Source organism: Stenotrophomonas sp. Ste96 (genome assembly GCF_024519495.1).
GTDB lineage: Bacteria > Pseudomonadota > Gammaproteobacteria > Xanthomonadales > Xanthomonadaceae > Stenotrophomonas > Stenotrophomonas bentonitica_A.
Genome location: NZ_JALJRX010000002.1, coordinates 168561 through 283903, shown reverse-complemented (window position 1 = coordinate 283903; position 115343 = coordinate 168561). Strand labels below are relative to the sequence as shown.

106 protein-coding genes and 1 other RNA gene (2 of these 107 cut by a window edge) are annotated in these 115343 nt (G+C 66.5%); 44 read left to right on the top strand and 63 right to left on the bottom strand.

The window, feature by feature from the left end:
• Both OC373_RS08105 and OC373_RS08100 read right to left on the bottom strand, forming a co-directional pair.
• Positions 1-1491: the 5' portion of an ATP-binding cassette domain-containing protein gene (locus tag OC373_RS08105; protein WP_070473161.1), read on the bottom strand. It extends 393 nt beyond the left edge of the window; the window shows 1491 of its 1884 coding nt (coding positions 1-1491); its start codon is at positions 1489-1491; the stop codon falls past the left edge of the window.
• A 36-nt stretch (positions 1492-1527) separates the two neighbouring features.
• Positions 1528-2424 (bottom strand): LysR family transcriptional regulator, encoded by an 897-nt coding sequence (locus OC373_RS08100; protein WP_070427586.1) that lies wholly within the window; start codon positions 2422-2424, stop codon positions 1528-1530.
• Between the two features lie 104 nt (positions 2425-2528).
• Between OC373_RS08100 and OC373_RS08095 the strand changes: the two genes are divergently transcribed.
• Entirely contained in the window at positions 2529-3605 is a 1077-nt protein-coding gene (locus tag OC373_RS08095) for a YeiH family protein (protein WP_261997435.1), read from the top strand.
• Between the two features lie 33 nt (positions 3606-3638).
• A complete protein-coding gene (gene dbpA / locus OC373_RS08090) occupies positions 3639-5021 on the top strand; it encodes an ATP-dependent RNA helicase DbpA (RefSeq protein WP_019183114.1) in 1383 nt (460 codons plus the stop codon).
• Between the two features lie 104 nt (positions 5022-5125).
• Here the strand turns inward: dbpA and OC373_RS08085 are convergent, their stop codons facing one another.
• Positions 5126-5662, bottom strand: a complete 537-nt coding sequence (locus OC373_RS08085; RefSeq protein ID WP_261997434.1) for an adenine phosphoribosyltransferase — start codon at positions 5660-5662, stop codon at positions 5126-5128.
• Between the two features lie 264 nt (positions 5663-5926).
• On the opposite strand from OC373_RS08085, the gene OC373_RS08080 reads away from it, so the two are divergent.
• The gene (locus tag OC373_RS08080; protein ID WP_261997433.1) at positions 5927-8374 is read left to right on the top strand and encodes a membrane-bound PQQ-dependent dehydrogenase, glucose/quinate/shikimate family; all 2448 of its coding nucleotides are present in this window, start codon (positions 5927-5929) and stop codon (positions 8372-8374) included.
• Positions 8375-8470: 96 nt separating this feature from the next.
• On the top strand, positions 8471-9325 hold the full coding sequence (locus tag OC373_RS08075; RefSeq protein WP_261997432.1) for an IclR family transcriptional regulator C-terminal domain-containing protein: 855 nt from the start codon (positions 8471-8473) through the stop codon (positions 9323-9325).
• A 132-nt stretch (positions 9326-9457) separates the two neighbouring features.
• Here OC373_RS08075 and pcaC read toward each other — a convergent pair whose 3' ends face one another.
• The 15 genes from pcaC to OC373_RS08000 all read right to left on the bottom strand — a co-directional run bounded on the left by pcaC (position 9458) and on the right by OC373_RS08000 (position 24226).
• A complete protein-coding gene (gene pcaC, locus OC373_RS08070) occupies positions 9458-9850 on the bottom strand; it encodes a 4-carboxymuconolactone decarboxylase (RefSeq protein WP_019183118.1) in 393 nt (130 codons plus the stop codon).
• 49 nt (positions 9851-9899) lie between these two features.
• Positions 9900-10676, bottom strand: a complete 777-nt coding sequence (gene pcaD, locus OC373_RS08065) for a 3-oxoadipate enol-lactonase (protein WP_261997431.1) — start codon at positions 10674-10676, stop codon at positions 9900-9902.
• Positions 10677-10700: 24 nt separating this feature from the next.
• Positions 10701-12044: a 3-carboxy-cis,cis-muconate cycloisomerase gene (locus OC373_RS08060; RefSeq protein WP_261997430.1), complete on the bottom strand. Its 1344-nt coding sequence runs from the start codon at positions 12042-12044 to the stop codon at positions 10701-10703.
• Positions 12045-12112: 68 nt separating this feature from the next.
• Positions 12113-12676: a protocatechuate 3,4-dioxygenase subunit alpha gene (gene pcaG / locus OC373_RS08055; RefSeq protein ID WP_070473175.1), complete on the bottom strand. Its 564-nt coding sequence runs from the start codon at positions 12674-12676 to the stop codon at positions 12113-12115.
• A gap of 4 nt (positions 12677-12680) precedes the next feature.
• Positions 12681-13391, bottom strand: a complete 711-nt coding sequence (gene pcaH / locus OC373_RS08050) for a protocatechuate 3,4-dioxygenase subunit beta (RefSeq protein WP_019183122.1) — start codon at positions 13389-13391, stop codon at positions 12681-12683.
• Between the two features lie 106 nt (positions 13392-13497).
• Positions 13498-14706 carry a 3-oxoadipyl-CoA thiolase gene (gene pcaF, locus OC373_RS08045; RefSeq protein WP_261997559.1) on the bottom strand — a complete coding sequence of 403 codons (1209 nt, stop codon included), beginning with the start codon at positions 14704-14706 and terminating at the stop codon, positions 13498-13500.
• A gap of 7 nt (positions 14707-14713) precedes the next feature.
• Positions 14714-15361: a 3-oxoacid CoA-transferase subunit B gene (locus tag OC373_RS08040; protein WP_046274345.1), complete on the bottom strand. Its 648-nt coding sequence runs from the start codon at positions 15359-15361 to the stop codon at positions 14714-14716.
• Positions 15358-16047 carry a 3-oxoacid CoA-transferase subunit A gene (locus tag OC373_RS08035; RefSeq protein ID WP_261997429.1) on the bottom strand — a complete coding sequence of 230 codons (690 nt, stop codon included), beginning with the start codon at positions 16045-16047 and terminating at the stop codon, positions 15358-15360. Before OC373_RS08035 ends, OC373_RS08040 begins: the two co-directional genes overlap by 4 nt.
• Positions 16048-16196: 149 nt before the next feature.
• Positions 16197-17516: an MFS transporter gene (locus OC373_RS08030; protein WP_019183127.1), complete on the bottom strand. Its 1320-nt coding sequence runs from the start codon at positions 17514-17516 to the stop codon at positions 16197-16199.
• 49 nt (positions 17517-17565) lie between these two features.
• A complete protein-coding gene (gene aroD, locus OC373_RS08025) occupies positions 17566-18417 on the bottom strand; it encodes a type I 3-dehydroquinate dehydratase (RefSeq protein WP_261997428.1) in 852 nt (283 codons plus the stop codon).
• Positions 18417-19712, bottom strand: coding sequence for a carbohydrate porin (locus tag OC373_RS08020; RefSeq protein ID WP_261997427.1), 1296 nt, complete (start codon positions 19710-19712; stop codon positions 18417-18419). The genes aroD and OC373_RS08020 overlap by 1 nt, the downstream gene beginning before the upstream one ends.
• A gap of 21 nt (positions 19713-19733) precedes the next feature.
• Positions 19734-21245, bottom strand: a complete 1512-nt coding sequence (locus OC373_RS08015) for a NosD domain-containing protein (protein WP_261997426.1) — start codon at positions 21243-21245, stop codon at positions 19734-19736.
• Between the two features lie 314 nt (positions 21246-21559).
• Positions 21560-23125: a YdiU family protein gene (locus tag OC373_RS08010; protein ID WP_261997425.1), complete on the bottom strand. Its 1566-nt coding sequence runs from the start codon at positions 23123-23125 to the stop codon at positions 21560-21562.
• 37 nt (positions 23126-23162) lie between these two features.
• On the bottom strand, positions 23163-23855 hold the full coding sequence (locus OC373_RS08005) for a glutathione S-transferase (protein ID WP_070427182.1): 693 nt from the start codon (positions 23853-23855) through the stop codon (positions 23163-23165).
• A 161-nt stretch (positions 23856-24016) separates the two neighbouring features.
• A complete protein-coding gene (locus OC373_RS08000) occupies positions 24017-24226 on the bottom strand; it encodes a cold-shock protein (protein WP_017356920.1) in 210 nt (69 codons plus the stop codon).
• 301 nt (positions 24227-24527) lie between these two features.
• Here OC373_RS08000 and OC373_RS07995 point away from each other — a divergent pair, with 301 nt between their 5' ends.
• Entirely contained in the window at positions 24528-25001 is a 474-nt protein-coding gene (locus OC373_RS07995) for a YaiI/YqxD family protein (protein WP_070427181.1), read from the top strand.
• Between the two features lie 136 nt (positions 25002-25137).
• On the opposite strand, the gene OC373_RS07990 is transcribed toward OC373_RS07995, so the two are convergent.
• Positions 25138-26022 carry a pseudouridine synthase gene (locus tag OC373_RS07990; protein ID WP_261997424.1) on the bottom strand — a complete coding sequence of 295 codons (885 nt, stop codon included), beginning with the start codon at positions 26020-26022 and terminating at the stop codon, positions 25138-25140.
• Positions 26023-26063: 41 nt separating this feature from the next.
• Between OC373_RS07990 and OC373_RS07985 the strand changes: the two genes are divergently transcribed.
• The 3 genes from OC373_RS07985 (at position 26064) to OC373_RS07975 (ending at position 29972) form a co-directional block, all read left to right on the top strand.
• Positions 26064-26615, top strand: coding sequence for a YaeQ family protein (locus OC373_RS07985; protein ID WP_019183135.1), 552 nt, complete (start codon positions 26064-26066; stop codon positions 26613-26615).
• A 10-nt stretch (positions 26616-26625) separates the two neighbouring features.
• Positions 26626-27810 (top strand): NAD(P)/FAD-dependent oxidoreductase, encoded by a 1185-nt coding sequence (locus tag OC373_RS07980; protein WP_070427179.1) that lies wholly within the window; start codon positions 26626-26628, stop codon positions 27808-27810.
• 92 nt (positions 27811-27902) lie between these two features.
• A complete protein-coding gene (locus OC373_RS07975; RefSeq protein WP_261997423.1) occupies positions 27903-29972 on the top strand; it encodes an EAL domain-containing protein in 2070 nt (689 codons plus the stop codon).
• Between the two features lie 167 nt (positions 29973-30139).
• Here OC373_RS07975 and fabV read toward each other — a convergent pair whose 3' ends face one another.
• From fabV to queA, 6 genes are all read right to left on the bottom strand, one after another.
• Entirely contained in the window at positions 30140-31399 is a 1260-nt protein-coding gene (fabV, locus tag OC373_RS07970) for an enoyl-ACP reductase FabV (protein WP_261997422.1), read from the bottom strand.
• Positions 31400-31631: 232 nt separating this feature from the next.
• Positions 31632-32606, bottom strand: a complete 975-nt coding sequence (secF, locus tag OC373_RS07965; protein WP_019183139.1) for a protein translocase subunit SecF — start codon at positions 32604-32606, stop codon at positions 31632-31634.
• Between the two features lie 19 nt (positions 32607-32625).
• On the bottom strand, positions 32626-34479 hold the full coding sequence (secD, locus tag OC373_RS07960; protein WP_070427176.1) for a protein translocase subunit SecD: 1854 nt from the start codon (positions 34477-34479) through the stop codon (positions 32626-32628).
• Between the two features lie 58 nt (positions 34480-34537).
• A complete protein-coding gene (gene yajC, locus OC373_RS07955; RefSeq protein WP_019183141.1) occupies positions 34538-34882 on the bottom strand; it encodes a preprotein translocase subunit YajC in 345 nt (114 codons plus the stop codon).
• A 155-nt stretch (positions 34883-35037) separates the two neighbouring features.
• Complete coding sequence (gene tgt / locus OC373_RS07950) at positions 35038-36168, bottom strand: tRNA guanosine(34) transglycosylase Tgt (RefSeq protein ID WP_261997421.1); 1131 nt, start codon at positions 36166-36168, stop codon at positions 35038-35040.
• A 66-nt stretch (positions 36169-36234) separates the two neighbouring features.
• The gene (queA, locus tag OC373_RS07945; RefSeq protein WP_261997558.1) at positions 36235-37266 is read right to left on the bottom strand and encodes a tRNA preQ1(34) S-adenosylmethionine ribosyltransferase-isomerase QueA; all 1032 of its coding nucleotides are present in this window, start codon (positions 37264-37266) and stop codon (positions 36235-36237) included.
• Between the two features lie 247 nt (positions 37267-37513).
• Between queA and OC373_RS07940 the strand changes: the two genes are divergently transcribed.
• A complete protein-coding gene (locus OC373_RS07940) occupies positions 37514-39010 on the top strand; it encodes an aminotransferase class III-fold pyridoxal phosphate-dependent enzyme (RefSeq protein WP_070471776.1) in 1497 nt (498 codons plus the stop codon).
• Between the two features lie 299 nt (positions 39011-39309).
• Positions 39310-39903, top strand: coding sequence for a TIGR00730 family Rossman fold protein (locus tag OC373_RS07935; protein ID WP_019183145.1), 594 nt, complete (start codon positions 39310-39312; stop codon positions 39901-39903).
• A gap of 21 nt (positions 39904-39924) precedes the next feature.
• On the opposite strand, the gene OC373_RS07930 is transcribed toward OC373_RS07935, so the two are convergent.
• A complete protein-coding gene (locus OC373_RS07930; protein ID WP_261997420.1) occupies positions 39925-42807 on the bottom strand; it encodes an EAL domain-containing protein in 2883 nt (960 codons plus the stop codon).
• Between the two features lie 203 nt (positions 42808-43010).
• Between OC373_RS07930 and OC373_RS07925 the strand changes: the two genes are divergently transcribed.
• From OC373_RS07925 to OC373_RS07905, 5 genes are all read left to right on the top strand, one after another.
• Positions 43011-43565 carry an RNA polymerase sigma factor gene (locus tag OC373_RS07925; protein WP_026069777.1) on the top strand — a complete coding sequence of 185 codons (555 nt, stop codon included), beginning with the start codon at positions 43011-43013 and terminating at the stop codon, positions 43563-43565.
• Positions 43562-44542 (top strand): hypothetical protein, encoded by a 981-nt coding sequence (locus tag OC373_RS07920; protein WP_261997419.1) that lies wholly within the window; start codon positions 43562-43564, stop codon positions 44540-44542. The genes OC373_RS07925 and OC373_RS07920 overlap by 4 nt, the downstream gene beginning before the upstream one ends.
• Before the next feature lie 44 nt (positions 44543-44586).
• Positions 44587-45195, top strand: a complete 609-nt coding sequence (locus tag OC373_RS07915) for a YigZ family protein (protein ID WP_261997418.1) — start codon at positions 44587-44589, stop codon at positions 45193-45195.
• On the top strand, positions 45188-46954 hold the full coding sequence (locus tag OC373_RS07910) for an ABC transporter transmembrane domain-containing protein (protein ID WP_261997417.1): 1767 nt from the start codon (positions 45188-45190) through the stop codon (positions 46952-46954). The genes OC373_RS07915 and OC373_RS07910 overlap by 8 nt, the downstream gene beginning before the upstream one ends.
• A gap of 67 nt (positions 46955-47021) precedes the next feature.
• A complete protein-coding gene (locus OC373_RS07905; protein ID WP_019183151.1) occupies positions 47022-47216 on the top strand; it encodes a hypothetical protein in 195 nt (64 codons plus the stop codon).
• 147 nt (positions 47217-47363) lie between these two features.
• Here OC373_RS07905 and OC373_RS07900 read toward each other — a convergent pair whose 3' ends face one another.
• The 7 genes from OC373_RS07900 to hrcA all read right to left on the bottom strand — a co-directional run bounded on the left by OC373_RS07900 (position 47364) and on the right by hrcA (position 55643).
• Positions 47364-48476 carry a prephenate dehydrogenase gene (locus OC373_RS07900; protein ID WP_070427169.1) on the bottom strand — a complete coding sequence of 371 codons (1113 nt, stop codon included), beginning with the start codon at positions 48474-48476 and terminating at the stop codon, positions 47364-47366.
• Entirely contained in the window at positions 48473-49381 is a 909-nt protein-coding gene (gene pdxY / locus OC373_RS07895; RefSeq protein ID WP_070427168.1) for a pyridoxal kinase, read from the bottom strand. Before pdxY ends, OC373_RS07900 begins: the two co-directional genes overlap by 4 nt.
• Positions 49382-49444: 63 nt before the next feature.
• Positions 49445-50365 (bottom strand): hypothetical protein, encoded by a 921-nt coding sequence (locus OC373_RS07890; RefSeq protein WP_087947499.1) that lies wholly within the window; start codon positions 50363-50365, stop codon positions 49445-49447.
• Positions 50366-50575: 210 nt separating this feature from the next.
• The gene (gene dnaJ, locus OC373_RS07885) at positions 50576-51709 is read right to left on the bottom strand and encodes a molecular chaperone DnaJ (RefSeq protein WP_019183155.1); all 1134 of its coding nucleotides are present in this window, start codon (positions 51707-51709) and stop codon (positions 50576-50578) included.
• Positions 51710-51873: 164 nt separating this feature from the next.
• Positions 51874-53802 (bottom strand): molecular chaperone DnaK, encoded by a 1929-nt coding sequence (gene dnaK / locus OC373_RS07880; RefSeq protein ID WP_176989745.1) that lies wholly within the window; start codon positions 53800-53802, stop codon positions 51874-51876.
• 175 nt (positions 53803-53977) lie between these two features.
• A complete protein-coding gene (gene grpE, locus OC373_RS07875) occupies positions 53978-54493 on the bottom strand; it encodes a nucleotide exchange factor GrpE (RefSeq protein ID WP_019183157.1) in 516 nt (171 codons plus the stop codon).
• 82 nt (positions 54494-54575) lie between these two features.
• On the bottom strand, positions 54576-55643 hold the full coding sequence (hrcA, locus tag OC373_RS07870; protein ID WP_019183158.1) for a heat-inducible transcriptional repressor HrcA: 1068 nt from the start codon (positions 55641-55643) through the stop codon (positions 54576-54578).
• Between the two features lie 125 nt (positions 55644-55768).
• On the opposite strand from hrcA, the gene recN reads away from it, so the two are divergent.
• Positions 55769-57430 carry a DNA repair protein RecN gene (gene recN, locus OC373_RS07865; RefSeq protein WP_046272949.1) on the top strand — a complete coding sequence of 554 codons (1662 nt, stop codon included), beginning with the start codon at positions 55769-55771 and terminating at the stop codon, positions 57428-57430.
• A gap of 109 nt (positions 57431-57539) precedes the next feature.
• Here recN and OC373_RS07860 read toward each other — a convergent pair whose 3' ends face one another.
• Positions 57540-58457, bottom strand: coding sequence for a LysR family transcriptional regulator (locus OC373_RS07860; RefSeq protein WP_261997416.1), 918 nt, complete (start codon positions 58455-58457; stop codon positions 57540-57542).
• 96 nt (positions 58458-58553) lie between these two features.
• Between OC373_RS07860 and OC373_RS07855 the strand changes: the two genes are divergently transcribed.
• Positions 58554-59795: an SGNH/GDSL hydrolase family protein gene (locus tag OC373_RS07855; protein WP_261997415.1), complete on the top strand. Its 1242-nt coding sequence runs from the start codon at positions 58554-58556 to the stop codon at positions 59793-59795.
• An 86-nt stretch (positions 59796-59881) separates the two neighbouring features.
• Here the strand turns inward: OC373_RS07855 and fur are convergent, their stop codons facing one another.
• Positions 59882-60289 (bottom strand): ferric iron uptake transcriptional regulator, encoded by a 408-nt coding sequence (gene fur / locus OC373_RS07850; protein ID WP_019183162.1) that lies wholly within the window; start codon positions 60287-60289, stop codon positions 59882-59884.
• 104 nt (positions 60290-60393) lie between these two features.
• Between fur and bamE the strand changes: the two genes are divergently transcribed.
• The gene (gene bamE / locus OC373_RS07845) at positions 60394-60786 is read left to right on the top strand and encodes an outer membrane protein assembly factor BamE (RefSeq protein WP_019183163.1); all 393 of its coding nucleotides are present in this window, start codon (positions 60394-60396) and stop codon (positions 60784-60786) included.
• A 16-nt stretch (positions 60787-60802) separates the two neighbouring features.
• Here bamE and OC373_RS07840 read toward each other — a convergent pair whose 3' ends face one another.
• A complete protein-coding gene (locus tag OC373_RS07840; RefSeq protein WP_261997414.1) occupies positions 60803-61063 on the bottom strand; it encodes an RnfH family protein in 261 nt (86 codons plus the stop codon).
• A 3-nt stretch (positions 61064-61066) separates the two neighbouring features.
• Positions 61067-61495, bottom strand: coding sequence for a type II toxin-antitoxin system RatA family toxin (locus OC373_RS07835; RefSeq protein ID WP_026069778.1), 429 nt, complete (start codon positions 61493-61495; stop codon positions 61067-61069).
• A gap of 57 nt (positions 61496-61552) precedes the next feature.
• Between OC373_RS07835 and smpB the strand changes: the two genes are divergently transcribed.
• From smpB to OC373_RS07795, 8 genes are all read left to right on the top strand, one after another.
• Positions 61553-62056 (top strand): SsrA-binding protein SmpB, encoded by a 504-nt coding sequence (gene smpB / locus OC373_RS07830; RefSeq protein WP_019183166.1) that lies wholly within the window; start codon positions 61553-61555, stop codon positions 62054-62056.
• Positions 62056-62484, top strand: coding sequence for a GNAT family N-acetyltransferase (locus tag OC373_RS07825; RefSeq protein ID WP_070427162.1), 429 nt, complete (start codon positions 62056-62058; stop codon positions 62482-62484). The genes smpB and OC373_RS07825 overlap by 1 nt, the downstream gene beginning before the upstream one ends.
• A 137-nt stretch (positions 62485-62621) precedes the next feature.
• Positions 62622-62975 carry a hypothetical protein gene (locus tag OC373_RS07820; RefSeq protein WP_019183168.1) on the top strand — a complete coding sequence of 118 codons (354 nt, stop codon included), beginning with the start codon at positions 62622-62624 and terminating at the stop codon, positions 62973-62975.
• Positions 62976-63082: 107 nt separating this feature from the next.
• Positions 63083-63485, top strand: a transfer-messenger RNA (tmRNA) gene (gene ssrA, locus OC373_RS07815).
• Positions 63486-63665: 180 nt separating this feature from the next.
• Entirely contained in the window at positions 63666-64934 is a 1269-nt protein-coding gene (locus tag OC373_RS07810) for an integrase arm-type DNA-binding domain-containing protein (RefSeq protein ID WP_261997413.1), read from the top strand.
• A 91-nt stretch (positions 64935-65025) separates the two neighbouring features.
• The gene (locus OC373_RS07805) at positions 65026-65775 is read left to right on the top strand and encodes a hypothetical protein (RefSeq protein WP_261997412.1); all 750 of its coding nucleotides are present in this window, start codon (positions 65026-65028) and stop codon (positions 65773-65775) included.
• Positions 65776-65909: 134 nt separating this feature from the next.
• The gene (locus OC373_RS07800; RefSeq protein ID WP_261997411.1) at positions 65910-66107 is read left to right on the top strand and encodes a helix-turn-helix domain-containing protein; all 198 of its coding nucleotides are present in this window, start codon (positions 65910-65912) and stop codon (positions 66105-66107) included.
• Complete coding sequence (locus OC373_RS07795) at positions 66107-66448, top strand: helix-turn-helix domain-containing protein (protein WP_261997410.1); 342 nt, start codon at positions 66107-66109, stop codon at positions 66446-66448. The genes OC373_RS07800 and OC373_RS07795 overlap by 1 nt, the downstream gene beginning before the upstream one ends.
• 731 nt (positions 66449-67179) lie before the next feature.
• On the opposite strand, the gene OC373_RS07790 is transcribed toward OC373_RS07795, so the two are convergent.
• Positions 67180-68004, bottom strand: coding sequence for a hypothetical protein (locus OC373_RS07790; RefSeq protein WP_261997409.1), 825 nt, complete (start codon positions 68002-68004; stop codon positions 67180-67182).
• A gap of 78 nt (positions 68005-68082) precedes the next feature.
• Here OC373_RS07790 and OC373_RS07785 point away from each other — a divergent pair, with 78 nt between their 5' ends.
• The 6 genes from OC373_RS07785 to OC373_RS07760 all read left to right on the top strand — a co-directional run bounded on the left by OC373_RS07785 (position 68083) and on the right by OC373_RS07760 (position 78079).
• A complete protein-coding gene (locus OC373_RS07785; RefSeq protein ID WP_261997408.1) occupies positions 68083-68355 on the top strand; it encodes a helix-turn-helix transcriptional regulator in 273 nt (90 codons plus the stop codon).
• A 329-nt stretch (positions 68356-68684) separates the two neighbouring features.
• Positions 68685-71102, top strand: coding sequence for a type I restriction-modification system subunit M (locus OC373_RS07780; protein ID WP_261997407.1), 2418 nt, complete (start codon positions 68685-68687; stop codon positions 71100-71102).
• Complete coding sequence (locus OC373_RS07775; protein ID WP_261997406.1) at positions 71093-72307, top strand: restriction endonuclease subunit S; 1215 nt, start codon at positions 71093-71095, stop codon at positions 72305-72307. Before OC373_RS07780 ends, OC373_RS07775 begins: the two co-directional genes overlap by 10 nt.
• A 27-nt stretch (positions 72308-72334) precedes the next feature.
• On the top strand, positions 72335-74287 hold the full coding sequence (locus OC373_RS07770; protein ID WP_261997405.1) for a DUF262 domain-containing protein: 1953 nt from the start codon (positions 72335-72337) through the stop codon (positions 74285-74287).
• Complete coding sequence (locus OC373_RS07765; RefSeq protein ID WP_261997404.1) at positions 74280-77381, top strand: type I restriction endonuclease subunit R; 3102 nt, start codon at positions 74280-74282, stop codon at positions 77379-77381. The genes OC373_RS07770 and OC373_RS07765 overlap by 8 nt, the downstream gene beginning before the upstream one ends.
• On the top strand, positions 77381-78079 hold the full coding sequence (locus OC373_RS07760; protein ID WP_261997403.1) for a SprT family zinc-dependent metalloprotease: 699 nt from the start codon (positions 77381-77383) through the stop codon (positions 78077-78079). The genes OC373_RS07765 and OC373_RS07760 overlap by 1 nt, the downstream gene beginning before the upstream one ends.
• 490 nt (positions 78080-78569) lie before the next feature.
• Here the strand turns inward: OC373_RS07760 and OC373_RS07755 are convergent, their stop codons facing one another.
• From OC373_RS07755 to OC373_RS07740, 4 genes are all read right to left on the bottom strand, one after another.
• Complete coding sequence (locus OC373_RS07755) at positions 78570-78872, bottom strand: hypothetical protein (protein WP_070470235.1); 303 nt, start codon at positions 78870-78872, stop codon at positions 78570-78572.
• 261 nt (positions 78873-79133) lie between these two features.
• Positions 79134-79445: a hypothetical protein gene (locus OC373_RS07750; protein ID WP_261997402.1), complete on the bottom strand. Its 312-nt coding sequence runs from the start codon at positions 79443-79445 to the stop codon at positions 79134-79136.
• A 55-nt stretch (positions 79446-79500) separates the two neighbouring features.
• Positions 79501-80052, bottom strand: a complete 552-nt coding sequence (locus OC373_RS07745) for a TetR/AcrR family transcriptional regulator (protein WP_261997401.1) — start codon at positions 80050-80052, stop codon at positions 79501-79503.
• A gap of 4 nt (positions 80053-80056) precedes the next feature.
• Positions 80057-81562, bottom strand: a complete 1506-nt coding sequence (locus tag OC373_RS07740; protein WP_070427152.1) for an MFS transporter — start codon at positions 81560-81562, stop codon at positions 80057-80059.
• A 209-nt stretch (positions 81563-81771) separates the two neighbouring features.
• On the opposite strand from OC373_RS07740, the gene OC373_RS07735 reads away from it, so the two are divergent.
• Positions 81772-82041: a hypothetical protein gene (locus OC373_RS07735; RefSeq protein WP_156785773.1), complete on the top strand. Its 270-nt coding sequence runs from the start codon at positions 81772-81774 to the stop codon at positions 82039-82041.
• Positions 82042-82058: 17 nt separating this feature from the next.
• Here OC373_RS07735 and OC373_RS07730 read toward each other — a convergent pair whose 3' ends face one another.
• Together OC373_RS07730 and OC373_RS07725 are read right to left on the bottom strand one after the other, a co-directional pair.
• The gene (locus tag OC373_RS07730) at positions 82059-82394 is read right to left on the bottom strand and encodes a hypothetical protein (RefSeq protein ID WP_037553151.1); all 336 of its coding nucleotides are present in this window, start codon (positions 82392-82394) and stop codon (positions 82059-82061) included.
• Positions 82395-82523: 129 nt separating this feature from the next.
• Entirely contained in the window at positions 82524-82694 is a 171-nt protein-coding gene (locus OC373_RS07725) for a hypothetical protein (protein WP_019183216.1), read from the bottom strand.
• A 272-nt stretch (positions 82695-82966) separates the two neighbouring features.
• Between OC373_RS07725 and OC373_RS07720 the strand changes: the two genes are divergently transcribed.
• From OC373_RS07720 to OC373_RS07710, 3 genes are all read left to right on the top strand, one after another.
• Positions 82967-83377, top strand: coding sequence for a hypothetical protein (locus OC373_RS07720; RefSeq protein WP_019183217.1), 411 nt, complete (start codon positions 82967-82969; stop codon positions 83375-83377).
• A gap of 55 nt (positions 83378-83432) precedes the next feature.
• Complete coding sequence (locus tag OC373_RS07715) at positions 83433-84101, top strand: hypothetical protein (RefSeq protein ID WP_261997400.1); 669 nt, start codon at positions 83433-83435, stop codon at positions 84099-84101.
• 98 nt (positions 84102-84199) lie between these two features.
• Entirely contained in the window at positions 84200-85072 is an 873-nt protein-coding gene (locus OC373_RS07710; RefSeq protein WP_261997399.1) for an endonuclease/exonuclease/phosphatase family protein, read from the top strand.
• Positions 85073-85154: 82 nt separating this feature from the next.
• Here OC373_RS07710 and OC373_RS07705 read toward each other — a convergent pair whose 3' ends face one another.
• The 6 genes from OC373_RS07705 to OC373_RS07680 form a co-directional block, all read right to left on the bottom strand.
• Positions 85155-85376: a membrane protein gene (locus tag OC373_RS07705; RefSeq protein ID WP_019183220.1), complete on the bottom strand. Its 222-nt coding sequence runs from the start codon at positions 85374-85376 to the stop codon at positions 85155-85157.
• Positions 85377-85584: 208 nt separating this feature from the next.
• Positions 85585-87015 carry an efflux transporter outer membrane subunit gene (locus OC373_RS07700; RefSeq protein ID WP_261997398.1) on the bottom strand — a complete coding sequence of 477 codons (1431 nt, stop codon included), beginning with the start codon at positions 87013-87015 and terminating at the stop codon, positions 85585-85587.
• Positions 87009-87746, bottom strand: a complete 738-nt coding sequence (locus OC373_RS07695) for an SDR family oxidoreductase (protein ID WP_019183222.1) — start codon at positions 87744-87746, stop codon at positions 87009-87011. Before OC373_RS07695 ends, OC373_RS07700 begins: the two co-directional genes overlap by 7 nt.
• Positions 87747-87770: 24 nt before the next feature.
• A complete protein-coding gene (locus OC373_RS07690) occupies positions 87771-90941 on the bottom strand; it encodes a multidrug efflux RND transporter permease subunit (protein ID WP_046272935.1) in 3171 nt (1056 codons plus the stop codon).
• Positions 90942-91101: 160 nt separating this feature from the next.
• On the bottom strand, positions 91102-92313 hold the full coding sequence (locus OC373_RS07685) for an efflux RND transporter periplasmic adaptor subunit (RefSeq protein WP_070427146.1): 1212 nt from the start codon (positions 92311-92313) through the stop codon (positions 91102-91104).
• Positions 92314-92403: 90 nt separating this feature from the next.
• Positions 92404-93177: an SDR family oxidoreductase gene (locus tag OC373_RS07680; RefSeq protein WP_019183225.1), complete on the bottom strand. Its 774-nt coding sequence runs from the start codon at positions 93175-93177 to the stop codon at positions 92404-92406.
• A 367-nt stretch (positions 93178-93544) separates the two neighbouring features.
• On the opposite strand from OC373_RS07680, the gene OC373_RS07675 reads away from it, so the two are divergent.
• Positions 93545-94567, top strand: a complete 1023-nt coding sequence (locus tag OC373_RS07675; RefSeq protein WP_019183226.1) for a LysR family transcriptional regulator — start codon at positions 93545-93547, stop codon at positions 94565-94567.
• Positions 94568-94782: 215 nt separating this feature from the next.
• Here OC373_RS07675 and OC373_RS07670 read toward each other — a convergent pair whose 3' ends face one another.
• Both OC373_RS07670 and OC373_RS07665 read right to left on the bottom strand, forming a co-directional pair.
• Complete coding sequence (locus tag OC373_RS07670) at positions 94783-95478, bottom strand: OmpA family protein (protein WP_019183227.1); 696 nt, start codon at positions 95476-95478, stop codon at positions 94783-94785.
• A gap of 151 nt (positions 95479-95629) precedes the next feature.
• Positions 95630-97045: a deoxyribodipyrimidine photo-lyase gene (locus tag OC373_RS07665; protein WP_070427144.1), complete on the bottom strand. Its 1416-nt coding sequence runs from the start codon at positions 97043-97045 to the stop codon at positions 95630-95632.
• A gap of 219 nt (positions 97046-97264) precedes the next feature.
• Here OC373_RS07665 and OC373_RS07660 point away from each other — a divergent pair, with 219 nt between their 5' ends.
• Together OC373_RS07660 and OC373_RS07655 are read left to right on the top strand one after the other, a co-directional pair.
• Positions 97265-97894: a superoxide dismutase gene (locus OC373_RS07660; protein WP_070427143.1), complete on the top strand. Its 630-nt coding sequence runs from the start codon at positions 97265-97267 to the stop codon at positions 97892-97894.
• 112 nt (positions 97895-98006) lie between these two features.
• Positions 98007-98333 (top strand): tetratricopeptide repeat protein, encoded by a 327-nt coding sequence (locus OC373_RS07655; RefSeq protein WP_070427142.1) that lies wholly within the window; start codon positions 98007-98009, stop codon positions 98331-98333.
• Positions 98334-98544: 211 nt separating this feature from the next.
• On the opposite strand, the gene OC373_RS07650 is transcribed toward OC373_RS07655, so the two are convergent.
• Genes OC373_RS07650 through OC373_RS07635 form a run of 4 tightly spaced genes read right to left on the bottom strand, consistent with a single transcriptional unit; the run spans position 98545 to position 104315 of the window.
• Positions 98545-99180, bottom strand: a complete 636-nt coding sequence (locus tag OC373_RS07650; protein WP_261997397.1) for an inorganic diphosphatase — start codon at positions 99178-99180, stop codon at positions 98545-98547.
• Positions 99181-99229: 49 nt separating this feature from the next.
• Positions 99230-100579: a metallophosphoesterase family protein gene (locus OC373_RS07645; RefSeq protein WP_261997557.1), complete on the bottom strand. Its 1350-nt coding sequence runs from the start codon at positions 100577-100579 to the stop codon at positions 99230-99232.
• A gap of 32 nt (positions 100580-100611) precedes the next feature.
• Positions 100612-101745: a phytase gene (locus OC373_RS07640; protein WP_261997396.1), complete on the bottom strand. Its 1134-nt coding sequence runs from the start codon at positions 101743-101745 to the stop codon at positions 100612-100614.
• Entirely contained in the window at positions 101745-104315 is a 2571-nt protein-coding gene (locus tag OC373_RS07635) for a TonB-dependent receptor (RefSeq protein ID WP_261997395.1), read from the bottom strand. The genes OC373_RS07640 and OC373_RS07635 overlap by 1 nt, the downstream gene beginning before the upstream one ends.
• A gap of 274 nt (positions 104316-104589) precedes the next feature.
• Here OC373_RS07635 and upp point away from each other — a divergent pair, with 274 nt between their 5' ends.
• Entirely contained in the window at positions 104590-105225 is a 636-nt protein-coding gene (gene upp / locus OC373_RS07630; RefSeq protein ID WP_019183235.1) for a uracil phosphoribosyltransferase, read from the top strand.
• A 108-nt stretch (positions 105226-105333) separates the two neighbouring features.
• Complete coding sequence (locus OC373_RS07625) at positions 105334-105618, top strand: PsiF family protein (RefSeq protein WP_070427138.1); 285 nt, start codon at positions 105334-105336, stop codon at positions 105616-105618.
• A gap of 139 nt (positions 105619-105757) precedes the next feature.
• On the opposite strand, the gene OC373_RS07620 is transcribed toward OC373_RS07625, so the two are convergent.
• The 6 genes from OC373_RS07620 to rsmD all read right to left on the bottom strand — a co-directional run bounded on the left by OC373_RS07620 (position 105758) and on the right by rsmD (position 110543).
• Positions 105758-106645: an MBL fold metallo-hydrolase gene (locus OC373_RS07620; protein WP_261997394.1), complete on the bottom strand. Its 888-nt coding sequence runs from the start codon at positions 106643-106645 to the stop codon at positions 105758-105760.
• Between the two features lie 96 nt (positions 106646-106741).
• Positions 106742-108478, bottom strand: coding sequence for a gamma-glutamyltransferase (gene ggt / locus OC373_RS07615; protein ID WP_261997393.1), 1737 nt, complete (start codon positions 108476-108478; stop codon positions 106742-106744).
• Positions 108475-108759, bottom strand: a complete 285-nt coding sequence (locus OC373_RS07610; RefSeq protein ID WP_070427136.1) for a YfhL family 4Fe-4S dicluster ferredoxin — start codon at positions 108757-108759, stop codon at positions 108475-108477. Before OC373_RS07610 ends, ggt begins: the two co-directional genes overlap by 4 nt.
• Before the next feature lie 125 nt (positions 108760-108884).
• A complete protein-coding gene (locus tag OC373_RS07605; protein ID WP_070427135.1) occupies positions 108885-109376 on the bottom strand; it encodes a hypothetical protein in 492 nt (163 codons plus the stop codon).
• Positions 109377-109423: 47 nt separating this feature from the next.
• Positions 109424-109933: a pantetheine-phosphate adenylyltransferase gene (gene coaD / locus OC373_RS07600; RefSeq protein ID WP_019183241.1), complete on the bottom strand. Its 510-nt coding sequence runs from the start codon at positions 109931-109933 to the stop codon at positions 109424-109426.
• A 7-nt stretch (positions 109934-109940) separates the two neighbouring features.
• Positions 109941-110543, bottom strand: a complete 603-nt coding sequence (gene rsmD, locus OC373_RS07595) for a 16S rRNA (guanine(966)-N(2))-methyltransferase RsmD (protein ID WP_261997392.1) — start codon at positions 110541-110543, stop codon at positions 109941-109943.
• Between the two features lie 328 nt (positions 110544-110871).
• On the opposite strand from rsmD, the gene htpG reads away from it, so the two are divergent.
• Positions 110872-112770: a molecular chaperone HtpG gene (gene htpG, locus OC373_RS07590; RefSeq protein ID WP_019183243.1), complete on the top strand. Its 1899-nt coding sequence runs from the start codon at positions 110872-110874 to the stop codon at positions 112768-112770.
• A 91-nt stretch (positions 112771-112861) separates the two neighbouring features.
• Here htpG and OC373_RS07585 read toward each other — a convergent pair whose 3' ends face one another.
• Positions 112862-113158, bottom strand: coding sequence for a hypothetical protein (locus OC373_RS07585; RefSeq protein ID WP_070427132.1), 297 nt, complete (start codon positions 113156-113158; stop codon positions 112862-112864).
• Positions 113159-113325: 167 nt separating this feature from the next.
• Between OC373_RS07585 and ftsY the strand changes: the two genes are divergently transcribed.
• Together ftsY and mutY are read left to right on the top strand one after the other, a co-directional pair.
• Positions 113326-114861 (top strand): signal recognition particle-docking protein FtsY, encoded by a 1536-nt coding sequence (gene ftsY, locus OC373_RS07580; protein WP_261997391.1) that lies wholly within the window; start codon positions 113326-113328, stop codon positions 114859-114861.
• A gap of 132 nt (positions 114862-114993) precedes the next feature.
• Positions 114994-115343, top strand: partial view of an A/G-specific adenine glycosylase gene (gene mutY / locus OC373_RS07575; protein WP_261997390.1) — the start only. Its footprint extends 790 nt past the window's final position; 350 of the gene's 1140 nt are visible here — the first part of the coding sequence; its start codon is at positions 114994-114996; its stop codon lies off the right edge, out of view.

Here is a 115343-nt window from a genome sequence, read left to right as displayed (position 1 = left end):
GTTGTCCAGGAAGTCACGGTCATGGCTGACCAGCAGCAATGTGCCGGTGTAATCGCTCAGCAGCTCTTCCAGCAGCTCAAGCGTTTCCACGTCCAGGTCGTTGGTCGGTTCATCCATCACCAGCAGGTTGGACGGCTGCGCGAACAGCTTGGCCAGCAGCAGGCGATTGCGCTCGCCACCGGACAGGCGGGTGATCGGTGCGCGGGCGCGCTCGGGCGAGAACAGGAAGTCCTGCAGGTAGGCGTGCACATGCTTGCGCTTGCCGTTGAACTCGATGAAATCGCGGCCTTCGGCCACGTTCTCGATCGCGGTCCAGTCTTCGCGCAGCACGGCACGGTACTGGTCGAAATACGCGATCTGCAGGTTGGTGCCGGCGCGCACTTCGCCGCTCTGCGGCTGCAGGTCGCCCAGCAGCAGCTTGAGCAGCGTGGTCTTGCCGCTGCCGTTCGGTCCGATCAGGCCGATGCGGTCGCCGCGCAGGATCACGGTGCTGAAGTCCTTGACCATCACACGCTCGCCGAAGGCGAACGAGATGTCCTTGACGTCGATGACCTTCTTGCCGGAGTTCTCCGCCTGCGCCGCTTCCATGCGCACGTTGCCGCCGAGTTCGCGGCGCTGCGAGCGATCGTTGCGCATCGCCTTGAGGCGGCGCACACGGCCTTCGTCGCGGGTGCGGCGCGCCTTGATGCCCTGGCGGATCCAGATTTCTTCCTGGGCCAGCAGCTTGTCGAAGCGCGCGTTTTCCTGCGCCTGCGCGTTCATGCGCTCTTCGCGGCGGCGCTCGTAGTTGGCCCAGTCGCCCGGCCAGCTGGTGACCTGGCCGCGGTCGATCTCGACGATGCGGGTGGCCAGTGCACGCAGGAAGCGACGGTCATGGGTGACGAACACCACGCTGCCGTTCCAGTTCTTGAGGAACATTTCGAGCCAGTCGATGGCTTCGATGTCCAGGTGGTTGGTCGGTTCGTCGAGCAGCAGCAGGTCCGGCGAGGACACCAGCGCGCGGCCCAGCAGCACGCGGCGCTTCATGCCGCCGGACAGGCGCGCGAATTCGGCATCGCCGTCCAGGTCGAGCTTGGTCAGGGTTTCGCTGACGCGCTGGTCCAGGCCCCAGCCGTTGGCGGCATCGATCTTGGCCTGCACGGCCGAGAGCGCATCGCCGTCGAAATCCTCGGCCATGCTCAGGTGATGGAACTCGGCCAGCCACTGGCCCAGCTCGCCCAGGCCGTCGGCAACCACATCGAACACGCTGCCGGCGGCACCGTGCGGGACCTCCTGTTCCAGGCGGGTGATGCGCACCCCCTGCTGCACGCGGACTTCGCCGTCATCGGGCTTGTGATCGCCGGACAGCAGTTTGAGCAGGGTCGATTTGCCGGCGCCGTTGCGGCCGATCAGGGCGATACGCTCGCCCGGCTCGATCGACAGTTCGGCTTTTTCCAGCAACAGGGGGCCGCCGACGCTGAAGTCGACGTTTTGCAGAGTAATCAGAGGCATCCGACCATTGTACGGGCTGGCGGTGCGTGGCGTCGCTTACTCCTGACCGAACACGCCCGCAGGCAGCCCCAGCAGCGCCCACAGCGCCGGCGGAACCCGCTTGCCCGGATGGCGGACCACCCACAGCTGGCGCGACATCGGCGGCAGCGGGGTATCGACGATGACCAGCGTACCCAGCGCGATCAGATCGGCTACGGCGTGCCGCGACAGGCATGCCAGGCCGAGCCCGGCGGCCGCCGCCTGTTTGATTGCTTCGGTGCTGCCCAGCTGCATGGCGCGGGCAAAGTGGTGCAGGTGTGGCAGCAGCGCCTGCTCGACCGCCTCGCGGGTGCCCGAGCCCGGCTCGCGCAGGAGCCAGCGGGCCTGCGCCAACGCTGCAATTTCCATGTGCGCCGGCGTGGTCCCGCGCGCCGCCACGATGACCAGGTCGTCGCGTTGCCACGGCAGCACCTGCAGGCCACTTTCGTGGCAGGGCCCTTCGATCAGGCCCAGATCCACCTCCAGGCGCTGGACCGCCGCGACGACGTCGGCGCTGTTGCCGATCCGCAGGTCCACCTGGGCTTGGGGGTTGTCGGCCAGCAGCGTGGCGACGCGGGACGGCAGCAGGTAGTTGCCGATCGTGGTGCTGGCCGCGAGCCGCAGCAGCAGGAGCTGCGCGCCGGACGCGATCTGCCCGACCCCGGCCAGCCGCTCCAGATCGGCCGCGGCAACCAGCAGCGCGCGGGCGGGATCCAGCAGCGCCCGACCCTGCGGGTTGAGGATCAGCCGGCGCCCGATGCGGTCGAACAGCGGGCTGGCCAGCTGGCTTTCCAGTTCATTGAGCGCTGCGCTCGTGGCCGATTGCGACAAGGCCAGCTGCGCCCCTGCCGCGGCCGTGGTGCCGGCGTCGGCGATCGCCACGAAAACCTGCCATTGGCGGAGGGTGAGGTGCATGACACCCATTAACTCACCAAACAGGTCGATATGACAATAACAATGCGTTTTACAGGTTTATGCGCGGGGCGCAGGCTATCGCTGTGAACTGACTGGAGCTACCCGTGAACACCCCTGCTGCCGCCCTGCCCTCACCCACGACCGCCCAGCGCTGGCGTGGCCGCCTCCCCGGGCTGCTGCTGACCGGCGCCGTGGCTGCAGCGGCCATGGGACTGGCGCCGCTGCCGTGGCTGCAGAGGCACGGCATCAGCGCGCTGACCCTGGCCATCGTGCTCGGCATCGCGTTGGGCAACACGCTTTACCCACGGCTGGCGGCTTCGGCCGGTGCCGGCGTTGGCTTTTCCAAGCACTGGCTGCTGCGTGCGGGCATCGTGCTGTACGGCCTGCGCCTGACCTTCCAGGATATCGGCCAGGTCGGTGTCGGCGGGGTGCTGACCGATGCGCTGGTGCTGACCAGTACCTTCGCGCTGGCGTGGTGGGCCGGCACGCGCTGGTTCGGGCTCGACAGGGAGAGCGCCCTGCTGATCGGTGCCGGCAGCTCGATCTGCGGTGCGGCCGCGGTGATGGCGGCCGAGCCGGTGGTGCGCGGGCGCGCAGACCAGGTGACCGTGGCGGTCTCCACCGTGGTGGTGTTCGGCACGCTGGCGATGTTCCTGTATCCGGCGCTGTACCAGCTCAATCTTGCCCACGGGTGGATCCCGATGGACACCCAGGCCTACGGCGTGTTCACGGGCTCGACCGTGCACGAAGTCGCCCAGGTGGTCGCCGCCGGCCGCGCGGTCAGCGAGGGGGCTGCCGACACCGCCGTGATCGCCAAGATGGTGCGGGTGATGATGCTGGCCCCGTTCCTGATCGGGCTGTCGATGCTGCTCGCACGCGGTGGCGTGCCGGGTGCGTGCGGCCAGCGCACGAAGATCGTGGTGCCGTGGTTCGCGTTCGGCTTCGTCGCGGTGGCCGGGCTCAACTCGCTGCAGGTGCTGCCGGCCGCCATCGTCAGCGCAGCGATCGATCTGGACACCGTGCTGCTGGCCATGGCCATGGCCGCGCTTGGCCTGACCACGCATGTGTCGGCCCTGCGCAAGGCCGGTATGAAGCCGCTGCTGCTGGCGCTGCTGCTGTTCGGTTGGCTGCTGGCGGGCGGGCTGGGGATCAACCTGGGCATGCGCGCACTGCTGGGCTGAGGCACGCGGGGCGGACTTCTGCGACACTATCGCATGTCTGAATTCTCCTCCCTGCCGCTGAAACCAGCGCTGCTGCCCGGCATCGATGCCATGGGCTATACCTCGCTCACCCCCGTGCAGGCCCAGAGCCTGCCGGCCATCCTCGAGCGCCGCGATGTCATCGCACAGGCCCCGACCGGCAGCGGCAAGACCGCGGCTTTCGGGCTGGGCCTGCTGCAGGCGCTGGACCCGTCGGTGACCCGCGCCCAGGCGCTGGTGCTGTGCCCGACCCGCGAACTGGCCGATCAGGTCGGCAAGCAGATCCGCAAGCTGGCGACCGGCATTCCGAACCTCAAGCTGCTGGTGCTGACCGGCGGCATGCCGCTGGGCCCGCAGCTGGCCTCGCTGGAAGCGCACGATCCGCAGGTCGTGGTCGGCACCCCCGGGCGCATCCAGGAACTGGGCCGCAAGCGCGTGCTGCACCTGGGCGGCGTCACCACCCTGGTGCTGGATGAAGCCGACCGCATGCTCGACATGGGCTTTGAGGAGCCGATCCGCGAGATCGCCGGGCGCACCAGCAAGGACCGCCAGACGCTGTTGTTCTCGGCAACGTTCCCGGATGAGATCCGCGAGATCGCCCGCGTGCTGCTGCGCGACCCGGTGGAAGTAACCGTGGAAGGCGCCGACCATGCGCCGGCCATCCGCCACCTGTTCTGCGAGACCGAACTGGCACTGAAGCAGAAGGCGCTGGCCGGCCTGCTGCTCAAGTACACGCCCGAATCGGCCGTGGTGTTCTGCAACACCCGCCGCGATGTCGACGATGTCGCCATTTCGCTGCAGCAGTTCGGCTTCTCCGCGCTGCCGCTGCACGGCGAGATGGAACAGCGCGACCGCGACGAAGTGCTGGTGCGCTTCGCCAACCGCAGCTGCAACGTGCTGGTCGCCAGCGACGTGGCCGCGCGCGGGCTGGATGTGCAGGACTTGGCGGCGGTGATCAATTACGAGCTGCCGACCGACATCGAAACGTATGAGCATCGCGTGGGCCGTACCGGCCGCGCCGGTGCGACCGGCCTGGCGATCAGCCTGGTGACGCATCGCGAGCGCAACCGCGCCGATGCGCTCGAAGCCGCACAGGGCAAGCCGCTGGACTGGCAGAAGACGCCGCTGGCCACCGCACGCCCGCCGGTGCTGCCGCAGGCGGCAATGACCACGCTGCGCATCGATGGCGGCAAGACCGACAAGCTGCGTCCTGGCGACATCCTGGGGGCGCTGACCGGCGATGCCGGGCTGGCCGCCAAGTACATCGGCAAGATCGATATCTACGCCACGCGCTCGTATGTCGCCATTGCGCGCGAGCAGGCCGGCCGGGCGATCGCCCAGCTGGAGGCCGGCAAGATCAAGGGCCGCCGGTTCCGCGTACGCAAGATGGATGTCTGAGCGGTAGAGCCGACCGTTGGTCGGCTGCACTTGCGTCGGGGCGTTTGAGGTGCCGGCCAGCGGCCGGCACTACCCGTGCCGGCGCGCCCGCGCGGATTTCCGGCTCAATAGACCAGGTTGGCCAGCAGCGGGACGTCACTCGTCCAGCGCTCGCGGCCGCCAAGCCCGGCCAGTTCCACCAGCACAGCCGCACCGACCACCTCGACCTGCAGCTGGCGGGCCAGCGACAACGCCGCCAGCAGCGTGCCGCCCGTGGCCAGCACATCATCGACCACCAGCACGCGGGCGCCGGCCGACAAGGCATCGGCGTGTACTTCAATGCTGTCGGTCCGGTATTCCAGGGTGTAATCCTGGCGCAGCACCTTGCCCGGCAGCTTGCCCGGCTTGCGCACCGGCACGAAACCCACGCCCAGCACCCGCGCCATGGCCGCGCCGAGGATGAAGCCGCGCGACTCGATCCCCATCACCGCCTGCAGGTTGGCATCGCGCCAGGGCGCGACCATCGCATCGATGGCGGCCGCGAAATCCGGGCCGTCGGCGAGCAGCGGCATGATGTCCTTGAACAGGATGCCCGGCTTGGGGAAATCGGCGATGTCGCGCAGGCGGCCGGCCCAGGCGGGCGTGGCGGAAGACTCGGTCATGGGGTTGGAAACGAACAGGGTGGCATAGGGTAAACGCTTCGGCGCAGGGCTGCCGGTCCCCGGCGCCTGGGCATTGCTGCGTTCCAGCAATGACATCGTCCGCTCACCTCGAATTCGCACACACGTGCGATAATCGCCCTGACTGGTTGTTCACCTCGCTTCCGCGATAAGCAGCGAAGCGACCCATGGTCCCCGCCACGCAAGGCGCGCGCGGGCCTGACCGGTGCCGGTCGGCACCGGATTTCCTGTAGAGGTTCATGCAACGTGGACGAGAACACGAAACCGTCGGCCCTGGGCCGCACTCTGGTGGTCATTCTTGGCATCGTGGTGATGCTGTTCGGGCTCGCCCTGCTGGTGGGCGGCATCCGCCTGGTCCAGCTCGGCGGCAGCTGGTACTTCCTGCTGATGGGCGGCGGTTCGCTGCTGGCCGGCCTGCTGCTGGTCCTGCGACGTCCGCTCGGCGCGGCACTGTATGCGGTGGCCTTCATCGCCACCGTGGTGTGGGCCCTGGCCGATGCCGGGCTGGCGTTCTGGCCGCTGGTCTCGCGGCTGGTGATGCCTGCCGTACTGGCGATGCTGGTGGCGCTGGCCTGGCCGGCGCTCAAGCGCAGCCGCGGGCAGCCCGCCGGGCGCGGGGCCTATGCTGTCGCTGCCCTGCTGCTGGTCGGCCTGCTGGGCACCGCGGTCTCCGCCTTCCAGCCGCGTCCGGTCGTTACCGCGCAGGGCGCGCGCCCGGCCGTGGTGCCGGTCGCCAAGGGCAGCGAACAGCGCGACTGGATGCACTGGGGCAACACCACGGCCGGCACCCGCTTCGCCGCGCTGGACCAGATCACACCGGCCAACGTGGCCCAGCTGCAGGTCGCCTGGACCGCACACACCGGCGATGTGCCGCAGAGCGATGGCTTCGGCGCCGAAGACCAGCTCACGCCGCTGCAGATCGGGCAGACCCTGTACCTGTGCACGCCGCACAACCGGGTGATCGCGATGGATGTGGACAGCGGCCAGCAACGCTGGGCGTTCGATCCCAAGGCCACCGCACCGAACTGGCAGCGCTGCCGCGGACTGGGCTACTTCGATGCCAGCCTGCCCTTGAGTGGCGTACCCACCGTGGCGGCGGCTGCCCCGGCGGTGCCTGCGCCCGAAGCCCCGCGATCACCGGCGGCCGCCGTCGCCGGTAGCGCGCCGGCGATCTGCGAAAAGCGGATCCTGATGACCTCCATCGATGCGCGCCTGTTCGCGCTGGATGCGGCCACCGGCGCGCCGTGCACCGATTTCGGCGACAACGGCGTGGTCGACCTCAAGCAGGGCATGGGCGAGATCAAGCCCGGCTTCTACACCCTCACCGCCGCACCGCTGGTGGCCGGTGAGCTGGTGATCGTGGGCGGCCGCGTGGCCGACAACATCGAGGTCGGCGAGCCGTCCGGCGTGGTGCGCGCCTACAACGTGCGTACCGGTGCGCTGGCATGGGTCTGGGACCTTTCCAGGGAAACCCCGGAAGTGCCGCTGGATCCCTCGATCCATTACACCCGCGCTACTCCGAACGTGTGGACCTCGATGGCCTATGACCCGCAGCTGGGCCTGGTCTATCTGCCCACCGGCAACACCACGCCGGACCAGTGGGCCGGCGAGCGCACCCCGCAGGATGACAAGTACAGCTCGGCGGTGGTGGCGCTGGATGTAGCCACCGGTAAAGAGCGCTGGGTGTACCAGACCGTGCATCACGATCTGTGGGATTACGATCTGCCCGCACAGCCGACCCTGACCGACGTGCCCGATGGCAAGGGCGGCACCCTGCCCGCCCTGCTGCAGGTCACCAAGGCCGGGCAGGTGTTCATGCTCAACCGCGCCACCGGCCAGCCGATCACCGAGGTGCGCGACATCAAGGCGCCGCAGGGCAAGGCCGATGGTGAGCGTTATTCCCCGACCCAGCGGCTGTCGGTAGGCCTGCCGCAGATCGGTGCGCAGACCCTGACCGAATCGGACATGTGGGGCGCCACGCCGATCGATCAGATGCTGTGCCGCATCCAGTTCAAGGGCTTCCGTTACGAGGGTATGTTCACCCCGCCGGGCGAAGACCTCGCGCTGCAGTGGCCGGGTTCGCTGGGCGGCATGAACTGGGGCAGCGCATCGGTGGATCCGACCACTGGCTACCTGTTCGTCAACGATATGCGCCTGGGCCTGTGGACCAAGCTCATTCCGCGCGCGCAGATGACCGAAGGCGCCGGCGGCGTGGAAATGGGCGCCGCCTCGCAGACCGGCACGCCGTATGGCTCGCTGCGTGATCGCTTCCTGTCCAAGCTGGGCATCCCGTGCCAGCAACCGCCGTTCGGCACGATGTCGGCGATCAACCTGGCCACCCACGAGCTGGTCTGGCAGGTGCCGGTCGGCACGGTCAAGGACACCGGGCCGATGGGCATCAAGATGCGCCTGCCGATTCCGATCGGCATGCCGACCCTGGGCGGCTCGCTGGCCACGCAATCGGGTCTGCTGTTCTTCGCGGGCACCCAGGATTACTACCTGCGCGCCTACGACAGCCGCACCGGCGAAGAAGTGTGGAAAGCCCGGCTGCCGGTAGGCAGCCAAGGCACGCCGATCACGTATGTGTCGCCGAAGACCGGCCGCCAGTACGTGGTGATTTCCGCCGGTGGCGCACGCCAGTCGCCGGATCGTGGCGACTACGTGATCGCCTACGCGTTGCCGGCCACGCGCTGATTCGCGCGCGCCACGGTCCACCGACCGTGGCGCGGCGGCTTCGCTTCGCCGCGTGCAGCCCTTACCATGCACGATCACCGAGCACGAACCACCGCCATGTCTGCCGCACCTCCCAGCCGTCGTCCCAAGCGCGCCCCTGCCCCACCACAGGATCGCGGGCTCAGCCACGAGCTGATGCAGCAGATCCAGGACAACCAGGGCGATCCGGATTTCATGACGTCCCTTGGCCGTGGCCTGGTCGTGCTGAGTGTGTTTTCGCAGCACCCGCGCGAAGTGACGATGTCGCAGATCAGCACCGAAACCGGTATATCGCGCGCGGCCGTGCGGCGCGTGCTGTACACGCTGGAGAAGCTGGGCTACGTGGGTGAGCAGGGCCGTGGCTTCGTGCTGCTGCCGCGCGTACTCGGCATTGGCGGCGCCTACGTGGCCTCTTCGTCGATGACCGCTGCTGCCCAGCCCGTGCTGGATGCGCTTCGCGACGACCTGCATGAGTCGTGCTCGCTGGGCGTGCTCGACGGTGATGATGTGCTTTACGTGGCCCGCGCTGAAACAGTGCGGATCATGTCGATCGGCCTGCGCGCCGGCAGCCGCCTGCCGGCGTACTGCACCTCGATGGGCCGCGTGCTGCTCGCGGCATTGCCGCGCGACACACTGGAAAGCTACCTGGAGCGCAATCCGTTGCGGCCCCGCACCGAGCGCACCGTCACGCGCATGGAGGACTTCCTGGAGATGCTCGATCGCGTGCGCCGCGATGGTATTTCCCTGGTGGACCAGGAACTGGAGATCGGCCTTCGCTCGATCGCCGTACCGGTGCATGCGCGCAATGGCACCGTGGTGGGCGCGCTCAACATCGGCACCCAGGCCGGGCGTATCAGCCTGGGCGTCATGCAATCGCAGCTGCTGCCGCGGCTGCGCCAAGCGGCGCAGCGGCTGGGCAACCTGCTGCACTGAAGCGGGGTTGTCTGGCGTTGTGGGGTTGCCGGCCAGCGGCCGGCACTACCCGTGCGTTGGTGGGCGGCGATGGCGTTGGTGGGCGGCGGTGGCGTTGGTCGCCGGAGATGGCGCCCGTGGCCGGCGATGCCGTCACCCGGTCTGTTCGCCCGCCTGCTCTTCGAGGATCGGCCTGGCCAGCGCGAAGGCGTGATTGGCGGCAGGTACGCCACAGTAGATCGCAGCCTGCAGCAAGGCTTCCTTGATCTCGTCCGGGGTGACGCCGTTGTTGCGGGCGGCGCGGATGTGCAGCTTGAACTCTTCGTCGTGGCCCAGCGCCACCATCATCACGATGGTCAACAGCGAGCGCGTATGCCGCGGCAGGCCCTCGCGCGTCCAGACCGTGCCCCACGCCGTGCGCGTGATGAAGGCCTGGAACTCCTCGGTGAAATCGGTGCGTGCCTGCAGCGAGCGCTCTACGTGCGCGTCACCGAGCACGGCGCGGCGTACGGCGAGGCCGGCTTCGTATCGTTCCTGTTCGTCCATTGTGGGCTGCTCGTTGTGAGGTGGGGGCGTGCCGACCATCGGTGGCCGGTCAGCGAAGATGGGCGGCGAGCGCTGCGGTGAACGCCTCGGCGGATTCGATGTTGCAGATGTGGCGCCCGGGCACCGCGATGGCGCGACCATCGGCCACACCCTGCGCGATGGCGTCCAGATCCGCCGGCAGGCACACCGGATCATCGTCGCCGGCGATCGCCAGTGTCGGCACCGGGATGCGCCCCAGCTGATCGCGGAAGTCGGCCGTGGCCACGGCATGGCAGCAGCCGATGTAACCGCCCACGTCCGTGGCAACGAAGCGCTGCAGGATGTCCTCCACCACGGCCGGCGCCGCGTGCGCGAAGGCCGGGGTGAACCAGCGCTCGGCCGTTCCCTCGCGCAGCGGCAGCAGGCCATCGCGTCGTACCTGCTCAATGCGTGTGTTCCAGCTTTCCAGCGTGCCGATCTTCGCGGCCGTGGCGGCCACGGTCAGCGTGTGCAGACGCTCACCGGCATGCACGCCCAGCCATTGCCCGGTCAGCCCGCCGATGGAAAGCCCGCAGAAATGGCTGCGCTCCACCCCCAGGTGGTCCCACAGTGCCACCACGTCCGCGCCCAGCCCGGCGACGCTATACAGGCCCGGGGCGGCGCTGGACTGGCCATGCCCGCGGCGGTCATAGCGCAGGATACGGAACCGTGCCGACAACGCATCGACCTGCCGGTCCCACATGTGCAGGTCGGTGCCCAGCGAGTTGCAGAACGTCAGCCACGGCGCATCGACCGCCCCATCGATGCGGTAATGCAGGCGGTGCGATTCCAGCTCAAGAAACGGCATGCAACACTCCAGAAAATGGTCGGATCAACGCTGCGCAAGCACGCGGTCGATCCAGGTATCGGCCATGCCGCGCCAGCTGTCGGGTGCGAACAACGCGTCCAGCTGCGTGGGCGACAACTGCGCGGTGACCTCGGGGATCTGCGCGAGCACGTCACGCAGGTGCTGGTGCTGCGCAAGCGCTTGGCGCGCGGCGTGTTCCACCAGCGCGTGTGCGGCGGACTTTCCCATTACTTCGGCCAGCGTCACCGCCACCGCCTCGGCATAGAGCAGGCCGCCGTGGCTGTCCAGGTGCTGCTGCATGCGTGCGCGGTCAAGCTGCAGGCCCTGCACCACTCCCGTTACCTGGGCCAGGCTGCCAGCGCACAGGCGCACGATCTCGGGCACGGTTTCCCACTCGGCATGCCACTGCCCAGCGGCGCGCTCGTGCGGCTGCGGCATCGCCACGAACAGCGTGGACAGCAGACCCGGCACCCGGCTGGCCGCCGCGATCGCCGCCACGCAGCCGACCGGGTTGCGCTTGTGTGGCATCGCTGAGGAACCGCCCTTGCCCTCGCCGGCCGGCTCGAAGGCCTCGGCCACTTCGGACTGCATCAGCAGCACGATATCGGTGGCGATCTTGCCCAGCGTGCCGGTCAACAAGGCGAACGCGCTGCCGAACTCGGCCACGCGATCGCGTGCGGTGTGCCAGGGCAAGGAAGGCACCGGCAACCCAAGCTCCTCGCCCAGCGCCTGGGCCACGTCCAGGCCGCGCGTCTGCAGCGATGCCAACGTCCCCGCAGCACCGCCGAACTGCAGCACCAGCGCATCGGCATGCAGGGCCTGCAGGCGACGCCGGCTGCGCTGCAGTGCATCGAGCCAGCCGGCGGCCTTCAAGCCGAAGGTCACCGGCACCGCCTGCTGCAGCAGCGTGCGGCCGGGCAAACCGGTACCGCGTTCGGCATCGGCCAATCCCGCAACGGCATCGCAGAGCAGTTGCAGGCGGTCCTGCACCCAGCCCAGTGCGGCGCGCAACTGCAGCACCGCGCCGGTGTCGATGATGTCCTGGCTGGTCGCGCCCCAATGCACCCACCGCGCTGCCTCGGCGCTGTCGCGTGCCACCTGCGCGGTCAACGCCTTGACCAGCGGAATGGCGGGATTGCCGGCCAGCGCCGTTGCACGGCCCAGCGCTGACACGTCATACAGCGCGGCCTGGCACGCCGCTTCGATCGGCCCCAACGCCGCGGCGGGGATCACCGCACAGCGCACCTGCGCCCGTGCGAGCGCGGCTTCAACATCGAGCATCGCCTGCAACCGCGCGGTGTCGGTGAACACCGCATCGACCTCCGGCGCACCGAACAGGCCACCGAGCAGGGAGTAGGAATCGCTCATCACGCGCCATCCATTCACAGTAGGAACCAGCTTACCCGCGCGCGGTCGGCGCGACGTGCAGGGCGGGCTCAGTAATCAAAGAAGACCGTTTCCAGCTCACCCTGCATGCGCACGTCCCAGTGGTACAGGCCATTGCCCTGGGCCTGTGCGATGAGGGTGGCGCGGCGCTCGGCCGGCACCAGGGCGAGGATCGGATCCTCGGCAGTGCCGGGGGCGTCGCTGAAATACAGGCGCGCACTGGCCGCCCGCAGCAGGCCGCGCATGAACACCAGCACCATCAGGTGCGGCGCCTGCGCCTGGCCCTTTGGCCCTGCGACGCTGCCCGGGCGCACCGTGGTGAAGGCAAAGCGCCCCTGCTCATCGGTCGGCACTCGGCCCCAGCCGTCGAACGCCGGATCGTGATCGGCATGCCGCGGGTCTTCCGGGTGCGCATAGATGCCCTGCGCATCGGCCTGCCAGATTTCCAGCACGGCATCGGACACGGGAACGCCCAGGCCATCGAACACCTGCCCCTGTACCTGCACGCGCTCACCCTGCGCCTGTGCCGGTGCGATATCAGTGCGGTACAGCGGTTCCAGGCCCAGGCGGTAGTACGGGCCCACGGTTTGCCACGGAGTGGATTGGAAACTCATCTGCTTACTCCCACACGGTCATTTTGCGGCCGCGCAGGACGATATCGAATCGATAGCCCAGCGCGAATTCGTTCTCGGTGTTTTCCCAATCGAACGAGGACACCATGCGCGCGCGGGCCTTGTCATCGTCCACGCAGTTGTAGATCGGATCGAACGCCAGCAGCGGATCGCCGGGGAAGTACATCTGGGTGACCAGACGCTGCCCGATGCCCTCGCCATGCAGCGAGAAATGGATGTGCGCCGGCCGCCACGCGTTGAAGTGGTTGCGCCACGGGTACGCGCCCGGCTTGATGGTGGTGAAGCGGTAGCGACCGTGATCATCGGTGAGCACCTGGCCGGTACCGGTGAAGTTGGGGTCCAGCGGTGCGTCGTGCTGGTCGCCCTTGTGCAGGTAGCGGCCGGCGGCGTTGCACTGCCACACCTCGACCACGCGGTTGCGGACCGGGCGCCCGTTCTCATCCAGCACCCGGCCACTGACCACGATGCGCTCGCCCAGCGGCTGGCCCTTGAAGCCGGCGGTCAGGTCGGCCGCGTGCTTGCCCAGGGTGATGCGGTCCAGGGCGGGCCCGGTCACTTCGGACAACGTGGCCGGAATCCGGATCGGATCGCGGCCCGGGCCGCGCAGGCGCGTGGAGGCATACGGCAGATGGATGCGGTCCGGCTGGGTGCCGGGGTACGGCCTGCGGTAACCGCGCAGGTCAGTGGGATCGCTCATGGCGTACTCCAGTTGGCGGGCGGCCGGAAGACCGCGGCTGTGGTGCTACGGCACGCTGCCACGCCGAGGCGACAGCGGCCGTGAAGCGGAAAAGTGGAAAACGGATTCAGACGCGCTCGATCGCCAGCGCCACGCCCTGGCCGACACCGATGCACATGGTGGCCAGGCCGCGTCGGCCACCGCTGGCCTCCAGCTGGCGCAGCAGTGTGAGTGCCAGCCGCGCGCCGCTCATGCCCAGCGGATGACCGAGCGCGATGGCGCCGCCGTTGGCATTGACGTGCGCGGCATCGTCGGCGAGCCCAAGCTCGCGCAGGCAGGCCAGCCCCTGCGAGGCGAAGGCCTCATTGAGCTCGATCGCATCGAAATCGCCGATGCCCAGGCCCAACCGGGCCAGCAGGCGCCGGGTGGCCGGCACCGGACCCATGCCCATGATCGCCGGCTCCACGCCGGCGCTGGCAAACCCGAGGATGCGCGCGCGCGACGTCAGCCCCAGCGCCTGTACCTGCGCACCGGAGGCCAGCAGCAATGCGGCCGCACCATCGTTGATGCCCGAGGCATTGCCGGCCGTGACGGTGCCGGGCTGGCGGAACAGCGGCTTGAGCCTGGCCAGCGCCTCGATCGTGGTATCGGCACGCGGGTGTTCGTCGTGCGCCACGCGCACGCTTTCGCCGCGCTTGCGGCCCGGCGCATCGACCGCGACGATCTCGCCCTCGAAGAATCCGCGCTGCTGGGCCGCAGCGGTGCGCTGCTGGCTGCGCAGCGCAAAGGCATCCTGGTCCTCGCGCGAGATCGCGTAGCGCTCGGCGACATTTTCCGCGGTCTGGCCCATGGTTTCCACGCCGTGCAGCTCGCGCAGGCGCGGGTTGATGAAGCGCCAGCCCATGGTGGTGTCTTCCAGGGTCTGGTCACGCGCGAACGCGGCCCCCGGCTTGCCCATCACCAGCGGCGCACGCGACATCGATTCGACCCCGCCGGCGATGGCCAACCCGAGTTCGCCAGCGGCGATGCCGCGGGCCACCGTGCCGATCGCATCCAGGCCCGAGCCGCACAACCGGTTGACGGTGCTGCCCGGCACGCTGACCGGCAGACCGGCCAACAGCAGGCTCATCCGTGCCACGTTGCGGTTGTCCTCGCCGGCCTGGTTGGCACAGCCCAGGTACACCTCGTCGATCAGCGCCGGATCCAGCTGCGGGTGACGTGCCAGCAGCGCCTTGATCGGAAGCGCGCCCAGGTCGTCGGCACGGATGCCGGACAGCGCACCGGCATAACGGCCGATCGGGGTGCGGATACCATCGACGATATAGGTTTCGTGCAGGCTCATGTCAGGCTCCCTCACGCATCTGCAGTGGCAGGCCGGTCAGCTCGCACAGCTGCGCCAGCGTCACCCCGTCAACCATCTCCAGCACGGTCGCGCCGTCCTTGCCCAGGTCGAACACGGCGACATCGGTATAGACCCGCGAGACGCAGCGCAGCCCGGTCAGCGGGTAGCTGCATTCGGCCACCAGCTTGCTCTGCCCCTGCTTGGTGAGCAGGTCCATCATCACGAAGACCTGCTTGGCGCCAATCGCCAGATCCATCGCACCGCCTACCGCCGGAATCGCATCGGCCGCACCGGTGCTCCAGTTGGCCAGGTCGCCCTGCGCCGAGACCTGGAACGCACCGAGCACGCAGATATCCAGGTGGCCGCCGCGCATCATCGCGAACGAATCAGCATGGTGGAAATAGCAGCCACCGGTGAGCAGGGTGACCGGCTGCTTGCCGGCGTTGATCAGGTCCGGGTCCTCATCACCGGCGGCCGGTGCCGGGCCCATGCCCAGCAGCCCGTTCTCCGACTGCAGGAAGATCTCCTTGTCGGCCGGCAGGAAGTTGGCCACCGTGGTCGGCAGCCCGATGCCCAGATTCACGTAGGCACCTTCGGGGATGTCCCGCGCGACGCGGGCGGCCATCTGTTCGCGGCTGAGGCGGTTCATGCGCGCACTCCTGCACCGGTGGACGCGGGAAGTTCGACCACCCGCTGCACGAAAATCCCCGGGGTCACCACCGCCTCGGGATCGAGTTCACCCAGCGGCACCACGGATTCCACCTGGACGATCGCACAGCGCGCGGCCATCGCCATCAGCGGGCCGAAATTGCGCGCGGTCTTGCGGTAGACCAGGTTGCCCCAGCGGTCGCCATGGTGCGCTTTGATCAAGGCGAAGTCGGCATGCAGCGGATACTCGAGCACGTAATGGCGGCCGTCGATTTCGCGGGTTTCCTTGCCTTGTGCAAGCTCGGTGCCGTAACCGGTGGGAGTGAAGATCGCGCCCAGCCCCGAGCCGGCCGCGTGGATGCGCGCGGCCAGGTTGCCCTGCGGCACCAGCTCCAGCTCGATCTCGCCGGCGCGGTAGGCCGCATCGAAATGCTGCGAATCGGACTGGCGTGGGAACGAACAGATGATGCGACGCACGCGCTTGTGCTGGATCAGTGCGGCCAGCCCGCTGTCGCCGTTGCCGGCGTTGTTGTTGATGATGGTCAGCCCGCGCGCGCCCTGCGCGATCAGGGCATCGATCAGCGCGTCGGGCATGCCGGCGGTACCGAAGCCGCCGATCATCACCGTTGCGCCGTCGTGGATATCGGCCACCGCTGCGTCAGCGCTGGCCACGGTCTTGTCGATCACTGCATTGCTCCTTGCCACGCGCTGCGATGCGCGGCCACCTGCGGGAAGACTCGGGAGGTGACCATGGTGCGCAGCGCACTGCGCACGGTCAATCCGATATTCGGCCACCTGATTCGATAATCGCACACCATCGTCATGCGCCGCGGCGCTCAGGTACGCGTCTGGCCAACGCCGACGCGCAGGCCCAGGCAGGCCCACGCAGCCAGTGCCAGCGGCAGCGCGCACAGCACGTACAGCGCTGCCGGCGACCACCCCGCATCGACGAGCAGGCCAACACTCAGCGGCGAGAGAATCGCGCCGACACGCCCGATGCCGATCGCCCAGCCAAGGCCGGTGGTGCGTACGTCCGCCGCGAACACCACCGGCGCGGCCGCATACAGCCCGGCCATCGCACCGAACAGCGCTGCGCCGATGACGAACGCGATCGGGAAGGCGATCTCCAGGCGGGTGTTGAAGGCGGCGAACAGCAGCATCGCCAGCATGGCCAGCACCAGGCTGGCGGCGGTCAGCCGCGACAGTGCCCAGCGCGAGGCGAGCCAGCCGAACAGGCTGCCACCCACGATGCCCCCCAGATTGAGCAGCACGCCGCCGGTGATGCCCTGCTGCGCCGAGACGCCGGCCGAGACCAGCAGTTTCGGGGTCCAGCTCAGGACGAAGTAGAACGCGAACATGTGCAGGAAGAAGGCCAGCGCGATCAGCACCGCCACCCGGCGCAGGTCGCCCACGAACAGTGCGGCATAGCCTTTGCGTCCATCGGCACGCACCGGTGCCGGCGGCAATGCCTGCAGCGCCGGCATGCGCATGCGCACCAGCAACGCATTGAGTCGCGGCAATGCATCTTTCGGCCGCCGCGCGACCAGGAAGTCCAGCGATTCGGGCAGGCAGGCCAGCACCAGCGGAATGCAAAGCAGCGATGCACCGGCGCCGATCAGGAACACGCTGTGCCAGCTGAAATGCTCCAGCATCCACGCCGCCAGCAGGCCGCCGAGGGTGGCTCCGATGGGATACCCGGTGGCCTGCATCGCCACGGCCGTGCTGCGCCATTTGGCGTTGGCATACTCGGCCGTGATCACCCCTACCCCGGCCAGCATGCCGCCGATGCCGATGCCGGTGAACACACGCAGTGCCGCAAGCTGCCAGGCATTGGCGGCCAGCGCCGATGCGGCCATGCCCACGGTCAGGATCACCAGGCAGAGCATGATCATCGGCCGGCGGCCCCAGCGGTCGGCCAGCGGCGCGAGCAGGAACGAGCCCAGTGCCATCCCGACCAGGCCCGCACTGAGCATGATGCCCAGCACCTTGCCCGACAGCCCCCAGTCGGCCGATACGTGCGGCGCGGTGAAGGCCATCACCATCACATCGAAGCCATCGAGCATGTTCAACAGCACGCAGATCGCGATGGCGGTCCACTGGAAGGGGCTCATCCGCTCGAGCACGAGCGGCGAAGCGGAGGCGGCGGCATGGCTCATACAAGGATCCTGCGACAACGTGATGCGGAGGGTGTCCGGCGGGGAGGTCTCAACGACCGGCCTGGCTGGAGGCATGGATGACCTGGAGCACCGACTGCAGCTGGTCGACCTCGACCTGGCCCGGGGCCGAAGGCGTGCCGATCATCCCGAAGGTCAGTGCCTGGCCGAAGGTCTCACCGGCCAGCCGGGAGACCACGCCGGTCCCGCCCATGGACATGGTCAGCAGCGGCTTGCTGCTGCGCTGGCGGACCTGCCAGGTAGCATCCAGCAGGGTGAGCACATCACCCGCGTCGTGCGGCATCACCGCGATCTTGAGCACGTCCGCACCCATCGCATCCTGCCGCAGCAGCCGCGCGACGATTTCCTCGCGGGCGGGCGTGGCGTGGAAGTCGTGGCTGGACATCACCACCTTCACCCCGGCCTTGTGTGCCTGCTCGACCAGGGCCGTGACCCGGGCCGGGTCGCGGAACATCTCCACGTCGATCAACTGGGCGAACTGGCCACGCAGCAGCGTGGTGTACAGCGCGGCATAGTCTGCATCGCTGATCGGCTTGCTTCCGCCTTCGGCCTGGGTGCGGAAGGTGACGATCATCGGCTTGCCGTCCAGCGTGCGCGCGATGCGCTTGCCGAGCGCGACCAGCGCCTTGCCGTCGGTGGCGATGTCCAGGTAATCGATGCGCCACTCGGCCAGGTCGGTGGCCGGGCTGGCCGCGATCGCCGCCGCCTGCTGCAGCGCCAGTGCCGCGGTGGCACCGGTGATCGGCACGATGGTGCGCGGCGCGCCTTCACCGATGCGCAGCGCACCGACCTGCAACGGCGTCACCGCCGGTGGGGCGGCCTGCGCAACGGATGCCACGCCGCCCAGCACGGCGGCCAACAGATAGGGAGTGAACACGCGCATCAGAAGGTGACCTTGGTCTGTACACCCAACGCCCAGGCGTTGTCGGTGCGGGTATAGGCGAACGTGCCGGGATTGACGATGTACTGCACGTCCGGGCGGATCATCAGCCAGGGCGTGACCTGGATGCTGTAGGTCAGCTCGAACAGTTCTTCGGCCTGGCTGAGCTGGTACAGCGGCGAATCGCCCGGCACGCCCATGCCGACGAGATCGGCGCGGCGCGCATCGACCAGGCGGCGGTTGATGTCCGCACCGACATAGCCCAGCGCGATGCTGTCCTGCGCGCGCGAGCCGATGCCCTGGTAGACACCGCCCAGCGCATACCAGCGCCGGATCTGCGCGGTATCGGTGTCGGACACCATGTACTGCGCGAACGCGGTCAGCCCGCGCTGCGGATCCCCTGCTTCGCGGGTCAGGCGCTGCTCGGCCAGCACGTAGGCACCGTGGCGCCCCGTGGTCGGCGAGGTATCCAGGCCACGCTGGTTGACCCGTGAGGTGTCGTAGTAGCCACCGAACTTGTACACGCCCGGATGGGCGCCGCCCTTGTCCGGCGTCCAGGTCACCTCCACCGGGAACAGCGAGCCGGTGGTACCCGAGACGAACGGACGGAAGGCATTGCGTTCGATGTTGCCGCCCAGATTGGGGTTGACCTGGAACCACCCGGTGCGCACGTTCAGCGCCGGGCTGACCTGCTGGGCCACTTCACCCCCCCAGCGCGCCGTGGGGTAGTTGTACCAGCCGCTGTTGCCGGACATCGCCAGCGGATGCGCACAGAACGCCGCATTGACGAAGTGGGTCAGCAGGCTGTGCAGGCCGAACTGGTTGCCCATCGCGTAGTAGCCCAGCTTGAAATACGACTGGCCGGCGTTGAAGGTCTGGTCGTAGCTGGCTTCGGTGAGGCGGGTGTACTGGCCACCGTAGGCCTCCTGGATCGGGAAGCGGTTGCCGACCAGATCGGCCGAGGTGCTGTTGCCGCGACGGTCGTTGAGGGTGACGTGGAACGCGCCGCCGCTCCAGCCGGCCAGTGTGCCCATGTCCAGATCCACGCCCACGCGCACCTGCTGGGCATAGCGCGCGCCGGTTCGGCCATAACCGCCGTCGACCACGCCCATCGCCTCGCCGACATAGTCGCCGCGGAAGCGGATGCCACGTTCGTCCAGCGCGGTGCGGGTGCCACCCCAATCGCCGGTGAGGGTGGCGCCGTCGTAGCGGTTGGCGGACTGTGCGGCGGCCAGCGCCGGGCACAGCAGCGCCGTGGCAACCAGCGTGGACAGAGAGGTTCGGATCAGAGCAGCCATGGGTGTGTCTCGAAGAGGGAATCAGCGCAGCGACAGCGGCGCGCTGAGGGGCGAGGTCGCGCCCAGCGCGGAAGTCGCGGTGGCGGTCACGGTGGCGATCTCGGCCGTCTCGCCGGTGGTCGGCAGCGCCAGCGTGAAGCGGCCCTGCCCCTGCGCATCGGTGAGCGCCTCGACCGTGCCGAGCAGGCGTTCGGCTTCGCGACCGTCGGCGGCACGGTTGCCGAACACTTCCACCTGATAGCGCTGCCCGGCCACGCCGTGAAGCACACCTTGAACCGTGCGCGCGGCACCACTGCCCTGCACCGCCTGCAACGTCGGCGCGGCCTGGCCGAGATTGGGCGCCGGTTGGCACTCGGCCTGGCCCGGCGCGGTACAGATGCGCGCGCGCTTGGCCGGATCATTCTCCACTCCCCGCCCGCGCGAACCGATGAAGCTGGCGTGCTCCAGCCCCGGCACACCGAACACAATCGCACCGCGCGGCTGGCCCGTGGCGCAGGCACCACCCGCTTCACAGCGCTCGATCTTCAGCCCGTTGCCGAATATCCGGTTGGCGCTGAACCGGTTCGGTGCGCTGACCGGTTGCGGTCGCACTGCAATGCCGATCCCGTTGCCGGTGATGGTGTTGCCGTCGACCACGTTTTCGCTGCCGGTGATGCTCAGCCCGATCGAGTTGCCGCTGAAGGTGTTGGCCGCAATGTAGTTGCGGTTGCCCCAGTTGATCTGCAGGCCATCGGAGTAATCGATGAAGCGGTTGCGTACCACCGTGTTGTCGTTGCCCCACAGGATCTCGATGCCCTGCGACGGTTCGGGATTGGCAGCCGTGGACTGGAACAGGTTGTCGGCCACCAGGTTCCAGGCGGCACCACGGGTCAGCTCCAGCCCATCGCCGTTATCCACGAACTGATTGCGTACGATCCGGTTGTGCACCGTGGTGGTGGCCGTGGACTGGCCCTTGCCATCGTCGCCGGTGAGCATGATCCCGGCACCGCCCTTGTTGGCGACGATGCGGTTGTCATGGATCTCGTTGTGGCTGCTGCGGTTGATCAACACGCCGATGCAGAAGTTCCGGACTTCCAGCCCGGTCAGTTCCACGCCGCGGGTATCGCGCAGGACCAGCCCCGGCAACGTAGTGGTACGCACGTTGGTGCCGGACTGGCCGGGTTCGGCCCCCGGGCAGGCATCGGTGCCGGTACCGGTGACGTAGGCCGAGCCGTCGATGGCGACGTACTGGCCATCGCGTGCCCACGGCGTGCCGACGATCTGCACCGGCCCGACGATCTCCGGCAGCGGCGTGGCCGGACGGATCACGTAGGGGGCGTTGCCCACCGCGGCAATCTCGATCCGGTAGCGCCCCGGCGCCTGGTTGGCGGTACTGATCGCCCAGCGCAGCGAACCCGGGTTGGCATCATCGGCATAGCGCTCCACCCGCAGCACCTCCAGTGACGTGCGCGCAGGTTCGGCCTGGAAGGCCTGCGCCAGCGATGGCAGCACGGCAAGCAGGGACAGGGAAACAGCAGACAGACGGCAACGCATGCGCATACTCCGCACAGGGAAAGGGACTCCGGCGGTCTTCCCCTGCACCTGGCTTCAGTACCGGTTCGGTACTGCCCTCGCCCGCCAGAGGTGGATCGCTTGGAACGGGATTGAAAGTAGGTTTATCGCACTGCACCATTCAAGTGCGTTTATCGACTATGCGTGCGATTATCGAACATCGTCCGTACGACCATTGTCGTAGACGCAGGCACGGCGACGCGCACGGCCCAGCATCAGCCAGGCGGCATCAAGGCAGAATTCACGGGTGGAAACGTCCGATGGAGGGCAGCAACCAGCGCAGCGCTCCTACTGCGCTATGAGCTGCAGGACAGCATCGAGCAGCCGGCCTTCTCACGGGCCCACTCGGGCCGCTTGCCCGCGAAGTGCTCCCGCCCGAGCTGTACCTCATACGGGCGTCGCAACACCTCCAGCAGCGTGTGCACCCCGCTCGGATCGCCCTGCTCGGCCTGCTCGATCGCTTCCTGGGCCAGCCAGTTGCGCAGCACGTACACCGGGTTGGCGCGGCCCATCTGCTGCTGCCGCGCCTGCGCGCTCAGCCCATCGGCGCGCAGCCGCGCCGCGTACTGCTGCAGCCACGCCTGCAATGACGGCAGCACCGCGTCCCGGTGTGCCGGGCTGTAGAACGCGTCTTCCAGCACCGCCACCGACGGCGCGGCGGGATCGAGATCCATCAGGCCACGGAAGGCGATGGTCATGTCCATCTCCCCCTCGTGCAGGATCTCCAGCCACGCGGCCATCAGCGCCACATCGTCATCGCGGCAGGTGTCCAGGCCCAGCTTGGCGGCGATGTCGGCGCGCTCGCATTCGGCGTGCACCTGCTGGAACCGTGCCAGCCCGTCATGCAGCGGGGTGACATCCTCGAACAGCGGTGCCAATGCCTGCGCGAGCCGGGTGAGATTCCAGTACGCCACCTGCGGCTGCGTGCCGAAGCGATAGCGCCGGCCCTGCGCATCGGTGGTGTTGGGGGTCCACTCCGGATCGTAGTCCTCAACCCAGCCATACGGGCCGTAATCGATGGTGAGACCCAGAATCGACAGGTTGTCGGTGTTCATCACGCCATGCACGAACCCCACGCGCATCCAGTGCGCGACAAGCACTGCGGTGCGTTCGCAGATCTCGGCGAACCAGCGTGCGTGGCGTGCCTCGCCCGCCTCTGCCAGCGCAGGAAAATCGCGCGCGATGCAGACATCGGCCAACTGCCGCAGCAACGCGGTGTCGCCGCGCGAGGCCGGCAGTTCAAACGTGCCGAAACGGATGAAGGACGGCGCGACGCGGCAGACGATCGCGCCGGGCTCGGCCTGCGGATGACCGTCATAGAACATGTCACGCACGACCGCATCGCCGGTGCCGACCAGACTCAACGCGCGCGTGGTCGGCACCCCGAGGTGATGCATCGCCTCGCTGCACAGGAACTCGCGGATCGACGAGCGCAGCACCGCACGCCCATCGGCACCGCGCGAGTAAGGCGTGCGCCCGGCGCCCTTCAACTGCAGTTCCCAGTGCGCCCCTTCCGGGGTGAGCAGTTCGCCCAGCGAGATCGCACGGCCATCGCCGAGCTGCCCCGCCCAGTGGCCGAACTGATGCCCACCGTAGTTGGCCGCCCACGGTGCCATCCCGGCATACAGCGCATTGCCGCCGAACACCCGCGCGAAGTCCTCGCTCTGGATCAGGTCCTCGCCCATGCCCAGCAGCGCGGCCACGTCCGGCGAGTACGCCAGCAGCCGTGGGGCGGCGACCGGGGTCGGCATCACCGAGGACCACGCGGCCTGGCGCACCTCGCGCACGCGCGCGCCGGTTTCCGGATCGCCGGGCAGGTCACGGATGAAGCGGTTATCGAAACGCAGGGGCTGGGTGCTCATCCGCATGAAATGGGGGCAGCCGGGCTGCCCCGCAAGCTCAGCGTGAACCGCCGCCCAGGTTCAGCGGACCGCCCCGCTCCACCGCACGCTGGTAGGCCGGGCGCTGTTCGATCCGGCTCAGGAAGGACTGCAGCCGCGGGTAGGCGGCCATATCGCCCCCTCTCGCGGCGGCGGCCTGGATCGGGAAACTCATCTGGATGTCCGCTGCGGTGAAGCGCTCACCGGCAAACCACGGCGACTGGCCCAGCTCGCGCTCCATCCAGTCCATGTGCAGCTTCACCTGCGGCCCCACGAACCCCTTCAGCGCCTTGTCGGCGATGGAGCGTGCGATCGGCTTGGCGAAGAACGGCATCGGCGCATTGCGTAGCCTCGAAAACACCAGTGTCATCACCAGCGGCGGCATCGCCGAGCCTTCGGCGTAGTGCAGCCAGTACCGATAACGCACGCGTTCCGGAGCCTGCGCCGGCATCGGTTCGGGCGAGAGCTGGCGGCCGCTGTCATAGCGGTCGGCCAGGTACTCCAGGATCGCGCCGGATTCAGCCAATACCAGTGCATCGTCCTGCAGCACCGGGGACTTGCCCAGCGGGTGCACGTCACGCAGTGCCTGCGGTGCCAGCCAGGTCTTGGGATCGCGCTGGTAGTTGACCACCTGATACGGCAAGCCCAGCTCTTCAAGCATCCACAGCACGCGCAGCGAGCGGGAGTGGTCCAGATGGTGCACCTTGATCATCGACGGTTCCGCAGGGGCAAAGCGGCATCGTAACCGGGTGGCTGACACGGTGACGTCTTCAACCTGCGCCGCGTCGACCATGGCCAGGCATCGCCCAATAAAAAACGCCGGAAGCTTTCGCTTCCGGCGTTCAAGGCGACCTTACGGTTGCGGGGGGTCGATTAGACCGCCTGCACCTGGTCAGCCTGCATACCCTTCTGGCCCTGCACGGCGACGAAGGTCACCTTCTGGCCTTCCTGCAGCGACTTGAAGCCGGTGCCCTGGATCGCGCGGAAATGCACGAAGAGGTCCGGGCCGCTTTCCGGGGTGATGAAGCCGAAGCCCTTGGCATCGTTGAACCACTTCACGGTGCCCTGCTGACGATCAGACATGTACTAACTCCTGAAACAATAGTTGAAATAATCGCGGCCGCCGCGTATCGGAGCCGAGACTGAGTTGCAGGCGTTGGTAAAGCGGATCGATGAGCAGATCGTGAGATCAACTGCACCAGGCCACGATTCACGGTGACCCTAGCAAACACAGTGTGGGTGACGATACTCGTGTTTTACCGAAAAAGCGATAGCTGGTTTATTCAGCCATCCTCCCCCTCCCGCCTGACAGGACAAGGGGTCGGGCGATCCTACACGAAACCGGAGCGCCTATTCAGATTTTTCCTACCTTAAGATCAGCCAAATGACCGATGCCCCGACCCCTAAAGTTCATATCTGGGTGGACGCCGATGCCTGCCCGGCCGTCATCAAGGAGATCCTGTTCCGCGCCGCCGAGCGCGCCGGGATCGAGATGACCCTGGTCGCGAACCACTGGCTGCGCACTCCCCCGTCCCGTTTCATCCGATCGGTACAGGTGCCGCCAGGCCTGGATGTGGCTGACAGCGTGATCGTCGAGCGGGTCCAGCCGGGCGACCTGGTCGTCACGCAGGACATCCCCTTGGCCGCCCTCGTGTTGGATAAAAAGGCCGTCGCGCTCAACCCGCGTGGCGAGCTGTACACGCCCGACAACATGGCCGAGCGCCTGTCCATGCGCAATTTCATGGAGGAACTGCGCGGCTCGGGCATCCAGACCGGCGGGCCGGCGCCCCTGCACGCGCGCGACAAACAGGCCTTCGCCGCGCAGCTGGATCGTTGGCTGGCCAAGCGTTCAGTGTGATGAACCGCCAGCTGGATGAAGGTCCGGCGTGACCCAGGGCCGATATCCGTAGTGCCGGCCGATGGCCGGCGCCTCCTCAGCACCTGCCGACCACAGGATCTACCCATGGCCCCCCGCAGCCGGCCAGCGGCCGGCCCTACAGGTGGAGCGACAGCCCGCTGGAGAACGTGCGCCGCTCTCCGGTGAACGGGTCATCGAACGCCAATTCGTTGGCCAGCAGCTGCAGCGGCACCCCCGCCGGCGCATCCGCGCGCAGCTCCGGGTACAGATCGTCCCCGAGGATCGGCGCGCCCAGCCCCGCCATGTGCACGCGCAACTGGTGCTTGCGGCCACTCACCGGGTGCAGCCGATAACGCCAGACCGGCCCGGTTCGCTCGATCACCTCGATGCGGGTCCGGGCATTGGGCTCGCCGGTCACCTCGGCCATGCGGAAAAACGGCTCGCCCGGGACCAGCCGGGTCTGGCGCTCAAGCGGGAACGCCACCTGCGGCAGGGCCGGCGCCAAGGCTTCGTAGACCTTCTCGATGCGCCGCTCGCGAAACAGGCGCTGGTAGGCATCGCGGCTCGCTGGCCGGGTCGAGAACAGCACCAGCCCGGCGGTCAACCGGTCCAGGCGGTGCAGCGGCACCAGGTCGGGGTTGCCGGTGCGCGCCACCAGCCGCGCCAGCAGGGTCTCGCGCACGTAGCCGCCCGCCGGGGTAACCGGCAGGAAGTGCGGCTTGTCGGCCACCAGCAGCTCTGCGTCCTGATGGACGATCGCCTCGGCGAAGGGAATCACCGGCTCATCGGCCACTTCACGGAAGTAGACGATCTCCAGCCCGACCTGCCAGGGATGATCCGGAGCGAGCGCCCTGCCCTGCGCGTTCCGTACCCGCCCACGGGCGAAGCGATCCACCCACTGCGCGCGGTCGATGCGCGGGAAGCGCGCACACAGCCCGTCCAGCAGGCTCGGCCAGTCGCCGGGCGGCAACTGCAGGCGACTGGGCGCGGGGGTGGCAAGGATCGGATCGGACGGACTCATGGCGAACCATTATCATGGCGCTCTTTGTTTCAGGTATCCCCATGGCCCTCACCGCCACCATCCGCAAGGCCGAACTGCAGATCAGCGACATGGACCGCGGCTACTACGCCAGCCATACGCTGACGCTGGCCCAGCATCCGTCCGAAACCGACGACCGCCTGATGGTGCGCCTGCTCACCTTCGCGCTGAACGCCGACGACCGGCTGGAATTCGGCCGCGGCCTGAGCGTGGATGACGAACCGGACCTGTGGCGCCGCGATTACACCGGCGACATCGAACTGTGGATCGAACTGGGCCAGCCGGACGAGTCGCGCCTGCGCAAGGCCGCCGGCCGCGCGCGCGCGGTGCAGCTGGTCACCTACGGCGGCCGCGCCGCCGACATCTGGTGGGACCGCAACGCTTCCGCGCTGAAGAAGCTCGCCACGCTGGAGGTGATGGACCTGCCGGGCGAGTTCGTCACCGAATGGGGCGCGCAGATCGAACGCACGATGCAGTGGGACGTGCAGATCCAGGATGGCGAAGTGCAGTTGACCTCCGACAAGGCCCAGCTCAGCGTCATCCCCACCTGGCGCAAGCAGAAACCGCAGGCCTGAGCGCGCTGAGATGTCCGTGATCCGATGCGATGTACTGGTGATCGGCGCCGGCGCGGCCGGGCTGATGTGTGCGATGACCGCTGGCAGACGCGGGCGCATGGTGCAGGTGATCGACCATGCCAACAAGGTCGGCAAGAAGATCCTGATGTCCGGCGGCGGGCGCTGCAACTTCACCAACACCGGCACCACGGCCGCCAACTTCCTGTCGGCCAATCCGCACTTCTGCAAATCCGCGCTGGCCCGTTACACCCCCTGGCACTTCATCGAGATGGTGGAGCGGCACGGCATCGCGTATCACGAAAAAGAACTGGGCCAGCTGTTCTGCGACATCTCCTCCAAGCAGATCGTGAAGATGCTAGTGGACGAATGCCAGGCCGCCGGGGTGCAGATCCGCACCGACTGCGGGGTGCAGAAGGTCGAGCGCGGCGCGGACGGTTTCCACGTGCACACCGCGCAGGGTCACTTCCACGCCGCCTCGCTGGTGGTCGCCACCGGTGGCTTGTCGATCCCGAGCATGGGCGCCACCGGCTTCGGCTATGAGCTGGCCCGCCAGTTTGGCCACGAGGTCCTGCCGACCCGGGCCGGGCTGGTGCCGCTGACCTTGAGCGGCAAGCACCAGGAGCGCTTCAACGAGCTCAGCGGCGTCGCCCTGCCGATCGAGGCACGCTGCAACGGGGTCGAGTTCCGCAATTCCATGCTGATCACCCACCGCGGCATCAGCGGCCCGGCGATCCTGCAGATCTCTTCGTACTGGCAGCCCGGCGATGAGCTGCGGCTGGACCTGCTGCCGGGCCAGGACGCGCTGGGCTGGCTGCGCCGGATGAAGGCCGAGCGCGGCGCCGCCGAGCTGCGCACGGTGCTGTCCGAGGTGCTGCCGCGGCGGCTCGCGCTGCGCCTGTGCGAGCACTGGCTGCCGGACCGGCTGGTGCGCCAGATCGACGAGCCGCAGCTGCGCGAGGCGGCCGATCTGCTGCAGAATTTCCCGCTGGTCGCCAGTGGCACCGAGGGCTACCGTACCGCCGAGGTGACGCTGGGCGGGGTCGACACCCGCAAGGTGTCCTCCAGTACCTTTGAATCGCAACTGGTTCCCGGCCTGCACTTCATCGGGGAGGTGCTGGACGTGACCGGCTGGCTGGGGGGCTACAACTTCCAATGGGCCTGGGCCTGTGGCCATGCCGCGGGCAGCGTGGCCTGAGCCGGGACCCGCGTTCCGTGATCGGCTACGGTTTGCCGCATGGACGTAGTCACACGCATCGTGTATCAAGTTTGCAGTCCGGGGAGTACTGAATGCAGAACGCGAATGACATGACGGTCCGCCTGCTGATCGTGGACGACAGCGGCGAGAACGCCGAGACCATCGTCAGCACGCTGCGCAACAGCGGCATCGCGGTGCGCCCGACGCGCCCGCAGCACGGCGAGGAACTGGCCCAGGTCCTGGGCACCCAGCCGATCGACCTGGTACTGGTCGCTGCCGCCCAGAGCATCCCGCTGCTGCAGGTCACCCAGCAGATCGCGGCCAGTGGCAAGGACATCCCCATGATCCTGCTGGCCGAGTCGATCAATGAAAACGAGTGGGTCGAGGCCGGTGCCAATGGCATCCGCGCCATCGCACTGCGCCACCGCCCCGAGCACCTGCTGGCGGTGGTGCGCAATGAATGGACCGATCTGCACGCGCGCCGCGGGCTGCGCCGGATCGAGGCCCAGATGCGCGAGACCGAGCGCCGCTGCGACGCGCTGATCTCCTCCTCGCGCGACCCGATCGCCTATGTCCATGAAGGCATGCACATCCGCGCCAACGAGGCCTACCTGGAGATGTTCGGCTACGAGACCTTCGAGGATGTGGAGGGCATCTCGCTGCTGGACATGGTCGCCCCGCAGCACGTGGACGGCTTCAAGCAGCTGCTCAAGTCGATGAGCAAGGGCGATGCACCGCCGCCGCAGTACCAGGTGGACGCACGCAACCAGGACGGGGCGGTGTTCCCGGCCACGATGGAGTTCACCCAGGCCAGCTACGAAGGCGAATCCTGCCTGCAGGTGGTGTTCCGCCGCCGCATGGAGTTCGACCCGGAGCTGGCGCGCGAGGTGGAGGACCTGCGCCAGCGCGACCAGGTCACCGGCCTGCTCAACCGACCGACCTTCATGCTGCATGTCGAAAATGCCGTGGCCCAGGCCGGCCGCAGCGAGGGCCGGTTCGGCCTGCTGCTGGTCGAGCCCGACCACTACGCGCGCCTGCTGCCGGAGATCGGGCTGGACTCGGCCGACGCGCTGATCGGCGCCCTTGCCCGCGTGCTGGCCCAATCCGTTGGCGACGCTGCCCAGGTGGCCCGCTTCGGTGAACACAGCTTCGCCGTGCTCACCGAAGCACCCTACGCGCAGACCGTCGTCTTGGCCGACCAGATCCGGGCCGCCTTCGCCGCGCAGGTGTTCAGCATCGGCGAGCGCTCGGCCACAGTCACCGTCAGTGTCGGCGGCGTGCAGGTCGGCGAAAAGATCGCCAGCATCGGCCAAGTGCTGGCGCGCGCCACCGAGTGCACGCAGGCAGCCCTGGAACTGGGCAACACCACCCGGGTGTTCGACCCGGCGGCGGTGGACCGCGTGGAAGAAGAACGCATCCAGCACTGGGTCGCCCGCATCCGCCAGGCGCTGGACGGCGATGGCTTCCAGCTGCATTACCAGCCGGTGCTCAACCTGCAGGGCGAAGCGCTGGAGCTGTACGAGGCCTACCTGCGCCTGGAGCACAACGGCGAGCTGCTCAGCCCGACCGCGTTCCTGGGCATCGCCGAGGAGCACGGCCTGCTGGCCGACATCAACCGCTGGGTGGTCACCCACGCGATCGGCATGCTCGCCGCACGCAGGCGCGAGGGCCACGTCACCCACCTGATGGTCAAGATCACCCCGGAGTCGTTCAACGACCCGCAGATGATCGTCACCCTGCGCCGCGAGCTGCAGGCCCAGGGCGTGCCGGGCGAACAGCTGTGGCTGCATGCCCCGGAGGCAAAGGTGTTCACCCACCTGCGCAATGCGCAGCAGTTCCTGGCGGCGATCGCGCCGCTCGGCTGCCGGATCGGCCTGGAGCAGTTCGGCTCGGGGCTGGACTCGTTCCAGCTGCTGGCCCATTTCCAGCCGCAGTTCCTCAAGCTGGACCGCGACTTCACCTGCGACCTCACCAGCACCCGCGAACACAGCGGGAAGATCAGCGAGATCACCGCGCGGGCGCAGGCCGCCAACATCCGCACCATCGCCGAGTTCGTCGCCGATGCCAACTCGATGAGCCTGCTTTTCAGTGCCGGGGTGGACTACGTGCAGGGCGACTTCGTCGGCCCGGCCGGCCCGGTGATGGATTTCGATTTCAGCTGATTGGGAGCGTCACGACCAACGGTCGTGACCTACCCTCTTCCGCGCATCAATGGGCGCAGCGCGCGTGCATCATTGGGCGGACCGCGCGTGCATCGATGGGGTCACCGCGCGTGCATCTGTGGCCGCGCGGGTAGATGCCGACCGTTGGTCGGCATCATTCCTTCCGGTCAGGCCATCTCGACCAGGTTCGGGATCTTCACGTCGGTGGCGACATCGGCATCGTAATCCACACCTTCCACGCCGAACCCGAACAGACGCAGGAAATCGGCCTTGTAGCCGGCCAGATCGCTGATCTCGTAGAGGTTCTCGTTGGTCACCTGCGGCCACAGCGCGACCACTTCGCCCTGCACCTCCGGCGCCATTTCCTTGTAGTCCGCGCGCAGGCGGCCGGCGTCATCGATCAACTCGACCTTGCGGCCGCCATCGGTGACCAGGTCGTGGCGCAGGCGCTCGGTCGCGGTGCCCGCGTCCTTGCCGCCGTAGAGGATGTCGTACAGGGTATCGAGCTGTTCGATGCAGCCCTCGTGGGTGCCCTTGGCCTTCATCACCTTGAACAGCAGCGACAGGTACAGCGGCATGGTCGGGATCGCCGAGCTGGCCTGGGTGACCACGGCCTTGAGCACCGATACGCGCGCATCGCCACCGATCGGTGCCAGCTTCTGACGCAGGCCGACGACCTTCTCGTCCAGATCCTTCTTGGCCGCGCCGATGGAACCGTTCCAGTAGATCGCCTGGGTGATTTCCTCACCGACGTAGGTGAAGGCCGTGGTGGTCGCGCCTTCGGCCAGCACACCGGCCTCGAGCAGCGCATCGATCCACATCTGCCAGTCTTCGCCGCCCATGACGGCGACGGTACCGGCGATCTCTTCCGGCGTGGCCGGCTCGATCGTGGTTTCGGTGATCACTTCCTTGTCGGTATCCAGGCCGCGCAGCGTGATCGGTGCGCCGATCGGCTTGAGCGTGGAGCTGATCACTTCACCGGTCCTGGGATGCTTGCGGCGCGGCGCGGCCAGGCTGTACACCACCTGGTCGACCTGGCCGAGATCCTGCCTGATCAGCTCGATGACCTTGGCCTTGACCTCATCGGAGAAGGCATCGCCGTTGACGCTCTTGGCGTACAGACCGGCCTGCTCGGCGTACTTGTGGAACGCGGCGGTGTTGTACCAGCCAGCCGTGCCCGGCTTGGTCTCGGTGCCCGGACGCTCGAAGAACACACCCAGCGTGGCGGCATCACTGCCGAACGCTGCCGTGATGCGCGCAGCCAGGCCGTAGCCGGTGGAGGCACCGAGCACCAGCACCTTCTTCGGGCCATTGGTGATCTTCGGCTTGGACTGGATGTACTCGATCTGCTGCTTGACGGCCGCATCGCAGCCGACGGGGTGGGTGGTGACGCAGATGAAGCCGCGCACACGCGGTTTGATGACCATGTAAACCTCGAGGGGGACTGGCGCAGGGCGGACCGGCGCGATGAAAAGGGAGGTCGCGCGCCACCTGGGCGGCTGCGCGGAACGCAAGGGATCGTAGTGCGCAGCGCCGCGGAGTACAACCGACGGGGGTGTATGGGAGGTGACGGTCCCGCCCTGGCGCACTCTGCGGGCAGCCCCAAAAGAAAGGCCGCGCAATGCGCGGCCTTCCGGATGTTGCAGACCACCAGAGAACTTACGGACGACGCTCCAGCGCTTCCACGTCCTTGGCCTTCGGCAGCAGATCCTGCTTGGTCACGGCCAACGCGCCCATCGTCAGCAGCGGACAGGCGATGAAGATCGACGACAGCGTACCGATCACCGCACCGATCATCTGGCTCAGCGCCAGCCCTTCCAGCGAACCACCGCCGTACAGGTACAGCGCCAGCACCGACAGGAAGAACACCAGCGAGGTGATGATCGTGCGCGACAGCGTCTGGTTGATCGAACGGTTCATCACTTCCAGCGGCTCGACGCGCAGGCTGCGGAAGTTTTCACGCACGCGGTCGAACACCACGATGGTGTCGTTGATCGAAAAGCCCATCACCGACAGCAGGCCTGCCAGCACGGTCAGATCGAACTCGCGGCCACTCAGCGAGAAGTAGCCCGCCACCACCAGCACGTCGAACAGCGTGGTGATGATCGCCACCATCGCGAACTTCCACTCGAAGCGGAAACCGATGTAGATCAGGAAGCCGATCAACACGAACAGCGCCGCGTACAGGCCGTTCAGGGCCAGCTCTTTACCCACCTGCGGGCCGACGAACTCGGCGCCGACGATGGCGGCCTGGTTGCCCTCCATCGAGATCGCCTTCTGCACGGCTTCGGCGGTGCGGTTGTTGGCTTCACCGGCGTTCTCGCCTTCGGCCATTTCCTGCGGCTGCAGGCGGATCAGCAGGTTGCTGCCGCTGCCGAAGCTCTGCACCTGGGCACCGGCATAGCCGGCGCCTTCCAGATGCTCACGCACGGCATCGACGTCAGCCGGCTTGTCGAAGCGCACTTCGACCACGGTGCCGCCGGTGAAGTCCAGCGCGTAGTTGAAGCCCTTGAAGGCAATGCAGCCGATGGCGGCAATGAACACCAGCGCGGCCAGCGAGACAGCCACCCAACGGGTGCGCATGAAGTCGAACTTGGTGTCGTTCGGGATCAGATGCAACGGGAAAAGTTTCATGGTTTCTATTCGCTTCCCGTCAGATGGCCAGGGTCTTGAGCTTCTTGCGGCGGCTGTAAACCAGCACGGCAAGGGCACGCGAGACGGTGATTGCAGTGAACATGGAGGCCAGGATGCCGACGATCATGGTCACGGCGAAGCCCTTCAGCGGGCCGGTACCGAACGCATACAACGCCACACCCGCCAGGATGCCGGTGAGGTTGGCGTCCAGGATGGTCCCGGAAGCCTTCTCGTAACCGGCCACGATGGCCGCCTTGGGCGGCATGCCGGCCCGCAGCTCTTCACGGATACGTTCGTTGATCAGCACGTTGGCGTCGACCGACAGGCCGATCGACAGCGCCAGGCCGGCGAAGCCGGGCAGCGTCATCGTCGCACCGAACAGCGACATCACCGCCACCACGATCAGCAGGTTGAACAGCATCGCCACCGAGGTGATCACGCCGAACATCCGGTAGTACACGGTGAAGAAGACCAAGGTGAACAGGAACGCGAAGCCGACCGCGGTCACGCCGCGCTCGACGTTCTCCGCACCCAGGCTCGGGCCGACGATGCGTTCTTCAACAAAGTCCATCGGCGCGGCCAGCGAGCCGGATTTCAGCAGCTTGGCCAGGTTGTCCGCTTCGAGCTTGTCCAGGCCGGTGGTCTGGAAGTTCTTGCCGAACACGCCGTTGATGTTGGCGACCGAGATCACCTCTTCCTTGACGCGGAAGCTGCGCACTTCCTTGCCGTCGACCACGTTCACGGTCGGGATGCGCTCGGTGTAGACCACCGCCATCGGCTTGTTCACGTTGGCGCTGGTGAAGTCGAACATGCGCTGGCCGCCGACGTTGTTCAGCGTCACGCTCACTGCTGCCGAACCGTTCTGGTCGGTGGTGGCCTGCGCGGCGACCATCTGGTCACCGGTCACGATCACGCGCTTGTTGAGCAGGATCGGGCCGCGGTTGTCGCGCTGCTGGTAGACCTTGGCCTCCGGCGGGATGCGGCCGCTGGCGATCGCGTCCTGGGCGTTGCCTTCAACCACGGCGCGGTATTCCAGCGTCGCGGTGGCACCGATCATGCGCTTGGCTTCGGCGGTGTCCTGCACGCCGGGCAGCTGCACGACCACGCGGTCGGCACCCTGGCGCTGGATGATCGGCTCGGCCACGCCCAACTGGTTGACGCGGTTGCGCAGCGTGTTGACGTTCTGCTCGATGGCGCCATTGGCGATCGCGGTCAGTTCCGTCTCCGGCATGCTCACGGTGATGCGGTTGCCCGCCACCTCGTAGCCCAACGTCGGCTGCGCCTTGACCATGACCTCGCGGGCACGCGCGGCCGCATCGGCACCGGCAGACGGGCTGATGGTGGCCACGATGGTGTTGTCGCCACGGCGCTCGACCGACTGGTAGGCGATGCGGGCATCGCGCAGGCTGGTGCGCACGTCTTCGGCGTAGGCGTCCAGACGCTTGTCCAGTGCCGCCTTCTGGTCGACCTGCAGCACGAAGTGGACGCCGCCCTGCAGATCCAGGCCCAGCACCATCGGCTTGGCGCCCAGGTCGCTCAGCCAGTCCGGCACGGTGGAAGCCAGGTTCAGGGCAACCACGTAGTCCTCGCCCATCTCGTCGCGCAGGGCGTCGTTGGCGGCGGTCTGCGCCTGCAGCGTCGGCAGGCGCACGATCAGGCTGTCGCCTTCCTTGGCCACCGACAGCGGCTCCACGCCGGCCTGCTTGAGGTCACCCAGTACGCGGTCGCGCAGGGCGTCGTCGATCTGCCCGCCACGGTTGGCGGTGATCTGCACGGCAGGGTCCTTCTGGTAGATGTTGGGCAGCGCGTACAACGCACTGACCGCCAGCACGATCAGGATGAGGAAATACTTCCAGCGTGGAAATTCGAGCATTGCTTGGGTCCCGCGCGGTGCCCGTCCCGGCACCGCGGTTGAACGGAAAGGAGGTGGATCAGTTGGCCGACTTCAACGTGCCGGTCGGCAGCACATTGCCCACGGCGCCCTTCTGCACGCGGATGCGCACGTTCTCGGCCACTTCGATGGTGATGAAGTTGTCGCCGATGTCGGTGACCACGCCGGCAATGCCGCCGTTGGTCAGCACTTCGTCACCGCGCTTGACCTTCTCCAGCATGGCCTTGTGTTCCTTCTGGCGCTTCATCTGCGGGCGGATCATCAGGAAGTACATGATCGCGATCAGGATGATCGGGAACAGCAGGGTGGTCAGACCCATGCCCTGCGGCTGGCCACCGGCGGCCTGGGCGTTGGCGGTGGGGATCAGGAAGGCGAGCAGGTTCATAGTGTGTCCTTGGGTTGGGAGGCGCCCCGCCCCCTCTGAGGGTCAGGGTGTCGCCGCGAAACGGGGGTCAGCCTCGAAGTATGCCATGGCCCCGGGAGTTCGTCCTTGGGCCGTTTGGCAGGGTCGGCGCGCCGGAGCGGCCGGCCGGGGTCACTCTACAGCGCGGGCGTGACCGCACCACGGGCCGCGTAGAAAGACTCGCGGAAGGCGGAAAAGGTTCCCGCCGCGATCGCCTCGCGCATGTCGGCCATCAACTTCTCGTAGTAATAGAGGTTGTGGATGGTGCCCAGCATGGGCGCCAGCATCTCGTTGCAGCGGTCCAGGTGGCGCAGGTAGGAGCGCGTGTAACCGCTGGTGCAGGCATGGCAGCCGCAGCCCGGCTCGATGGTGTCCATGTCGCGCTCGTAGCGGGCGTTGCGGATGCGCACGGTGCCGAACGAGGTGAAATAGTGGCCGTTGCGGGCGTTGCGGGTCGGCATCACGCAATCGAACATGTCCACGCCGCGGGCGACGCCTTCGACCAGATCTTCCGGGCGGCCCACGCCCATCAGGTAGCGCGGGCGGTCGGCCGGCAGGATCGGGTGCATGTGGTCGAGCATGGCGTTGCGCTCGTGCTCGGGCTCGCCCACGGCCAGGCCACCGATGGCGTACCCGTCAAAGCCGATCTGCTGCAGGCCCTCGGCCGAGCGGCTGCGCAGGTCGTGATGGACACCGCCCTGGACGATGCCGAACAGCGCTGCGTCATTGCCCAGTTCATCGTGCGCGTTGCGGCTGCGCTGGGCCCAGCGCAGGCTGAGCTCCATCGAGGTGCGCGCGACCGGCTCGGTGGCCGGGTACGGGGTGCACTCGTCGAAGATCATCACCACGTCCGAATCCAGCACCTTCTGGATGCGCATGCTCTCTTCCGGACCCAGGAACACACGGGCCCCGTCGGTCGGCGAGGAGAAGGTCACGCCCTGCTCGGTGATTTTGCGGCGGTGGGCCAGCGAGAACACCTGGAAGCCGCCGGAGTCGGTCAGGATCGGTCCATTCCAGCGCGCGAAGCCGTGCAGGCCGCCGTGGTCGGCGATCACGTCCAGGCCCGGACGCAGGTACAGATGGAAGGTGTTGCCCAGGATGATCTCCGCACCCAGCGCGCGGATCTGCTCCGGCAGGATGCCCTTCACCGAGCCATAGGTGCCCACCGGCATGAAGGCCGGGGTTTCCACGGTCCCGCGCGGGAAGGTCAGGCGGCCGCGGCGGGCGCGACCGTCGGTGGTCTGGAGCTGGAACTGGAGTCGGGACATGGAGCGGTCATTCGGGCAGATAGTCTGCCATTGTCGCCGAAAACGGCCGCGCCTGCCCCGCCCCAGTTATTCCCCCTGCGGGAACAGCAGCATCGCATCGCCATAGCTGAAGAAGCGGTACTTCTCCGCGATCGCCGCCTGATAGGCCTCGAATACGCGGTCCTTGCCGGCAAAGGCGGAAATCATCATCAGCAGCGTGCTTTCCGGCAGATGGAAGTTGGTCACCATCGCGTCCACGCTGCGGATCCGGTAGCCGGGGGTGATGAATATCTGGGTTTCACCGGCGTACGGCAGCAGCTCGCCGTCGCGCATGGCGCTTTCCAGGGCCCGTACCACCGTGGTGCCGACGCCGATCACCCGGCCACCCGCGGCGCGGGCGCGGCGCACCTGCTGCACCAGTTCGGCGCCGACGTTCAGCCATTCGCGGTGCATCACGTGGTCGGTCAGATCGTCCACGCGGACCGGCTGGAAGGTGCCCGCGCCCACGTGCAGGGTCACATGGCCGAACTCCACGCCCTTTTCCTTCAACGTGGCCAGCAGGGCCTCATCGAAGTGCAGGCCGGCGGTCGGGGCCGCCACCGCGCCGATCTCGCGGGCAAAGACCGTCTGGTAACGCTCGCGGTCGTCCACGCCCGGCTCGCGCTGGATATAAGGCGGCAACGGCAGCCGGCCGGCGTGCAGCAGCCACTGTTCCAGCGCCTCGGGCACGTGGAACTGCAGCACGTAGAACTCGCCGTCGCGCCCCAGCACTTCGGCCTCGCCACCGGCATCCAGGGCAATGCGGCTGCCCGGCTTGGGCGACTTGCTGGCGCCGACCTGGGCCCGCGCCTGCTGGCCACCGAGCAGGCGCTCGATCAGGATCTCGACACGGCCCCCGCTGGCCTTCTGGCCGAACAGGCGCGCCGGGATCACCCGGGTATCGTTGAACACCATCAGGTCGCCTTCCCGCAGCAGCTCGGGCAGGTCGCGCACCTGGCGGTGGTCGAAGGCGGCCGGGGCCGGCGGCACCACCATCAGGCGGCTGGCCGAACGCTCGGCGAGCGGAGCCTGGGCAATCAGTTCAGGCGGCAGGTCGTAGTTGAAATCGGACTTCTTCAAGGGAGCGCACGGCAACGTGTAGGCAATGTCGGCCATTGTACGACTGGCTCCCGGTAGCAACCCAGCCTTGTGCGAACGTCGCGCAAAATGCTGCTTTGCAACAGTTTTTAGCGGGGTTATCGCGCGAAAAACCGCGTGCTAGCATCGAGCCGGAAGTCTGATGCACGAGCAGGAATGCCCGAAGCGCGCGCGAATAGACGCGCGTTTTGCTTTTCCGCCGTGCCGCCATCGTTTCAGGAGATCTGCAATGAGCTTCATCGAACGTCTTGCCCCACTCCGCGCCCAGCCGGGCACCCGCCTCACCACCGGCCTGGATGACGCCACCCTCGAACGCCTCGCCGCCGGCCACCCCGCGCTGGTCGCCGCCATCGACGCCGCCGCCACTGAGTTCGAGCGCGTGCGCGCCGATCTGGGCGACCTGCTGGCCCTGGATGAGCGCGCCCAGATCGATGCGATGCAGGACGGCTTCGTCAACTTCTATGCCGACGATGCGGTCACCCCGTACGTCGCCCTGGCCGCCCGTGGCGCATGGGTGGTCACGCTGAAGGGCGCGGTGCTGTACGACGCCGGCGGCTACGGCATGCTCGGCTTTGGCCACACCCCCGAAGCGGTGATGGACGCCATGGCGGCCCCGCAGGTGATGGCCAATGTGATGACCCCCAGCCTGTCCCAGCAGCGCTTCATCCAGGCCCTGCGCAAGGAGATCGGTCACCGCCGCGGCGGCTGCCCGTACAGCCACTTCATGTGCCTCAATTCCGGCTCCGAAGCGGTCGGCCTGGCCGCGCGCATCGCCGACGTCAACGCCAAGCTGCAGACCGATCCCGGTGCCCGCCACGCTGGCGCCAGGATCAAGCGCGTGGTGGTGAAGGGCAGCTTCCACGGCCGCACCGACCGCCCGGGCCTGTATTCCGATTCCAGCCGCAAGACCTACATGCAGCACCTGGCCAGCTACCGGGGCGAAGACAGCGTGATCGCGATCGCGCCGTACGACGAAGACGCACTCAAGCGCGTGTTTGCCGAGGCCGAGCAGAACCATTGGTTCATCGAGGCGATCTTCCTGGAGCCGGTGATGGGCGAAGGCGACCCGGGCCGTTCGGTGCCGCCGTCGTTCTATGCGCTGGCCCGCGAGCTGACCCGCCAGCACGGCAGCCTGCTGCTGCTCGACTCGATCCAGGCCGGCCTGCGCGCGCACGGCGTGCTCTCGATCGTGGATTACCCGGGCTTCGAAGGCCTGGACGTGCCGGACATGGAGACCTATTCCAAGGCGCTCAATGCGGCCCAGTTCCCGCTCTCGGTGCTGGCCGTGACCGAACACGCCGCGCAGCTGTACCGCAAGGGCATCTACGGCAACACCATGACCTCCAACCCGCGGGCACTGGACGTGGCCTGCGCCACGCTGTCGCTGCTGACCCCGCAGGTGCGCGAGAACATCCGCGTGCGTGGCGAGGAAGCGGTGCGCAAGCTGGAACAGCTCAAGACCGAGCTGGGCGGGCTGATCACCAAGGTCCAGGGCACCGGCCTGCTGTTCTCCTGCGAGCTGGCCCCGCAGTTCAAATGCTACGGCGCCGGCTCCACCGAGGAATGGCTGCGCAACCACGGCATCAACGTGATCCACGGCGGCGAGAACTCGCTGCGGTTCACCCCGCATTTCGGCATGGACGGCGAAGAGCTGGACCTGCTGGTCGGGCTGGTGGGCCGGGCGCTGAAGGAAGGCCCGCGCCGCGAGCAGTCGCAGGCGGCCTGAGGCGGCGGTACGGACAACGGCAGCCGACCGTTGGTCGGCTCCCATGAACCCCGTAGAGCCGACCGTTGGTCGGCTCCCATGAACCCCGTAGAGCCGACCGTTGGTCGGCTCCCACAAATCCGGCAGAGCCACCACTACCCAGCCGCCATCCCCCGGCCCCGATTGGCCTCCACGCCCATAACGCGCGATAATCACCGCCCGCATCCGCGGAACGACACCCCGTCACGAGACCGGAACACTGGTCATCGGCGGGGCTTTTTCGTTTCCGCCGCGTCAGTTTCTGAACACAGGAAGATCCAATGAAGTCGATTTGCGTTTACTGTGGTTCCAACCCCGGCAGCAAGCCGGTCTACACCGAGCGCGCCATCGCGCTGGGTGACCGCATCGCCCGGGATGGCCTGCGCCTGGTATACGGCGGCGGCAACGTCGGCCTGATGGGTACCGTGGCCAATGCCGTGCTTGCAGGCGGCGGCGAAGTCACCGGCGTGATCCCGCAGCAGCTGGCGGATTGGGAAGTGGCCCACCGCGGCCTCACCGAGCTGGAAATCGTCGGTTCGATGCACGAGCGCAAGTCGCGCATGTTCGATCTGTCCGATGCGTTCGTGGCCCTGCCCGGTGGCTTCGGCACGATGGAAGAGATCTTCGAAATGCTCACCTGGCGCCAGCTGGGCATCGGCAACAAGCCCTGCGCGTTCCTGGATGTGGATGGCTTCTACGCCCCGCTGATCGGCATGATCGATCGCATGGTCGAAGAGCGCTTCCTGCACCCGGCCCAGCGCGCGGACCTGTGGTACGGCTCGGACATCGATGAAATGCTTGCCTGGATGCGCGCCTACGAGCCGGCGCAGGCCTCCAAGTGGATCGACGAGAAGCGGGCCAACGCGCTGCGTTGATCCCCGAGCTGCTGCGACGGTTCAGGCCGTCGCGGTGGTCGCCATCGGGGCCGGCCGGCCCAGCAGATAGCCCTGGCCGTAATCGCAGCCCAGCTGCAGCAACGTGTCGTGCTGGGCCTGGGTCTCGATCCCCTCGCCCACCGTTTCAATGCCCAGCGTGCGTGCAAGCGACAGCACGCCCTGCACCAGCGCGTGCGTGCTCTGCATGTCCTGCCCGTGCAGGCCGGCGATGAACGATTGATCGATCTTCAGCGTCGAGATCGGGAAGCGATGCAGGTAGGACAGCGCCGAGAAGCCGGTGCCGAAATCATCCAGCTGCACCAGCACGCCGCGCTCGCGCAGGGTCTGCAGGATGCGCAGCGTGCGCGGGCCGTCATCCAGCAGCGCCACCTCGGTGATCTCCAGCCGCAGCCGGTGCGGATCGGCGCCTGCCGCTTCGATCAGGCCGAACAGGCGCGTGCTGAAATCGGCCGAGCGGAAGTGCCGCGGCGACACATTGACGGACAGATACCCACGGCCGCCACGCGCAAGCTGGGTGATCACCTGCTCGTACAGCAGCCAGTCCACCTGTTCGATCAGGCCACTTTCTTCCCCCAGGTCCAGGAAGGCGCTGGGCAGCAGCAACCCGCGGCGCTCGTGCTGCCAGCGCAACAGCGCTTCGTGGCCGACCAACTCACCATCGCTGAGCCGCACGATCGGCTGATAGAACGGCATGAAATCGCGGTTGATGATGGCCCGGCGCAGGTCCGCCTCCAGGTCCAGGCTGCGCAGGGCCTGCTCGCGCATCGCCTCATCGAACACCGCACAGCGATCGTTGCCCTGTGCCTTGGCGCGGTACATCGCCGCATCCGCATCGCGCACCAGCTCTTCGCCGTTGCGGTAGCGGGGGTTCCACATGGCGATGCCGAGGCTGCCGGAGGGGAACAGTTCGCGCCCCTTCACCCACATCGATTCTTCCAGCGCCACCAGCATGCGCTGTGAGAACTCCAGCGCCGAGGCCAGGCCGTCGCCGCACTGGAGCAGGATCGCGAACTCATCCCCGCCCAGCCGGGCGACCACATCCTGTGCGGAGATCATCGAGACGATGCGCTTGGCCACCTCGACCAGCATCTGATCACCGGCGGCATGGCCGATGCTGTCATTGACCAGCTTGAACCGGTCCAGATCCAGGAACAGCACCGCAAAGCCCTGTCCCTCGCTGGCGCGCGCACGTGCGATCGCATCTTCCAGCCGGTCCAGCAGATGCAGGCGATTGGGCAGTCCGGTCAGCGCATCATGCATGGCCTGATGGGTGAGGCGCTGCTCAGCGCGCAGGCGCTCGCCGATCTGGCCCAGCAGCTTGTCGTTGACGTCGGCCAGCTCGCGGGTGCGCTCGTCCACGCGCCTTTCCAGATCGGCATGCGCATTGCGCAACCGCTCCTGGTCGCGCTGGCGCGCCAGCCCGTTGCCGATGTTCTGCGCCACGAAGGTCAGCAGCCGCTGGTCGTGCACGGTGAACACCACCTCCGGCGAATAACTCTGCACCACGATCACGCCGACCACATCGTCATCGCTCAGCAACGGCACGCCCAGCCAGCAGTTCGACCGCGCGCCGAACTCGCGTACCACCCCGCTCTCGCGCAGCGCATCGATGCGCTCGCGGGTGGCCAGCAGCGGCTGGCGGTTGCGCACGATGAACTCGGTCAAGCCTTCACTGAAGGGCCGCGGTGCGCGCGACGGGTTGTACTCGTCCACCGAGTAGACGAACTCCAGCCCGTCACCTTTTTCGTTGACCAGGGCGATATAGAAATTGCGCGCATCCAGCAGCGTGCCAACGACGCCATGCACCTGGCCGTAGTACTGCGACAGCGACTCGGCGCTCATCGCCAGCTCGGCGATGTTGAACAGCGCCATCTGCAGTTTCTCAGCGCGGCGGCGTTCGACCACCTCCTCCTGCAGGTTGCGGTTGGCGCGCTGCAGCTCGACCGTGCGGCGCTCCACCTGCCGCTCCAGCTGTACCTGCGCCTGGCGCCGGTCCATCGCGGTCAGGATGTGCTGGGCGACATAGCCCAGCAGCGTGCGGTCGGCCTCGCCATAGCGCGCGCGATGCTCGTAGCTCTGCACCACGATCGCACCGCATACGCGCCCGTCGCGCAGCATCGGCACGCCCAGCCAGTCCAGGCTCTCGGGCCCACGCTCGGGGTCGTGTTCGTCATCGAGGATGGCCAGCAGCTCGCGCGAGGGCCCACTCAATGGCTCGCCATGCCGCAACAGCGCAAAGGTGAGGCTGCGCGGCATTTCGTGTTCTTCGTAGCTGCGGTCCGGGTCGGCGACGAAATCATCTTTCTGATCGGCGAAGTACAGGAAGCGGACCCGGTGGCGAACGTCGTCGTACTCGACGATGAAGCAGTTCTGCGCATACATCAGGGAATTGAGCACGCGGTGGAAGTGGCGCAGCATCTCGGCCATTTCCAGATCGGCACCGGCCAGATCGGCGATTTCATACAGTGCCTGCTGCAGGCGCTTGGAGTCTTCCAGCGAGGCGATCTCGCGCCGCTGCCGGGCCAGCAGCACGGTGCTCTGGAACAGGCAGCGCGCGGCCGTCCACCAACTGTCCGGTGGCGGCGTATCGCCGGCCAGTGACACGTCCAGGGTCAGTTCCGAGCCGCCATGGTTCCAGCATTGCTGCAGGGCCAGCCGCGCCGATGCCGCCTGCTGCCGCGGGGCGTTGGGAACGGGCCCTGCGGCGCCGCCTTCCGGATGGCCGTGGCGGCCCTCGCCCAGCACCGGGTCCGACCAGGCCAGGGCGACCGCTGCGCCCGCCGGCAACTGGGCGCACAACGCCGTGGCGACCGCGGCAGGAATCACCGCATCACCGTCGCGTTGCACTGAAGAGGTCACCATCTGGCTGGACACGTCGCTCATCTCTCGGGCGCCGGCTGCCCGGCACCTCCCCTGTCCTGCGAGCATAACGCGCGGACCGGGGGGCAATGGAAGCGTCTCAACCCCGTCCGGCGCTGCTGGACGTTCTTGATCCTGTGCCCCAGGTCATCGCCATGCCAACCCGTTCCGCCGCCCGGCGCCCCATCGACTATGCGAACACCCCCGCAGCGCTTACTCTGTCGGCCGTGGACGCCCTTGCCCTGCCGACTGATGAAGCGCTGATGCTGGCCTGGGCCGGCGGCGACCTGCGTGCGTTCGAGGCGCTGTATGGCCGTCATCGCAGCCGTCTGTACAGCTTCCTGCTGCGCCAGCTGCGCGATGGCGCGTTGGCCGATGAGATGTTCCAGGATGTCTGGCAGCGGGTGATCGCCGCGCGGGCCGGCTGGCAGCCCGAGGCCGCCTTTACCACCTGGCTGTTCCGGATCGCCCACAACCGCCTCAATGACCACTGGCGTGCGGCCAGGCACCGGCCGTCGGCCCCGATCGACGCCGATGAGCGGGTCGCGGCGATCACCGATGCGCGCACCCCCGAATCCCAGCTGTCCGAATTCGAACAGCGCCGCCAACTGCAGCTGGCGATGGAGCAGTTGCCGCCCGAGCAGCGCGAGGTCCTGCAGTTGCGCCTGGAACAGGAACTGAGCCTGGAAGAGATTGCCGAGATCACCGGGGTCGGCCGCGAGACCGTCAAATCGCGGCTGCGCTATGCCATGGATAAACTCCGTGCGGGGTTGACCGTATGAACCGCCCGGATCCGCTGACCCCTGAAGAACGCGAACTGGCCCGGCTGCTGGGCCGGCCCAGTGCCACCGGGCCCGCGCCGGCGATCGACGAGGCCGTGCTGGCGGCCGCGCGCACCGCCGTGGAAGCACCGGCGGCCGATGCGGCCACCTGGAAGCTCCCGCCCGATGCGCCCCGCCGTTCGCGGCGCCCGCGCTCGCGGCTTCCGGCGGCGTTCGGGCTGGCCGCCTCGGTGATCTTCGCGGTGGGCATTGCGTGGCAGCTCAAGCCCGACGACCCGCCCGCGCCCTCTCTGGCCGAGACGGTCGCTGCCCCGGCCTCGAGCGCCGCAGTCACCGACGCTGCACCGGCGATGGATGCCGCGCCGTCTCCGCCACCGCCTGACGCGGCACCGCCGGTAGTGCAGCAGCAGCGCGCGGCCAAGCCCCAGGCACACGCCCCGGCACACCCCACACCTGCTCCAGCCGCCGCGCCGCCGGCACCCGAGCGCGCACGGCGCGTCGCAGCGCCGCGCCCGGAAGCCATCGCCGCGCCTGCACCGCCCGCCCCGGCCCCGGTGCAGGCGCCGGCACCGATGATGTCGGCCCCGGCGCCCGAAGCGGCCACCTCCTATGCGATGGAGGCGGCAGAACCGGCGCTGGACCGTGTCGTGGTGACCGGCTCCACCCTCGAGCGCCAAGCGCCGCGCGCCGCCTCCACGAGCGCCGCACCGGCCAAGCCCGCGCCCAGCGCGCCTGGCGTGATGCGTCGTGCGGCCGCGCCGATGGCGGCACCCGCCTCGGCAGACGACGCCGTGCGCGCCCTGCATCAGGCCGTCGCGGCCGACGCCGGCCTGCCGCGCAAACAGTGGCTCAAGCGCATCCGCGAGCGTCGCGATGCCGGTGACGTGGATACCGCGCGTGCCAGTCTGGAACGCTACCTCCAGCAATACCCGGAAGTGCGCATCCCGCGCGATCTGCGCCAGCTGCTCGAGAACTGACGCTGCGCGTACGGTGAACGGGCATCCCCACTAGAATGGTGGGAATGCCCGATACGCTCGCCACCACCGTCAGCCACAGCCTGGACATCAAGCACAGCCGCTTCATCGCCCATGCCGCGCCGATTCCGCATGTGGCCGCCGCGCTGGAATTCCTGCAGCAGGTTGCCGTCGTGGATGCCACGCACAACTGCTGGGCCTATCGTTACGGCAACGACTACCGGTCCAGCGACGACGGCGAGCCCGCCGGCACCGCCGGCCGCCCGATCCTTGCCGCGATCGATGGCCAGGGCTTCGACCGGGTGATGGTCGTGGTCACCCGCTGGTACGGCGGCATCAAGCTCGGCGCGGGCGGCCTGGTGCGCGCCTACGGCGGTACCGCCGCCGAGTGCCTGCGGGTCGCGCCACGGCTGCCTCTGATCGCCATGGCCGAACTGGATGTGCACGCCGGCTTCGAAGATCTGGGTCCGCTGCATGCCGCGCTGGGCGCGCATCTGGCCGAAAAAGTGGGCGAAGCCTTCAGCGCCGACGGCGTGAACCTGCACCTGCGCTTGCCGGCCGATCAGGTCGAGCTGTTGAAAAACCGCCTCCGCGACGCCACTCGTGATCGTGTCCGTATTGAATCCCGCATCGAACCAGGCCCATCGAATGACTGACGCACCCGCTCCGCAAGACACGCCGATGCGCCGCCTGGGCAGCTTGAACACGCTGTGGCCATTCGTGCGCCGGCATGGCGGGCTGTTCAGCGCCTGGCTGGTGGCCTTGGCCGTGTCGTCGGTGGCTACGCTGAGCCTGCCGGTCGCGGTCCGCCAGATGATCGACCACGGCTTCAACAGTGGGGGCCAGATCAACAAGGCCTTTGCCCTGCTTTTCCTGGTCGCGGTGGTGCTGGCGCTGGCCACGGCCGCACGCTTTTTCTTCGTCTCCCTGCTGGGGGAAAAGGTGGTCGCCGACCTGCGCAGCCGCCTGTACGCGCACCTGATCACCCTGGGCGCCGGCTTCCATGACCGCAGCCGCAGCGGCGAGCTGGTCTCGCGCCTGACCGCCGACAGCGAACTGCTGCGCAGCGTGATCGGCTCGACCATGTCGGTGGCCCTGCGCAGCAGCGTCACCGTGATCGGCAGCCTGGTGATGCTGTTCGTGACCAGCCCCCACCTGGCGGCCTGGTCGCTGGTCGGCATTCCGCTGGCGGTGCTGCCGATCATCATCGGCGCCCGCCGCCTGCGCAGCATCGCGCGCGCCAGCCAGGACCGCATCGCCGATGCCAACAGCCTGGCCTCGGAAACCCTGGGCGCGGTACGCACCGTGCAGGCGCACGCGCGCGAGCCCTATGAACGTGGCCGCTTCAACGCCGCCCTCAGCGATGCCATCGGTGCCGCACGCCGGCGCATCCGCGCACAATCGATCGTCACCGCCAGCGCCATCGTGCTGGTGTTCGGCGCGATCGTCGGCGTGCTGTGGTTGGGCGCGCACGAGGTGATCGACGGCAACATGAGTGCCGGCACCCTGGGCCAGTTCGTGCTGTACGCGCTGATCGGCGGCGGCTCGGTCGGCGCACTGGCCGAAGTCTGGAACGAACTGCAGCGAGCCTCTGGTGGCATGGGCCGGATTGCCGAGCTGCTGCAGGAAGAGGTGGAGATCACCGCCCCCGCCAATCCCACCGCGTTGCCGCAGCCACTGCGCGGCGAGATCCGGTTCGAGGAGGTGGTGTTCCATTACCCGCAGCGCCCGGATACGGCCGCGCTGGATCATGTGGACCTGCACGTGCGACCGGGTGAAACGGTCGCGCTGGTCGGTCCCTCCGGCGCCGGCAAGAGCACCATCCTGTCGATGCTGCTGCGCTTCCACGATCCGGCTGCCGGCCGCATCCTCGTGGACGGCGTGGACCTGCGCCAGGTCGACCCCGCGCAGCTGCGCGAGCAGCTGGCACTGGTGCCGCAGCAGCCGACCCTGTTTGCCAGCAGCGCGTTCGAGAACATCCGCTACGGGCGCCTGGATGCGACCGATGAAGAGGTACAGCGCGCGGCCGAAGCGGCCGAGGCCGATGAGTTCCTGCACGCCCTGCCCGAGGGGTATGCCAGCGAGCTTGGCGAGCGCGGTGCGCGCCTGTCCGGCGGCCAGCAGCAGCGCATCGCGATCGCGCGCGCCCTGCTCAAGAACGCGCCGATCCTGTTGCTCGACGAAGCCACCAGCGCGCTGGATGCACAGAGCGAGCGCGCCGTGCAGCAGGCGCTGGAGCGCCTGATGGCCGGGCGCACCACGCTGGTGATCGCGCACCGCCTGGCCACCGTGATCAAGGCCGACCGCATCGTGGTGATGGACCACGGTCGCATCGTGGCCCAGGGCACGCATGCCGAACTGCTGGCTGAAGGCGGCCTCTACGCCGAACTGGCGCGCCTGCAGTTCATCGATTGATGACGGGCCGGTAACACCGGGCGTCGCATCCTGCAGCCCTCAATGGATGCGCTGCAGGAGGTGTTTCATGTCGTTCCGACAGTTTCCCGCCACCGATGCCAACGGCGACGACTACGTGATCATCGAGTTCAAGGATGAGCAGGCCGATGCGGCGGCCGGCAACAGCCAGGGGGCGCGCTATGAGTTGGCCGACGGCCGCCATCTGATCCGCGATGGCCGCCAGTTCCGGACCGCCGGTGGTGAGCTCACCCTCACCACCTGAGGCCCGGCAAAAAAGTTGCACGGATGTTGGTCATTTTTTGACCAAGTATCTTGACAGCCTTTTGGCGCAAGGCGCGAACACACTTATCCACACGTTTGTGCGCAGATCATCCACACCCCCTGTGGATGAATGTTGCACTGCACGGTGTCAGCGCACCAGCACGCGGCCGATGCCGGACGCATCGATCTCGATGGCGGCCGCCTGCAGTGCCAACGCGTCGCTGCCCGCCACGAACCCCACCCGGAAGTGCACCTCACCGGCGGGCGTGCGCGAGGAATGGATCGACGCCAGGCTGACCCGGTGCCGCTCGAACACGTGGAGCAGCTCGCGCAGGGAACCCGGCCGGTCTTCCGGCAGATGCACGCTGATCGCATTGCGCTCGGTCAGATCCGCGAGCAGGTACCCGACCCGCTCGAAGGTGTAGTTGCCATCGGCCAGCACCCCGGTTCCCAGGCTGTCACGATTATCCAGCAACAGCTGCTGCCGGAACGCCGCCCGTGCCGCGTCATCGCCCTGCTCCAGCTGCGCGCGAAGCTGCTGCAACTGGGCCAGCAAGCGGTCCAGCATCGGTGCGACGTGCGGATTGCCGAACTGGATGTCTTCGTAGATCGCCGGATTAAGCGAGAGGATGCGCGCGATGATCGCGGTATCCAGTTCGAACGAGGCCGAGCGGTACGGCATCAACGCCGGCAAGGCGCCCAGGATCGGCGCGTACTCGCGCAGCACGCCGGCCTGCGCCAGATGGGTGGCATGCACCATTGCCTGCACCAGCGCCATGACCTGGTCGTGGTGCTCCGGCGTGGCGCGCACGCACTCGGCTTCCAGCGCGTCGCACAGCTGCTGCACGAACGGCTGCCACTGCGACAGGCGCGCCTCGCAGACCACCATCACCCGGCCCTTGAGCGTGGGCGCCTTGGGCGGTGCGGTCATCGGGTGCAGGCCCACCACCTCGGCCTGCGAGGCGAGCATCGCCTCCACCGGTGCGGATTTGACCGAGGTGACATCCAGCCACAACCGACCGGCTTCGCGACCGGCCGAGCGCGCCGCATAGTCGGCGATCAGCGCCGGCGTGTGCCGGATCGGTGCGGAAAAGATCAACACCTCCGCACGGTCCAGCAGCGTCTCCGGGCTGTCCGATGCGGCATCGGCCGGGTCATGCCCGATGACCTCCAGCCCAAGGCGTTGTTCCAGGAAGCGGCGCAGCCAGCGCCCGTAGGCACCGTCGCTGCCGACGATGCCCACGACCGGTGCCAGACTCACGCCAGACGCTCGGGAACGAAACGATCGGGCAGCGCCAGCGCCGCCGGCGCCGCGGCCAGCACATCGAACTCTTCGTGGCCGTTGGCCAGCGTGGTTTCCAGCGCGACATGCACGCCGGCAATGGCGCGCGAAATCGCCTGTTCGAAGGTTTCGCCACGCAGCAGGAAGGCGACCAGCAGCGACATCAGCACGTCGCCCGTCCCGGCCACGTCCACCGGCAGATGCGGCGAGGACCAGCGCCAGATCGCATCACGGCTGACCGCCAGCGTGACCAGCTGGCCCGGATCACCGCCGACGCTGTGCGCCAGCACCCATTCCGGACCGCGTGCGAGCAGGGCCTGCGAGGCGGCGATCGCATCGGCCTGGGCCAGGCTCGGCATCCCCGTGAGGCGGCCGAGTTCGAAGGCATTGGGCGTGACCAGCCAGGCATGCGGCAACAGACGCTCGGCGAAGACTTTTTCCAGGCCCGGCTCGACATAGGGGCCGGTATGGGTGTCGCCGATGACCGGGTCCAGGCAGTAGCGCAGCTGTGGCGAGGACGGCAGCACCGCATCGAGCCAATCGGCGAAGGCCGCACCGTTGCCGACGCTGCCGAAGTAGCCGGAGACCAGCATGCGGGCGCGCTGCGGCAGGCCGCGCTCACCCGCACCCAGCAGTAGATCGGCGAACCAGTCCGAGGGCAGCACGCGGCCGCGCGTGGTCTCGTAGAACGGCGCGTTGCTGAGCAGCGTGGTGGGGATTTCGGCGACGCGCACGCCCAGCGCGCGCAGCGGCGGCACGGCAGCGCTGTTGCCGGCATAGCCGTAGACCAGCTGCGACTGGACCGAGATGACGTCGACCGGCGACGGACCGTCCGGGCGCTGGCGGCGGCCGTGGACCAGGTGGCTTTCGAGGGATTCGTTCATGGGACCGGCACTGTGGGGGCTCTATTGCCATTATCCCCCAACCACCACGCCGCATCCCGCCCTTTACTCTGCCGAATCTGCCCGCTCCGGGATGTGGGGGTGACGCTGCAACACGAACTCCCAGGTATCGTTAAAGACCGACGGGTAATGCAGCGGTCGGCGATCGGCGAACCGTTGCGCGTGGATGGGCTCCCCTTCCACTCGGCAGCCTCCCGGCGATTCGAAGGCTACCAGCTCTGTGACGATGACATCGCGGGAGTTGCCCTCTGCCGAGAGATAGAGGGCATACGACGGATGCGCGGTGATGCTGCGCTTAAGCACTACCCGCCCCATGGCAGGCACGTACCAGCTGATACTGCGCTCCAGTCCCTCGACGGCCTCCCGCCCCTGCCAGCGCATGCCGGTCATATCATTCGACCTGGGATTGGACTTTCGCCAGTGTGCACTCCTCTCGATGCGGTACGCACGGACGTTACCGACCCCAATTTTGATTGTCTCCATGGCCACCACACGACTGCTGCCTTTCTCTTCGTAGTCGTAGCGGTAGCCCCAATTCTCGCTCACGACTGCACCGGGTTCGGCGAACTCATCGTTCCACGCTGCACCCACCGCAAGTGGGAACCGCAGGATTTCCTTTCGCCCCTGACGAAGCGGATTGACATCCGCATAGGTGTCGGTGTGTTCCACTCGCTGCAGACCGTGCCCCACCGTCAGCCGCGTCAGACTCTCCGCCATCCCATCCAGGCGAAGGGTCGACACAGGATGGTCGGCACCCACCGAATACGTCCATCGCGTGCCAGGCGCCAACTGCAGAGGACGCTCGATCGTCCCATCAATCGCATCCAGCTTGCATGCATCCAATGTCCTGGCGGACACCACTCCTGCAGTGAGGGAGGCAGCCACCACGGCCACCGACAATGCGCAGCGTACAGCGGAAGGCAGTGGTCGAGCGGCGGCGTGGGCGATACGGGTGAGTTTATTCATCCAGACAGGGTAGTGATCGCTGCAGGCGCAGTCACCCACACCTGTCGCGATCAACACCAGAAGCAAGCATCTTGTATCGGACCGCGACGCGATGCTCTTCGCAGATGCCGGGATGCCCTCATTTGCAATTGGCCCTCCGCGTCACACCGACGACAAAAAAGCCCCCTGCTCTCGCAGGGGGCCAGGTACATCGTGTGGATCTAGGTGCGCTTACGACGTCATCCGATCCCAGAAACCCTTCACGCCATCAATGAACGTCGCCGACTTGGGCGAATGCTTGCGCGCTTCCTCGCCGGTGAAGGTGGTCTCGAACTGTTCCAGCAGCTTGCGCTGCTCCGGGGTGAGGTTGACCGGGGTCTCCACCACCACGCGGCAGTACAGGTCGCCTTCGCTGCGGCTGCGCACCGAACGCACGCCCTTGCCACGCATGCGGAACAGCTTGCCGGTCTGGGTCTCGGCCGGAATGCGGATTTCCGCATAGCCGCCGAGGGTCGCCACGCGTACGGTATCGCCCAGCGCGGCCTGCGAGATGCGGATCGGCACTTCGCAGTGCAGGTCGTCGCCGTCGCGCTGGAAGATCGCGTGCTCACGCACCCGCACTTCCACGTACAGATCGCCCGCCGGGGTGCCAGCCGGACCGGCCTCGCCTTCACCGGACAGACGGATGCGGTCGCCGGTATCGACGCCCGCAGGCACCTTGACCGACAACACCTTGTCTTCCTCGACACGGCCATTGCCGTGACAGGTCTTGCAGGGGTTCTGGATGATCTGGCCACGGCCGTTGCAGTGGTGGCAGGCCTGCTGCATCGCGAAGATGCCGCGCTGGATGCGCACCTGGCCCTGGCCACGGCAGACCGAACAGGTCTCGACCTTGCCATCTTCCGAACCGCTGGCGTTGCAGTCATCGCATTCGACCAGACTCGGAATCTCGATGCGGCGCTCCACGCCCATCACCGCCTCTTCCAGGTCCAGCTCCATCACGTAACCGATGTCGGCACCGCGACGGGCCTGACGCGGACCACCACCGCCGGCGCCACCGCCGAAGATGTTGCCGAAGATGTCCCCGAAGATATCGCCCATGTCCGGGCCACCCGGGCCGCCACCGCCGCCCATGCCGTGCTCGAACGCGGCGTGGCCGTGGGCGTCGTACATGCGGCGCTTGTTGCTGTCGGACAGGGTTTCGTAGGCTTCCTTGCATTCCTTGAAGGATGCTTCGGCCTCGCTGTCACCCGGATTGCGGTCCGGATGGTATTTCATCGCGCAACGGCGATAGGCCTTCTTCAGTTCTTCGTCGCTGGCGGTGCGGGACACGCTCAGCACTTCGTAGTAATCGCGCTTGCTCATAACTTGAATCGGGTTCCGGAAGTCGGGATTCGTCAAAGCGGAAGAGCGGCACCAGGTCCGCTCTTTCGCCGGGCGCCCCGACAGGCCGGGAAACGGCTGTCAGGACCAGAAGGGGGATATGACAACGGGACGCTGCCTGCGCAACGTCCCGTGTCGAGTCCGGATCAGGACTTCTTGTCGTCCTTGACTTCGGTGAACTCGGCGTCGACCACATCGTCGTGCGCGCCGTTGTTGCCACCGGCATCCGGGCCCGGCGCCGCGCCGCCCTGCTCTGCCGCTGCGGAGGCAGCAAACAGCGCCTGGCCGGCTTCTTCCAGCACCTTCGACTTGGCTTCGATCTGGGCCTTGTCGTCGCTCTTCATCGCGGTTTCCAGATCGGCCAGGGCCGACTCCACCTTGCCGATCACATCGCCGCCGACCTTGCTGCCGTGCTCGGTGATCGCGGTACGGGTACCGTGGATCAGCGCGTCAGCCTGGTTGCGGGCCTGGACCAGCTCGTGGAACTTCTTGTCTTCTTCGCGGTTGGCTTCCGCGTCGGCGACCATGCGTGCGATCTCGTCCTCGGACAGACCCGAACCGGCCTTGATCTCGACCTTCTGTTCCTTGTTGGTCTTCTTGTCCTTGGCCGACACGTGCAGGATGCCGTTGGCGTCGATGTCGAAGGACACTTCCACCTGCGGCAGGCCGCGCGGCGACGGCTCGATGCCGGAGAGGTCGAACTTGGCCAGCGACTTGTTGAAGCGGGCCTGCTCGCGCTCACCCTGCAGCACGTGCACGGTCACGGCCGACTGGTTGTCCTCGGCGGTGGAGAACACCTGCGAGGCCTTGGTCGGGATGGTGGTGTTCTTCTCGATGATCTTGGTGAACACGCCACCCAGGGTCTCGATGCCCAGCGACAGCGGGGTCACGTCCAGCAGCAGCACGTCCTTGACGTCGCCGCCCAGCACGCCGCCCTGGATCGCAGCACCCAGTGCCACGGCCTCATCCGGGTTGACGTCCTTGCGCGGTTCCTTGCCGAAGAACTCGGTCACCGCCTGCTGCACCTTCGGCATGCGGGTCTGACCGCCGACCAGGATCACTTCACCGATGTCGCTCGAACGCAGGCCGGCATCGTTCAGCGCGATGCGGCACGGCTCGATCGACTTCTTGATCAGGTCTTCCACCAGCGCTTCCAGCTTGGCGCGGGTCAGCTTGATGTTCAGGTGCTTCGGGCCCGACGCGTCAGCGGTGACGTACGGCAGGTTCACTTCGGTCTGCTGGCTGGTGGACAGCTCGATCTTGGCGCGCTCGGCGGCGTCCTTCAGGCGCTGCAGGGCAAGCGGATCCTTGCGCAGGTCGATGCCCTGGTCCTTGTTGAACTCGTCGACGAGGTACTCGATGACGCGGTTGTCGAAATCTTCGCCGCCCAGGAAGGTGTCACCGTTGGTGGCGAGCACTTCGAACTGCTTCTCACCGTCCACGTTGGCGATCTCGATGATCGACACGTCGAAGGTGCCGCCGCCCAGATCGTACACAACGATCTTGCGGTCACGGCCGTCACCCTTGTCCAGGCCATAGGCCAGGGCAGCAGCGGTCGGCTCGTTGATGATGCGCTTGACTTCCAGACCGGCGATGCGGCCTGCGTCCTTGGTGGCCTGGCGCTGGCTGTCGTTGAAGTAAGCCGGCACGGTGATCACGGCCTCGGTGACGGTCTCACCCAGGAACGCTTCAGCGGTCTTCTTCATCTTCTCCAGCACGCGGGCGGAGATTTCCTGCGGGGCCATCTTCTTGCCGTCGCTGGTCTGCACCCAGGCGTCGCCGTTGTCATGGGCCAGGATGCCGTAGGGCACGTGCGCGATGTCCTTCTGGACTTCAGCGTCGGTGAACTTGCGGCCGATCAGGCGCTTGACAGCGTAGAAGGTGTTCTTGGGGTTGGTCACGGCCTGGCGCTTGGCCGAGGCGCCGACCAGGACTTCGCCGTCCTTGGTGTAGGCGACGATGGACGGCGTGGTGCGATCGCCTTCCGCGTTTTCGATGACGCGGGCCTTGCCGCCGTCCATGATCGCCACACACGAGTTGGTGGTGCCGAGGTCGATACCAATGATCTTGCCCATGAGGGAGACTCCTGAAAGTTCTGGGTACATCCGGCAGTTGCCGGGTTATGAATGGGATGTGTGGGACGCTGGGGACACTTTCAAGCCGTCCATCAAACACAGTGTTCGATGGCGACCCAACGCGTTCAGCGTCCGGTCGAGCAGCCGGGCAACGCCCGGCTCACTGGCCTGCGGATCAGTCGCGGGCCACCACGACCAGCGCCGGGCGCAGCAGGCGGTCGTTGAGCAGGTAGCCCTTCTGGAACACCTGGACCACGCTGCCCGGCGCCGCGCCGGGTGCGTCGACCTGGCTGATGGCCTGGTGGTGGTCCGGGTTGAAGGTCTGCCCGGTCGGGTCGAGCAGGGTCAGGCCGTTGTCGGCGGCGACCTTGAGCAGCTGCTTGTAGGTCAGTTCGAGACCTTCGCGCAGCGGGCTCGGGTCACTGCCGGCGGCATTGAGGCCGGCATCGAGGCTGTCGAAGACCGGCAGCAGCTCGCCGAGCAGCTTTTCGTTGGCGAAGCGGCGCGCCTGTTCGACGTCGCGGGCCACGCGCTTGCGCTGGTTGTCCAGGTCGGCGCGTTCGCGCAGCGACTCCGAGCGCAGCAGCGCCAGCTCGTTGTGCAGGCTGTCCAGCTGCTGCTGCAGGGACGGCTCCGCGGCCGGCTCGCCGGCGGGATTCTGGGATGCGATATCTGACTGATCTTGGTTCATTTCCGGATCCTTGGCGGTGACTCTCCGCCTCCACCCACCCCTATGTGGGCGCGGCTACGGGATTCAAGAGTCCAGGGCCGCTTTATGCGCGATCGCGGGACAATCCGCCGCCACCGGGCGAGCCCAGCGCGGCGCCCAGCACCTGGGCGGTGGCTTCCACCAGCGGAATCATCCGGTCGTAGGCCATCCGCTTGGGGCCGATCACCCCCAGCACGCCCAGCACCTGGCCATCGGCCGAGTACGGGGCGGTGACCAGCGAGACGCTTTCCAGCGGCATCACCCCGGTCTCCTCGCCGATGAAGATGCGCACCCCCGGGGCCTGGATGGTGCGTTCGAGCAGCTGGAGGATCTCGCGCTTGCTGGCGAACACGTCGAACAGCTCGCGCAGGCGCTCCAGGTCGGACAGGTCCTGCACGCCCATCAGCCGGGTCTGCCCGGCCAGCACCATGTCGTCGGCCGGCGGCACCATGGCCTGCTCGGCCAGCTCGATGCTGTGCGCCAGCAGCTGCTCCATCTCCGACTGCGCATCGCGCAGCTCCAGCAGCAGCCGGGCCCGGATCTCGGCCAGCGGCCGCCCGGCGCAGTTGGCGTTGAGGTAGTTGGCGACCTGCTCCAGCTCGCCCGGATCGAAGCTGCGGCGCGGCTCGATCACCCGGTTCTGTACTTCGTTGTCGGCAAACACCAGGATCGCCAGCACCCGACGCGCGTCCAGCGCCACGAAATCGATGTGCCGGAACGCGAACTGCTCCCGGCGCGGGGCACTGACCACCCCGACGAAATGGCTCATCGCCGAGAGCAGCTCCGAGGCACTGCCGAGCAGGGCCTGGGTGCCGGTTCCGGTGGCCAGCTCGGTGCGCAGGCGGCTGAGCTCACCCTCCCCCGGCGGCTGCATCTTGACCAGGCTGTCCACGAACACCCGGTAACCGTGCGCGGTCGGCACGCGGCCGGCCGAGGTATGCGGCGAGCTGAGCAGGCCCAGGTCTTCCAGGTCGCCCAGGATGTTGCGGATGGTGGCCGGGCTGACATCCAGGCCGGCATGCCGGGCAAGGGTCTGCGAGCCGACCGGCTCGCCATCCTGGATGTGGCGCGCGATCAGCGTCCGCAGCAGATGGCGGGCACGCGGGGCGAGATGGGACGCGGAAGGATGCATGGAATCAGCCTGTGAGACGCCCACTTAGATAATGGCTGCACGGGGCGTTGGCAAGTCATTGGAGACGCCCCCCGCCCATGCTAGCTTGCGCGGCTTGGAGACGCCCCTCGTGTACAACGTAGATCATGCTTAGACATCTATCGATCAAGGATTTCGCGGTCGTCCGCGCCACCGAGCTGGAATTCGGCGCCGGCATGACCGTGGTCTCGGGTGAAACCGGCGCGGGCAAGTCGCTGATGGTGGACGCGCTGGGCTTTTTGTCCGGGCTGCGCGCCGACAGCGGCGTGGTCCGCCACGGCGCCGCCCGCGCCGAGCTCTCGGCCGAATTCGCGCCGCCGGCCGATGCGCCGGCCCGCCAGTGGCTGCGCGACAACGAGCTGGACGACGAAGAACAGTGCCAACTGCGCCGGGTGATCCGCGCCGATGGCGGTTCGCGCGCCTTCATCAACGGCCGCCCGGTGACGCTGACCCAGCTGACCGAGCTGGCCGGCATGCTGGTGGAGATCCATGGCCAGCACGAACAGCAGGCCCTGCTCTCGCGCCCCTCGCAGCTCTCGCTGCTGGACGCCTTCGCCCGCAACGACGCCGAGCGCGCCCAGGTCCGCCAGACCGCGGCACGCTGGCAGGCGCTGGTGGACGAAGCCGAGGCGCTGTCGCGCCAGGGCGATGTCAGCGACCGGATCGGTTACCTGGAGCACCAGCTCAGCGAGCTCAAGCGCGAAGACCTGGACCCGGCCTCGATCGCCACCCTGGGCAGCAGCCACCGCCGCCAGGCCCATGCCAGCGCGCTGATCGGCGCCTGCGACGTGGCCGTCAGCCGCCTCAACGGCGACGACGAGGTCTCGGTGCTGCAGCTGCTGCAGCAGACCCGGCATGATCTGGCCCGCGTGGCCGAGCACGACAGCCGGCTCGGCGAGGTCGATGCACTGCTCGACAGTGCCGCCATCCAACTGGACGAAGCGCTGTCCCTGCTTGATCGCGTCCACGACGACCTGGACGCCGACCCGGAGCAGTTCGAGGACATCGAGCGCCGCCTGGGCCGCCTGCACGACCTCGCCCGCAAGCACCGCGTGCCGATGGAAGCGCTGGGCGAGCACCGCGACGCCATGGAAGCCGAAGTCGAGCAGCTGCGCGGTGCCGACGAGCGCCTGCAGGCCCTGGCCGGCGAGATCGACCGTGCCGCCGGCCAGTGGACGACCGTGGCCGAGGTGCTCAGCGCCAGCCGCCGGAAGGCTGCCAAGGCCCTGTCGGACACCACCACCACCCTGATCGGCGAGCTGGGCATGGGCGGCGGTCAGTTCCTGATCGATATCGAGCCGCAGAGCGTGGTCAAGCCGGACCCGAACGGGGCCGAGCGGGTCGAGTTTCTGGTTGCCGCCAACGCCGGCCAGCCGCCGCGCGCCCTGCGCAAGGTGGCCTCGGGCGGTGAACTGTCCCGCATCTCGCTGGCGATCGAAGTCGCCGCCTTGGGCCTGGATGCCGTGCCGACCATGGTCTTCGACGAAGTCGATTCAGGCATCGGCGGCGCCGTGGCCGACATCGTCGGGCAGAAGCTGCGCGCCTTGGGCGAGAAGCGTCAGGTGCTGTGCGTCACCCATCTGCCCCAGGTCGCCTCCAAGGGCCACGCCCACTACCGGGTCAGCAAGGCCCCGGTGGACGGCATGACCCAGAGTGCGGTCGAGAAGCTGGACACCAAGGCCCGCGAAGAAGAGCTCGCGCGGATGCTGGGCGGCGTGGAAGTCAGCAAGGAAGCCCGCGCCGCGGCGCGCAAGCTGTTGCAGGTTTGAGGGTGGGTACCGACCCACGGTCGGTACCTGCCGGCCCCGACCCGGTAGTGCCGGCCGCTGGCCGGCTCCCCGCGGACCCGGTTCCGCCCGCGGCATCCCCCCGCCCCCCTCACCCCAACGGCTGGGCCAGATCCACCCGCGCAACCAGAAAATCCAGCAGCGCGCGCACGCGCAGCGGCAGGTAGCCACCCTGCCCCTGGAACACCGCGTGCACCTCCTCCAGATCACCAGGGTTGGCCGATTCCAGCACCGGCAGCAGGCGTCCGGCCGCCACATCGGCCTGCACCTGGAACGCCGCCAGCCGCGCCATGCCCACGCCACCGAGCACCAGCCTGCGCAGCGCCTCGCCGTCGCTGGCGCGTGCATTGCCCTGGATGGGCACGACCTGCCGCTCGCCATCAACGACCAGCGGCCAGCCGGCCTGCGTACGCGGATGCCCGATATCGAGCCGGTTGTGCGCCATCAGCATGTCGGCGTCCTGCGGCAAGCCGTGTCGGGCCGCGTAGCTGGGGGCGGCGACGATCATCATCCGGGTCGCGCCCAGTCGCCGCGCCACCAAACTGGAGCTTTTCAGCGGGCCGGCGCGCACCGCCACATCGGTGCGCTGCTCGAGCAGGTCGATCACCTCGTCGGTCAGCACCAGGTCCACGCCGACCTGCGGGTGCAGCGCGAGAAAGTCCGGCAGCAGCGGCAGCAGGAAATGCTGGCCAAACGGCACATTGGCATTCACCCGCAGGCGCCCACGCGGTTCGGCATGGGCGCTGGCACAGCTCTCGGCTTCATCCAGATCGGCCAGCACGCGCAGTCCGCGCTCATAGAAGGCGCAGCCCTCCTGGGTCAGCTGCAGCTGACGGGTGGAGCGCTGCAGCAGGCGCGTGCCGAGCCGCTGCTCGAGCCGCGAGACCAGCTTGCTGACCGCAGAGGGGCTCAGGTCCAACGAACGCGCAGCCGCTGAAAACCCGCCGGTTTCGATGACCCGGACGAACACTTCCAGTTCGCCGGAACGGTTGATATCGGTGCCTGCCATGGGATGAATCCAGTTCACAGATGATTGTCCGCAGGCAGTCTAGTTCACAGGTACCCCGAAGATCACCATGGCGGTTCCTCTCCCACGGATCGCCCGATGACTACCTTCGCCCGCCTTACCGCCACCGCCCTGCTGGCCACCGCCGGCACCGCGGTTGCAGCCCCTGCGCCCACCTGGGTGGCCAGCTGGCAGGCCAGCCCGCAGCCGGTCTGGGGCGCAGATTTCCTCTTCCCCACGCTGATCCCGACGCACCTGGAGGCGCAGACGTTCCGCCAGACCGCGCGCCTGAGCCTCGGCGGCCGCCAGCTGCGGGTGCGCCTGAGCAATACCTATGGCGAGCAACCGCTGCGGATCAACGCGGCCAGCGTTGCCGCCGGGGCCGGCCAGCAGCCCCTGGCGCTGTCCTTCGAGGGACGCGCCGCGACCGTGATCGCGCCCGGTACCGAACGCCTGAGCGACCCAGTGGCGCTGGCGACCACCGATCTCCAGGCCGTGCAGGTGAGCGTCTACCTGGCCGAGCACACGCCCCTTCGCAGCTTCCACTGGGAAGGCCGGCAGACCGCCGCGTTCGCCACCGGCGACCAGACGCTCGCCCCGACGTTGGCCACCTCCTCGACCACCACCGCCCGCCTGTTCGTCTCGGGTATCGATGTGCAGGCCGCCGCAGGCGCCCGCAGCGTGGTGGTGATCGGTGACTCGATCACCGATGGCGCGACCGCCAGCCTGGACCGCGACCAGCGCTGGACCGACCACCTCGCCGCACGCCTCGCGCCGCGGGGCGTGGCCGTGGTCAACGCCGGCATCTCCGGTGGCCGCCTGCTCCGCGATGGCATGGGAGAGGCCGCGCTCTCCCGCTTCCAGCGCGATGTGCTCGATCAACCCGGCGTGGCCAGCGTGATCGTGCTGCTGGGCACCAACGACATCGCCTGGCCCGGCACCGCCTTCGCCCGATCCGAACCTGCGCCGACCCTGGCCGAACTGCAGGCCGGCTATCGCGCCCTGGTGGATCGCGCCCATGCCCGGGGCGTGCGCATCATCGGTGCGACCCTGCCGCCGTTCGCGGGCGCCCTGCCCGGCACGCCGCTGGACGACTACTACCAGCCCGACAAAGACGCGCTGCGCAGCCAGCTCAATGCCTGGCTGCGGCAGGACAGCCCGTTCGATGCGGTGATCGACCTCGACGCCGCCCTGCGTGACCCGGCCGCTCCGGCGCGGATGGCGCCAGCGTTCGATTCCGGCGACCACCTGCACCCGGGCGATGCGGGCAACCGGGCGATGGCCGACGCGGTGGACCTGCAGGCGCTGCTGCCCGGCCACGTGCCGGTCACGACACCCTGACAACGAAAAACCCCCGGGCCGGGGCGCGGGGGTTTGATCTGCAGCGTGCCCTGCCCAGGCCGGTCGTCACGACTGGCCCGGCGCCATCACCGGCGCTTCTTGCGCACGTACAGGACCAGCGAGTGCTCTTCCAGTTCGTAGCCGTGGTCGGCTGCGATCTTGCGCTGCAGCTCCTCGATCTCGTGGCTTTCGAACTCGATGATCTTGCCGCTGTCCACATCGACCATGTGGTCATGGTGACCCCCGCGGTCCAGCTCGTAGACGGCCTGGCCACCTTCGAAGTTGTGCTTGAGCACCAGGCCGGCCGCCTCGAACTGGGTCAGGACCCGGTAGACCGTGGCCAGCCCGATCTCATCCCCGTGCTCCAGGAGCTGGCGGTAGATGTCTTCGGCGGTCATGTGGTGGCTGGCATTGCGCTGCTCGAGCAGCGACAGGATCCGCATACGCGGATGGGTCACCTTGAGGCCGACTTTGCGCAGGTCGTGGGTTTCCATAGTTCTCCGTTCATTGGCGATTTAGCGCCAGCTGCCTCGGATTGGGTCGCGGCGACACGTCGGGAGTGTATCATCGACTCGATTTCCCCAAACGCCATTCCCCGATGCGCAATCTCCTGCTGGTCGCCGCCGTTGCCCTGTCCACCACGGGCTGCGGCATCATTTACAAGCAACCCATCTATCAGGGCAACCTGATCCGGGAGCAGGCCGTCGGTCAGCTGCAGGTGGGCCAGAGCAAGCAGCAGGTCAACGCCCTGCTTGGCACGCCCTCCATCCCGGACCCGTTCCACGCCCAGCGCTGGGATTACACCGCCAGCCAGCGCGTGAACCGGGTCGGCAAGACGGAAGTGAAGAACTTCACCGTCTACTTCGAAAACGACGCGGTCACCCGCTGGGACGGCGAGTACTTCGCCAGCGACGACGCCCAGCTGGCCCGCAGCACGCTGCGCCAGTTCGGCCGCAACCTGCCCAAGGACAAGAAGAAGCGCGGCCGCTGAGGCCCGCGTTCTTCACTCAGCTGCCGGCGCGGGCGCGTCGGCGGCGGTTGTCTTTCGGGTCGGCCAGCAGCGGACGCAGCAGCTCGACCCGGTCGCCCTCGCGCAGCACCTGATCCGGCTTGGCCAGCAGGCCATGCACGGCCACGGCCGGGCACTGGTCGCTGCCCTCGATGCGGGCCAGCGCAGTGGCCTCGGCGACGGTGGTGCCCTCGGCGAGGGTCAGCAGCTTCGACGCGGCCCGATCGGGCCAGGCCAGCACCACCTCGACCGTGATCACGGCTCAGTCCTGGGCGTCGGCGACGCGGACGAAATCATTGACCATCCGGTCGGCCAGGCCCTGGAAGCCCAGCGCGAGAGCCGGACCGAGCAGACGTGAGGTCGGCTCGAACTCCAGCGTCAGCGTGACCTTGCAGGCATCTTCGGCCAGCGCGTGGAATTCCCAGCGACCGTGCAGGCGCTTGAACGGCCCGTCCTTGAGCTGCATATCGATGCTGTGCGGGCGTTGCAGCGTGTTCTCGGTCATGAACCAGGTGGAGAACGAACCGAAGCCCAGATCCAGGCGCGCGACCAGGCGGTCCGGGCCGGACTCCAGGATCTGCGAGGCCGAACACCAGCGGAAGCGGCGCGGATAGGCGTCAATATCATTGACCAGGTCGAACATGCGGGCAGCCGAATGTTCGACCAGGGCACTACGGCGGATAGTTGGCATGCGATACAGATGTCTGATGAATCGACCGGGCGTGCCCGAATCGGAGACAATAGGGAAATGAGCAAGAACAGCGGCAAGGATAAAGCAAAGGGCGCGACGGCCAACAAAACCATCGCACTCAACAAGCGTGCCCGGCACGAGTACCACATCGAAGATCGCTTCGAAGCCGGCCTGGCCCTGCAGGGCTGGGAGGTCAAGTCGATCCGCGCCGGGCGCGGCAACATCATCGATGCTTACGCCTACGTGCGTGATGGCGAGATCTATCTGATCGGTGCGCAGATCACCCCGTTGATCCAGGCCTCCACCCATGTGGTGGCCAACGACCGCCGGGACCGCAAGCTGCTCCTGCATCGCAACGAGATCGACAAGCTGATCGGCAAGGTGCAGCGCGACGGCTACACGATCGTGCCCACCGCGATGTACTGGAGCAAGAACAAGATCAAGCTCGAGATCGCGCTGGCCAAGGGCAAGCAGACCCACGACAAGCGCGATGCCGAGAAGGACCGCGACTGGGCGCGCGAGAAGTCGCGCACCATGCGTCGGCACAACCGCGACGCGTGATGGCCCCGGTGTCGCCCGCGCCTACGATCACGCCAGCCAGCGCCGAAGACACCCGCGCGGTGTTCGCCGGCCTGTTGGCTTTCAACCAGGCCGCCAGTGGCGATGCGTTGGACGACCAGCCGGTCAACCGGGTGATCCACGATGCCACCGGCCGGGTGGTGGCCGGGATCGCCGCCGACGTCTGCGGTGGCTGGCTGATGGTGCATGCGTTGTGGGTGGACGCCAGCCAGCGTGGCCAGGGGTTGGGCCAGGCGCTGCTGGCCGATGCCGAGCAGCAGGCCCGCACGCTCGGCGCACACGCGGTGACGCTGGACACCTTCTCCTGGCAGGCCGAGGGCTTCTACCTCAAGCAGGGCTATGAGGTGTTCGGCCGGCTGCAGGACTTCCCGCCTGGGCACCATCGCCTGTACCTGCGCAAGCCGCTGTAACGCCCTGCCCGGGCGCTGCCAGCGCCACGTATCGCCAAGGCCGACCTGACCCCGCGGCCCCGGCAGGACAGCGATCTTTCCCCGCCAGCCCCGTGCAGCTGTCAGAATCCCCGCATTGATACGGAAAGGATCCGCGCGTGACACTTGAAACTACCCCGGCACCCGCACTGGCGGCGGACGAACTGACCACCCTGCGCGCCGACGTGGCCGCGCTGGAGTTCATCTTTGACGAACTCGCCCGCGCGATGGACCCGGCCGCGCTGCTCAAGGTGCTGACCTACCTGATCCGCAACGCCAAGCGCGTTGCCTCGGAAACGCAGAGCTACGACACCCTGGAGCACCGCCGGCTGGTGGCCCAGGTGGAATCGCTGATGGCCCGGGTCGAGCCGCAGGCCAAGAAGCAGGCGATGGCCGTGCGCAACGAGCACAACCGCCTGAAGAAGGAAAAGGCCCGCCACAAGGCCGACAGCCGCCGCCAGCTGCAGAAGTAAGCGGCAGACCGGCAAGGTGACTGTTCAGCCGGATTGGAGTAGCATCCATTCCGTCAAGTAGACGTCCGGCGCTGTTTTCCGGATGAAGTGCGGTTCTTGAAGAAACCGGGGGTGCATTGGTTTCGACGGGGGTTGTGAAGTTACTTGGTGCATGCCGAGGGGGCAGCTTTCCTCGTTAATCCAGCAGCAAACTTTTAGTTGCCAACGACGACAACTACGGTTCGAACGACTTCGCAATCGCTGCCTAAAAACAGCTTTAGCGTTTAGTTCTACAGCCGCCTTAGGCGAACCCCCGAACCTACTTGTGCCCGTGCTCGTAGATGTAGGGTCATTATCACGGAACCGGTTGTGATGGCTGCCTGTCAGTCACGACTTAACTAAAGCAGGCTGGTCCTGGGGTGCGCTTTGCACACCGTGCTGCCACAGGATGAGATCCAACGGTGAGCTAAGCATGTAGTACCGGGGATGGAGTGCCTTCGGACGGCGGTTCAATTCCGCCCACCTCCACCATATATAGGTCCCGCAAGGTACCGGAAAGACCAAAAACCCCCGAGAAATCGGGGGTTTTTCTTTATCTATTGTCTGGCGACATCCTTGCATGTCACTGGCTATCACCCAAGTTTGCGGGTACAAGTGTGGGTACGCGGCTACAGGCAACGAGCCGTACCCTCAAACCAGATACCAACCCCCATGCCCAGGCTGACCTCCAAGCCGCTATCACCCTCTGAAGTCGCAAACGCCAAGCCCGGTCCCAAGCCGTACAAGCTGCCTGACGGCGGCGGAATGTTCCTGTTGGTGAACCCAGACGGCTCCAAACTCTGGCGCTGGCGCTACCGCCGGCCTGTCATCGGGACGGAGAACATGCTGGGACTCGGCACCTACCCTGAGGTGAAGCTGGCGCAAGCCCGCCAGCGGCGCGAGGAAGCCCGCACACTGGTCGCCCAAGGCACAGACCCCGGAGCGCAGCGGAAGGCAGAGAAGGCGGCCGGGGCCGAGCGGGCGGCAAACAGCCTTGAGGTAGTGACTCGCGCCTACCAGGAGATGAAGGCCCGCGAGCGAACCAAGGGCACTTCCGATCGCTGCAAGGCGTGGATGGAGACACATGTTTTCCCCTACGTCGGGGCGCGACCAACAGCCGAGATCGAAGCCCCAGAGTTGCTGGCCTGCCTGCAACGGCTGGTCAAGGCCGGCAAGCTGGAGAGCGCAGACCGCATCCGCTCAGAACTGTCTGCCGTATTCCGCTACGCCATCGCTGCAGGAATCGCCAAGCGCGACCCTGCCCATGATCTCCGCGGGGCGCTACCCAAGGCCGTCAAACGGCACTTCGCCTCCATCACCGACACCAGCCAGATCGCCGACCTACTGCAGGCGATGGACGGTTACACCGGCGACCCCGTGACACTGGCCGCCCTCAGGGTATCGCCAATTTTGTTCCAGCGACCGGGCGAGATTCGGCAGATGGAATGGACCGAGCTAGACCTAGACGCTGCCGAGTGGCGCATCCCGGCCGCCAAGCAGAAGTTGAGTCGGGTCGAAAAGGAGAATCCGCGCAGCCCGCCCCACGTCGTCCCCCTACCCTCTCAGGCAGTCGCTATCCTGCGCGACCTGCACCAACTCACCGGGCGCAGCGTGTACGTGTTCGCGGGGAAGGTTTCGAGCAAGCGCCCCATGTCGGAGAACACAGTACGACAGGCACTGCGGCGGCTCGGCTACGACAACGAACAGATGACCCCGCACGGCTTCCGGCACATGGCATCAACACGGCTGAACGAAATGGGCTGGAACCCAGACGCCATCGAGCGTCAGCTAGCGCACCGGGACGGCAACAAGATTCGCGGCACCTACAACCAAGCACAGTACCTGACCGAACGCCGGAGGATGATGCAGGCATGGGCGGACTACCTAGACGGCCTGCGCACGGGGGCGAATGTGGTCTCGCTGCCCGCCAAAGTGAGTTGAGCAAATGGCCTCACTTGGCATAGGCAGGCGAAAGCCCTCAGCCTCATTCCACTGGGCACAGTGGGCCCCCTCTTTAGGGCGAGGGTGAGCGATGAATAGTGACGATGAAACAGCGGCTGGCATGAGAGCGGCCAACGAAGCTTGGCTTAGCGAACTGCTGGCAAGCCTGCGGGCATGCAATCTGGGCGGCACGCTTATTTACTACCCATCCTTCTTAGAACTGAGCACCTTCGGCCCCGAGCATACGAACCGCGACCGTCCTTGGTACAGGCTGCATGAGGATCAGAAGGGTATTGAAGTCGAGATTTCAGCAGGAGCAGCTCTTCCTTTGGACTTCCCCGACTGGACCAAAGAAGAAGCGACTATTGCTGCTGAATTTCGCAAAAGTGCCTATATCAAGCTGCCAGCGTCTGCGGAGCTCGTGGCATGTTGGATTTACAACCAGGCTGGAGATGTTGAGTTCGCCGTTGGAGGTGAGCGTGGCGTGACCGCTACGCATTGGGTTGATGCCATTGCCAAGATAGCCGGCGGGTTAGTGTCGGTTAACACGCCCGGTTTGATCAGGACCGAACCAAGCATGACCTTTGCCGAAGTGCGCAGTGCCGGCGCCCGACACGCCGCTAAGGCAAAGGTCAAGCTGGACAAGGACGGGAAGCAGGCCGCGAAGGCCGGTGCGAAGAAGCTGTGGAAGGAGTGGAAGGGCGGCCGGCATCCAAACCTACGCACGACTGATCATTTCGCGACAGAGGTCATGCGCCGATGGCCTGCACTAACGAGCGCGGACACCATTCGCAGGTGGTCTGCCACGTGGGGGAAGGAGTCAAAGTGCGCGCACCTGTGACTCTGCGCGCAGGTTCCTGATTACGCGCGCTGAGTACCGCGCTACCCACCTTTTCCAGCCAATTATTCCCATCGCTGCATTCCGCAGTACCGCAAGGCATCTGGCCTACGGTCACTTACTGCTGAGGTACATCGATGGAAATTCACCCGTTACTCACACCTGGCGACCTGCTGGACGAAACAGAAGTGGCAGCCCTGCTGGCGCTGAAGGTTGCCACTCTGCGGAATTGGCGAGCCAAAGACGAAGGCCCGCGCTATGTGAAGCTGGGTAAGCGAGCCGTCCGCTACCGCCGTGCCGACTTGGAGAAATTCGTTTCCGGGAAGGTGGACTGATGAACGACTTCGTCAAAAGCGAACGAACCCAGGCAAGCAGGTCACGGCTCAGGATGGAACAGGGCTCTGACGATTTATCGCAAATCCAGTGCAAGCGTCCGGTCGAGGGCACGGCTCGTGCGGCCGTCCTCGAGGCCCTCGAGGCCGGCCAGAGCCTGACGCAGGCAGAGGCGCTGCGCGAGTTCGGCACGCTCCGCCTCGCCGCCGATGTGCACGCCTTGAGACGCGCGGGCTGGCCCATCATCACCACCGACACCGAGGTCCCGACCCGGCGCGGAACCTCACGTGTTGCAACGTATCACCTGGCGGAGGGCGCGGACGTTGGCACAGTCGCGACTTAAAGCCAAAGGGCGTACTGGGATCGGGCATGAGGCACATGTGCGGCTATATGCGCACGAACTGACCTGCCTCGCCTACCGAACATTGAACCCCGATGCTCGCGCACTGCTGGTAGAACTTCGCGCACTGTATCGACCCTCGAATGGAAACGTGGTTTTCCTGAGCCTGCGGGAGGCGACAAAGCGAATCGGGGCAGGCCAGCGACGCGTGCAAGCAGCGTTCGCCGCGCTAGTTGAGCGCGGGTGGATCACGGTCGAAACTCCAGGCGGCTTCACGTACAAGACCCGACACGCCACGAGCTACCGACTGGAGAACGAAGCCGGGGTGGCCTTGGACGCAAAGCCATCCAAGCCATACATGCGATGGCAACCGGATGCCGGGCTAGAGGCAAAAACATGAGGAATCGTCCCCATACGCTCTGGCATGCCAAAAAACACGGCAGCTGAAATGACTACCGACGGTAGTTGCCACAGCTACAGTGGCGGCGGAAAATTCACCACTCCGTGTCTTCACGGCAGCCAGAATCACTGCCGTCAGGCCAATTTTTGGGCGCTCACGGTAGCCAGAACAACTGCACAGATACAGTTACCAAGTGGGGGGATTGTCGGAAAGCGTTTTGAGCTCGCCGCTCATTGTTACCGGCTATGCCGGCAGCCGCCCCGAGCTGCTGGCAGCCAACATGGGCGCTGGTCTACGTAAACGATGAATCTCTCTCAAAAGAATCCGTCTTGTTTTAGAGCCTACATAGGGCCTCATAGGTCGGAGCATACAGCGAGTCGGCCGAAAAGCTGTCCCGCTTCAAGTCAGCGCCTCTTTGCTCGTCCACAAAGAGTTGCTTGCCTTGGTAGAACGAAACTAGCTTTAACAAGGAGGTTTGGTGGGATAGACAATGGAAGGTCGTTAATTCTTGCACTTCATCAATCATCACCCCTCCAGGCCCAGGACCAAAGGCATGGGGGAACTGGACCTTTAGCCAAGCGGTGACGTCAGAGCCGCGCGTGCTGACTGATTCCGGGCTGATGAAAACTTGCCCACCGTCAACTGATGTCGAGATTTTCTCCCATGTCATCTGTTGGCTCACGGTCACCCCAGCCGGAGCCGGCTGGGGCTTCGTTACTGCCCTAGACGCCGATGCAGACTTCGACCATCCCAATTCGGCCATACAACCTTTGTGAATGGCCTTCTGTTGGCGCCGGGCGGCGATTAATCCACCGACGGCAGCCCCTTGGGCAAAGCCCCCTGCGAACCCATCACCAAAACTTTGACCTGGCGTAACAGTGCCTGAATAAGTACCGCGATAAGCACTACCGTTCGGACCATAGATGGTCGAGGTGCCAGAGACGTAAGCGCCTTGTCTCTGAGCCTGAGGCATGTTCACGGAGGGCATAGGGGCCGATCCCACGGCGACCCGGTTGCAATATGCGTCGTCGATGGCCAATTGATGTTCTTGTTGTGCCGGATCGGCGATTGAAGGGTTCTGCCATTTCGCCCCCGTCAAAGTGGCGACAGAGAGTGCTGCCAAGCCAGCGAGGTATCGCTTGGAGGGTTTTTTGTCCATGGTTCCCAAGTCGTAGCTTTACGATTTGATGAATATATTCCGTGGACCATGGGTCTCGTCAAGCGAGAGCCTATCTCCATGAGCCGTCCCTTTGAAGCAGTCAGACGAGAACTCGCGGGCAATATCCGCGAGTTGCGTCTTGCTGAGGGGCTCTCCCAGGAAAGGCTGGCTCTTGAAGCGGGCATCGACCGCACGTACATCAGCCAAATCGAGCGCTCAGTCGGAAATCCATCGCTGCTGGTGTTATGCAAGCTTGCTGACAGGCTTGGCGCGGATGTGGCGACCCTGATAACTGCCCTCGCCCACGAAGAAGCCCCCGCCCCTGTAAAGGCGAAGTCTGTCAAAGATTGATCGGGAGCGGATGTAAGGTCTTGTTAGGGGGTCGCTATCGTTATCGGATAGTCATGCGCCGCCGATGGCGCTTGGCCGTACTGACTTGGGACACCATTCTCCCCTGGCGCGGCCACGCGCCAACACTGGAAGGTGAAGCAGAACACCTGTTGGCCGCCTTGGGCCACAACACCAAAGCAGCGCGAAGTTTTTGCAATGGCAAAAAGCAGTCCGTCATAGCATCCTTGGAGCCCGCGCTTGCACCAGTGACGGCCTGACACCGCCGCGCTGCCCCCCCCCAGCGGCCCGCCCATACAGGGTGGGCCTTGCTATTCCAGCCTCGATTAGCCATGCCCATCAAAAAATCCGACCTCTATTCCTCCCTCTGGGCCAGCTGCGACGAACTGCGCGGCGGCATGGAGCCGTCCGAATACAAGGACTACGTCCTGTTCATGCTGTTCATCAAGTACGTCAGCGACAAGTACGCCGGCGACGATCTGGCGCCGCTGGTGATCCCGACCGGGGCCGGCTTTGCCGACATGGTGGCGTTCAAGGGCAAGCCGAACATCGGCGAGCGCATCAACACCGAGGTCATCCAGCCGCTGGTCGAAGCCAACAACAGCAGCCTGTCACTCAGTGACTTCCCCGACTTCGACGACCCCAAAAAACTGGGCGAAGGCAAGGAACGCCAGGACAAGCTGACCAACCTGGTCGCCATCTTCGAAGACCCGGCGCTGGATTTTTCCGATAACCGCGCCGAGCACGACGACATCCTTGGCGATGCCTACGAATACCTGATGCGCCACTTCGCCCAGGATTCGGGCAAAAGCAAAGGCCAGTTCTACACCCCGGCCGAAGTCAGCAGCACCATCGCCCAGCTGATCGGCATCGGCCCGCACAACACCAACCGCCAGACCACCGCCTATGACCCGACTTGCGGGTCAGGGTCGCTGCTGCTGAAGGTGGCCGCCGAAGCGGGCAAGCCCATCACCCTCTACGGGCAGGAGATCTCGGCCACCACCGCCGGCCTAGCGCGCATGAACATGATCCTGCATGACTTCCCGGATGCATCCGTGCAGTCGGGCAACACCCTGGCCGATCCCAAGTTCAAGGACGGCGAGCGGCTCAGGACCTTCGACTACGTGGTTGCCAACCCGCCGTTCTCGGACAAGGCCTGGAGCAGCGGCCTCACCCCGGATGCCGATCCCTTCCAGCGCTTCGCCTGGAGCGTGCCGCCGGCCAAGCAGGGCGACTACGCCTATCTGCTGCACATCCTCCGCAGCCTCAAGGCCAGCGGCAAAGGCGCCTGCATCCTGCCGCACGGTGTGCTGTTCCGCGGCAATGCGGAAGCCCAGATCCGCCGCCAGCTGGTCGATAGCGGCTACCTGACCGGCATCGTCGGCCTGCCGGCCAACCTGTTCTATGGCACCGGCATTCCCGCCTGCATCCTGCTGCTGGACAAAGACAACGCCAGCGCCCGCCGCGGCATCTTCATGATCGATGCCAGCAAGGGTTTCCTGAAGGACGGCGCCAAGAACCGCCTGCGCGAGCAGGACATCCACCGCATCGTCGACACCTTCAACAAGGCGCAGCACGTGCCCGGCTATGCGCGCATGGTCGGCTTCGACGAGATCCGAGACGCCAGGAACGACTACAACCTCAACCTGCCGCGCTATATCGACAGCAGCGCCGCTGAAGACCTACAGGACATCGAAGGCCACCTGCTCGGCGGTATTCCGCAGCGCGACGTGGACGCACTGGCGACCTACTGGGCCAGCATGCCAGCCCTGCGCGAGGCCCTGTTCGAGGCTGCGGGCCGCCCCGACTACCTGCAATTGAAGCTGCCGCAAGCCGAGGTGAAGCAAGCCATCCTTGGCCACGCCGAGTTCCGCGCATTCCAGGCGACGGTGGCCAAGCTGCACGCCGACTGGGAAAAAGCCATCCGGCCCCAGCTGATCGGCTTCGGCCAGGGCGGCCAGCCCAAGCAGTTCATCCACGAGGTTTCCGAAAGCCTGCTGGCCGCCTATGCCAAGGCGCCGCTGCTCAATGCCTACACCATCTATCAGCTCCTGATGGACTACTGGGCGCAGACGATGCAGGACGATGCCTACCTGCTGTCTGCTGATGGCTGGACGGCCGAGCCCGCGCGCATCATCGAGACCAACAAGAAAGGCCAGCGCAAGGACAAGGGCTGGGCCTGCGACCTGGTGCCCAAGCCGCTGGTCGTGGCACGTTACTTCGCCGCCGAACAGCAAGCGCTTGATGCCGCCAGCACTGCGCTGGACAGCGCCGGCAGCGCGTTGGAAGCCCTGGAGGAAGAGCACAGCGGCGAGGACATGGCCTTTGCCGAGTTCCACCGAATCACCGTCGCACTGGTGAAAGACCGCATCCGCGAAATCGGCAAGGACCCGGACGGTGCCGAGGAATTGGCGGTGCTGAAACAGTGGTTGGCGCTGACCGACGAAGTGGCCGGGTTGAAAAGACGGCTCAAGGCGCTGGACGCCGAGCTCGACGCCAAGGCGCTGGCCAAGTACCCGCAGCTGTCAGTGGCCGACATCCAGGCACTGGTGGTGGATGACAAATGGCTGGCCACGCTGTCCGCCGCCGTGCAGGGCGAGGTGGAGCGTGTATCGCAGGCACTGACCCGGCGGGTGAAGGAACTGGCGGAGCGCTATGACACACCACTGCCGCAACTGACGGCGCAGGTGAAAGAGCTGGAGGCCAAGGTAGCCGGGCATCTGGCAAAGATGGGGTTTGCGTGGAACTGAGGCCGGAATACAAGCAGACCGACGTTGGTGTGATTCCCGTCGATTGGGGACTACACCCGCTGGATTCGCTTGCGAAAGTTACAAGTGGGAAGCGATTGCCCATGGGCTACTTCGTTAGCGATGTGGTTACACCACACCCTTACATCCGCGTTACGGATATGCACCCGGGTCGGGTGGATATGCGCGAAGTGAAATACGTGCCCGAGGCGGCGTTCCCGCCCATTAGAAACTACCGGATATACAAGGATGACCTGTTCATTTCGGTGGCGGGAACACTTGGCATTGTGGGCAAGATTCCGGACGCGCTTGATGGTGCAAATCTTACTGAAAATGCTAATCGCATCAGCGCAATCGAATGTGACAGAGATTTTCTTCTACACGTAATGCTCTCGCCAGTCGTTCAAAATTTCATCGAGTCTGAGCGGACCGTTGGTGCACAGCCGAAGTTGGCATTGGCGCGAATTCGAAAATTCTCCATTCCGCTGCCTCCGAGTGATATCGAACAGTCTGCGATTGCTACCGCCCTCGGTGACGTGGATGCGCTGCTGGCTGCGCAGGATGCGCTGATCGCCAAGAAGCGCGCCATCAAGCAAGGTGCGATGCAGGAGCTGCTCACCGGCAAGCGCCGCCTGCCGGGGTTCAGTGGGGAGTGGGAGGTGAAGCAGCTGCATACGGTATTGCGATTCCAAGTTGGGTTCCCTTTCAGTTCTTCGTATTTCAACAGAGCTGGGGATGGGGTTCGTTTGGTGAAGAACCGTGATTTGAAAGCTGACGACCAAGTTTTTCACTACAGCGGCGGGGGTGGTGCAGATTTTTTAGTGAAAAATGGCGATGTCTTGATTGGCATGGATGGAGATTTCTTGCCATGCTTCTGGGACAAGGGCGAGGCTTTGCTCAATCAGCGGGTCGGGCGAATAGTCCCGTCGAAACATCTGGATCTGACTTATGCCTACTACCGTTTGCAAGAGCCATTGAAAGTCATCGAGGCAATCACATCGAGCACTACGGTCAAGCACTTGTCGCACGGAGATCTTGAAGAAATTGAACTTCCTCTGCCGCGAGTTGAGGAACAAGCCGTCATTGCGAGGGTGTTGAGCGACATAGACGCCGAACTCACCGCCCTCGAAACCCAACGCGCCAAAACCACCCAGCTCAAGCAAGGCATGATGCAGGCACTGCTGACCGGCCGGATCCGGTTGATTTGAATCAAGGACGACAGGGGAGTCCACCACATGAAAATTTCGACCATTCTCGATCACATCGACAACGGCCATATGGCCCTGCCGGAATTCCAGCGAGGCTACGTCTGGAATGGCGATCAGGTCCGCGGATTGTTCGATTCCATGTACAAGCGCCACCCGGTGGGTGGGCTGCTGGTCTGGGCCACCGAATCAACGGGCGCCACCCATCGCGGCGACGGCACGCTGGCACCGGGCATCGTCAAGCTGCTGCTCGACGGCCAGCAGCGCATGACCTCGCTATACGGCGTGATTCGCGGCAAGCCACCGAAGTTCTTCGACGGCAAGGCCAAGGCCTTCACCGGGCTGCAATTCCATCTGGAAACGGAGACCTTCGAGTTCTACCAACCGGCCAAGATGAAGGACAACCCGCTGTGGGTGGATGTGTCCGAGCTGATGAAGGGCGGCACCGACGGCCTGGGGGCCTACATCAGCAAACTGTCCACGCCTGAATTGGCTCCCAGGATTGGCGACTACGTGGCACGCCTGAGCCGCGTACTCGGCATTGCCGAAATTGAGCTGCATATCGAGGAAGTCACCGGCGCGGACAAGTCGCTCGACGTGGTGGTGGATATCTTCAATCGCGTCAACAGCGGCGGCACCAAGCTGTCCAAGGGCGATCTTGCCCTGGCCAAGATCTGCGCCGACTGGCCTACCGGGCGCGACGAGATGAAGAAGAAGCTGAAGGAGTGGCACAACAGCGGCTACGACTTCAGCCTGGACTGGCTGCTGCGCTCGGTGAATACCGTACTGACCGGAGAGGCAAAGTTCATGTACCTGCACGAACAGGGACCAAAGGACGTAGAAGACGCTCTAAAGCGTGCCTCCAAGCAGATCGATGCCTGCCTGAACATGATTGCCGACCGGCTCGGCCTGGATCACGACCGGGTGCTGTTCTCCCGCGGTGGTTTCCCGGTGGTGGCGCGCTACCTCGACCAACGCCAGCAGAAGAAGCTCGGGCCGCCGAACGAGAAGGAGCGCGACAAACTGCTGTTCTGGTATTTCCAGTCCGGCATGTGGGGCCGGTTCTCCGGTTCGGTCGAGTCCTTCATCGACCAGGATCTGGGTGTAATCGAAGAAGGTGATCTGGATCGCTTGCTGGAGAAACTGCGCCTGTGGCACGGCGGACTTCGTGCCGAGCCAGCCCATTTCACCGGCTGGAGCCTGGGGGCCCGTTTCTATCCCGTGCTGTACATGCTGACCCGGGTGGGCGAAGCGCGCGACTGGGGATCGGGCATCGGCCTCAAGGCCAACATGCACGGCAAGATGAGCAAGCTGGAAGTGCACCACATCTTCCCCAAGGCACAGTTGTACAAGCGTAAGTTCAAGAAATCCGAAGTCAACGCACTGGCCAACTACTGCTTTCTGACCAAGGATGCCAATCTCGACATCAGTGACACGCTTCCGGAGATCTACTTCCCGAAGATCGAGCAGGCGCATCCCGGTGCATTGGCCTCGCAGTGGATCCCGATGGATACCGAGCTGTGGAAGATCGAGAACTACAGAGAGTTCATGGAGGCGCGCAAGGTTTTGCTCGCGGCCGAATTGAACAAGCGCCTGGAAGACCTGTTGCACGGCGATACGCGCTGGCTGTCCGGGGCTGTCGCGCCAATCGTCAATACCTTCATTGGCAACGGCGTGGAAAGCGAGACGGAAGAGGCCGAACTGGAAGCGCTCAATGATTGGGTCGTGGATCAGGGCTTGCCAAGAGGCATGATTGATTACGACTACGCAGATCCCCAGAGCGGTGAACAGATTGCGGTGTTCGATCTGGCATGGCCGACCGGGCTGCAAGAAGAGTTGAGCCAGCCGGTAGTGGTGCTTCTCAACGAGGAAGCAGCTGTCATAACGCTTGCCAGCCAGGCCGGATACCGTTGCTTCACGGATGTCGCTGCATTCCGCAGGTACGTGGAAGCGAAGATCCTGTCGGAGGCCGCCGATGCATAACCAACCCCGTGCCGAACGCACCACCCAGAACCGTGTGGCCAGGCTGTTCACTGACCCCTCGCGCGCTGACTGCCTGGGCTACGACAACCTGGGCGACTGGAGCAAACGCGAGGGCAATCGTAATATCGAGCCGGAGTACCTCAGCGCCAACCTGAAACGGCGCGGCTACACCGATGCGCAGGTATCGGCGGCGTTGCGCCAGCTGCAAGCCACCGCGGAGATCCGCGGCAACACCCTGTACGACGCCAACTTCCGTACCTATGGCCTGCTGCGCTATGGCGCCGACGTGCAGACCGCGCTGGGCGAGCAGACCCGGAAGGTCCACTTCATCGACTGGGCCAAACCGCACAACAACGATTTCGCGCTGGCCGAGGAAGTCACCCTGCGTGGGGGTTTCGAGCGTCGCCCGGACATGGTGCTGTATATCAACGGCATCGCCATCGCGGTGATCGAGCTCAAGCGCGGCAGCAATGACAAGGCCGAGGGCATCCGTCAGCTGATCAGCAACCAGGAACCCGCCTTCAACCAGGCGTTCTTCAGTACGGTGCAGCTGCTGTTGGCCGGCAATGACGCACAGGGGCTGTACTACGGCACCGTGGGTAGCCCGGAAGCGTTCTATGTGCAGTGGAAGGACGAGGCCGGCCTGGCCACTGGCGAGCCCGGCGTGCTGCTGGACCGGCCGCTGGCGCAGATGTTCGACAAGGCGCGGCTGCTGGATTTCCTCTACCACTTCGTGATCTTCGACGCCGGCATCAAGAAGGTGCCGAGGCAGCACCAGTACGCCGGCATCAAGGCCGCGCAGGAGCGCACCCGCAAACGCGAAGGCGGGGTGATCTGGCATACCCAGGGCAGCGGCAAGAGCATCCTGATGGTGCTGCTGGCCAAATGGCTGCTGGAGGACGACGCCAATGCCCGCATCCTGGTCATTACCGACCGCGAAGAGCTGGATGACCAGATCACCAAGGTGTTGAAGAACTCCGGACTGGACTCCACCCGAGTGGGCTCACGCGCTGACCTGGTGGACAAATTGGGCGCAACCACGCCACGGCTGTTGTGCGCGCTGATCCACAAGTTCGACACCAGCGACCTCACCGCCCTGCCGCCGCACGCGCACGGGCGCTTCTACGTATTCGTGGACGAAGCCCACCGCACCCAGGGCGGCGACATGAACAAGCAGATGAAGCGCTGGCTGGGCGATGCGATCTTCATCGGTTTTACCGGCACACCGTTGCTGCGCAAGGACAAGCAGACCACGCAAGACGTATTTGGTACCCCCATCCACACCTACAAGTTCCCCGAGGCGGTGGCCGACAAGGTGGTGCTGGATTTGAAGTATGAAGCCCGAGAGGTACCGCAGGCCCTTGGCAACCAGAAGAAGATCGAGGAGTACTTCGCCAACAAGACCAAGCACCTCAACAACTTCCAGAAGGCGGCACTGCGCAAGCGCTGGGCCACGATGGAAGAGCTGCTCAGCTCGGGCGAGCGCAAGGACCGCATCATCCGCAGCATCCTGGAGGACTTCGACACGCGCCGCCGCCTGAACGACGGGCGTGGCACTGCGATCCTGGTGGCCGACGAGATCTACGACGCCTGCCACTATTTCCGGCTGTTCCAGAACACCAGTTTTGGTCGGCATGTCGGCATCATCACCTCCTTCGAGCCAGACAAGACCCAGTATTCGAAGGAGCCGGCGAGCAGCGACTACCGCTACAAGTACGACACTTACCGGGATTGGGTGCTCAAGGATTTCGACAGCACCGACAAGTACGAGGCGGAGATGAAGCGGCGCTTCAAGGATGAGCCGGCCAACTGCAGGCTGCTGATCGTGGTCAGCAAGCTGCTGACCGGCTTTGACGCGCCCAGTTGCTCCTACATCTACCTGGACCGCAACCTGCGCGACCACGACCTGTTCCAGGCGATCTGCCGTACCAATCGCCTGGATGGCGATGACAAGGACTACGGTTACATCGTCGATTTCAAGGAGCTGTTCGGCAAGGTGCAGGAGGCCATTTCGGTCTACAGCTCCGACCAGCTGGTGGTGGATGGAAAGGACGGGCAAGACGGCAATATCACCCTGAAGGACTGGATCAGCGAAGGCGTGAAGAAGCTGGAGGAGAGCCGCGAGGCGCTGTTGCACCTGTGCGAGCCGGTGCTGGCGCCGCGTGAGCTGGAGCAGTTCATCGCCTACTTCTGCGGCGAAGCACAGGACGAAGAGGCGCTGGAGCAGGCCGAACCGCTGCGTATTTCCTTCTACAAACTGGTGACGGCGTTCGTGCGGGCCTGGGCGGACATTGGCAGCGAGTTGTCGAACGCAGGCTACGACGAGGCCACGATTGCCCGGCTGGAGCGGGAAGTGGCCTTCTACGCCGAGATGCGCGCGACCATCAAGAACCATTCCGGCGAGGAGTTCGACATCAAGCCCTTCGAGGGCGACATGCGTGACCTGCTCAACCGCTACGTGCGCGCCGATGAAGCCCTTGAATTGGGTGACATGGGCGACTTGTCTCTGGTGGACCTGATCGTCAAGAGTGGCATCCACGACGCCATCGCGCAGAAGCTCAATGCCAAGGGCAGCAGTAACCAGGCGGTGGCCGAGGGCATCATCAACAATGTACGAAAGGCCATCATCCAGGAGCGACTGACCGATCCGCGCTTCTTCAAGGAGATGTCGAGCCTGCTGGACGAGCTGATCAAGCAGTCGCGCGCCGATGCGGAGAGCTACGCGGAGTTCCTGAGGCAGGCCGAAGCACTGGCCAGGAAACTGGCGACGCATGAAGCCGGTGGCGAGCTGGTCCCCGAGGCGTTGCGTGACAAGCCCGAGGCCTCCCTTATCTACCGCAACCTGCCGGACATCCTGGCCAGGCCTGTCGATGCCACGCACGTTGCCGATGATGCGCCGCTGTACGGCAGCGAGCTGATCGGCATGGCGGTGAAGATTGACGCGATCCTGCGCACGGACGTGCCGGCTGGCTGGAAGGGTGACGCGATCAAGGAACGTGCCGTGCAACGCGCCCTGCTGGCGGTGGTTGACGGCAACCGTGAGGCCATGATAAAGCTGTACGAGCTGGTCAAAAACCAGGCTGGCTACCGCTGATGGACACCTTCCTGCTGGGCGACATCGAAATCGCGGTGACGCGCAAGGAAGTCAAGAACGTACACCTTGTCGTGCATCCGCCAGAAGGCCGGGTAACGCTGGTCGCACCGATGCGCTCGCGCCTGGACGTGCTTCGGGCCTATGCCATCACCCGGCTCGGCTGGATCCGGAAACAGCAGGCCGGGCTTCGCGCGCAGGCCCGTGAAATGCCGCGACGGAATATCACCCGGGAGAGTCACACTCTTTGGGGGCGTCGCTACCTGCTTGACGTGCAGTATGTGGATGCCAAGCCGGAGGTCCGCCTCGATCACAAACGGATCACGCTCAGGGTACGCCCCGGTGCCGATGAGGTAAAGCGCGCGGAAATGATGCACGCATGGCACAAGGCGCAGCTGCATGCCGTGCTGCCCGATATGATCAAGACTTGGGAACCCCGGCTTGGGGTCAAGGTGCATGGCTACTACCTGCAACGCATGAAGACCCGCTGGGGCAGCTGCAACCATGCCCGCGGCCATATCCGCCTGAACACAGAGCTGGTGAAAAAGCCGCGGCACCTGCTGGAGTATGTGGTGGTCCACGAGATGGCACACCTGATCGCGCCAACCCACGACGAACGCTTTATTGCATTGCTTGATGACCACTTCCCGCGATGGCGGGAGGCACGGGCTGAGCTCAATAGTCTTCCGCTTTCTGCGTAGTGATGAGGTCGGCGGTACGGCCAGATGAAGCAAGTACCTGATCCCGATGCACCAAGGAAGCCCACTGAACGGAACGCCGTCATCGCGGGTACTTTCGCTAGCACCACCAGCCTTTGCGGGTATTTTTGAGGGTACGAGAACAATTAAGCCCAGAAAAACGCATTAATAACAAGCAGATATACATCTTGTTCAGGTGCGCCCACCTCCACCAATGAGGGATTCGAAAGAATCCCAAGAAGCCCGGAAACCCTTACACAAAAAAGGGTTCCCGGGCTTTTTTATTTCCGGCATCGTCAGGCCCCGTGCGTTGCAGCTCGTGAGACCGTGGGGAGCGATGCCCCCACTCACCCATCTTGCCTTGCGGCGCGCCAAGCCGGCCGAGAAGATCCAGAACCTGTTCGACCGCGGCGGTCTCTACCTGGAGATCTCATCCTGTTGATGGTCGGTGGTGGCACCTGACCCTTCTGGACCTCAGCCTGCGCATGAGCCTCTACGGGCTGCTGCTGGCCTCGTGGCGCTGTGGCAGTTGCCGCGCTGTGCCAGACGGATCGCGGCGTACGGCCGCCTCCTCTTCGCCCTCGGAGGGCGGGATGTACCACTTCTGGACCGTGCCCGCGGGCAGGTTATAGACCCAATATGTCCCGCCAGCCTTCGTTACCGCTTCTTCCAGGATTGCGCGCTGGCGGAAGTCCTCATCGGTCACGCAGGTGGGGCAGTGCACCGGCTGAGCCGCAAAAGCAGGCGTTGCAACCGCCGCGGCCGTTAATGCAAGCATCGCACTAAAGAGCTTCACAATAGATCCTTTATTGAGAAATCGCCGATTTGCTCGGCGATTTGATCCTAGCACCGTGAAGCATGTGGCTGGGTTGCTGATCCTGCCGTGATCTCGCCAACGTGACCGCGTACGCGTCCGCAGTTGGGTTTGTCATGACCTTTGAAGCGGCGCGGGACTTCTCTGATTCAGGGCGTGGCTGGCTACCGAGCGGGATGACGCGACGGCAATGCTGCTGGCCAGCGAGTGCAGACATCGAAGGTCCCCCCCCCTTTTTGTGCCTCACGGCAAGGTAAATTTCCGCGCCATCCGCAGCGGCCACACCGAGGTGAACTGCGCGCCACCCACCAGCCGGTACGCGGCGGACACACTGTGCAGCACGCCCATTGCCTCCAGCACATCCTTGGTCTTCCGGAACGTCGGGCGCGGATCCGCAGTGAACATGAAAAGGTTGATCTCTTTCGCCCTGACGTCATAGCCGTCCAGCGTCGCGGCCTTGCCGAGCGCGGCGGTCAGCTCGGCCTCCAGCGTGGCCAGGAATGCCTCATCGTCCAGCGACTTGCGCCAGAACTTGATCACAAGCTGGTAATCCATCAGGCGGACCCGTCATTCAAGAAGTGAACCGCCAAGGTTACCCGCATGACGGAAATCACGCTGTGTTTGAAGCGGCGGCAATCATCTGCGCCAGCCGGTCGGCGATGGCCTGCCCTACCTCCGGCGGCAGGCGCGAGCGCGACAGTGCTTCGAACACCCACATGCCGTCGGCGGCGAGCTTGGCGATGAACAGGTCCAGCGCGGCCGGGTCGCTCAGGTCCTGCGGGGTCGGCGGCGACCAGCGCTCGGCCACGGTCGCCCAGGGCTGCACGTTCTCATCCGTCGCCGCCGCATCAAACATCAGCTGCAGTTCGGCGCGCGTAGCGGTCTGCACACAGGTCAGTGCGTAGGCCTGGTAGCGCTCGGTGGCATCGGCGGCCTCGGCCGGCTTGCCGGCCACCTCGATCAAGCTCGCCTCCCACACGCCGGCCAGGTGCTGATGGATGCCCTGGAGCAGCGCGTCGCGCGAGGGGAAGTGGTACAGCAGCCCTCCCCTGGCGATGCCGGATTCGGTGGCGACCGCCTCGAAGGTGAGCGCGGTGATGCCGTCGCGTTCGATCACGCGGACGGCGGCATCAAGGATGTTGGTTCGGTTGCTCGGGCGCATGGAGTCAGTGGGCCTGGGAAACAGTGGTGGCGCTGCCGGGGCCGTGACGGCGCAGCAGAATGCCGGTGACGACGGTGCCGACCAGGAGCACGGCGGCGATCACATACAGTACCCAAACATAGCTGGCGTCGTAGGCGCTGGCGGCAGCGCCGAGCCACCCTGCATCGGCACCGGGCTGCGCGGCCAGGGCGAACGCCTGCTGGATGCTCTCACCCGCAGCGGCGTCCACGCCGTCCGGAAGCGACACGGTTGCCGAGTACAGCGCGGCAATCAGGCTGCCCAGCAGCGAGACCGCGAACAGGCTGCCGAACTCGTAGGACACCTCCTCCACCGAGGACGCCATGCCGGCGCGGTGCGGCGGCACGTTGCCGATAATGGCGGTGGAAGCGACCGAAATGGTCGCGCCCATGCCCAGCCCGGTGAGCAGCAACCCGGTAATGGTCCAGCCCAGGTCGCTACCGAAGGTCACCGCGACCAGCAGCACGCCGGCGGTACCCACGCCGAGCCCACCGGTGATGAGCGGCAACAGCCCGACGCGGTGCAGGAACGCGCCGCCGAAGATCGCGCTGGGCAGGCAGCCGAGCGCGACCACCGACACCAGCAGACCGGCCTGCAGCGGCGTGTAATCGGCGACCAGCTGGAAGCGCTGGGTGGTCAGCAGCTGCAGGCCGGCGATGGCGAACATCGCGAAGGCCGCCGAGAGCACACCGGCCAGGAACGGCGCATTGCGGAAGATCGCCACATCAAGCATGGGATACGGCAGGCGACGCTGGCGACGCAGGAACAGCACCAGACCCACGACGAAGACCAGCGCCGCGCCCGCGGCCAGCGGCCCGTTCGGCGGCGCATGCGCGATTTCCTTGATCGCCACCACCAGGCCGGACAGCGCGACCAGACTCAACAGCGAGGAAATCAGGTCCCACGGCTTGCTCGCATCGGGCGTGCCGTGCGGCGCGAACAGCACGGCGCCAACCATCGCCAGCAGCACGATCGGCACGTTGATCAGGAACACCGAACCCCACCAGAAATGGGCCAGCAGCACGCCGCCGACGATCGGGCCGATCGCGCTGCCAATGATGGAAATGCAGCCCCAGACCGCGATCGCCAGATTGCGCTCGCGCTCATCCGCGAAGGTCAGGCTGATCAGCGCCAGCGTGGCCGGCATCATTGCCGCGGCACCCACCGCGAGCAGCGCGCGGGCGCCGATGAGCAGGTTGGCGTCCGGCGCGAACGCAGCCAGCAGCGAGGCGATGCCGAAGATCACCAGGCCGATCAGGAACATACGGCGGTGCCCCAGCCGGTCGCCGAGGGTGCCCGCGCCGAGCAGCAGGCCGGCCATGACCAGCGGATAGGCGTTGATGATCCACAGCCCCTGCAGCGACGTGGCACCGAGTTCGGCGGTCAGGGTGGGCAAGGCGGTGTACAGCACCGAGTTGTCGAGCGTGATCAGCAGCAGGCCGGCGGCCACGGTGAGCAACAGGCTCCAGCGCTGGGTCTTGGTGGGGGTCATGGGGAACGAACATTTCGGGCGGGCAGTAACTATACAGGACGTCCTGTTTGGTTATGACGCCCCACGCCGACGGGTTCAGCCTGCGGCAGGCCGTGCCGTGCGCAACAGCGGGCGTGGCCGGTCTGCGTGGCAACTGGCGTTGGTCACATGGCAGGGGGGCTCACCCGCGCAGGTACGCCTGCCCGGTATGCAAGGTGTCGGGGATCGCTATGGACGGACAGAAAGAGGCATTTCGGCAGGCACACGCCGAGTTGGAGCAGTGCTGGACGCGCGGCCGGTCGGCGGCCGAGCGATGGGCGGTGTACGACGGTATCCACGACCGGCTGGTAGCGCAGTGGCCGGGCGATGCCACCCGCATCGTCGGCATGATGGTGATGTGGGTCACCGAAATACGCGGCACCTGCCCGTCGCCCCATGGCGTTGCCGAGCCGGGACGGAGCGAGGTCCTGCGGCTGCGTGCCTCCCGGATCGATTCCTGAGCGCCGTGCCGGCTGGGTTACGGTGCGGTCGGCTGGAAAGGCGCGTTGCGCCCGGCCACTTCCATGTTGATCGCATTGATCAGGGCCGACACGGCCGTCGCCAGGCGGCGGCTGTCGGCGATGGAGCCGAAGAACAGGATCGAGGTGCCGTCCAGTTCGACCCCGGCCAGGCCGAGCTCGCCCTTGAGCGCGGCGACGCGTTCGTCGAACAGCTTCAACCAGTGGGCATCGGGGGCGACATCCAGCATCGCCACGATCGCCTCGTCCGCACCATGGTCGACGATGGTCTGCAGGGTCGGGACGTCGAAACCCAGCAGGCGTGGCACGCTGCTGTCGGGAAGAGGAATGCTCATGCGGGCATGGTAGCCGGTAACCCGCTGAGGTGCCCGACGGCGACTGGCGATGGCTGAAGCGTTGTGATTGCCCATGACGCACAAAGGCCCGGCCAGATCGGCCGGGCCCTCGGTGCGTCATGCCTGGCCTTATTCTTCCTGGTCGCTCTGCTGGCCCGAGCGCTGGCCCTGCTGATCCTGCTGTTGCTGCTGCTTCTGGGCGTCACGGTCGCGCTGATCCTGCTGATCCTGCTGGCCCTGCTGCGGGGTGTTGCGCTGCGGATCGTTCTGACCCTGCTGCGGGTTCGGGGTGTTGGCCATTGCCGTATCTCCGGTGTTCGGCATCGAAGTGGTGCCGGTGAAACCACGCTAGGCCTGCCCGCGTTACCCATGTGTGCGTGGCGGGCGGCGCGCCCTGCACGCGCCGGGCACCTGCGTAAAAAATTCAGAACGCACTGGAAAACGACACCGAGAGAGCACAGTCCGTTCACTGCCCGGTAGCGGTGATCTGCAGCGCATCGACAGTCCCTTGATGGGCGCGCGCTCATGCTCGCGACGAAAGGCCCTTGCCGGGCCCCCACCGAGGATGTGCCATGACGCCGCTCCGCTCGCTGCTGTTGACCGCCCTGCTCGCCCTGACGCCGATGCTGGCCACCGCGGCGGACAAGGTCACCACCACCCCCGTGCACTTCACCAAGGGCGCCAGCAGCGCCACCCTGCGTGGGACGTTGTCCGGTTATGACACCGTCCGCTACACGATCGCCGCGCGCGCCGGCCAGACCATGGCGGTCACGATCGACGGCAGCCCCAATGCCAACTTCAATGTGTTCGCGCCCGGCGTAACGCCCGGCCAGGGCGAGGCCCTGGGCAGCAACGACGAGACCCGGCGCTGGAGCGGCACGCTGCCGTCCACCGGCACCTATGTGGTGCAGGTCTACCAGATGCGTGCGCAGGCGCGCCGGGGTGAGAAGGCACCGCACAGCTTGACCGTCGCCATCCGCTGAGGCCAGCCCCGGGTATCCTCGGGGGTGTCGGTTTCGTCCACGCAAGGGGCCCGGGATGGACTTCCTCAAACTGCTGCGGTCGCTGGAAGAGTTTCTCTACGAGCTGTGCACCTGGTTTCTGTTCTTCCCGCGCACGCTGTACCGCGTGGTGGTGCATCCGCGGCGGATGGCCCAGTACGTGGATACCGAGCTGAAGGAAAAGCTGGAGCGCCAGTTCGACGATGCGATCAGCCCGCCGATGTTCCTGATGCTGTCGGTGCTGGTCGCTCACGGGGTGGAGCTGATGCTGCACCAGCAGGTGGTCGGCACCGGTGCGCTGTCGCGTTCGATTTTCGGCAATGAGGAAAGCCTGCTGCTGTACCGCTCGATCACCTTCGCCATCTGGCCGCTGGTGACCACCGCGCACCTGCTGCGGCGCAAGCATGTGCCGATGACCCGGGAGTCGCTGCGCCGACCGTTTTTCATGCAGTGCTACCTGACCGCCCCGTTCGCGGTGACATTGTCCACCAGCATGGTGTTCGTACGGCTGCCCGGCGAGCTGTCGACCGTGCTCGGCACTGCGGTGGGGGTGATCGCCGCGCTGTGGTATGCGGTGGTCCAGGCCGGCTGGCTGAAGGTCGCGCTTCAACGCTCCTGGTTGAACACGATCCTCTCCACGGTATGGGTGCTGCTGCTGGGATCGCTCATCAACATCACGATCGGGGTGATCCTGCTGTCCAACTGATCCGACCGGCGCCCCCCAACCGCCATGTCGCGCATATCCTTTCCCTGCCCTTCCATGCGACCCTTTGGGAACGTTTTCATGGAATGGAGGGATTCCACATGTTGTTTCGTTTCCACCGGCCCGCGCTGCTGGCCCTGATGATGTTTGCCGCCCCGCTGGGCAGCGCCTGGGCGCAGGCACCGGACGCGTTGAAAGTCATGTCGTTCAACGTGCGCACGCCGGCCGATACCGACCCCGGCAAGCGCTGGGAAGACCGCCGCGATGCGATGGTCACGCTGATCCGCGAACAGAAACCCGAGGTGATCGGCACCCAGGAGCTGGTGCGGAAACAGGGCGAGTACCTGGTCGCGCACCTGCCGGGCTACACCCTGTTCGGCAGGGACCGCCGCGGCGGCAACGCCGACGAACACATGGGCGTGCTGTACGACAGCGCGCGCCTGAAGGTGCTCGAATCAGGCGACTTCTGGCTCTCCGATACGCCCGATGTGCCGGGCAGCATCACCTGGGGCAACCTGTTCCCGCGCATGGTGACCTGGGCGCTGTTCCAGCGTCAGGCCGATGGCCAACGCTTCTATCTGTTCAACACCCACCTGCCCTATCGCGATGAAGATGAGCCGCGCCGCGTGCTCGGTGCGAAGCTGATCGTCTCGCGGCTGGCAACGCTGCCCAAGGACATCCCGGTCGTGGTCACCGGCGATTTCAACAGTGAGCCCGGCAGCGACACCTACAAGGCCTTCACTGCCGCGTTGGGCGATGCCCGCGAACTCGCCGGCAAGGTCGACGGCCCGCGCCTGACCTTCCACGATTTCACCGGCAAACCGACGGTGGAACTGGACTGGATCCTGGTACGCGGTTTCAGCGTGGACCGTTTCAGCACGCTGGACCAGAAACCCGGTGGCGTGCTGCCTTCGGACCACTACCCGGTCCAGGCCGAGCTGCGGTTCCCCGCATCGACGCCGAAGGGCCGGTAAGCAGACGCGCGATGGGCGGTCATAGCACCGTCCATAGGCTTGCGCATGGCCGCACTGCGGCCCTGCGCTTTCACCGCGCCGATCACGGCTGCCGCTCATCGATCTGCTGCAGCAGCTGGTACAGCGCCTGATGCTGCTCGCGTGCCTGGCAGATCCGCGCGCCGATGGCGATGAACACACCGGTGGCGATCAGGCCGATCTCGAACAGGCCTTCGGTCAAACGGGCGAATCCGATGGCGACCACGATGATCGCGGCGACCAGCAGCGCGATGACACCGCGCGAAAGCCCCGCGCCGGATCCCATGCCCGGCTCCTGCACACGCGGACGGACAGGACGCCACTGATTGGGTTGCATGCGGGCCACTCCAGAGAACAACCCACGCTTGTAGCATCGTGCATCGGCACCGTGCAGAGGCAAAGCCGTCAACCGCGACGCCCTGCGCAGCGGATGTGACGGCTGTTGCCATTCTTGCAGGGACGGCGCCTTCGCCGCCCCTGCGACCTGCGGCCGGTCAGCGCTGCGTCACCGCCACCGGGGTGTTGGCTGCATCCTGCTGCTGGCCCCAGCCACCCAAGGCCTTGTACACCCCCACGACGCTGACGTTGACCGTGGATTCGGCCTCGGCCAGTGCATCGTCCGCGGCCAGCTGGGTGCGTTGTGCATCGAGCAGGGTCAGGAAGTCTTCCGACCCCTCGCGGAAGCGGATCTGCGCAAGTTCCTCCGCGCGCCCCGCCGCCTGGGCCTGCTCGGCGACGATCGCCAGGCGGGCCTGCTGCTTGGCGTACCGCGTCAACGCGTTCTCGGTGTCTTCCAGCGCCAGCAGCACCGCCTTCTCGTACTCGGCGGCGGCACCATCGGCCTGCGCCTTGCTGGCGCGCAGACGGGCTTTGACCGTGCCGAAATCGAAGGCAGCCCAGCTGATCGACGGGGTCACCGACCACGCCTTGTTGTTGCCGTTGACCAACCCGCTGGCATCACCGGACAGGAAGCCGACGAACCCACTCAGGCTGATCCGCGGGAACAGGTCCGCGGTGGCCACGCCAACGCGCGCAGTGGCCGCCGCCAGACGACGCTCGGCCACGCGCACATCGGCGCGCTGACGCAGCAGATCGGTGGTGTCGCCCAACGGCAACGCCTTGGCGTACGGCCGCATCTCGCGCGGCTGCAGCAGGCTGTCCAGTGCATCCGGACGCTGCCCCAGCAGGACGGCCAGGCGATGACGCGACTGCACTTCGGCGACTTCCAGCAGCGGGATGTCGGCCTCGATCGCCTTCAGGCGCGCACGGCTGCTCTGCACGTCCAGCTCGCTGCCGGCGCCCAGTTCCCAGCGGGTCTCGGTGAGCTTCTGGGTGTCGCGCAGATTGACCAGGGTGCGCTTGGCCACCGCGATGCGCTTCTGGGTACCGCGCAGCTCGAAGTAGTTGCGGGCTACTTCGGCGGCGACGGTGACCTGCGCGTCGGCGAGGTTGTCCTGCTCGGCGCCCAGGTCCGCGCGCGCCGCTTCGGCGGCACGGCGTTGGCGACCGAACAGATCCAGCTCCCAGCCGGCATCGAAGCCGAGCTGGTAGGTCTCGCTGAAGATGCGCTCGCCACCCACCGTGGCATCGGGCTGCTTGCGGCGGTCATAGCTGCCGCCACTGGTGACGTGCGGCAACTGGTCCAGGCGCTGCTCGACGAACACCGCGCGGGCCTCGCGCACGCGCGACATCGCGATGCGCAGGTCCAGGTTGGCGCCCAGCGCTTCATGCACCAGCTGCTCCAGCACCGGATCGTCGAACTGGGCCCACCAGCTCGCCACCGGCGAGGTGCTGGTGAACACCGGCGCGGCGGCGCCCTGCAGGGTCACCGGCTCGACCGGTGGCGCCTGGTAGTTGGGGCCGACGCTGACGCAGCCGGCCAGCAGCGCGCTGGTCACGGCCACGGTCAACAGGCGGATCACCATGGCAGCACCTCGCCGAGGTAGGTGAAGCTGCCGTTGGGGCCATCGGCATCGATCAGCGCCATGCCGACGCTGGAGCGTGCACCTTCGCTGATTTCGATCTCGCCCTCACCGCCGTTCATGTCGGTTTTGACGTAGCCCGGATGCACGGTATTGACCTTGGTGGTGCTGTCGCGCAGCTCGTAGGCGAGCTGCACGGTCCACGCATTCACCGCACTCTTGGAGGCGTTGTAGGCGGGCACCGCGAAGCCGTAGATCGGCGAGCCCGGCTGGCTGTGCAGGGTCAGCGAGCCCAGGATGCTGGAGACGTTGACGATGCGGCCGGCCGGCGAGGCGTTGAGCAGCGGCAGGAAGGCCTGGGTAACGGCAATCACGGCGAACACGTTGGTGTCGAAGGTATCGCGCCAGGTCTGCAGGGTCTGCGCCGACGGCGCCAGCGTTGGGTCGTCGAGCAGGATGCCGGCGTTGTTGACCAGGATGTCCAGGCGGCCGTGACGTTCGGTCACGGTCTGCACGGCGGCGGCGATGCTGGCGGCATCGCCCACGTCGAGCTGGATCGCTTCGACCGGCAGGCCCTCGGCCTGCAGCTTCAGCGCCTCGGCCACGGCGACGTCGCGCTTGCGCCCGGCCAGCAGCGTATGCACGCCGGCCTGGGCCAGCTGACGGACGGTTTCCAGGCCGATGCCGCGGGTGGCACCGGTGACCAGGGCGATCTTTTGGGTAGCGGTATTCATGTGAAAAACCTCGCGGGGAAGGAATCAGTGGTGGATGGTCGGTTCGCCGTGGGTCACCAGCTGTCCGCCGCCGTTACGGCTGACGAACTTGCGCAGGGCCACGTAGAACACCGGGGTCAGGAACAGGCCGAACAGGGTGACGCCCAGCATGCCGGCGAACACCGTGATACCGGTGACCGAGCGGACTTCCGCACCGGCGCCATGCGAGATCACCAGCGGGATGGTGCCGGCGATGAACGCGATGGAGGTCATCACGATCGGGCGCAGACGCAGGCGGCACGCTTCCAGTGCAGCCTCCACGATGCCCTTGCCGCCCATTTCCAGTTCGCGGGCGAACTCGACGATCAGGATGGCGTTCTTGCAGGCCAGGCCCATCAGCACCACCAGGCCGACCTGCACGAACACGTTGTTGTCGCCACCGGTCATCCATACGCCGAACAACGCCGACAGCAGGGTCATGGGGACAATCAGGATCACCGCCAGCGGCAACGACCAGCTTTCATACAGCGCGGCCAGCACCAGGAAGGCCAGCAGGATCGCCACCGGGAACACGATGAAGGCGGCCTTGCCCTGGGTGGCCTGCTGGTAGCTCAGGTCGGTCCATTCGGTCTGCATGCCGACCGGGAGTACCTTGCCGGCGATTTCGGTCAGCTTGGTCATGGCCTCGGCCGAGGACAGCATGCGCGGGTCGGCTTCGCCGGCCAGATCGGCCGCCGGGTAACCGTTGAAGCGCAGCACCGGGTCCGGGCCGTAGGTCTGCTTCACGGTGACCATCGAGCCGATCGGCACCATCTCGCCACGGTTGTTGCGGGTACGCAGGCGACCGATGTCTTCCACGCTGTCACGGAACTGGCCGTCGGCCTGGGCGATCACCTGCCAGGTACGACCGAACTGGTTGAAGTCGTTCACGTACGCCGAGCCCAGGTAGGTCTGCAGCGTGTCAAACAATTCGGTCAGCTCCACGCCCTGGGCCTTGGCCTTGACGCGGTCTACTTCGGCATCCAGCTGCGGCACGTTGGCCTGGTAGCTGGTGATCGGGAACGCCATGCCCGGCGTCTGCGCGACCGCACCCTGCATCGTGCTCACCGCCGTCTGCAGTGCGCCATAGCCGAGATTGCCGCGGTCCTGGATGAACATCTGGTAGCCGTTGCCGTTGCCCAGGCCGAGGATCGGCGGCGGCATCATGGAGAACGCAAAGCCCTCCTGCAGCCCGGCGATCTTGGCGTTGATCTCGGCATTGATCTGCGCGGCGGTGCGGCCCTTGCGCTCACTGAACGGCTTGAGCGGAACGAACGCGACACCGGTGTTGGGCGTGTTGGTGAACTGCAGCGCGTTCAGACCCGGGAACTGGATCGTGTGCGCCACGCCATCGGTATTGCGCGCGATCTCGGCGACCTTGGCCAGCATGGCGTCGGTACGTGCGATCGAGGAGCCTTCCGGCAGCTTCACGCCGGCAATCAGGTACAGCTTGTCCTGGGTCGGAATGAAGCCGGCCGGCACCGCCTTGAACATCAGGCCGGTGGCCAGCAGCAGGCCGGCGTAGACCACGAACACCAGGCCACGACGGCCCAGCAGGCGGCCAACCGAACCGTGGTACTTCTCCGAACTGGTCTTGAAGAAGCGGTTGAACGGACGGAAGATCCAGCCGAACAGACGGTCGATCAGGCGGGTCAGGCCATCCTTCGGCGCGCCGTGCGGCTTGAGCAGGCGTGCGGCCAGGGCCGGCGACAAGGTCAGCGAGTTGATCGCCGAGATCACGGTCGAAATCGCGATGGTGACGGCGAACTGCTTGTAGAACGCACCGGTCACGCCGGACAGGAACGCCATCGGCACGAACACGGCACACAGCACCAGCGCGATCGCCACGATCGGGCCGGACACTTCGCGCATTGCCTGGTGGGCCGCGGCCAGCGGAGTCAGGCCTTCTTCGATGTTGCGTTCGACGTTTTCCACGACCACGATCGCGTCATCGACGACGATGCCGATCGCCAGCACCAGCCCGAACAAGGTCAGGGTGTTGATCGAGAAGCCGAGTACGTACAGCGCCGCGAAGGTACCCACGATCGACACCGGCACGGCGATCAGCGGAATGATCGAGGCACGCCAGGTCTGCAGGAACAGGATCACCACCAGCACCACCAGCGCGATCGCCTCGAGCAGCGTGGAGACCACGGCCTTGACCGAATCGCGCACGAAGATGGTGGTGTCATACACCGCTTCGTACTTCACGCCCGGCGGGAACTGCCTGGTCAGTTCATCCATGGTGTGGATGACCGAGTCGCGGATTTCCAGCGCGTTCGCGCCGGGGGCCTGGAAGATACCGATACCCACCGCGTTCTTGCCATCCAGCTGCGAGCGCAGCGTGTAGTCACCGGCGCCCAGCTCCAGGCGGGCGACATCGGACAGGCGCACCACTTCACCGTCGTCACCGGCCTTGAGCACGATATCGCGGAATTCCTGTTCGGTACGCAGGCGGCCCTGCGCATTGATCAGGGTCAGGAAGTCGCTGCTGGGCATCGGCTCGGCGCCGAGCTGGCCGGCCGAGACCTGCACGTTCTGCTCGCGCATCGCACGCACCACATCGCTGGCGGTCAGGCCGCGCGCGGCGATCTTGTCCGGGTCCAGCCACGCACGCATGGCGTAGTCGCCACCACCGAACATCTGCGCATCGCCCACGCCCTGCAGGCGTGCCAGGGCATCCTTGACGTGCAGGCGGGCGTAGTTGCGCAGGTACAGCGAATCGTACTTGCCGTCCGGCGAGGTCAGGTGCACCACCATCAGGAAGGTCGGCGACTGCTTCTGGGTGGAGACACCCTGGCGGCGCACGTCTTCGGGCAGGCGCGCCTGCGCCTGGGCGACGCGGTTCTGCACCTTGACCGCGGCCTCGTCCGGATCGGTGCCCGGGCGGAAGGTCACGGTCATCTGCAGCACGCCGTCGGAGCCGGCGACGGACTTGATGTACATCATGTCCTCCACGCCGTTGATCGCTTCTTCCAGTGGCGTGGCCACGGTTTCAGCGATCACCTTCGGGTTGGCGCCCGGGTATACCGTGCGCACCACCACCGAAGGCGGTACCACTTCGGGGTACTCGCTGATCGGCAGCATCGGGATCGCGATCAGGCCAGCGGCGAAGATCACGATCGACAGCACCGCCGCGAAGATCGGCCTGTCAATGAAAAAACGGGAAAAGTCCATGGGTGGATTCCTGGGGTTTCACCAGCGCCGGCGTGCACGACCCCGGCCGCTGTCGCAGGCGACAGCGGTGGCGGGTTCCCCTGCACGGGGCGATGGCAGTCACGGTAGAGCCGACCGTTGGTCGGCTGCTATGTAGAGCCGACGGTCAGTCGGCTGCCCTTCAATTCTTTGCAACAGCCGGCGCGGCTACCGGTGCGGCAACCGGCTGCATCGCAACGGCCTTGGCCTGGACCGGCATGCCGGGCATGAAGACTTTCTGCACGCCATCGACGATCACGCGGTCACCGGCCTTCAGGCCCTGCTCGACGATGCGCAGCCCGTCGGCATTGCGGCCAAGTTCGATATCGCGGCGCTGTGCCTTGTTGTCCTTGTCGACCACGTAGACGAACTTGCGGTCCTGGTCTGTCAGCACGGCCTTTTCATCGATCAGCATGGCCTGGAACTGGCCACTGCCCAGCAGCTGCACGCGGGCGAACAGGCCCGGAGTGAACGCGCGGTCGGCGTTGTCCAGCAGCGCGCGGACCCGGATGGTGCCGGTGCTGCGGGTCACCTGGTTGTCCAGGAAGTCGACCTTGCCTTCATGCGGGAAACCATTCTCACCGGACAGGCCCACCTTCACCGGCAGTTCGCTGTCGCGCTCGCTCGGGCGTTCGCCCTTGCGGGCCATCTGCGCGTAACGCAGGAAGGTGCCTTCATCGGCATCGAAGTAGACGTGCACCTTGTCCAGCGAGACCAGCGTGGTCAGCACGCTGGCGCTGTCGCCGGCGGTAACCAGGTTGCCGGCGGTCACCATCGCGCGCCCGGCGCGACCGTTGATGGGGGCGCGTACCTGGGTGAACTCCATGTTCAAGCGCGCCGCATCCACCGCCGCCTGCGCGGCCTGCACCTGCGCCAGCGCCTGCTCGGAAACGGCACGACGCTGTTCCCAGGTCTCGGTGGAGATGGCCTGCTGGTCGGACAGACGACGGGCGCGGTCGGCTTCGCTGCGGCTCACCTGGGCCTGGGTGCGCGCGCGGTTGAGCTCGGCGGTGGCGCGGTCCAGCTCGGCGCGGTAGCTGCGTGCGTCGATGGTGAACAGCACATCGCCCTTCTTGACCTCCTGGCCTTCGACATAGTTGACCTTGTCGATGTAGCCGGAGACGCGCGGACGCAGCTCAACGCTTTCAACCGCTTCGACGCGGCCACTGAAGTCGTCCCACTGGCTGACCTGCTTGACCAGCACCGGCGCGGCACTGACCGACGGCGGCGGCGGCATGCCGGCTTCTTCAGCATGGCTGCCACTGCAGGCGGTCAGCACCGCGGCGGCAAGGATCGAAACGCCGGCCATGGCCAGCCGTCGGGTGAAACGTTGCGGGGAGGAGTTGGAAGTCATGACATGCATCCGTACGTAGGGGTGGTGATACAGAATCGAAAACGTGGGGCGACGTGGGGGCGTAGCCTGGGACCTGAACCTTGGTAGAGGTCAAGCCGTGCCGGCCGTGTTGCGCGACATCGGTGGAGGGCGGTCGAGGTGCAGAAGTCCGCGCGGCAGTTCGGCATCGCGCGCATCGCAGCGGACGATGGCGCGGTTGTCGGTGCAGTTGTCGAGCAGCGAGACAACACGGCGGCCGACCAGCAGCGCGCTCGGCCACTCGATGCAGGCCTTGGCCGCATTGGCCGGGGTACACACCGGATCGCACACTTCCAGCATCTGCGCACGCACGCCCAGGGCCTGGGCTTCCTGGTGCAGCACCTGCGCGTACATGCGCGTGGCCGACATGGTGATGGAGGACTCGCCATGCCCGGCCCACGGCTTGAAGCCGGCCGGGCCGCCCACCAGCACGTAGCGCCGCGCCTGCGCGCCGCCGCGCAGCAGCGGCAGCAGATGCCGGCCGGCGTGCACGTGCGGCATCACGTCGGCCTGCAGCGCCTGCAGCAACGCGTCGCCGCTGCGGTCGGTCACCCGCCCGCGGTTGTACGGGCCGCCCATCGCATCCACCACCGCGGCCAGCGCGCGCGGGCGCCCGCCGATGCGCTCGGCCACGGTGCGCGCCGAGCCGTCATCGCCCAACGAGCCAAGCAGGACCTCCAGGCCCGGCTCGTCAGCGAACTGCTCCTGCAGCGCCGCCAGCCGGCCGGGATCGCGGCCGACCACCAGCACGGGGCTGCCGGCCTCCAGCAAGGCCGCCACGATGCCCTGGCCCACGCTGCCGGTGCCACCGAGCACCAGCACCTCGGGGGCCAATGTCCCATTCATGGGACTTTCACTCCCGTCGCCGGGATAATCCCAATTCGGCCTAGCCGATCGCCACCGCGGGCGCCCAGGCGGATGCTGCCGCCACGCTGCATGTTGGCAGGCGGAGTGAATTCGCGGAAAGCCTTGCGGGAGAGGGATCCCGGGCGAGCTTCAACGGTCATCGCGAGGTCCAGCGGGGCGCTGGGGCCGCTACGCAGGCGGCCAAGAATGTTCCGCAACCACATGGTTGACGTCCTTCATATCTGGAATGGCGCCAGATTAGTCTTCAAACTCCCCCTTGATTAGTCCGGATTTAGGGGAATAATCATCCCGTGCCCGGCACAATCATTTGCGGCACTCTTCCCCTCCCCCGACTCTGGATCCCGTCATGGCCCACGATCTCAACGACACGCTGATCTTCGTCAAAGTGGTCGAACAAGGCAGTTTCATCGCCGCCGCCACGGCACTGGGGCTACCCAAGACCACGGTCAGCCGCAAAGTGCAGGAACTGGAAACGCGCCTCGGTGCGCGCCTGCTGCACCGGACCACCCGCCGCCTCGGCCTCACCGAAGCCGGCTCGGTCTATCACGAGCATTGCCAGCGCATCGCGCGCGAGCTGGAGGAAGCCGAAGGCGCGGTCAACCAGCTGCAGTCCGGGCCGCGCGGCTGGCTGCGCTTCACCGTGCCCTATTCGATCGGCATCACCTGGATCGCGCCGCTGCTGGGTCAGTTCCATGCGCAGTACCCGGAAATCCAGCTGGACATGCACCTGGGCAACGAAAAGCTGGATCTGATCGCCGGTGAAGCGGATCTGGCGCTGCGCGTGGGCACCCTGCCCGACTCCAACCTGGTGGCGCGCAAGCTGGGCAGTCTGCGTACGCAGGTGTTTGCCAGCCCGGCATATATCGAACGCTACGGCGAGCCGCTGCATCCGGATGAGCTGCAGTTCCACCGCATCCTGGCGATGCGCAAGGCGCGCAACCTCAACAACAACCGGTTCTTCTGGCAGCTGGGCGAGAACGGCGGCGAACTGCTGGATTTCCCGGTCAACCCGCTGCTGGTGGCCAACGACCCGTCCGCCTTGAACGGTGCCTTGGTGTGCGGCGAAGGCCTGCTGCTGACCGGTGACGTGATGGCCAAGCCGTTCGTCGAATCGGGCATGGTGCGCCGCGTATTGGCCGGCTGGACCGGGCCGGAAGTGGACTTCAACGCGGTGTTCGCCGGCGGCCGGCTGGTGTCGCCGAAGGTCCGCGCGTTCGTCGATTTCCTGGTGGAGAAGATGAACTTCGATGCCAACTACATGCTCGCGCAGTGCCCGGCGGCCAAGCTGGCCAAGCAGCAGCAGACCCAGGTGGAAACCGAGCTGCAGGCGACCGGGAAACGCATTCTGGAGACGGTGACCGCGGGGTGATTCTGACCATGCTTCATCAGCGCAGTGCCGTATGAACGACAACGCCGCCCCTTGGGCGGCGTTGTCGTTTTGGTGTTGCGGACGTGCGCGGACGGAACTGTTCAGGGCGTACCGGCCACCGGCCGGCACCTACAAAAATGCCGCCTGCAAGGGCGGCATTTCTGTGTTGCGAACCTGTGGCTCGCACCACGCAATAACAGCGCGCTGGCGCGCTGTTATTGCTGCAACGGAATCACACGGATCTCGACACGGCGGTTCTGCGCGCGGCCGGCATCGGTGTTGTTGTCGGCAATCGGGTAGGCCTTGCCGGCACCCAGGGTTTCGATGCGGGCGCGCTGCACGCCCTGGCCGGCCAGGTAGGCGGCGACCGAATCGGCACGTTCCTTGGACAGGCGGTTGTTGACCGCGTCGCTGCCGATGCTGTCGGTGTGGCCGACCACTTCGATCATCGTCTGGTTGTACTCGGCCAGCGTGCTGGCCACGCCATTGAGCGAGCTGTAGAACTGCGGCTTCAGGGTGGACTTGCCGAAATCGAAGGTGATGCCGTCCGGCAGGTTCAGGGTCAGGTTGTCACCATCACGGGAGACGTCGATACCGGTATTGGCGGTACGTTCGCGCAGCGCGCGTTCCTGGCGGTCCTGGTACTGGCCGACGGCCGCGCCGCTGAGTGCACCGATACCGGCGCCGATCATGGCGTGCTGGCGGCGCTCGGTGGCGCTGTTGCCGCTGAGCAGGCCGGCGGCCACGCCGACGGCCGTGCCGATCAGGGCGTTGCGGCCGGTGCGGTTCTGCTGTTCGACGGGGTTGCCGTACTGGTCACTCTGCACGTAAGAGCCACCGGTGGCGCAGGCCGTCAGGGCGGCAGCAGTCATCAGGGCCAGGGCCACGTTGCGGGTTGCGGGTCGAATCATGAGGGTTCTCCTTGGTTACCGGACGGCGCCGGCTTGCGGGCCGTGAAGAGCATAAACAGCCCAACGCGATGCCGGCATGATGAATGGCACGCTCGGCAACTCCCTGTTCAGGTAAACGCTTACCCCAGAGCCGGATGATCCGAGATGGCCATCACGCCCCGCCTGTGTGCCGATACGCGGCCAAGGCAGCGTCGCGGCCTTCGCCCAGATCCACCAGCGGCAAGGCGGGATAGGCTGGGGCGTGCTCGGCCAGCAGCTGCGGCGATTGCCAGGGCGCGAAGCGTGCCTTCAGCGGCAGCGCGGCCAGTTCCGGCACCCAGCGCGTGATGTAACGCGCCTGCGGATCGAACTTCTGCGACTGCGTGACCGGATTGAAGATCCGGAAGTACGGCGCAGCGTCGGCCCCCGTGCCGGCCACCCACTGCCAGCCCATGGTGTTGTTGGCCAGGTCTGCATCGACCAGTGTGTCCCAGAACCAGCGCGCACCTTCGCGCCAATGCTGGCGCATGTGTTTGCACAGGTAGCTGGCGACGATCATGCGCACGCGGTTGTGCATGTAGCCGGTCGCCCACAGCTCACGCAGGCCCGCATCCACGATCGGAATGCCGGTGCGGCCCTGCTGCCATGCACGCAGCGCGTCCGCATCGGGCTTGGCCCATTGGAACTGATCGAAGCGCGGGTTGAGGTTGTGGTCCGGCGTCTGCGGGAAGTGATGCAGCAGGTGATACGAAAACTCGCGCCAGCCCAGCTCGCGGATGTAGCCGTCGATGTCGGCATCGCGGCTGGCACTGCGCTCGCCCTGCAGCCGGCGGACGATCTGCCACGGGGCGATTTCGCCGAAATGCAGGTGCGGCGACAGCAGCGAGGTGCCCACCCGGTCCGGCAGATCACGCTGCTCGCGATAGCCGTTGAGGGCACCATCGATGAACACCGTCAGCGCTTCGTGCGCACCGGCCTCGCCTGGTTGCCAATGCTCCCAGAACTGCCGGTCCCACGGTATCGAGGGTGCCAGGCCAAAGGCATCGAGCGTTTCGCCGCCCGCCGTGTGCGCGGGCAGCCGGTCAGGCACGCGGGTGGGCGCCGGCAGCTGCAGGCGCGTCAACGCATTGCGCCAGAATGGCGTGAACACTTTGTACGGCCCACCCTGCTGGGTCGCCACGTCCCACGGCTCGAACATCAGGCTGCCGTTGTGGCTCTCGGCCTCGATGCCCTGCTCGCGCAGTTCGCGCTTGATCTTCGCATCGCGCGGCTGCGTGGCCGGCTCGTATTTGCGGTTCCAGTAGACCGCCACCGCCCCGGTCTGCTCGATCAGGCGCTCCAGCTCGGCTTGGCTGTCGCCCTGGCACAGCACCAGCGCCGAGCCGCGGGCGCGCAGGTCGGCGTCCAGTGCCGCCAGCGAACGGTGCAGCCAGGCATTGGATGCGCCGCCGGGGGCCCAGTCGCCTTCTTCGTGCGGCGCATGGATGTAGACCGGTACCGGCACATGGCCGGCATCCAGCGCGGCCTGCAGGGCCGGGTTGTCCTGCAACCGCAGGTCACGGCGAAACCACACCAACGCTACCGACACGAGACTACCCCGGAAGATTCGAGAGGCAATGATAGCCAGTGCAGGTGAAGGACAGGCAGCGATCACGCGCGGATGGCCCGCACTGTTCCACATCGCCGTGCTTGACCTCAATCACGCTTGAGGTTCTATCGTGGCGTCCACCGAACCAACGCGGGCCTGCCCAAGCCCCTGTGCTTCGTACCTGTGCCGACCCGCCCTTTCGTTTTGCTGGAGATACCCATGGCTTACACCCTCCCCGCCCTGCCCTACGCCTACGACGCACTCGAACCGCACTTTGATGCACGCACGATGGAAATCCATCATGCCAAGCACCACCAGGCCTACGTCACCAATCTCAATGCCGCCCTCACCGATGCCGGGATCGAGAGCACGGATATCGACACGCTGATCGCCGATATCGGGTCCCTGCCCGAAGGGGTGCGCAACGCCGTCCGCAACAATGGTGGCGGGCATGCCAACCACAGCCTGTTCTGGACGGTGCTGACCGCCAGCGGCGGCACGCCGGAAGGCGCTGTGGCGCAGGCGATCGATCGCGACCTCGGCGGCTACGCCGCGTTCAAGGAGGCCTTCACCAAGGCCGCGCAGACCCGCTTTGGCAGTGGCTGGGCGTGGTTGACGTTGAGCCGCGATGGCACGCTTCTGGTGGAGAGCAGCCCGAACCAGGACAACCCCTTGATGGGCGACGTTGCGGGCCTCTCCGGTGGCACGCCGATCCTGGGGCTGGATGTGTGGGAACACGCTTACTACCTGAACTACCAGAACCGCCGCCCGGATTACATCGCCGCATTCTTCGAGCTGATCGACTGGGCCGAAGTCGCGCGCCGTTACCAGGCCGCCGGCGGCCGTTGATGGACACGGGTCCCGCACTCGGCCTCGGCACGCAGCCCTCCGCCACGCCGTCCGAGGCTGCAGTGCTGGACCCGACGCTTGCCCGCCTCACCGCTGCCTGAGTCTGCATCGAATGGATATCTCCGCACTGCAACGTCTGCTCGAACAGGGCCGCGACAGCGCCCTGCTCCGCTTCGGCCTGGGCAAGGCCCTGCTCGACGCGGGCCACACCGCGGAGGCGGTCATCCATCTGCAGCGCTGTGTCGCACAGGATCCACGGTATTCGGCGGGCTGGAAATGGCTGGGCAAAGCCCATCTGGCGGCCGGGGATTCGGAGGCGGCGGCACAGGCATGGCAGCAAGGTAGTGCTGTGGCCGGGACCAACGGCGACAAGCAGGCGGTCAAGGAAATGGCCGTGTTCCTGCGGCGGCTGCAGAAGGCGGGCGCCGGCCCGGCGTGATCGGCCGGGAGGGCTACCAGAGCAGACCGTTGTGGATCACGGTCAGTACGCCGCGCTTGATCTCCTCTTCCATGTGCCGTCGCCCCGTTCCTGGAATGGCCTGCCATCGGCAGTGCCCGGCCGCAGGGCATCGAGCATAGCCGACACGCTCGGCGTCACGGAAGGTGGTGCATGAGCCGTGGATCAGCGGATGCCCCGGCGACCTGGACCCTCAATCGCCTTTCGCGTGCCGCTGCTGCGCATCGAAACGCTGCATCGAGGCACGGATCAGCGCCTTTGCCTCGGCGGCATTGCCCCAGCCGTTGAGCTGGACCGGGTTGCGGCCGGCCGGCAGGTCCTTGTAGACGCGGAAGAAGGCTTCGATGCGCTGCCGTTCGATCAGCGGCAGATCGTCCAGATCGCGGATGGCGGCGTACGTGGGATCGATCTTGTCGGTCGGCACGCCAATCACTTTCTCATCCTGCTCGCCGTCATCGACCATCTTCAGGAAGCCGATCGGGCGGAACCGCACGATCACGCCGGGATGCAGCGGCTCCCGTGTCAGTACGAGCGCGTCGAGCGGATCGTTGTCGCCGGCCAGGGTGCGCGGTATCGAGCCGTAGTTGGCCGGGTAGGCCACCGGCATCGACTGGAAGCGGTCCACGTGGACCAGGCCGTCTTCCTTGATCTCGTATTTGGTGACGCTGCCAGCCGGAATCTCCACGGCCAGATTCACCTCTTCCGGGGCATTGTTCGGCTGCGCGGCAAGGAACGGGTGCAGCACCGCGTTGCCGGCCACGCCGGCGCCGGTGAGCAGCAGCAGGGACGCGGCCAACACAGCCCGCCCGATGGAACGGCGATGGATCATCTCGGTCTCCACGAAGGGCCGGGCACGCCGCAGCGGCCCGGCCGGTCGGTCATTCCCAGCAACGGTCGGCGCGGCCCTTGAGGGTCTGCGCGCGCGTGCAGTCACGGGGGGCGATGCGTCCCTGCGTCAGTTCGGTCTTCTGTTTGCGGCCATCGGTGCCGCGTGTCAACTCGAAACCGTCGTACAGGCGGCCGGTGACGGTGCGCGCCTCGTAGCGCAGGTGCTGCGGGTCGATCTTCAGCACCTGGAACAACTGCGTGTCCTCGCCGACCGGCGCCATGGTGGCGCGGGCCTCACCGGACAGCCGGTATTGCTTCGGCCCGGCCACGGTGACCACGAACTGCGGCGTCGTGCCCTGCCCTTCACCGCGGCGGCCATAGGTATGGTCATGGCCCTGCAGCACCAGATCGACCTGGTGACGGCGCACCACCGGCAGCAGCACATCGCGCAGCTCGGTGTTCTCGCGGCCTTCGCGCGGGGAATAGAACGGCTGGTGCAGCAGGACGATGCTCCACGGGTGCGGGTTGTCGGCCAGCACCGTGTCCAGCCACGCCGCCTGCGCCTTGGCCGTGCCCAGATCGAGCGCAGAGGTGCCGTCGAGCACCGCGATACGCACGCCCTGGTAGTCGAACCAGTAGGTGCTGGTATCCGCGGCGTCCACGCCGTTGCGCGGCAGCGCGAACGTCACTGGCCAGTGGCGACCGAGCACGCGACGCTCCTGCGGGGTGTCTTCGAACTCCTCGAAGTACTCATGGTTGCCGATCGCCGGGGCGACCGCGGTTTCCTGCGGCAGCCAGCCGGCGGCGGCGAACCACTCGCCCCACTCGCTGTCGTCCTGCCCATCGCCCCCACTGACCAGATCACCGGCGAACAGGCTCAGGCGCGCGTCCGGGGCAGCCTTGATGCCGGCCCGCATCACCCGGGAGACGTGGCTGAGGTTCTTGTTCTGGGTATCACCGAAATACAACAGGGTCAGCGGCTGCTCGGCACGGCCCGCGGTGCGCAGCTGGTTCCAGGCACTCCAGGTGTTCTGCCCCTGCACGCGCCACAGATACAGCGTGTCCGGCTGCAGGCCAGTCACGTCCGCACGGTGATGGTGGGACGTGCCGAGTTCAGTGCTCAGCGCCTGGGTGGTGGCGGTGATGCGGGTCGGCGTGCCGACATCCGGAGAGTCGCCGGCCAGCACCCATTCCAGCACCGGTGCCTTGACCGAGGTATCGGTGCGCCAGGCGACCGAGAAGCCGCGGGCAGCGTCCTGCGCCGGGGAGGCGACCAGCCGGTCCGGGAATCCGCTCGCGGCGTAATGGCGGTTGCCGGCCGGGACCTGGGTGTTGGGTTCGGCACCGGTCTCGGCCTCCTTCTTTGCCACGGCGCTGCCACTGCACAGCAGCAGCCCCAGTGCGAGCGCGGTCAGGGCGGCAGGAACGCGGCTCACGCGCCACACTCCAGCGGCAGCGACAACTGCCTGGCGATGCTGGCCCAATCGAAGGCCACCACGCCCTGGTCGTCGTGCACGGCGTACAGCGCGCCGTTCGGGAAACGCGCGGACGGCGCCTGCATCGACCAGATGCCGTCGGTGTTGGCCACCGTGTTGCCCTGGAAGGCGCCGACGTGCTTCAAGGTGTGGCGGTCGAACAGGTGGAACACGCTGCGCTGCTTGCCCTGCTCGGTGGTGATCCACCAGCCATCCTTGCCGCAGGTCCGCAGCATCACACCTTCGGCCTGGGCCTGGAAGGCATCGCGGCCGAACGTGGTGCCGCTGAAGCGACCTTCCAGCGTGTAGACCTTGAACTCGCTGGCGTAGGTTTCGTCCTCTTCGGCGATCAGCAGGCGGTCGTTGGCGGGGTCGCCCCAGATCGATTCGACCACGCGCAGCGCGCCCGCTTCGGTGGTGTCACCGATGCTGGCGGTGAGCGAGGCCTGCACCTTGCCGCCCTGCACAGTGAGCGCATACCGGCGCACGCGCTTGTCCAGCTCGGCCAGCGGCGGCAGCACATCGTTGCCCTGCGCGTCTTCGCCAGCGTCGTAGGAATCGGTGACGTACACGTCGTAGCCGCTGCCGAGCTTGTTCACCCACATCCCGTACGGCTTGCGCAGCTCACCGGTGCCGAACACGCCCAGCGGGGTGAAGTCCGGCAGCTGCAGCACCTGTACGCGGTGGTTGTCGCGTTCCACGATCAGCACCAGGTCATCGACCACGGCAATGCCGTTGGGGCGGTCGAACTGGCCCGGGGCGGTGCCGAGGCTGCCGACATCGCGCAGCTTCGCGCCGGTCTGCCCGTCATAGACCACCAGCTTGTCGGTGGCCTTGGCGGTGGCGATCAGCCAGACCTGGCCGTCGGGCGTGGTCCAGCTGGCCGGCGAGTCGATGTTGTCGTCCGGGGTCATCGGGGTCAGGAACGCCTCGGCGACCGTGGCGACCTGGCGCGCGGCGGAGGCGTCGGCAGCAGCTGTCGACGCGCCGGCTGCGGCAGGGTCCGGCGCCGCTGCTCCGGGGGCGGCGGCAGGCTTGCACGCGGTCAACAGCGCCAGCGCGAGCAGGCTCAGGCAATGGGAGGCGCGCATCACAGGGCCACCTTCAGGCCGAGGGCGTAGGTACGGCCATACTCCTCGTTCTGCAGGGTGCGCGAGCGCACGCCCTGGTACAACTCAAGCGGCTTGTCGAGCAGGTTCTGCGCTTCGAAGTAGACGCTCACGTTCGATGTGATCTTGTAGTCCATGCTGAAGTCGAGCTGGGTGTTGGGTGCGACGTAGATGTCATACGCGCGGCTGTCGCCCAGCGAGTCCAGATACTCGCTGCGGTAGACCGCTGCCACGCGGGTACTGAAGCCGGCCTTTTCATAGCCGATGTGCGCGCTGTACACATGCTTGGAGGCACGCGGCAACATGAAGTCGTCGCGCTCGCGACCGGCCACGCCCGGGTCGAAATCGGTGTCCAGCCAGGTACCGCTGGCGCCGACCAGCAGGCCATCCCAGCCGGCCGGCAGGAAGGCGAGCTGCTGCTGCCAGTTGAACTCGGCCCCCTTGACCGTGGCCTTGTTGCCGTTGATCACCCGGGTGACTTCGAAGCCGGGATACGCCGGATCCGTATTGCTCACCGTGTTGACGATATAGCCATCGATCGACTTGTGGAACACCCCCAGCGAGACGATGCCGGTGCTGCCGAGGTACTTCTCGAGCGACAGGTCGATGTTCTTCGATTCGTACGGGTCCAGCTGCGGGTTGCCGATGCGCACTTCCTCATCGCCCCGGCTCAGGCCGACACGCGGCGCCACATCGCCGAACGAGGGGCGCGAGACGGTCTTGTTGGCGGCCGCGCGCAGCACCCAGTCATCGCCTGCGTCGTAGCGCAGGTGCAGGCCAGGCAGCACATTGGTGTAACTGCGGCTCACGCTCAGCGGGGTGACCGTGAAGCTGCGGCCGTTGGGCGCCACCTCCACGCTGTTGCCGGTGGCACTGAACTGGGTGTTCTCCACGCGTACGCCGCCGATGATGCGCAGCGCGCCAACATCCCAGGTGCCCATCGCGTAGCTGGCGAAGATGTCCTCGCTGGCGGTGTAGTCCTCTTCCAGCGAGGCCAGGGCGTTGCCGCCGGCATCCTGCGGGCGGGCGCTGTACTGGCCGCCCTGCTGGGCCCAGTAGCGCCGCATGGCGTCCGAGCTCATCCCCTGGCCGAGGCTGCCGCCGCGGTGATCGGGCGTGGAGGTGGTCCAGTCCGACAACGCCACGTCCGGGCCGACCCGCAGTTCGCGCTCATCCACGTTGACGTCGCGGTCGCGCCAGCGGCCCAGCAGGCCGATCTTGTAGCTGGACGAATCCCCATCGAAGCGCACGTTGATCTGCGCGCTGCGCTCGCTGTCGTTGACCTGCTTGGGCGACACCACGAAGCGATCGAAATCGTAGTTGCCGTTGTCCATCCACTGCGCGCTGGTCAGGGTGTAGCGTGGGATGCCGCGGTTCTGATCGACGCTGGCACCGAGGTCATCGCCGTTGTACTCGAAGCGCGCCTCCATCTCGTCGTTGACGCGCTCTTCGGTACGCGTGTAGCCGACCTTGTAATCGACCACCGCATTGGTCAACCGGTTCTCGCCGCCGGCGCTGGTGGTGAACGTGTTTTCCTTCTTGGTGCGGTAGCGCATGCGCTTCTGGATCGCATCGGCCGGCAGGTCATCGACGCGGTACTGGTTGTTGCCCAGCGCGGTGACCTCGCCATCGCCGAAGTTGAAGAGGGTGCGCTGGCGGGTTTCGGCGTCGTCGAACTGGCTGTACAGCGTGCGCAGGTAATACCGGTTGTCCTCGTCCGGGTGCCAGTCCAGGTTGAGGTTGGCGCCGATGCGCTTGCGCTCGATCTCGTACTTGCGCTGCTGCAGGCTGTTGGCGAACAGGTCGTCCTCGGCACCGCCGTCGAACTCGCCGTACTCCACTTCGGTGTTGTCCGACTCGAACTTGCGGTTCTGGTAGTTCACGCCCAGCGCCACGCCGAAGGTATCGGCGAACACTTCGCTGTAGTTGATCGCGGCCTTCGGGCTGGTATTGCCGGAGAGCTGCTGGTGGCTGGCTTCGATCTTGCCGCGCAGGTTGCGGCCTTCGCGGTCGAACGCCGAGGCCGACTCGACCAGGATCGCGCCACCGATGGCGTCGCCCGGCATGTCCGGGGTGGGCGACTTGACCACGCGCAGGCGCTCGGTCGAGTCGGAGGGAATCACGTCCAGCGGTGCAGCGCGGCTGGAGTCTTCCGGGGTGCCGATGGCGATGCCGTCGACACTGACGCTGTTGAGATTGGCATCCAGGCCACGGATGACCACGAAGCGCCCCTCGCCCTGGTCACGGGTGACACTGACGCCGGGCAGGCGCTGCAGCGATTCGGCCACGTTCTTGTCCGGGTAGACGCCCATGGCATCGGAGGACACTGCATCTTCGATCGCATCGCTGCTGCGCTTGAGGTCGACCGCGCGCGTCTGCGACTCCAGCTGCGGGCGTACTTCCACGCGGTCCAGGTCGATGGCGGCGGCACCGGCGGCGGCACTGCCGGCCACCGTGCTGCCATCGGGCGTATCGGCGGCATGGGCGGACGGGGTGATCACCGCCAGCAATGAAAGGCTGATCGCCAGGCCCAACGGACGCTTCTTCTGCACTGCATTCCCCAATCTGTGTAAAGAATGGGTCAGCACGGTATGTCCGGGAGGTTGCATGGGGATGACACCGGGGACATCGAGGCCGGAAATCGGGGTCTGGGTAGAGCCGAACCATGCTCGGCTGCCTCGGGTTGACGGGTGCGCCGGTGATCGGCTTCGTCACTGGCGGGCCTGCCGAGCATGGCTCGGCACTACCGGGCATGGCGGCTTCGGCTTTTGGCTTCGGTTGGGCGTTGCGGCACACTAGTGACCTCTCCTCTCCCCTGATTCCCCCATGAAAATCGTCGAAGTGCGCCATCCGCTGGTGCAGCACAAGATCGGCCTGATGCGCGATGCGTCCCTGAGCACCAAGGACTTCCGCGAGCTGGCCAATGAACTCGGTGGGCTGCTGGCCTATGAGGCCACCGCCGACCTGGATACCGAAGCCCACACCATGGCCGGCTGGGCCGGCCCGGTCACGGTGCAGCGCATCGCCGGGGCCAAGATCACCGTGGTGCCGATCCTGCGCGCCGGCCTGGGCATGCTCAGTGGCGTGCTCTCGCTGATCCCCGCCGCGCGGGTGAGCGTGGTCGGCCTGCAGCGCGATGAGGAAACCCTGCAGCCGGTGCCCTACTTCGAGCGGCTGACCGGCCGCCTGGAAGAGCGCGATGCGCTGATCCTGGACCCGATGCTGGCCACCGGCGGCACCCTGATCGCCACCATCGACATGCTCAAACGCGCTGGCGCCCGCCGCATCAAGGGCATCTTCCTGGTCGCCGCGCCGGAAGGCATCGCCGCCGTGCAGGCCGTGCACCCGGACGTGGAGATCTTCACCGCCGCCATCGATGCCCAGCTCAACGAGAAGGGCTACATCCTGCCGGGCCTGGGCGATGCCGGCGACCGGATTTTCGGGACCCGCGTGGTCGGTTGATCCGCTCGTTCTGACCGGCGGCCAGCACCGGCCGCCGGTGCTTCACACGGCCTGGCCATGGCCGGGCAGAAGCTACGCGCACCATCAACCCGTGCGTGGAGCTGCGTCATGAAGACCCTGTCCCTGCTGGCCTGTCTGCTGTTTCTGGGTGGCCCTGTGATCGCCAGCGCGGCGACCGCGCAGCAACAGCGGATGGCCGAATGCTCGGCCAAGAACAAAGGCAAGACCGGCGAGGACTACAAAACTGCGCAGAAGGCCTGCCTGAGCGCTCCGGCGCCGACGGCGAGCACGCCGCAGGAGCGCATGAAGACCTGCAACGCCGATGCGGCCGCCAAGAAGCTGGCCGGCGATGCGCGCAAGACGTTCATGAGCGGGTGTTTGAAGGCGCATTGACGCGTTGAGCGGGTAATGCCCGCGGCCGTGGGTGCCGTGCCGACCAACGGTCGGCACCTACCGGTGTGCTTGCGCAGACGTTACTGCAGGGGGCCGCGCGGTGACACCGGCCCATGCGCGGCCGGATGTACCGCAGGCGTTACGCGAGCGCGCGGGCCTTCAGTTCGCCCTGTTCGTGCACGGTACCGAAGCGGCCCTTCTCATCGCGTGACACCTGCGCCAGCGCGCACTGCGGGTCGTGGGTGAAAAACAGATGGACGTTGCGGGCCAGTTTGTCTTCCAGGAAGCTGCGTTTCTCGTCGATCAGCAGTTCGGCGTTACGGTCGTAGCCCATGGTGATCGGTACGTGCACCCACGAGCGGCCGGGAATCAGGTCCGCACAGAACACCACCCCACCCCGCGCCTGGCCATCCACGCTTTCGGGGCCGATGATCTCTGCCAGCATCAGGCCCGGCGTGTGCCCGTTGCTGAAACTGAAACGCACGCTGTCGCCCAGCGTCCTGGAGTGCGGGCCGTCGACGATTTCCAGCCGACCGCTTGCCTGCAGCAGGCCAGGCAGTTCGGGGATGAAGCTGGCACGGTCGCGCGGGTGCGGATGCAGCGCGCGCGCCCAGTGCTCGGCGCCGACCAGGAAGGTCGCGTTCGGGAACAGCAGTTCGGGCGTGCGCCCTTCGCTCCACGGCGCCAGCAGGCCACCGGCATGATCGAAATGCAGATGGCTCAGCACCACCACGTCGATATCCTCGTGCTCGAAACCGGCCTCACGCAGGGATTCGATCAGCACATGGCCGGGTTCCTGCACGCCGTAGCGGTCACGCAGCTTCGGTTCGAAGAAGGCCCCGATACCGGTTTCGAACAGCACGGTCTTGCCCGCCAGCGGGCTGGCAAGCAGTGCACGGCAGGCCAGTTCGATCCGGTTGAGATCGTCCGGTGCCGCCCACTTTTCCCACACCGCGCGCGGGGCGTTGCCGAACATCGCACCGCCGTCGAGTTTCTGGGTGTTACCGCGGATGGACCATAGTTTCATTCGCAAATTATCGTCGCGTGCCCGTTAAATATTCGCTAGCCATCGCCCATGAAAAAACCCCGCCACTGGGACGGGGTTTCTCGTTTCTGCGGTCAATCAGTGCACCTGGCTGACCGCGGCGCTGCCGACCGGATTGCGCGGGTCGCTGCCGCCGCTGAGCACGTTGCTGCGACGGTCCCATTCCACGGTCTGCAGGTTGCCCCAGACGTGGCTGGAACCGCGGCCGCCAGCTGCGGTATCGCCGGGCAGGTCGATCTTGTGGCCCATCGCCTGCAGCTGCTTGATGGTGCCCACATCGAAGGTGCCGTCCTCGGCCTCGATCAGGTCCGGCAGCCACTGGTGGTGGTAGCGCGGCAGCGCGGCGACCTGCTGGGCGGTCAGGCCGTCGTCGTACCCCAGGATGCCCAGCAGCACCATGGTGATGATGCGGCTGCCACCGGGCGTGCCAAGCACCACGACCTTGTCGGCGGACTCCATGAAGGTCGGGGTCATCGAGCTGAGCATGCGCTTGCCCGGCTTGGGCGCATTGGCCGCATAGCCCATCACGCCGAAGGCGTTCGGCGTGCCCGGCTTCAGCGCGAAATCGTCCATTTCGTTGTTGAGCAGCACGCCGGTGCCGGACGGAATCAGGCCCGAGCCGTATAGCAGGTTCACGGTCTGAGTCGCGCCGACGCGGTTGCCTTCGCGGTCGATGATCGAGAAATGGGTGGTCTCGTCATCTTCCAGCGGGGTCGGGTTGCCCGACAGCAGATCACTGGGGGTGGCCTTGTCCGGGTGGATCGTGGCACGCAGGCCCTGCGCGTAATCCTTGCTGGTCAGCACCTTCTGCGGGATGTCCACGAAATCCGGATCGCCCAGGAAGAAGGTACGGTCGCGGTAGGCGCGGCGCATGGCTTCCACCACCAGATGGGTGCGGTGCGCCGGATCCATCGATTTCAGGTCCCAGCCTTCCAGGATCTGCAGCATGGCGGCCAACGCGATGCCACCGGACGACGGCGGCGAGGCGGTGGTGATGGTCCAGTCGCGGTACTTGAAGGCGATCGGCTCGCGCAGCTTGACCCGGTAGCCGGCCAGTTCCTCGGCGGTCCAGTGTCCGCCGGCCTGCTTCACGCCCTTGAGCAGCAGCTTGCCGGTCTCGCCCCGGTAGAAGCCATCGAAGCCCTGGTCGGCCAGGCGCTCCATGGTCTTGGCCAGTTCCGGCTGGCGGAACAGGTCGCCCTCGGCGATCGGCTTGCCGTTGCGCTCGTAGACCTCGCGCGTGCCGGGGTAGCGCTGCATCACCTCACGCCGGGACTGATAGCCCTTGGACATGCGCGCGTACACCGGGAAGCCCTCGCGCGCGATGCGCATCGCCGGCTCCAGCGAGGTCTTCAGCGGCAGCTTGCCGTGCTTGGAGGACAGTTCCACCAGCGCGGCCGGCAGGCCCGGGATACCGGCCGACCAGGCGCCGTTGACCGAACGGTCGCGGTCCAGGTCACCCTTCTTGTCGAGAAACGCCTCGGGCGTGGCGGACTGCGGCGCGGTTTCGCGCGCGTCCAGCATCACGTCCTTGCCGGTGGCCGCATCGTGCAGCAGGAAGAACCCGCCGCCGCCGAGGCCCGAGCTGATCGGCTCGACCACCGCCAGCGTGGCAGACACGGCCACGGCGGCGTCGAACGCGTTGCCGCCCTTGGCCAGGATCTCCATGCCCGCTTCCGTGGCCAGGTGATGGCCACTGGCGACGGCGGCGCCGTCAGGGTGTTTGGCCAGAACCGCCGGTGCGGATTCCGCGGCCCAGGCACTCGGGGCCACCAGCAGGACGAGCAGCAACCAACGACGCGACAGCGTTCTCATTTCGGCAGAAACTCCGTGACATACAATTCGGGATGATCGCGCTGCAGCCCGTGCAGCTTGGCCAGCAGGGCGTCCTGGGTTTCCGGAATGTCCGGATCGGGATCGATGCATTCGACCGGGCAGACGACCACGCACTGGGGTTCGTCGAAATGCCCCACGCACTCGGTGCAGCGGGCCGGATCGATCACGTAGATGGTTTCACCCATCGAAATGGCCTGATTGGGACAGGCCGGCTCACAGACGTCGCAATTGACGCAGAGCTCATTGATTTTCAGCGACATGGCGTTACTCCACGCCCGCGCCGGCGGATGAGAACCGGCCCACGCGGGCGCGCGGGCCGGTCATCGGTGACGCCCCTGCGGGCGCCACCCGGGCCGCGCACAAGGCACGGCCGCCACTGCACGGGTTACTTGGCTTCGACGAAGATGTACTCGGCGCCGGTCGGCTGGATGATCGACTGGACGCGGGCGTTGTCGGCGGCCTTGCCGATGAACACCACGCGCACACCCTTCATCGAGTCCGGCGAGACGTCCTTGAACACGGCCTGGATCATGTCGGCCATCTTGGCCGAGGCCGAGGAACCGAAGGCCAGCATGTTGCCCGGCTGCACGCCACGGGCGACGGCCTGGGTGGCGCTTTCGACCTGACGCTCATACTTGGCGGCGAATTCCGGATCCGATTCCGGCGAGAGGTAGTACAGGTACGGGCTGTTGCTGATGTTGCCCATGTTCTGCACGGCCACGGCCTGCAGGTACTTCTTCCAGCCGGCATCGTCATCGGCAGCCGGGGCGACCAGCGCCTGCTGGGCTTCGACGACCGGCGCGGCCTCTTCCTTCTTACAGGCGGTGAAGGCCAGCGCGAACGACGCGATCAACATGGCACGCATGGTGTTGTTCATGGAATTCCTCCCTTGGTGATTCTTGGTATGTATGGGTCTGACAGGTACTACGCTTGGCCCGACTTCGCTTCACGGACCTTGCGCAGTGCCTCAAGCACGGCGGACGGCACGAAGCCGGACACGTCGCCGCCCAGGCGGGCGATCTCGCGGACCAGCGAAGACGAAATGAAGCTGTGTTGCTCGGCCGGGGTCAGGAACAGGGTCTCGACCTCCGGGATCAGATGGCGGTTCATGCTCGCCATCTGGAATTCGTACTCGAAATCGGAGACCGCGCGCAGCCCGCGCAGCAGCACCCCGCCCTGCACCGAGCGCACGAAATGCGCCAGCAGGGTATCGAAACCACGCACTTCCACGTTGCGGTTGTGGCCCAGCGCATCACGGGCCAGCTGGACGCGCAGCTCCAGCGGCAGCGTCGGCCCCTTGGACGGGCTCTGCGCCACGCCCACCACCACCTTCTCGAACAGGGGTGCAGCGCGGTTCACCAGATCGATGTGACCGTTGGTGATCGGATCGAAGGTGCCCGGGTAGACAGCAATGCGGCGGTTGGCCACGGTCATACGTCAGCTACGCGTGTTGGTCTGGTGAAAGTGTAGCAGTGGCGCGGCGATACAGGGCAAAACGGACCTCCCGGGTGCCCCCCTCGCGGTGCAGCAGCCACGGCGCGGGCATCTTCGGCGCCTGATCGGCCGGGGACTCCACGTACACCCAGGCATCAGGTGCCAGATGCGGGGGCAGTCCCGCCATCACGGCCTCCCACAGCCCATCGTCGAACGGCGGATCGACGAACGCGATATCCGCCAGCGGTCCGGCCGGCTGCCGCAGCCACTGCAGCGCATCGGCCTGCACCACGGCGATCTGGTCCTGCGCCCCCAGCCTGGCGACCGACTCGCGCAGCTGCCGGGACAATGCGGCATCGCGCTCCACCAGCGTGGCCTGCGCCGCCCCGCGCGAGACCGCTTCCAGCCCCAGCGCCCCGCTGCCGGCGAACAGATCCAGCACCCGCGCCCCGCCCAGGCGCGGCATCAGCCAGTTGAACAGCGTCTCGCGCACCCGGTCACTGCTGGGCCGCAGCCCCGGCGACAACGGCACCGGCAGCTTCGTATTGCGCCATTTGCCCCCGATAATCCGCACCTGGCCCACGGCAGCGGCCGGCTGACGCGGTTTCATGCGGGGCTCCGGAGACAGATGGAAGCGGGATGGGCGAACGGGCGGGAGAGAGTCATGGGCACAGATGGCAGGTAGTTCAGGACAATATTCTAGGCGGTCCGGTCGCTGTCTCTGCCAGGCATCCCGATGCTGGCATGAAATGCAGCCACGCATGGCGTGGCTCTACCTGTCGCACGTCCGACCTACCTTGTAGAGGCAGGCGCCGCACTCCTGCTTGCGATTCGGCCCCGAAGGCTGCCGACACTCTTGAATTCGGGACAATCCACCCCTACCCCTTGAGCCAGCCGCCGCGCCGGGCGCGGCAATGTCCCAAGGAGCAACACGACCCATGACCGTGCAGACCCAAAAAGAAACCCTGGGCTTCCAGACCGAAGTCAAACAGCTGCTGCAGTTGATGATCCACTCGCTGTACTCCAACAAGGAAATCTTCCTTCGCGAGCTCATCTCCAACGCGGCCGATGCCTCGGACAAACTGCGCTTCGAAGCGCTGACCCAGCCGGCCCTGCTTGAGAACGACGGCGACCTGCGCATCCGCGTCAGCTTCGATGCCACCGCCAACACCCTGACCATCGACGACAACGGCATCGGCATGAGCCGTGACGAAGCGATCGCCCACCTGGGCACCATCGCCAAGTCCGGCACCGGCGACTTCCTGCGCCAGCTCTCCGGCGACCAGAAGAAGGATTCGCAGCTGATCGGCCAGTTCGGCGTCGGCTTCTACAGCGCCTTCATCGTCGCCGACCAGGTGGACGTCTACTCCCGCCGTGCCGGCCTGCCCGCCAGCGAGGGCGTGCACTGGTCCTCGCGCGGCGAAGGCGAGTTCGACGTGGAAAGCATCGACAAGCCCGAGCGCGGCACCCGCATCGTGCTGCACCTCAAGGATGACCAGCGCGACTTCGCCGATGGCTGGCGCCTGCGCGGCATCATCAAAAAGTACTCCGACCACATCGGCCTGCCGATCCAGATGGCCAAGGAACACCACGGCGAAGATGCCCCGGCCGAGGTCGAATGGGAAACCGTCAACCGTGCCAGCGCGCTGTGGACCCGCCCGCGCACCGAGATCACCGACGCCGAGTACCAGGAGTTCTACAAGCACGCCGCGCATGACCACCAGGATCCGCTGGCGTGGAGCCACAACAAGGTTGAAGGCAAGCTGGAGTACACCTCTCTGCTGTACGTGCCCGGCCATGCGCCGTTCGATCTGTACCACCGTGACGCGCCCAAGGGCCTGAAGCTGTACGTGCAGCGTGTGTTCGTGATGGACCAGGCCGAGCAGTTCCTGCCGCTGTACCTGCGTTTCATCAAGGGCGTGGTGGATTCCAACGATCTCTCGCTGAACGTTTCGCGTGAAATCCTGCAGTCCGGCCCGGTCATCGATTCGATGAAGTCGGCGCTGACCAAGCGTTCGCTGGACATGCTGGAGAAACTGGCCAAGGACAAGCCGGAGGTCTATGCGGGCTTCTGGAAGCAGTTCGGCCAGGTGCTCAAGGAAGGCCCGGCCGAGGACTACGGCAACCGCGAGAAGATCGCCGGCCTGCTGCGCTTCGCCTCCACCCATGACGACAGCGGCGAGCCGAGCGTCTCGCTGGCCGATTACGTGGGCCGCATGATCGAAGGCCAGGACAAGATCTACTTCCTGACCGGCGACAGCTACACCCAGGTCAAGGACAGCCCGCACCTGGAGGTGTTCCGCAAGAAGGGCGTGGAGGTGTTGCTGCTTACCGACCGCATCGACGAATGGTTGATGGGGTACCTGACCGAGTTCGACGGCAAGTCGTTCGTCGATGTCGCGCGTGGCGATCTGGACCTGGGCGCGCTGGAAACCGCCGAAGACAAGCAGGCCCAGGAAGCCGTGGCCAAGGACAAGCAGGCGCTGGTGGACCGTATCAAGGCCGCACTAGGCGATGACGTGGCCGACGTGCGCGTCTCACACCGCCTGACCGACTCTCCGGCGATCCTGGCGATCGGCGAACAGGACCTGGGCCTGCAGATGCGCCAGATTCTGGAAGCCAGCGGCCAGAAGGTGCCCGACAGCAAGCCGGTGTTCGAGTTCAACCCCGGCCATCCGCTGATCGGCAAGCTGGACCAGGAAGGCGATGCCGCGCGCTTCGATGACCTCAGCCGCGTCCTGTTCGACCAGGCCGCGCTGGCCGCGGGCGACACGCTGAAGGACCCGGCGGCGTATGTGCGCCGGCTCAACAAGCTGTTGCTGGAGCTGTCGGCGTAAGTCGCTCTGCGGGTGGGTGCCGGCCAAGGGTCGGCACCTGCCGGCGTTGATGATGCGTGGCGCCGGACCGTGGCCGGCGTGCGCGATCGAGTCAGGCCCAGCGGTCGAGCAAGGTGCCCAGCATCTGGTCCTGGCGGCGGAGCACGGTCGCGTTGGCGGCGAACGCCAGCGCGGCTTCTTTGGCCGTGAGCAGGTCCGCGATCGGCGCATTGGCATCGTCGGGCGCGGTGATCACGCTGGCAGTGACGCCGCCACCTGCCGCTGCAGTCTGCGCGACGCCAAGGCGGGTCGCATCCGTGACCGGCAACCGTGCCACGTTGGACGCGGCGGTCTGTACCCCGAGCGAGGCGGCACGCATGCCGGCACTGGCAATGGACATCACGCTCATCGGTCACCGTTTTCTGCTGTTCCGGCCGCGCCGGCATGGCGCAGCCCTTCACAACCGGTAACGGCCGCATCGGCCATTACTTGAGTCCCGCCCCACCGCACCTGCACGCCCATGGGCCTTCGGGGCGCAGTGGTAGCATACCCCTCTGATTTCAGCGTCTTTTGCCAATGCTCAGCTTCTTCCGTCGCAAAAAGCCCCAGGACGCCCCGCAAGAGGCGGCCAAAACCCAGCATTACTCCACCGAGGAGCTGGCAGCCGCGTTCCCGCAGGCCAATCCCCAGCCTGCAGAACCGCCGGCGCCTGCGCCGCTGCCGCCCGCAGCGGAAGCCCCGGTGCCTGCCGTCGCGCCGACTGCCCCCGCAGAGCGCGTGATCGCGCCGACCCCGGAGGTTCCCGCCCCGGCAGTTGCGACCCCGGTCGTGCCGGCCCCCGTTGTCCCTGCGCCCGTGGTCGCACCGCCTGCCGCCCCGCCGCCGGTCGCGCCGGCACCTGTAGTGACCGCGCCGGTTGTCCCGACTCCGGCTGCTCCTGCACCTGTCGTCGCGGCGCCGGCTCCAGCAGCTCCCGCGGAAGACCGCGCGGCACCGGCCACCCCGAGCCCGGCACCGGCCGCCCCGGTGAGCGCGCCTGCGCCGGCCGTCGTTGAGCCGCCGGTGGCTGCTCCGGCCGTGCCCGCCGCGCTCGCTCCGGCCGTCCCGGCAGCCCCGGCACCCCCGCCTGCTCCGGCTGCCCCGGTCATCGTGACCGAGCGCCCGTCCTCCCAGGACGTCGCCCCCGCCGCGGCCGGCAAGAGCGGCTGGCGCGAGCGCCTGCGCAACAGCGTGATCGCCCGCAGCTTCGGCGGCCTGTTCTCGCGCAATCCCAAGCTCGATGACGACCTGCTCGATGAGCTGGAAACTGCGCTGATCACCGCCGATGTCGGCGTCGGTGCGACCACCGCGCTGGTGGAAGGCCTGCGCAAGCGCATGAAGGCGCGCGAGTTCGCCGATGCCAATGCGCTGCTCACCGCGCTGCGCGCCGAGCTGATCGCCATCCTGCAGCCGGTCGCCAAGCCGCTGGTGATCGACCGCACCGCCAAGCCGTTCGTGGTGCTCACCGTCGGCGTCAACGGCGTCGGCAAGACCACCACCATCGGCAAGCTGGCCAAGCGCTTCAAGGATGACGGGCACAGCCTGATGCTGGCCGCCGGCGATACCTTCCGTGCCGCCGCTGTCGCGCAGCTGCAGGCCTGGGGCGAGCGCAACGGTGTGGCCGTGGTCGCCCAGGGCCAGAATGCCGACGCGGCCTCGGTCGCCTTCGATGCGCTGCAGGCCGGCAAGGCGCGCGGCACCGAAGTGCTGATCGCCGATACCGCCGGCCGCCTGCATACCCAGGCTGGCCTGATGAACGAGCTCGGCAAGATCCGCCGCGTGCTCGGCAAGATCGATGCCGATGCGCCGCATGAAGTGCTGATGGTCATCGATGGCACCACCGGGCAGAACGCGCTCTCGCAGCTGCGTCAGTTCCATGCCGCGGTCAACGTGACCGGGTTGGTGGTGACCAAGCTGGACGGCACCGCCAAGGGCGGCGTGGTGTTCGCGCTGGCCCGCGAGTTCGGCATTCCGATCCGCTTCTGCGGCATCGGCGAGCGCCCGGAAGACCTGCGCGTGTTCGATCCGGAGGCCTTTGTCGACGCCTTGCTGCCCGAAGCACTCGGCGCCTGATCACCGCCGGGCCAGGCAGCGGCTTCACTGGTAGAGCCACCCCATGGGTGGCTGCTTCACCTCCGTGACCGGTCTCCCCGGCTGCCGATGCAGCCACGCATGGCGTGGCACCAGCCCTTCTCCGGAAACTGCATGACCCGCCAGCCTCCCGCCAGCGCCGTATTGCCTGCCGACGATGTGTTCGTTTCCCGGCTGCTGCACTGGTTCGATGACCATGGCCGGCACGACCTGCCCTGGCAGCACCCGCGCTCGCCGTACCGGGTGTGGCTGTCGGAGATCATGCTGCAGCAGACCCAGGTCAGCACGGTCATCCCGTACTTCCTGAAGTTCCTGGACGTATTCCCGACCCTGCCCGACCTGGCCGCAGCCAGCAATGATGCGGTGATGGCGCAGTGGGCGGGGCTGGGCTACTACGCCCGTGCACGCAACCTGCATGCCGCCGCGCAGCGCTGCGTCGAGCTGCATGCCGGCGAGCTGCCGCG

Coding starts and splice junctions, on each gene's coding strand:
- OC373_RS08100 (WP_070427586.1), bottom strand. CDS start 2,424: ATGCACCTCACCCTCCGCCAATGGCAGGTTTTCGTGGCGATCGCCGAC.
- dbpA (WP_019183114.1), top strand. CDS start 3,639: ATGTCTGAATTCTCCTCCCTGCCGCTGAAACCAGCGCTGCTGCCCGGC.
- OC373_RS08085 (WP_261997434.1), bottom strand. CDS start 5,662: ATGACCGAGTCTTCCGCCACGCCCGCCTGGGCCGGCCGCCTGCGCGAC.
- OC373_RS08075 (WP_261997432.1), top strand. CDS start 8,471: ATGTCTGCCGCACCTCCCAGCCGTCGTCCCAAGCGCGCCCCTGCCCCA.
- pcaC (WP_019183118.1), bottom strand. CDS start 9,850: ATGGACGAACAGGAACGATACGAAGCCGGCCTCGCCGTACGCCGCGCC.
- pcaD (WP_261997431.1), bottom strand. CDS start 10,676: ATGCCGTTTCTTGAGCTGGAATCGCACCGCCTGCATTACCGCATCGAT.
- OC373_RS08060 (WP_261997430.1), bottom strand. CDS start 12,044: ATGAGCGATTCCTACTCCCTGCTCGGTGGCCTGTTCGGTGCGCCGGAG.
- pcaG (WP_070473175.1), bottom strand. CDS start 12,676: ATGAGTTTCCAATCCACTCCGTGGCAAACCGTGGGCCCGTACTACCGC.
- pcaH (WP_019183122.1), bottom strand. CDS start 13,391: ATGAGCGATCCCACTGACCTGCGCGGTTACCGCAGGCCGTACCCCGGC.
- OC373_RS08040 (WP_046274345.1), bottom strand. CDS start 15,361: ATGAACCGCCTCAGCCGCGAACAGATGGCCGCCCGCGTCGCGCGGGAC.
- OC373_RS08030 (WP_019183127.1), bottom strand. CDS start 17,516: ATGAGCCATGCCGCCGCCTCCGCTTCGCCGCTCGTGCTCGAGCGGATG.
- aroD (WP_261997428.1), bottom strand. CDS start 18,417: ATGCGCGTGTTCACTCCCTATCTGTTGGCCGCCGTGCTGGGCGGCGTG.
- OC373_RS08020 (WP_261997427.1), bottom strand. CDS start 19,712: ATGGCTGCTCTGATCCGAACCTCTCTGTCCACGCTGGTTGCCACGGCG.
- OC373_RS08015 (WP_261997426.1), bottom strand. CDS start 21,245: ATGCGTTGCCGTCTGTCTGCTGTTTCCCTGTCCCTGCTTGCCGTGCTG.
- OC373_RS08010 (WP_261997425.1), bottom strand. CDS start 23,125: ATGAGCACCCAGCCCCTGCGTTTCGATAACCGCTTCATCCGTGACCTG.
- OC373_RS08005 (WP_070427182.1), bottom strand. CDS start 23,855: ATGATCAAGGTGCACCATCTGGACCACTCCCGCTCGCTGCGCGTGCTG.
- OC373_RS08000 (WP_017356920.1), bottom strand. CDS start 24,226: ATGTCTGATCGTCAGCAGGGCACCGTGAAGTGGTTCAACGATGCCAAG.
- OC373_RS07995 (WP_070427181.1), top strand. CDS start 24,528: ATGACCGATGCCCCGACCCCTAAAGTTCATATCTGGGTGGACGCCGAT.
- OC373_RS07990 (WP_261997424.1), bottom strand. CDS start 26,022: ATGAGTCCGTCCGATCCGATCCTTGCCACCCCCGCGCCCAGTCGCCTG.
- OC373_RS07985 (WP_019183135.1), top strand. CDS start 26,064: ATGGCCCTCACCGCCACCATCCGCAAGGCCGAACTGCAGATCAGCGAC.
- OC373_RS07980 (WP_070427179.1), top strand. CDS start 26,626: ATGTCCGTGATCCGATGCGATGTACTGGTGATCGGCGCCGGCGCGGCC.
- OC373_RS07975 (WP_261997423.1), top strand. CDS start 27,903: ATGCAGAACGCGAATGACATGACGGTCCGCCTGCTGATCGTGGACGAC.
- fabV (WP_261997422.1), bottom strand. CDS start 31,399: ATGGTCATCAAACCGCGTGTGCGCGGCTTCATCTGCGTCACCACCCAC.
- secF (WP_019183139.1), bottom strand. CDS start 32,606: ATGAAACTTTTCCCGTTGCATCTGATCCCGAACGACACCAAGTTCGAC.
- secD (WP_070427176.1), bottom strand. CDS start 34,479: ATGCTCGAATTTCCACGCTGGAAGTATTTCCTCATCCTGATCGTGCTG.
- yajC (WP_019183141.1), bottom strand. CDS start 34,882: ATGAACCTGCTCGCCTTCCTGATCCCCACCGCCAACGCCCAGGCCGCC.
- tgt (WP_261997421.1), bottom strand. CDS start 36,168: ATGTCCCGACTCCAGTTCCAGCTCCAGACCACCGACGGTCGCGCCCGC.
- OC373_RS07940 (WP_070471776.1), top strand. CDS start 37,514: ATGAGCTTCATCGAACGTCTTGCCCCACTCCGCGCCCAGCCGGGCACC.
- OC373_RS07935 (WP_019183145.1), top strand. CDS start 39,310: ATGAAGTCGATTTGCGTTTACTGTGGTTCCAACCCCGGCAGCAAGCCG.
- OC373_RS07930 (WP_261997420.1), bottom strand. CDS start 42,807: ATGAGCGACGTGTCCAGCCAGATGGTGACCTCTTCAGTGCAACGCGAC.
- OC373_RS07920 (WP_261997419.1), top strand. CDS start 43,562: ATGAACCGCCCGGATCCGCTGACCCCTGAAGAACGCGAACTGGCCCGG.
- OC373_RS07915 (WP_261997418.1), top strand. CDS start 44,587: ATGCCCGATACGCTCGCCACCACCGTCAGCCACAGCCTGGACATCAAG.
- OC373_RS07910 (WP_261997417.1), top strand. CDS start 45,188: ATGACTGACGCACCCGCTCCGCAAGACACGCCGATGCGCCGCCTGGGC.
- OC373_RS07905 (WP_019183151.1), top strand. CDS start 47,022: ATGTCGTTCCGACAGTTTCCCGCCACCGATGCCAACGGCGACGACTAC.
- pdxY (WP_070427168.1), bottom strand. CDS start 49,381: ATGAACGAATCCCTCGAAAGCCACCTGGTCCACGGCCGCCGCCAGCGC.
- OC373_RS07890 (WP_087947499.1), bottom strand. CDS start 50,365: ATGAATAAACTCACCCGTATCGCCCACGCCGCCGCTCGACCACTGCCT.
- dnaJ (WP_019183155.1), bottom strand. CDS start 51,709: ATGAGCAAGCGCGATTACTACGAAGTGCTGAGCGTGTCCCGCACCGCC.
- dnaK (WP_176989745.1), bottom strand. CDS start 53,802: ATGGGCAAGATCATTGGTATCGACCTCGGCACCACCAACTCGTGTGTG.
- grpE (WP_019183157.1), bottom strand. CDS start 54,493: ATGAACCAAGATCAGTCAGATATCGCATCCCAGAATCCCGCCGGCGAG.
- hrcA (WP_019183158.1), bottom strand. CDS start 55,643: ATGCATCCTTCCGCGTCCCATCTCGCCCCGCGTGCCCGCCATCTGCTG.
- recN (WP_046272949.1), top strand. CDS start 55,769: ATGCTTAGACATCTATCGATCAAGGATTTCGCGGTCGTCCGCGCCACC.
- OC373_RS07860 (WP_261997416.1), bottom strand. CDS start 58,457: ATGGCAGGCACCGATATCAACCGTTCCGGCGAACTGGAAGTGTTCGTC.
- OC373_RS07855 (WP_261997415.1), top strand. CDS start 58,554: ATGACTACCTTCGCCCGCCTTACCGCCACCGCCCTGCTGGCCACCGCC.
- fur (WP_019183162.1), bottom strand. CDS start 60,289: ATGGAAACCCACGACCTGCGCAAAGTCGGCCTCAAGGTGACCCATCCG.
- bamE (WP_019183163.1), top strand. CDS start 60,394: ATGCGCAATCTCCTGCTGGTCGCCGCCGTTGCCCTGTCCACCACGGGC.
- OC373_RS07835 (WP_026069778.1), bottom strand. CDS start 61,495: ATGCCAACTATCCGCCGTAGTGCCCTGGTCGAACATTCGGCTGCCCGC.
- smpB (WP_019183166.1), top strand. CDS start 61,553: ATGAGCAAGAACAGCGGCAAGGATAAAGCAAAGGGCGCGACGGCCAAC.
- OC373_RS07825 (WP_070427162.1), top strand. CDS start 62,056: ATGGCCCCGGTGTCGCCCGCGCCTACGATCACGCCAGCCAGCGCCGAA.
- OC373_RS07810 (WP_261997413.1), top strand. CDS start 63,666: ATGCCCAGGCTGACCTCCAAGCCGCTATCACCCTCTGAAGTCGCAAAC.
- OC373_RS07805 (WP_261997412.1), top strand. CDS start 65,026: ATGAATAGTGACGATGAAACAGCGGCTGGCATGAGAGCGGCCAACGAA.
- OC373_RS07800 (WP_261997411.1), top strand. CDS start 65,910: ATGGAAATTCACCCGTTACTCACACCTGGCGACCTGCTGGACGAAACA.
- OC373_RS07795 (WP_261997410.1), top strand. CDS start 66,107: ATGAACGACTTCGTCAAAAGCGAACGAACCCAGGCAAGCAGGTCACGG.
- OC373_RS07790 (WP_261997409.1), bottom strand. CDS start 68,004: ATGGACAAAAAACCCTCCAAGCGATACCTCGCTGGCTTGGCAGCACTC.
- OC373_RS07785 (WP_261997408.1), top strand. CDS start 68,083: ATGAGCCGTCCCTTTGAAGCAGTCAGACGAGAACTCGCGGGCAATATC.
- OC373_RS07780 (WP_261997407.1), top strand. CDS start 68,685: ATGCCCATCAAAAAATCCGACCTCTATTCCTCCCTCTGGGCCAGCTGC.
- OC373_RS07770 (WP_261997405.1), top strand. CDS start 72,335: ATGAAAATTTCGACCATTCTCGATCACATCGACAACGGCCATATGGCC.
- OC373_RS07765 (WP_261997404.1), top strand. CDS start 74,280: ATGCATAACCAACCCCGTGCCGAACGCACCACCCAGAACCGTGTGGCC.
- OC373_RS07760 (WP_261997403.1), top strand. CDS start 77,381: ATGGACACCTTCCTGCTGGGCGACATCGAAATCGCGGTGACGCGCAAG.
- OC373_RS07750 (WP_261997402.1), bottom strand. CDS start 79,445: ATGGATTACCAGCTTGTGATCAAGTTCTGGCGCAAGTCGCTGGACGAT.
- OC373_RS07745 (WP_261997401.1), bottom strand. CDS start 80,052: ATGCGCCCGAGCAACCGAACCAACATCCTTGATGCCGCCGTCCGCGTG.
- OC373_RS07740 (WP_070427152.1), bottom strand. CDS start 81,562: ATGACCCCCACCAAGACCCAGCGCTGGAGCCTGTTGCTCACCGTGGCC.
- OC373_RS07735 (WP_156785773.1), top strand. CDS start 81,772: ATGGACGGACAGAAAGAGGCATTTCGGCAGGCACACGCCGAGTTGGAG.
- OC373_RS07730 (WP_037553151.1), bottom strand. CDS start 82,394: ATGAGCATTCCTCTTCCCGACAGCAGCGTGCCACGCCTGCTGGGTTTC.
- OC373_RS07725 (WP_019183216.1), bottom strand. CDS start 82,694: ATGGCCAACACCCCGAACCCGCAGCAGGGTCAGAACGATCCGCAGCGC.
- OC373_RS07720 (WP_019183217.1), top strand. CDS start 82,967: ATGACGCCGCTCCGCTCGCTGCTGTTGACCGCCCTGCTCGCCCTGACG.
- OC373_RS07715 (WP_261997400.1), top strand. CDS start 83,433: ATGGACTTCCTCAAACTGCTGCGGTCGCTGGAAGAGTTTCTCTACGAG.
- OC373_RS07710 (WP_261997399.1), top strand. CDS start 84,200: ATGTTGTTTCGTTTCCACCGGCCCGCGCTGCTGGCCCTGATGATGTTT.
- OC373_RS07705 (WP_019183220.1), bottom strand. CDS start 85,376: ATGGGATCCGGCGCGGGGCTTTCGCGCGGTGTCATCGCGCTGCTGGTC.
- OC373_RS07700 (WP_261997398.1), bottom strand. CDS start 87,015: ATGGTGATCCGCCTGTTGACCGTGGCCGTGACCAGCGCGCTGCTGGCC.
- OC373_RS07695 (WP_019183222.1), bottom strand. CDS start 87,746: ATGAATACCGCTACCCAAAAGATCGCCCTGGTCACCGGTGCCACCCGC.
- OC373_RS07690 (WP_046272935.1), bottom strand. CDS start 90,941: ATGGACTTTTCCCGTTTTTTCATTGACAGGCCGATCTTCGCGGCGGTG.
- OC373_RS07685 (WP_070427146.1), bottom strand. CDS start 92,313: ATGACTTCCAACTCCTCCCCGCAACGTTTCACCCGACGGCTGGCCATG.
- OC373_RS07680 (WP_019183225.1), bottom strand. CDS start 93,177: ATGAATGGGACATTGGCCCCCGAGGTGCTGGTGCTCGGTGGCACCGGC.
- OC373_RS07675 (WP_019183226.1), top strand. CDS start 93,545: ATGGCCCACGATCTCAACGACACGCTGATCTTCGTCAAAGTGGTCGAA.
- OC373_RS07670 (WP_019183227.1), bottom strand. CDS start 95,478: ATGATTCGACCCGCAACCCGCAACGTGGCCCTGGCCCTGATGACTGCT.
- OC373_RS07660 (WP_070427143.1), top strand. CDS start 97,265: ATGGCTTACACCCTCCCCGCCCTGCCCTACGCCTACGACGCACTCGAA.
- OC373_RS07655 (WP_070427142.1), top strand. CDS start 98,007: ATGGATATCTCCGCACTGCAACGTCTGCTCGAACAGGGCCGCGACAGC.
- OC373_RS07650 (WP_261997397.1), bottom strand. CDS start 99,180: ATGATCCATCGCCGTTCCATCGGGCGGGCTGTGTTGGCCGCGTCCCTG.
- OC373_RS07640 (WP_261997396.1), bottom strand. CDS start 101,745: ATGCGCGCCTCCCATTGCCTGAGCCTGCTCGCGCTGGCGCTGTTGACC.
- upp (WP_019183235.1), top strand. CDS start 104,590: ATGAAAATCGTCGAAGTGCGCCATCCGCTGGTGCAGCACAAGATCGGC.
- OC373_RS07625 (WP_070427138.1), top strand. CDS start 105,334: ATGAAGACCCTGTCCCTGCTGGCCTGTCTGCTGTTTCTGGGTGGCCCT.
- OC373_RS07620 (WP_261997394.1), bottom strand. CDS start 106,645: ATGAAACTATGGTCCATCCGCGGTAACACCCAGAAACTCGACGGCGGT.
- ggt (WP_261997393.1), bottom strand. CDS start 108,478: ATGAGAACGCTGTCGCGTCGTTGGTTGCTGCTCGTCCTGCTGGTGGCC.
- OC373_RS07610 (WP_070427136.1), bottom strand. CDS start 108,759: ATGTCGCTGAAAATCAATGAGCTCTGCGTCAATTGCGACGTCTGTGAG.
- OC373_RS07605 (WP_070427135.1), bottom strand. CDS start 109,376: ATGAACAACACCATGCGTGCCATGTTGATCGCGTCGTTCGCGCTGGCC.
- coaD (WP_019183241.1), bottom strand. CDS start 109,933: ATGACCGTGGCCAACCGCCGCATTGCTGTCTACCCGGGCACCTTCGAT.
- rsmD (WP_261997392.1), bottom strand. CDS start 110,543: ATGAAACCGCGTCAGCCGGCCGCTGCCGTGGGCCAGGTGCGGATTATC.
- htpG (WP_019183243.1), top strand. CDS start 110,872: ATGACCGTGCAGACCCAAAAAGAAACCCTGGGCTTCCAGACCGAAGTC.
- OC373_RS07585 (WP_070427132.1), bottom strand. CDS start 113,158: ATGAGCGTGATGTCCATTGCCAGTGCCGGCATGCGTGCCGCCTCGCTC.
- ftsY (WP_261997391.1), top strand. CDS start 113,326: ATGCTCAGCTTCTTCCGTCGCAAAAAGCCCCAGGACGCCCCGCAAGAG.